108 protein-coding genes, 1 tRNA gene, 1 pseudogene and 1 riboswitch (2 of these 111 cut by a window edge) are annotated in these 114326 nt (G+C 68.0%); of the genes and pseudogenes, 64 read left to right on the top strand and 46 right to left on the bottom strand.

All coding sequences use genetic code 11. The annotated features are described in order from the left end of the window. On the top strand, positions 1-122 hold the final stretch of the coding sequence (locus ACH438_RS01575) for an acyl-CoA dehydrogenase family protein (RefSeq protein ID WP_396999970.1). It extends 1024 nt beyond the left edge of the window; only the last 122 of its 1146 coding nucleotides appear in the window; its start codon lies off the left edge, out of view; it ends in the stop codon at positions 120-122. A gap of 21 nt (positions 123-143) precedes the next feature. On the opposite strand, the gene ACH438_RS01570 is transcribed toward ACH438_RS01575, so the two are convergent. Further along, positions 144-542 carry a nuclear transport factor 2 family protein gene (locus ACH438_RS01570; protein WP_396999968.1) on the bottom strand — a complete coding sequence of 133 codons (399 nt, stop codon included), beginning with the start codon at positions 540-542 and terminating at the stop codon, positions 144-146. A gap of 164 nt (positions 543-706) precedes the next feature. Here ACH438_RS01570 and ACH438_RS01565 point away from each other — a divergent pair, with 164 nt between their 5' ends. The 3 genes from ACH438_RS01565 to ACH438_RS01555 all read left to right on the top strand — a co-directional run bounded on the left by ACH438_RS01565 (position 707) and on the right by ACH438_RS01555 (position 4249). Next, complete coding sequence (locus ACH438_RS01565) at positions 707-1405, top strand: SDR family NAD(P)-dependent oxidoreductase (protein WP_396999966.1); 699 nt, start codon at positions 707-709, stop codon at positions 1403-1405. Between the two features lie 33 nt (positions 1406-1438). After that, positions 1439-2056, top strand: a complete 618-nt coding sequence (locus ACH438_RS01560; RefSeq protein WP_396999964.1) for an SDR family oxidoreductase — start codon at positions 1439-1441, stop codon at positions 2054-2056. 147 nt (positions 2057-2203) lie between these two features. Next, on the top strand, positions 2204-4249 hold the full coding sequence (locus tag ACH438_RS01555) for a CocE/NonD family hydrolase (RefSeq protein WP_396999962.1): 2046 nt from the start codon (positions 2204-2206) through the stop codon (positions 4247-4249). On the opposite strand, the gene ACH438_RS01550 is transcribed toward ACH438_RS01555, so the two are convergent. Further along, on the bottom strand, positions 4215-4721 hold the full coding sequence (locus ACH438_RS01550) for a DUF2834 domain-containing protein (RefSeq protein ID WP_396999960.1): 507 nt from the start codon (positions 4719-4721) through the stop codon (positions 4215-4217). The two genes, ACH438_RS01555 and ACH438_RS01550, sit on opposite strands and share 35 nt — an antisense overlap. A 68-nt stretch (positions 4722-4789) precedes the next feature. Between ACH438_RS01550 and ACH438_RS01545 the strand changes: the two genes are divergently transcribed. After that, positions 4790-6379 (top strand): phytoene desaturase family protein, encoded by a 1590-nt coding sequence (locus ACH438_RS01545; RefSeq protein WP_396999958.1) that lies wholly within the window; start codon positions 4790-4792, stop codon positions 6377-6379. A gap of 263 nt (positions 6380-6642) precedes the next feature. Here the strand turns inward: ACH438_RS01545 and ACH438_RS01540 are convergent, their stop codons facing one another. After that, entirely contained in the window at positions 6643-6840 is a 198-nt protein-coding gene (locus ACH438_RS01540; RefSeq protein ID WP_396999956.1) for a hypothetical protein, read from the bottom strand. Between the two features lie 942 nt (positions 6841-7782). Between ACH438_RS01540 and ACH438_RS01535 the strand changes: the two are divergent. Both ACH438_RS01535 and ACH438_RS01530 read left to right on the top strand, forming a co-directional pair. Further along, positions 7783-7923: pseudogene (locus tag ACH438_RS01535) on the top strand (hypothetical protein); the annotation flags it as partial. Between the two features lie 90 nt (positions 7924-8013). Beyond that, a complete protein-coding gene (locus ACH438_RS01530) occupies positions 8014-8349 on the top strand; it encodes a helix-turn-helix domain-containing protein (RefSeq protein ID WP_397000717.1) in 336 nt (111 codons plus the stop codon). 142 nt (positions 8350-8491) lie between these two features. On the opposite strand, the gene ACH438_RS01525 is transcribed toward ACH438_RS01530, so the two are convergent. After that, entirely contained in the window at positions 8492-8851 is a 360-nt protein-coding gene (locus tag ACH438_RS01525) for a hypothetical protein (protein WP_396999954.1), read from the bottom strand. Positions 8852-9191: 340 nt separating this feature from the next. Here ACH438_RS01525 and ACH438_RS01520 point away from each other — a divergent pair, with 340 nt between their 5' ends. After that, complete coding sequence (locus ACH438_RS01520; RefSeq protein WP_396999952.1) at positions 9192-11309, top strand: thioredoxin domain-containing protein; 2118 nt, start codon at positions 9192-9194, stop codon at positions 11307-11309. A 52-nt stretch (positions 11310-11361) separates the two neighbouring features. Here ACH438_RS01520 and ACH438_RS01515 read toward each other — a convergent pair whose 3' ends face one another. The 3 genes from ACH438_RS01515 to ACH438_RS01505 all read right to left on the bottom strand — a co-directional run bounded on the left by ACH438_RS01515 (position 11362) and on the right by ACH438_RS01505 (position 14501). Then, a complete protein-coding gene (locus ACH438_RS01515; protein WP_396999950.1) occupies positions 11362-11901 on the bottom strand; it encodes a hypothetical protein in 540 nt (179 codons plus the stop codon). 210 nt (positions 11902-12111) lie between these two features. Next, positions 12112-13689, bottom strand: a complete 1578-nt coding sequence (locus ACH438_RS01510) for an adenylate/guanylate cyclase domain-containing protein (protein ID WP_396999948.1) — start codon at positions 13687-13689, stop codon at positions 12112-12114. A gap of 188 nt (positions 13690-13877) precedes the next feature. Beyond that, complete coding sequence (locus ACH438_RS01505) at positions 13878-14501, bottom strand: hemolysin III family protein (protein WP_397000715.1); 624 nt, start codon at positions 14499-14501, stop codon at positions 13878-13880. Positions 14502-14751: 250 nt separating this feature from the next. On the opposite strand from ACH438_RS01505, the gene ACH438_RS01500 reads away from it, so the two are divergent. Next, positions 14752-15531: an isoprenyl transferase gene (locus ACH438_RS01500; RefSeq protein WP_396999946.1), complete on the top strand. Its 780-nt coding sequence runs from the start codon at positions 14752-14754 to the stop codon at positions 15529-15531. A gap of 90 nt (positions 15532-15621) precedes the next feature. Beyond that, entirely contained in the window at positions 15622-16200 is a 579-nt protein-coding gene (locus ACH438_RS01495) for a hypothetical protein (RefSeq protein ID WP_396999944.1), read from the top strand. Between the two features lie 21 nt (positions 16201-16221). On the opposite strand, the gene coaA is transcribed toward ACH438_RS01495, so the two are convergent. Then, on the bottom strand, positions 16222-17154 hold the full coding sequence (coaA, locus tag ACH438_RS01490; protein WP_396999942.1) for a type I pantothenate kinase: 933 nt from the start codon (positions 17152-17154) through the stop codon (positions 16222-16224). Positions 17155-17328: 174 nt separating this feature from the next. Between coaA and ACH438_RS01485 the strand changes: the two genes are divergently transcribed. Both ACH438_RS01485 and glyA read left to right on the top strand, forming a co-directional pair. After that, positions 17329-18528, top strand: a complete 1200-nt coding sequence (locus tag ACH438_RS01485) for a DUF885 domain-containing protein (RefSeq protein ID WP_396999940.1) — start codon at positions 17329-17331, stop codon at positions 18526-18528. Positions 18529-18531: 3 nt separating this feature from the next. After that, positions 18532-18616, top strand: a riboswitch (ZMP/ZTP riboswitch). Between the two features lie 84 nt (positions 18617-18700). Further along, entirely contained in the window at positions 18701-20023 is a 1323-nt protein-coding gene (glyA, locus tag ACH438_RS01480) for a serine hydroxymethyltransferase (RefSeq protein WP_397000713.1), read from the top strand. Positions 20024-20089: 66 nt separating this feature from the next. Here the strand turns inward: glyA and ACH438_RS01475 are convergent, their stop codons facing one another. Next, on the bottom strand, positions 20090-20959 hold the full coding sequence (locus tag ACH438_RS01475; protein WP_396999938.1) for a pirin family protein: 870 nt from the start codon (positions 20957-20959) through the stop codon (positions 20090-20092). A 153-nt stretch (positions 20960-21112) separates the two neighbouring features. Here ACH438_RS01475 and ACH438_RS01470 point away from each other — a divergent pair, with 153 nt between their 5' ends. Both ACH438_RS01470 and ACH438_RS01465 read left to right on the top strand, forming a co-directional pair. Then, positions 21113-22033 (top strand): NADP-dependent oxidoreductase, encoded by a 921-nt coding sequence (locus ACH438_RS01470; protein ID WP_396999936.1) that lies wholly within the window; start codon positions 21113-21115, stop codon positions 22031-22033. Between the two features lie 60 nt (positions 22034-22093). Beyond that, positions 22094-22915 carry an SDR family NAD(P)-dependent oxidoreductase gene (locus tag ACH438_RS01465; protein ID WP_396999934.1) on the top strand — a complete coding sequence of 274 codons (822 nt, stop codon included), beginning with the start codon at positions 22094-22096 and terminating at the stop codon, positions 22913-22915. Between the two features lie 9 nt (positions 22916-22924). Here ACH438_RS01465 and ACH438_RS01460 read toward each other — a convergent pair whose 3' ends face one another. Continuing rightward, positions 22925-23233 (bottom strand): glutaredoxin domain-containing protein, encoded by a 309-nt coding sequence (locus ACH438_RS01460; RefSeq protein ID WP_396999932.1) that lies wholly within the window; start codon positions 23231-23233, stop codon positions 22925-22927. Between the two features lie 65 nt (positions 23234-23298). Continuing rightward, positions 23299-23571, bottom strand: coding sequence for a hypothetical protein (locus ACH438_RS01455; protein WP_396999930.1), 273 nt, complete (start codon positions 23569-23571; stop codon positions 23299-23301). 22 nt (positions 23572-23593) lie between these two features. Here ACH438_RS01455 and ACH438_RS01450 point away from each other — a divergent pair, with 22 nt between their 5' ends. From ACH438_RS01450 to ACH438_RS01430, 5 genes are all read left to right on the top strand, one after another. After that, the gene (locus tag ACH438_RS01450) at positions 23594-23980 is read left to right on the top strand and encodes a DUF488 domain-containing protein (protein WP_396999928.1); all 387 of its coding nucleotides are present in this window, start codon (positions 23594-23596) and stop codon (positions 23978-23980) included. A gap of 228 nt (positions 23981-24208) precedes the next feature. Beyond that, the gene (locus tag ACH438_RS01445) at positions 24209-25609 is read left to right on the top strand and encodes a PhoH family protein (RefSeq protein WP_396999926.1); all 1401 of its coding nucleotides are present in this window, start codon (positions 24209-24211) and stop codon (positions 25607-25609) included. Between the two features lie 139 nt (positions 25610-25748). After that, positions 25749-26297, top strand: coding sequence for an LGFP repeat-containing protein (locus ACH438_RS01440; RefSeq protein ID WP_396999924.1), 549 nt, complete (start codon positions 25749-25751; stop codon positions 26295-26297). A gap of 199 nt (positions 26298-26496) precedes the next feature. After that, entirely contained in the window at positions 26497-27354 is an 858-nt protein-coding gene (locus tag ACH438_RS01435) for an acyl-ACP desaturase (RefSeq protein WP_396999922.1), read from the top strand. A gap of 79 nt (positions 27355-27433) precedes the next feature. Then, a complete protein-coding gene (locus ACH438_RS01430; RefSeq protein WP_396999920.1) occupies positions 27434-29050 on the top strand; it encodes a flavin-containing monooxygenase in 1617 nt (538 codons plus the stop codon). Here the strand turns inward: ACH438_RS01430 and ACH438_RS01425 are convergent. Both ACH438_RS01425 and ACH438_RS01420 read right to left on the bottom strand, forming a co-directional pair. Continuing rightward, positions 29037-29456, bottom strand: coding sequence for a limonene-1,2-epoxide hydrolase family protein (locus ACH438_RS01425; RefSeq protein ID WP_396999918.1), 420 nt, complete (start codon positions 29454-29456; stop codon positions 29037-29039). The two genes, ACH438_RS01430 and ACH438_RS01425, sit on opposite strands and share 14 nt — an antisense overlap. 44 nt (positions 29457-29500) lie before the next feature. After that, positions 29501-30247 (bottom strand): TetR/AcrR family transcriptional regulator, encoded by a 747-nt coding sequence (locus ACH438_RS01420; RefSeq protein WP_396999916.1) that lies wholly within the window; start codon positions 30245-30247, stop codon positions 29501-29503. A 108-nt stretch (positions 30248-30355) separates the two neighbouring features. Here ACH438_RS01420 and ACH438_RS01415 point away from each other — a divergent pair, with 108 nt between their 5' ends. Continuing rightward, the gene (locus ACH438_RS01415) at positions 30356-31540 is read left to right on the top strand and encodes an FAD-dependent monooxygenase (RefSeq protein WP_396999914.1); all 1185 of its coding nucleotides are present in this window, start codon (positions 30356-30358) and stop codon (positions 31538-31540) included. A 286-nt stretch (positions 31541-31826) separates the two neighbouring features. On the opposite strand, the gene ACH438_RS01410 is transcribed toward ACH438_RS01415, so the two are convergent. Both ACH438_RS01410 and glpX read right to left on the bottom strand, forming a co-directional pair. Continuing rightward, a complete protein-coding gene (locus tag ACH438_RS01410; protein WP_396999912.1) occupies positions 31827-33224 on the bottom strand; it encodes a class II fumarate hydratase in 1398 nt (465 codons plus the stop codon). A 132-nt stretch (positions 33225-33356) separates the two neighbouring features. Then, entirely contained in the window at positions 33357-34400 is a 1044-nt protein-coding gene (glpX, locus tag ACH438_RS01405; RefSeq protein ID WP_396999910.1) for a class II fructose-bisphosphatase, read from the bottom strand. Positions 34401-34662: 262 nt separating this feature from the next. Here glpX and ACH438_RS01400 point away from each other — a divergent pair, with 262 nt between their 5' ends. After that, entirely contained in the window at positions 34663-35253 is a 591-nt protein-coding gene (locus ACH438_RS01400; protein ID WP_396999908.1) for a DUF4245 domain-containing protein, read from the top strand. Between the two features lie 3 nt (positions 35254-35256). Here the strand turns inward: ACH438_RS01400 and ACH438_RS01395 are convergent, their stop codons facing one another. The 3 genes from ACH438_RS01395 to ACH438_RS01385 form a co-directional block, all read right to left on the bottom strand. Further along, the gene (locus ACH438_RS01395) at positions 35257-35481 is read right to left on the bottom strand and encodes an exodeoxyribonuclease VII small subunit (protein WP_396999906.1); all 225 of its coding nucleotides are present in this window, start codon (positions 35479-35481) and stop codon (positions 35257-35259) included. Next, entirely contained in the window at positions 35474-36787 is a 1314-nt protein-coding gene (gene xseA, locus ACH438_RS01390) for an exodeoxyribonuclease VII large subunit (protein WP_396999904.1), read from the bottom strand. The genes ACH438_RS01395 and xseA overlap by 8 nt, the downstream gene beginning before the upstream one ends. A 231-nt stretch (positions 36788-37018) precedes the next feature. Further along, the gene (locus tag ACH438_RS01385; protein ID WP_396999902.1) at positions 37019-37729 is read right to left on the bottom strand and encodes a lipid droplet-associated protein; all 711 of its coding nucleotides are present in this window, start codon (positions 37727-37729) and stop codon (positions 37019-37021) included. Between the two features lie 219 nt (positions 37730-37948). Here ACH438_RS01385 and ACH438_RS01380 point away from each other — a divergent pair, with 219 nt between their 5' ends. Then, entirely contained in the window at positions 37949-38950 is a 1002-nt protein-coding gene (locus ACH438_RS01380) for a 4-hydroxy-3-methylbut-2-enyl diphosphate reductase (protein ID WP_396999900.1), read from the top strand. A 168-nt stretch (positions 38951-39118) separates the two neighbouring features. Here ACH438_RS01380 and ACH438_RS01375 read toward each other — a convergent pair whose 3' ends face one another. Further along, positions 39119-40387, bottom strand: a complete 1269-nt coding sequence (locus ACH438_RS01375; protein ID WP_396999898.1) for a DUF6542 domain-containing protein — start codon at positions 40385-40387, stop codon at positions 39119-39121. Between the two features lie 162 nt (positions 40388-40549). Then, the gene (locus ACH438_RS01370) at positions 40550-41689 is read right to left on the bottom strand and encodes a DNA recombination protein RmuC (RefSeq protein WP_396999896.1); all 1140 of its coding nucleotides are present in this window, start codon (positions 41687-41689) and stop codon (positions 40550-40552) included. Positions 41690-41982: 293 nt separating this feature from the next. Here ACH438_RS01370 and ACH438_RS01365 point away from each other — a divergent pair, with 293 nt between their 5' ends. Both ACH438_RS01365 and ACH438_RS01360 read left to right on the top strand, forming a co-directional pair. Then, a complete protein-coding gene (locus tag ACH438_RS01365) occupies positions 41983-43179 on the top strand; it encodes an exonuclease SbcCD subunit D (protein ID WP_396999894.1) in 1197 nt (398 codons plus the stop codon). Positions 43180-43279: 100 nt separating this feature from the next. Beyond that, positions 43280-46531 carry an AAA family ATPase gene (locus tag ACH438_RS01360; protein ID WP_396999892.1) on the top strand — a complete coding sequence of 1084 codons (3252 nt, stop codon included), beginning with the start codon at positions 43280-43282 and terminating at the stop codon, positions 46529-46531. Positions 46532-46653: 122 nt separating this feature from the next. Here the strand turns inward: ACH438_RS01360 and ACH438_RS01355 are convergent, their stop codons facing one another. The 5 genes from ACH438_RS01355 to ACH438_RS01335 all read right to left on the bottom strand — a co-directional run bounded on the left by ACH438_RS01355 (position 46654) and on the right by ACH438_RS01335 (position 51776). Next, entirely contained in the window at positions 46654-46926 is a 273-nt protein-coding gene (locus ACH438_RS01355) for a DUF2277 domain-containing protein (RefSeq protein ID WP_396999890.1), read from the bottom strand. An 84-nt stretch (positions 46927-47010) separates the two neighbouring features. Beyond that, positions 47011-47529: a methylated-DNA--[protein]-cysteine S-methyltransferase gene (locus tag ACH438_RS01350; protein ID WP_396999888.1), complete on the bottom strand. Its 519-nt coding sequence runs from the start codon at positions 47527-47529 to the stop codon at positions 47011-47013. Then, a complete protein-coding gene (locus ACH438_RS01345; protein ID WP_396999886.1) occupies positions 47526-49184 on the bottom strand; it encodes a DNA-3-methyladenine glycosylase 2 family protein in 1659 nt (552 codons plus the stop codon). Before ACH438_RS01345 ends, ACH438_RS01350 begins: the two co-directional genes overlap by 4 nt. Positions 49185-49257: 73 nt before the next feature. Then, positions 49258-49461 carry a YbdD/YjiX family protein gene (locus ACH438_RS01340; RefSeq protein ID WP_397000711.1) on the bottom strand — a complete coding sequence of 68 codons (204 nt, stop codon included), beginning with the start codon at positions 49459-49461 and terminating at the stop codon, positions 49258-49260. Positions 49462-49493: 32 nt separating this feature from the next. After that, entirely contained in the window at positions 49494-51776 is a 2283-nt protein-coding gene (locus ACH438_RS01335) for a carbon starvation CstA family protein (RefSeq protein ID WP_396999884.1), read from the bottom strand. A gap of 357 nt (positions 51777-52133) precedes the next feature. Here ACH438_RS01335 and ACH438_RS01330 point away from each other — a divergent pair, with 357 nt between their 5' ends. From ACH438_RS01330 to mraY, 7 genes are all read left to right on the top strand, one after another. Then, entirely contained in the window at positions 52134-53444 is a 1311-nt protein-coding gene (locus ACH438_RS01330) for an ABC transporter substrate-binding protein (protein ID WP_396999882.1), read from the top strand. Further along, entirely contained in the window at positions 53441-54340 is a 900-nt protein-coding gene (locus ACH438_RS01325) for a carbohydrate ABC transporter permease (RefSeq protein WP_396999879.1), read from the top strand. The genes ACH438_RS01330 and ACH438_RS01325 overlap by 4 nt, the downstream gene beginning before the upstream one ends. After that, positions 54337-55176 carry a carbohydrate ABC transporter permease gene (locus tag ACH438_RS01320; protein ID WP_396999877.1) on the top strand — a complete coding sequence of 280 codons (840 nt, stop codon included), beginning with the start codon at positions 54337-54339 and terminating at the stop codon, positions 55174-55176. The genes ACH438_RS01325 and ACH438_RS01320 overlap by 4 nt, the downstream gene beginning before the upstream one ends. Before the next feature lie 77 nt (positions 55177-55253). Then, on the top strand, positions 55254-55472 hold the full coding sequence (locus tag ACH438_RS01315) for a type II toxin-antitoxin system VapB family antitoxin (RefSeq protein ID WP_396999875.1): 219 nt from the start codon (positions 55254-55256) through the stop codon (positions 55470-55472). Next, positions 55469-55885, top strand: a complete 417-nt coding sequence (locus ACH438_RS01310; RefSeq protein WP_396999873.1) for a PIN domain nuclease — start codon at positions 55469-55471, stop codon at positions 55883-55885. The genes ACH438_RS01315 and ACH438_RS01310 overlap by 4 nt, the downstream gene beginning before the upstream one ends. Next, on the top strand, positions 55839-56321 hold the full coding sequence (locus ACH438_RS01305) for a TetR/AcrR family transcriptional regulator (RefSeq protein ID WP_396999871.1): 483 nt from the start codon (positions 55839-55841) through the stop codon (positions 56319-56321). Before ACH438_RS01310 ends, ACH438_RS01305 begins: the two co-directional genes overlap by 47 nt. 257 nt (positions 56322-56578) lie before the next feature. Continuing rightward, entirely contained in the window at positions 56579-57655 is a 1077-nt protein-coding gene (gene mraY / locus ACH438_RS01300; protein WP_397000709.1) for a phospho-N-acetylmuramoyl-pentapeptide-transferase, read from the top strand. Positions 57656-57662: 7 nt separating this feature from the next. On the opposite strand, the gene ACH438_RS01295 is transcribed toward mraY, so the two are convergent. Then, positions 57663-58889 carry an alpha/beta hydrolase gene (locus tag ACH438_RS01295; RefSeq protein ID WP_396999869.1) on the bottom strand — a complete coding sequence of 409 codons (1227 nt, stop codon included), beginning with the start codon at positions 58887-58889 and terminating at the stop codon, positions 57663-57665. A gap of 86 nt (positions 58890-58975) precedes the next feature. Here ACH438_RS01295 and ACH438_RS01290 point away from each other — a divergent pair, with 86 nt between their 5' ends. Continuing rightward, positions 58976-59434: a MarR family winged helix-turn-helix transcriptional regulator gene (locus ACH438_RS01290; RefSeq protein WP_396999867.1), complete on the top strand. Its 459-nt coding sequence runs from the start codon at positions 58976-58978 to the stop codon at positions 59432-59434. Here ACH438_RS01290 and ACH438_RS01285 read toward each other — a convergent pair. Further along, positions 59419-60375 carry a helix-turn-helix transcriptional regulator gene (locus ACH438_RS01285; RefSeq protein ID WP_396999865.1) on the bottom strand — a complete coding sequence of 319 codons (957 nt, stop codon included), beginning with the start codon at positions 60373-60375 and terminating at the stop codon, positions 59419-59421. The genes ACH438_RS01290 and ACH438_RS01285 overlap by 16 nt on opposite strands. Before the next feature lie 101 nt (positions 60376-60476). On the opposite strand from ACH438_RS01285, the gene ACH438_RS01280 reads away from it, so the two are divergent. Together ACH438_RS01280 and ychF are read left to right on the top strand one after the other, a co-directional pair. Beyond that, positions 60477-61106, top strand: coding sequence for a TIGR03086 family metal-binding protein (locus tag ACH438_RS01280; RefSeq protein ID WP_396999863.1), 630 nt, complete (start codon positions 60477-60479; stop codon positions 61104-61106). Between the two features lie 98 nt (positions 61107-61204). Beyond that, positions 61205-62284 (top strand): redox-regulated ATPase YchF, encoded by a 1080-nt coding sequence (gene ychF / locus ACH438_RS01275; protein WP_396999861.1) that lies wholly within the window; start codon positions 61205-61207, stop codon positions 62282-62284. A 72-nt stretch (positions 62285-62356) separates the two neighbouring features. On the opposite strand, the gene ACH438_RS01270 is transcribed toward ychF, so the two are convergent. Next, positions 62357-62950 carry a TetR/AcrR family transcriptional regulator gene (locus ACH438_RS01270; protein WP_396999859.1) on the bottom strand — a complete coding sequence of 198 codons (594 nt, stop codon included), beginning with the start codon at positions 62948-62950 and terminating at the stop codon, positions 62357-62359. Between the two features lie 93 nt (positions 62951-63043). On the opposite strand from ACH438_RS01270, the gene ACH438_RS01265 reads away from it, so the two are divergent. Then, positions 63044-63955 carry a hypothetical protein gene (locus ACH438_RS01265; RefSeq protein ID WP_396999857.1) on the top strand — a complete coding sequence of 304 codons (912 nt, stop codon included), beginning with the start codon at positions 63044-63046 and terminating at the stop codon, positions 63953-63955. On the opposite strand, the gene ACH438_RS01260 is transcribed toward ACH438_RS01265, so the two are convergent. After that, complete coding sequence (locus ACH438_RS01260) at positions 63945-64499, bottom strand: TetR/AcrR family transcriptional regulator (protein WP_396999855.1); 555 nt, start codon at positions 64497-64499, stop codon at positions 63945-63947. The two genes, ACH438_RS01265 and ACH438_RS01260, sit on opposite strands and share 11 nt — an antisense overlap. Positions 64500-64820: 321 nt before the next feature. Between ACH438_RS01260 and ACH438_RS01255 the strand changes: the two genes are divergently transcribed. Continuing rightward, a complete protein-coding gene (locus tag ACH438_RS01255; RefSeq protein ID WP_396999853.1) occupies positions 64821-65633 on the top strand; it encodes a LysR substrate-binding domain-containing protein in 813 nt (270 codons plus the stop codon). Between the two features lie 13 nt (positions 65634-65646). On the opposite strand, the gene ACH438_RS01250 is transcribed toward ACH438_RS01255, so the two are convergent. From ACH438_RS01250 to ACH438_RS01235, 4 genes are all read right to left on the bottom strand, one after another. Beyond that, the gene (locus tag ACH438_RS01250; protein WP_396999851.1) at positions 65647-66540 is read right to left on the bottom strand and encodes an RNA polymerase sigma-70 factor; all 894 of its coding nucleotides are present in this window, start codon (positions 66538-66540) and stop codon (positions 65647-65649) included. Between the two features lie 92 nt (positions 66541-66632). Beyond that, a complete protein-coding gene (locus ACH438_RS01245; RefSeq protein WP_396999849.1) occupies positions 66633-67316 on the bottom strand; it encodes a CPBP family intramembrane glutamic endopeptidase in 684 nt (227 codons plus the stop codon). Between the two features lie 38 nt (positions 67317-67354). Then, complete coding sequence (locus ACH438_RS01240) at positions 67355-68464, bottom strand: alpha/beta hydrolase (protein WP_396999847.1); 1110 nt, start codon at positions 68462-68464, stop codon at positions 67355-67357. A 137-nt stretch (positions 68465-68601) separates the two neighbouring features. Then, a complete protein-coding gene (locus tag ACH438_RS01235) occupies positions 68602-68856 on the bottom strand; it encodes a hypothetical protein (protein WP_396999845.1) in 255 nt (84 codons plus the stop codon). 80 nt (positions 68857-68936) lie between these two features. On the opposite strand from ACH438_RS01235, the gene ACH438_RS01230 reads away from it, so the two are divergent. The 3 genes from ACH438_RS01230 (at position 68937) to ACH438_RS01220 (ending at position 71091) form a co-directional block, all read left to right on the top strand. Continuing rightward, positions 68937-69362: a MarR family winged helix-turn-helix transcriptional regulator gene (locus ACH438_RS01230; RefSeq protein WP_396999843.1), complete on the top strand. Its 426-nt coding sequence runs from the start codon at positions 68937-68939 to the stop codon at positions 69360-69362. 288 nt (positions 69363-69650) lie between these two features. Beyond that, entirely contained in the window at positions 69651-70331 is a 681-nt protein-coding gene (locus tag ACH438_RS01225) for a GNAT family N-acetyltransferase (protein ID WP_396999841.1), read from the top strand. Between the two features lie 232 nt (positions 70332-70563). Further along, on the top strand, positions 70564-71091 hold the full coding sequence (locus ACH438_RS01220) for a hypothetical protein (protein WP_396999839.1): 528 nt from the start codon (positions 70564-70566) through the stop codon (positions 71089-71091). 7 nt (positions 71092-71098) lie between these two features. Here the strand turns inward: ACH438_RS01220 and ACH438_RS01215 are convergent, their stop codons facing one another. Then, on the bottom strand, positions 71099-71578 hold the full coding sequence (locus ACH438_RS01215; protein WP_396999837.1) for a hypothetical protein: 480 nt from the start codon (positions 71576-71578) through the stop codon (positions 71099-71101). Between the two features lie 143 nt (positions 71579-71721). Between ACH438_RS01215 and ACH438_RS01210 the strand changes: the two genes are divergently transcribed. The 4 genes from ACH438_RS01210 to ACH438_RS01195 all read left to right on the top strand — a co-directional run bounded on the left by ACH438_RS01210 (position 71722) and on the right by ACH438_RS01195 (position 78867). After that, the gene (locus tag ACH438_RS01210; RefSeq protein ID WP_396999835.1) at positions 71722-75501 is read left to right on the top strand and encodes a BTAD domain-containing putative transcriptional regulator; all 3780 of its coding nucleotides are present in this window, start codon (positions 71722-71724) and stop codon (positions 75499-75501) included. Between the two features lie 128 nt (positions 75502-75629). Then, complete coding sequence (locus ACH438_RS01205; protein WP_396999833.1) at positions 75630-76262, top strand: CHAP domain-containing protein; 633 nt, start codon at positions 75630-75632, stop codon at positions 76260-76262. 157 nt (positions 76263-76419) lie between these two features. Next, positions 76420-77817, top strand: coding sequence for a hypothetical protein (locus tag ACH438_RS01200; RefSeq protein WP_396999831.1), 1398 nt, complete (start codon positions 76420-76422; stop codon positions 77815-77817). A gap of 324 nt (positions 77818-78141) precedes the next feature. Next, positions 78142-78867, top strand: a complete 726-nt coding sequence (locus ACH438_RS01195; RefSeq protein WP_396999829.1) for a DUF1906 domain-containing protein — start codon at positions 78142-78144, stop codon at positions 78865-78867. Positions 78868-78934: 67 nt separating this feature from the next. Here the strand turns inward: ACH438_RS01195 and ACH438_RS01190 are convergent, their stop codons facing one another. Further along, entirely contained in the window at positions 78935-79303 is a 369-nt protein-coding gene (locus ACH438_RS01190; RefSeq protein WP_396999827.1) for a hypothetical protein, read from the bottom strand. Positions 79304-79405: 102 nt separating this feature from the next. After that, positions 79406-80194 carry a hypothetical protein gene (locus ACH438_RS01185; protein ID WP_396999825.1) on the bottom strand — a complete coding sequence of 263 codons (789 nt, stop codon included), beginning with the start codon at positions 80192-80194 and terminating at the stop codon, positions 79406-79408. A 301-nt stretch (positions 80195-80495) separates the two neighbouring features. On the opposite strand from ACH438_RS01185, the gene ACH438_RS01180 reads away from it, so the two are divergent. Further along, positions 80496-81716 (top strand): mannosyltransferase, encoded by a 1221-nt coding sequence (locus ACH438_RS01180; RefSeq protein ID WP_396999823.1) that lies wholly within the window; start codon positions 80496-80498, stop codon positions 81714-81716. Here the strand turns inward: ACH438_RS01180 and ACH438_RS01175 are convergent. Together ACH438_RS01175 and ACH438_RS01170 are read right to left on the bottom strand one after the other, a co-directional pair. Further along, positions 81658-81951: a 4a-hydroxytetrahydrobiopterin dehydratase gene (locus ACH438_RS01175; protein ID WP_396999821.1), complete on the bottom strand. Its 294-nt coding sequence runs from the start codon at positions 81949-81951 to the stop codon at positions 81658-81660. The genes ACH438_RS01180 and ACH438_RS01175 overlap by 59 nt on opposite strands. Positions 81952-81971: 20 nt before the next feature. Then, positions 81972-82148: a hypothetical protein gene (locus ACH438_RS01170; RefSeq protein ID WP_396999819.1), complete on the bottom strand. Its 177-nt coding sequence runs from the start codon at positions 82146-82148 to the stop codon at positions 81972-81974. Positions 82149-82327: 179 nt separating this feature from the next. Here ACH438_RS01170 and typA point away from each other — a divergent pair, with 179 nt between their 5' ends. The 6 genes from typA (at position 82328) to ACH438_RS01140 (ending at position 89124) form a co-directional block, all read left to right on the top strand. Next, positions 82328-84223, top strand: a complete 1896-nt coding sequence (gene typA / locus ACH438_RS01165) for a translational GTPase TypA (RefSeq protein WP_396999817.1) — start codon at positions 82328-82330, stop codon at positions 84221-84223. A gap of 174 nt (positions 84224-84397) precedes the next feature. Beyond that, a complete protein-coding gene (locus ACH438_RS01160) occupies positions 84398-86143 on the top strand; it encodes an ABC transporter family substrate-binding protein (RefSeq protein ID WP_397000707.1) in 1746 nt (581 codons plus the stop codon). Beyond that, on the top strand, positions 86140-87030 hold the full coding sequence (gene mshB / locus ACH438_RS01155; RefSeq protein ID WP_396999815.1) for an N-acetyl-1-D-myo-inositol-2-amino-2-deoxy-alpha-D-glucopyranoside deacetylase: 891 nt from the start codon (positions 86140-86142) through the stop codon (positions 87028-87030). The genes ACH438_RS01160 and mshB overlap by 4 nt, the downstream gene beginning before the upstream one ends. A 13-nt stretch (positions 87031-87043) precedes the next feature. Next, entirely contained in the window at positions 87044-87202 is a 159-nt protein-coding gene (locus ACH438_RS01150; RefSeq protein ID WP_396999813.1) for a hypothetical protein, read from the top strand. Next, positions 87199-87702 (top strand): hypothetical protein, encoded by a 504-nt coding sequence (locus tag ACH438_RS01145; protein ID WP_396999811.1) that lies wholly within the window; start codon positions 87199-87201, stop codon positions 87700-87702. The genes ACH438_RS01150 and ACH438_RS01145 overlap by 4 nt, the downstream gene beginning before the upstream one ends. 117 nt (positions 87703-87819) lie before the next feature. Next, positions 87820-89124, top strand: coding sequence for an FAD-binding oxidoreductase (locus ACH438_RS01140; RefSeq protein ID WP_396999809.1), 1305 nt, complete (start codon positions 87820-87822; stop codon positions 89122-89124). Positions 89125-89201: 77 nt separating this feature from the next. On the opposite strand, the gene ACH438_RS01135 is transcribed toward ACH438_RS01140, so the two are convergent. From ACH438_RS01135 to ACH438_RS01125, 3 genes are read right to left on the bottom strand one after another with little or no spacing between them, the layout of a single operon-like run. Further along, on the bottom strand, positions 89202-90875 hold the full coding sequence (locus ACH438_RS01135) for a PH domain-containing protein (RefSeq protein WP_396999807.1): 1674 nt from the start codon (positions 90873-90875) through the stop codon (positions 89202-89204). Further along, positions 90872-91387 (bottom strand): PH domain-containing protein, encoded by a 516-nt coding sequence (locus ACH438_RS01130; RefSeq protein ID WP_396999805.1) that lies wholly within the window; start codon positions 91385-91387, stop codon positions 90872-90874. The genes ACH438_RS01135 and ACH438_RS01130 overlap by 4 nt, the downstream gene beginning before the upstream one ends. A 58-nt stretch (positions 91388-91445) precedes the next feature. Continuing rightward, positions 91446-92891: a hypothetical protein gene (locus tag ACH438_RS01125; RefSeq protein ID WP_396999803.1), complete on the bottom strand. Its 1446-nt coding sequence runs from the start codon at positions 92889-92891 to the stop codon at positions 91446-91448. A 185-nt stretch (positions 92892-93076) separates the two neighbouring features. On the opposite strand from ACH438_RS01125, the gene ACH438_RS01120 reads away from it, so the two are divergent. The 6 genes from ACH438_RS01120 (at position 93077) to ACH438_RS01095 (ending at position 100194) form a co-directional block, all read left to right on the top strand. Then, positions 93077-95704 carry a bifunctional FO biosynthesis protein CofGH gene (locus tag ACH438_RS01120; protein WP_396999801.1) on the top strand — a complete coding sequence of 876 codons (2628 nt, stop codon included), beginning with the start codon at positions 93077-93079 and terminating at the stop codon, positions 95702-95704. 113 nt (positions 95705-95817) lie between these two features. Then, the gene (fdxA, locus tag ACH438_RS01115; RefSeq protein WP_396999799.1) at positions 95818-96144 is read left to right on the top strand and encodes a ferredoxin; all 327 of its coding nucleotides are present in this window, start codon (positions 95818-95820) and stop codon (positions 96142-96144) included. A gap of 9 nt (positions 96145-96153) precedes the next feature. After that, positions 96154-97260, top strand: coding sequence for a succinyldiaminopimelate transaminase (dapC, locus tag ACH438_RS01110; protein ID WP_396999797.1), 1107 nt, complete (start codon positions 96154-96156; stop codon positions 97258-97260). A gap of 73 nt (positions 97261-97333) precedes the next feature. Continuing rightward, positions 97334-97407 (top strand) — tRNA-Asp (locus tag ACH438_RS01105). Positions 97408-97612: 205 nt separating this feature from the next. After that, complete coding sequence (pruA, locus tag ACH438_RS01100) at positions 97613-99250, top strand: L-glutamate gamma-semialdehyde dehydrogenase (RefSeq protein ID WP_396999795.1); 1638 nt, start codon at positions 97613-97615, stop codon at positions 99248-99250. After that, positions 99247-100194 (top strand): proline dehydrogenase family protein, encoded by a 948-nt coding sequence (locus ACH438_RS01095; protein WP_396999793.1) that lies wholly within the window; start codon positions 99247-99249, stop codon positions 100192-100194. The genes pruA and ACH438_RS01095 overlap by 4 nt, the downstream gene beginning before the upstream one ends. A gap of 16 nt (positions 100195-100210) precedes the next feature. Here ACH438_RS01095 and ACH438_RS01090 read toward each other — a convergent pair whose 3' ends face one another. Together ACH438_RS01090 and ACH438_RS01085 are read right to left on the bottom strand one after the other, a co-directional pair. Further along, a complete protein-coding gene (locus tag ACH438_RS01090) occupies positions 100211-100579 on the bottom strand; it encodes a PPOX class F420-dependent oxidoreductase (protein WP_396999791.1) in 369 nt (122 codons plus the stop codon). Positions 100580-100612: 33 nt separating this feature from the next. Continuing rightward, the gene (locus ACH438_RS01085) at positions 100613-102040 is read right to left on the bottom strand and encodes an acyl-CoA synthetase (protein ID WP_396999789.1); all 1428 of its coding nucleotides are present in this window, start codon (positions 102038-102040) and stop codon (positions 100613-100615) included. 124 nt (positions 102041-102164) lie between these two features. On the opposite strand from ACH438_RS01085, the gene ACH438_RS01080 reads away from it, so the two are divergent. After that, positions 102165-103022: an oxygenase MpaB family protein gene (locus ACH438_RS01080; protein WP_396999787.1), complete on the top strand. Its 858-nt coding sequence runs from the start codon at positions 102165-102167 to the stop codon at positions 103020-103022. 13 nt (positions 103023-103035) lie between these two features. Here ACH438_RS01080 and ACH438_RS01075 read toward each other — a convergent pair whose 3' ends face one another. Further along, complete coding sequence (locus tag ACH438_RS01075; RefSeq protein WP_396999785.1) at positions 103036-103668, bottom strand: TetR/AcrR family transcriptional regulator; 633 nt, start codon at positions 103666-103668, stop codon at positions 103036-103038. A 145-nt stretch (positions 103669-103813) separates the two neighbouring features. Here ACH438_RS01075 and ACH438_RS01070 point away from each other — a divergent pair, with 145 nt between their 5' ends. Further along, positions 103814-104686 (top strand): oxygenase MpaB family protein, encoded by an 873-nt coding sequence (locus ACH438_RS01070; RefSeq protein WP_396999783.1) that lies wholly within the window; start codon positions 103814-103816, stop codon positions 104684-104686. A 97-nt stretch (positions 104687-104783) separates the two neighbouring features. Here the strand turns inward: ACH438_RS01070 and dapD are convergent, their stop codons facing one another. Next, positions 104784-105740 carry a 2,3,4,5-tetrahydropyridine-2,6-dicarboxylate N-succinyltransferase gene (gene dapD / locus ACH438_RS01065; protein ID WP_396999781.1) on the bottom strand — a complete coding sequence of 319 codons (957 nt, stop codon included), beginning with the start codon at positions 105738-105740 and terminating at the stop codon, positions 104784-104786. Positions 105741-105848: 108 nt separating this feature from the next. Here dapD and dapE point away from each other — a divergent pair, with 108 nt between their 5' ends. The 4 genes from dapE (at position 105849) to ACH438_RS01045 (ending at position 110312) form a co-directional block, all read left to right on the top strand. After that, the gene (gene dapE / locus ACH438_RS01060; protein ID WP_396999779.1) at positions 105849-106952 is read left to right on the top strand and encodes a succinyl-diaminopimelate desuccinylase; all 1104 of its coding nucleotides are present in this window, start codon (positions 105849-105851) and stop codon (positions 106950-106952) included. Between the two features lie 135 nt (positions 106953-107087). Then, positions 107088-107888, top strand: a complete 801-nt coding sequence (locus ACH438_RS01055) for a TIGR00730 family Rossman fold protein (RefSeq protein ID WP_396999777.1) — start codon at positions 107088-107090, stop codon at positions 107886-107888. Next, positions 107882-108433 (top strand): TIGR00730 family Rossman fold protein, encoded by a 552-nt coding sequence (locus tag ACH438_RS01050; protein ID WP_396999775.1) that lies wholly within the window; start codon positions 107882-107884, stop codon positions 108431-108433. The genes ACH438_RS01055 and ACH438_RS01050 overlap by 7 nt, the downstream gene beginning before the upstream one ends. Positions 108434-108542: 109 nt before the next feature. Beyond that, positions 108543-110312 carry a long-chain-acyl-CoA synthetase gene (locus tag ACH438_RS01045; RefSeq protein ID WP_396999773.1) on the top strand — a complete coding sequence of 590 codons (1770 nt, stop codon included), beginning with the start codon at positions 108543-108545 and terminating at the stop codon, positions 110310-110312. A 278-nt stretch (positions 110313-110590) separates the two neighbouring features. Here ACH438_RS01045 and ACH438_RS01040 read toward each other — a convergent pair whose 3' ends face one another. Then, positions 110591-111619, bottom strand: a complete 1029-nt coding sequence (locus ACH438_RS01040; RefSeq protein WP_396999771.1) for a GAF domain-containing protein — start codon at positions 111617-111619, stop codon at positions 110591-110593. A 73-nt stretch (positions 111620-111692) separates the two neighbouring features. Here ACH438_RS01040 and ACH438_RS01035 point away from each other — a divergent pair, with 73 nt between their 5' ends. Beyond that, the gene (locus ACH438_RS01035) at positions 111693-112598 is read left to right on the top strand and encodes an alpha/beta hydrolase family esterase (RefSeq protein WP_396999769.1); all 906 of its coding nucleotides are present in this window, start codon (positions 111693-111695) and stop codon (positions 112596-112598) included. 308 nt (positions 112599-112906) lie between these two features. After that, positions 112907-114326, top strand: partial view of an AMP-binding protein gene (locus ACH438_RS01030; RefSeq protein WP_396999767.1) — the 5' portion only. The gene runs 101 nt beyond the window's last position; only the first 1420 of its 1521 coding nucleotides appear in the window; it begins with the start codon at positions 112907-112909; its stop codon lies off the right edge, out of view.

Genomic DNA, 114326 nt, shown 5'->3' with positions numbered 1-114326 from the left:
ACGGCGGTTACGGCTACATGACCGAATACCCGATCGGCCGCATGTGGGTCGATCAGCGGGTGCAGAAGATCTACGCGGGCACCAACGAGATCATGAAGGAGATCATCGCCCGCACCCTGTGATCGATTGCGGCAGCGCTCGATTCAGAGAATGTCCCGACCGCCCACACTGGTCTCGGGCATGCTCTCCCGCAGGTCCCAGTGCTCGGCTATGAGCCCGTCCGCGATCCGGAACACATCGATCACGGCGATCCCGCGATCATCCGGACCGGTGGTGAACAGGCTGTGCGCGAACACCAGATCGCCCTGCGCGGCCATCCGCCGGATCAGGAAGCGGGCCAGCGGGAAACGCTGCCGCAGACCGTCGATGAGCTGGATCAGCGGCTCCCGGCCGTCGGGCAGGCACGGATTGTGCTGGATCAGATCGGCGGCCACATAACGATCGGCGAGATCGGTGCGGCCCTGATTCCACACCTGATCCAGGAAATCGGTCACCAGTTCCGACAGCGCGGGCGCTACTGAGCATTCGGTTGTGCCGGTCATACCCGCACTGTGCCCGGCCGCGCTGGCACCGGACTGACAGCCGGTGCCAGCCCGATCGTCCAGACTCGGTGCACGCTGCTGTCCGGTTCGGTCGTTGCTCCCGGTCGCGGCGCCTGTGACGCTGTAATCGAGTACGCACGCTCGATTTCCGGAAGGGACAACCTGTGACTGCTAACAGCGGAGACGGTGCGGTGGCCTTGGTCACCGGCGGTAATCGTGGGATCGGCCGGGAGGTCTGCGCGCAACTGGTCCGGCTCGGCCACATCGTGCTGCTGACCGCACGCTCGGCCGACGCCGCGCGCGAGGCCGCGGACGCGGTGGGGGCCGTGCCACTGCAATTGGATGTCACCGGCGATGAAAGCATCAGCGCGGCAGCGAAGTTCGTGGCAGAGCGGTACGGCCGCCTCGATGTGCTGGTCAACAATGCCGCGATCACCTACGACACCTGGCAGCGGGCGTCCACGGCGGACCTCGATGTCGTGCGGACGGCGGCGGAGACGAACCTGTACGGGCCGTGGCGGATGGTGCAGCGGTTTCTGCCGCTGCTGCGGCACAGTGACCATCCGCGAATCGTGAACGTCTCCAGCGAGATCGCCTCCATGGCCTCGATGGGCGCCGGCACACCCGCCTACACCAGCACGAAGGTGGGACTGAACGCGCTGACCCGCATGCTCGCGGCCGAACTGCGCGGGGATCGGATACTGGTCAATGCCGTCTGCCCGGGCTGGGTCGCCACCGATATGGGCGGTCCCGGCGGGCGCCCGGTCGCGGAGGGCGCCGCCAGCGTCGTATGGGCGGCCACTTTGCCCGACTCGGGGCCGTCCGGCGGGTTCTTCCGGGATGGCCGGCCGATCCCCTGGTAGTTCGAAATCAGCTGTGCGGAAAGGTATTTCAGTATGACTTATCTCGTGATCGGCGGCACCGGCCGGACCGGACGTCGGGTCGTGGACCAGCTGCGTACGCAGGGGCACGCGGTCGTCGTCGGCACGCGACGTCCGCGCGGCGATGATGCTGTCGCGGTCGACCTGGCGCAACCGCCGGCCGCTGGTTTGCTCGATGATATTGCGGGCGTGGTGGTTTCGGTCGAACCACCGGTCGATGCGGCCGGGGCGGATGCGGTGATGAACCGGGGGATCGCCCGGCTGGCCGGTCTCGCGGCCGAGCGGCGGATCCAGTTGGTGCTGCTCTCACAGATCTACATCACTCGCGCGGACCGGCACCCCGAGCTGGCCGGGATCATTCGTGCCCGCGGCGCCGGGGAAGAGGCCGTACGGGACAGTGGTGCGCCGTACACCATCGTGCGGCCCGCGTGGCTCACCGATGCGCCTGCCACGGGTCATCGGTTCGAGCAGGGTGATCGCGGCGACGGCAAGGTGAGTCGCGAGACCGTGGCGCGGGCGGCCGTCGAAGCCTTGCTGCACCCGGAGGCTCGTGGCAAGACATTCGAGCTCTACGACGGTGCGAGCATGCAGGATTGGGCAGCTGGCTTCGCCGATCTGCTCCCGGATCGGTAGGCCGTCCAGGTCATTTCGCCTGCGGCGCCCGCCGTCCCCGAACGCACCGGTGCTCGTGTTCGCGAGCACAGTTGTGCACCCAAAGTGATCTAGGCTACTGTCTGGGCCAGGATGGGTACGCGAGTGTTTTCAACCGGGGAGTAGGCAATGTCGCTGCGAAGGATCGGCCGTGCGCTACGGCGCTCCACGGTGCTGGGAGTCACCGTGGCCATGGGATTGCTGCCGGTGATTCCGGTCGCCTCGGCGGAATCGCCGATCGACGGCGGCGACGCGGGCCGATCCTGGACCGCCACCGAAGACGCCGCCCCGCAGTACCCGGGCGTGCACATCGACTGGGACGTGCCCATCACCATGAGTGACGGGACCGTGCTGAAAGCGAATGTGTACCGTCCCATGGACGCGGCCGGCCATATCGTGGACACACCGACGCCGACCATCGTCAACATGACGCCGTACACGAAACTCGTGTCCAATATCGCGGATTCGGCGCTGTCGCTGCCGGTGCTGCCGGATGTGCTCAGCGACTTCCTGCGCGGCTTCGACCTTTCCGGCGTCGGCATGAGCGGGCTCAGCGATCTGCTCAAGGCGCTGCCGGGCGGGGCCGCGCGCCTCTTCACCGCCGACCGCAAGCTCATCCAGAGCGGTTACACGCAGATCGTCGTGGACGTGCGCGGCACCGGCTTCTCCGAAGGCGTCTGGCAGGTCTTCCAGGAACGCGAACAACAGGACACCGTCGAGGTGATCGACTGGGCGAGTAAGCAATCCTGGTCGAACGGCAAGATCGGCATGAGCGGCATTTCCTACTCGGCCATCAACCAGCTGCAGGCCGCCGAGCATCACCCCGACGCGCTGAAGGCCATCTTCCCCGTGGAACCCGGCAGCGATCTGCTGCGCGATGTGCTCGCCACCGGTGGCGCACTGGGATTCGGCTTCATTCCGCCGTGGCTGCTCGCCGTGAACATCACCAAGATGGCGCCCGATCTCGTCTCCGTCTTCGGCGGCAATTTCGATTGGAAATGGCTCGCGGATCGATTGCAGAGCCCGCTGACGTTCTTCGACTACGTCATCGAGGCGCTCACCATCAACAGCATCCCGGAGATCCCGGACAATCTGAAAGCCCTGCTGGAGACCGACAGTCCACTGCGCACCGCATGGCTCGGGCATCCGGATCGGATTCAGGTGCCCACCTTCATCACCGGCGGCTGGCACGACATCTTCACCTACTCCGAACCGCGCGTCTACGACGCTATTCCCTTGCCGCCCGGGCAGAAACAACTCGTCATGGGCAATACCTACCACGGTGACCCGGGCAGCGGATTCGGGTCGCCCGGCGCCCCGCCGCGACTGGACGTGCTGCAACGCGCCTGGTTCGACAAGTGGCTCAAGGGCATCGACAACGGCATCGACGGCTACGGCCCGGTGACCCTGTGGCAGCAGGGCGGCGGCTGGACCAGCACCGGCCAATTCCCGCGCGCCGAGGTCGATTACCGCCGCATGTACCTCTCGTCCGTGCCCAGCGGCACCACCGCCTTCAGCGTTCACGACGGCAGCCTGACGACCGCACCCAGCGACAACGCGCAACTGACGGTCGCACCCGGCGTGATGAGCCTGTGCTCCCGCGACACCGCCCAGATCACCGCCGGCGTGACCGCACTGTTCGACTTCTGTGCCAAGGACGCCCGGCCGATGGAACTCAACGGGCTCACCTTCACCAGCGCCCCGGTCGGCGCGCCGACCACCATTTCCGGGCCGGTGAACCTGCACCTGAACACCGTCCTCGACGCCACCGACGGCTACTGGACCGCGACCCTCAACGATGTCGCACCGGACGGGACGTCCGTCGTCCTCACCTCCGGCCAGCTGACCGCATCCCTGCGGAAGGTGGACGAGGACAAGGCGACTCGCTCCGCGAACGGCGACTACACCGACCCCTACCCGTATCTGACGCTGACCGACCGCGAACCGATCGTGCCGGGGCAGCCGACCCAGCTGGATCTGGGCCTCATGGCCACCGACGCGGTCCTGCAACCGGGCCACCGGCTGCGCGTCGACGTCTTCGCCAGCAACTTCCCGCGCGGATTGCCGCTGCGGCCGCTGCTCAACGAGAGCGGCCTGCGGCCACAGCACATTCAGCTCGACCCGAACGCGCCCAGCTGGATCAATGTGCCGGTCGGAGGACAACCGGGCTGGTGACCTCGGCGTGCATCCGGCGGTGCCGTTCGGCGATGATCAAGTAGAGGACGAATCCGAATGCGGCGCTGGTGAACAGGCTGCTGACGAAGAAGAGCCACGGCTTGGGCAGGCCCTTCCGGTAACCGCCGGCGATCGACATGATCGGCAGGATCAGCACATTGAGGATGGTGTAGTCCTGGGCGGCGGAATCGGCCGCCCAGTTCGGGAACATCAAGTAGATGTACTGCGTCCAGCTCGCACCCGGACCCCACAGCGGATTCAGCCCGTCGTGGTGATACTCCAGCACGAACCGCACATTGAAATACCAGCCCAGTATCACCGACGCCAAGCCGATCACCCAATAGGCGAGTTCCAGTGCGCCGGTGCGTTTCCCGTCCGGATAAGTACCGAGCAATCCGCGGTTCTCCGCGAGGATCCAGAGGGTCACCGCGAGGCCGAGTACGGCGTGGACGACGAGGCTGATGAGATACATGGCCGGTCCTGTACGGAGAAGGTGCGCATTCGCCTGACATCCAGAGTGTGACGTGCGACTCTTCGCTCATGGCCGAGTATGACGCGATAATTATCGGAGCCGGGCACAATGGGCTTGCGGCCGCAATGGTGTTGCAGCGCGCCGGTTTGCGGACGCTGTGCCTGGAAGCGAAGCATTATTCCGGCGGAATGGCGTCCACCGTCGAGCTCATCGACGGCTATCGATTCGAAATCGCGGGCTCCGAGCAATTCCCCACCTCCCGGCAACTCAGCGACGAACTGGAATTGGACGCGGTCCCCGCCGTCCCGCTCGAGGTCATGTCGGTCTCCACACTCGGCCGGGGCGACCCGCCGTTCATCTACTACACCGACCCGATGAAACTGATGGACCACGTCACCACCGTCCACGGCATGGACGTGCTCACCGGCATGGCTGGACTGATGACCTGGGCACAGGCCCCGGCCCGCGCCCTCGGCCGCTTCGAGATCCGGCGGCCACCCCGCACTTACGACGAGATGTTCGCCTGCGCCACCACCGAATTCGAGCGCGCCGCCATCTCCGACATGCTCTTCGGCTCGCTCTCCGACGTACTCGACCGGTACGTCCCCGACAACGAGAAGACCGGCGCGCTCCGCGGAATGATGTCGTTCCTCGCGCTCAACACCACCTACCGCGGACCCGAAACTCCCGGCAGCGCCATGGCTCTCGCCTTCGGACTGGCCATGCCCGAAGGCGACGGCACGCTGATGCGGAAGATCCGCGGCGGCATCGGGGCACTCACCACGCACCTGCGCGAGCGGTTCGAAGCCGCCGGCGGGGAAGTGCGGTTACGGACACAGGTCACGCACATCGACACCGAGGACGGCCGCGTCACCGGAGTGACCACCGAACACGGCGACACCCTCACCGCGCCGATCGTGGTGTCCTGCATCGCACCGGATCTCACCGTCGGCGAGCTACTCGATCCGGCCGCCATCCCCGACGATCTGCGATCCCGCTTCGCCCGCACCGACCATCGCGGCAGCTACCTGCAGATGCACTTCGCCCTCGACGGCCTTCCCGAATTCGCCGAACCGTACGGAGTGCTGAACGACCCCGCCATGCAATCGGCGATCGGTCTCTTCAGCACACCCGAACAACTCCAGCGCCAATGGGAGGACTCCCGCCGCGGCATCGTCCCCGCGGAACCCGCGGTGGTTCTGCAACTCACCTCGGTCAACGACCCCGGGGTAGCGCCACCCGGCAAACACGCGGCGTCCGCCTTCGCGCTCTGGTTTCCCATCGAAGGCAACCCCGCCGACTACGGCCGCCTGAAAACCGAGATGGCCCAACGGGTGATCGATCGCATCTGCACCGTCGCCCCCGATTTCCGCAGTGTCGTCTCCCGCCACATCACCTTCACCCCTCGCCACATGCACAGCATGTTCGGCGCCCCCGGCGGCGACTACTGCCACGGCCTCGTCCACCCCGAGCAGATGGGCCCGAACCGCCCCGGCCCCACCGGTTTCCGGGACCAGCCCCTCCCGCTCACCGGCCTCTACCTGGGCAGCGCCGGATGCCACGGTGGACCGGCGGTCTCCTTCATCCCCGGCTACAACGCCGCCCACCAAGCCCTGGACGACACGGTCACCAAGCGATCGGACCCAGACGGTCGGTGAAAGTGCCTGTCGGGCCGTCGGAGTCGAGAGTGGCGAGACGGATGATCGAATCGGTGCCCTCGGTGACGGTGAGCCGACCCTTGTGGTTGTTCATGTCGGTGGCCGCGAAAGTGTGGTTGACGACCTCGCCCGGGGTGGTGGCGTTGAACTTGACGCGCCGGTGATCAACACTGTGGTCTGTTCCGTGATCGTCATGCCCACAAGACGCCGGCCACCGCACGCCCGTGACAGCGTGTGAGCGCCCTCACGCAGAGGGCGCGGTGCTACTCTTCCTCTTCGCTCGAGGCGTCCAGGCCGAGCATGCGCAGCAGGTAGGCGCAATCCTCGACATCGAGGGCGTGACTTGCGACGGTGAGGGCGGCCATGGCGTTCTGCTTTTCGCAGGCGGCCTTTTCCGCCGCACGCGCCGCGCTGAATTCACTCTGCTCGTGACGGAGGGTGGTCTGTCGTGCAGAGGTCATAGGAACACTTCCCGCCGGTGGGCCGGATTACCGAATCCGAATGACTCGGGCCGACTGTTGCTGCGACTCACACTACGGTGTGCGCCGCATTTCCGAACGATTGCCCGGAACAAAATATGGACAAGGCAGGGGAAGCTGCGGTCGCCGCGCGGCAACAGGTCGATATCGATCCGGCGTCGTACTGATCACACTCCACAGGCGAGCCGGGTGTAAACACGGTCACGATGGCCACTCGCAGACAGCCAGCTCCCGGATTGCCGCCCATGATCGAAACCCCGACACCGGTCACCGCCGATGTCCTGCGCCAGCTCGCAGAGCTGCGCGAGACCCAGCACGTCCATGACACCTTCACCGAGTTGACCATCGCCGAGGCCGGTTCCCGGCAGATTCTCGATGCCGTGGCCCAGCTATCGGGGGTGGCGGTGGTACTGGAGGACACCGGGCATCGCATCGTCGACTACCGGCCCGGTCCCGACGACAGCGCGGTCTTCCTGCATCGCTGGCAGGCGCGCTCCCGCGTGGTCGAACTGGCCGGGCGTACCAGCTGGGACGAGACCAACGGCTGGCTGGTCACCCGGCTCGGCCGGCGGGATCGCGGCTGGGGCCGGCTGGTGATCGCCTCGCCCGAACCGCCGACCCCGCGCACCATCGCGGTCGCCGAACGGGCGGCCGCGGCCCTCGCGATGTACCGCATGCACGATCAGAACCGCAGCGGCATGATCCGGCGCGCCCATCAGGAAGCGCTGGTCGGAATCCTGGCCGATCCCGACGCACCCCGTTTGCCACAGCATTGCGAGCTGTTTGGCCTGAGTGTGTTCGGCCGTAGTTTCGTGGGCGCCACCGTGCGCCCGATACTCCCGCTCGATTCCCCCGGCGGCCCACCGGTGTCGCTCACCGACGATGTGATCGCCGCTCTGGTGCGCGCCGCGGACGAAACTCGGGGTGGCCACGCTGGTCGCGAACGTGAACGGCGATATCCGGGCGCTGCTGTCACTGCCGGTCGACGCCGATCATCGCGCGGTGATCGACGAGCTCGCCGAGGCCATCGACGGGCGGTATCCGATCCTGCTGGCCGCGGGGCGGCCGGTGGCGCGGCTGCAAATGGCCGACCGGACTCTCAAAGAAGCCCAGCACGTGGCCGAATCGGTGCCGCAGGATTTGCATGATCGGGTCGTGCACCGCGTCGAAGATGTGCACGTGCGCGGCCTACTGACCATGCTCGGCGACGATGAACGGCTGCGACTCTTCGTGGATCGCGAACTGCGGCCACTCAAGGAATACGACGAGCGCTACAAGGCCGGGTTGATCGGCACCCTGTGGGCGCTACTTCGGTTCCCCGGCAACAAGTCCGACACCGCGGCCAGCCTGAACATGTCGCGGCCGGCGTTCTACGACCGGCTCAACCGGATCTCGAAACTGCTGGACGCGGATCTGGACGATCCGGATATCCGGGTCTCGCTGCATCTTGCGCTGATCGCCGACGAGCTTTCGACCGGAACGGATCGCTGAGCGTTCCCCCGAACCGGGAGTGAAGACTCCGTGATGTCCTTCGGCTGAGCCTGGGAGACCGGGACCAGGCCCTGCAGGATCGGCGCGGACACCGGCTGCGCGGACGGAACGCCGGCGCCGGGGTCCGTGTTCGGGGTCAGGGTTACCGAGTGATCGGCAATCTGGGCCGCGATCGGGAACTGGGTGTGTCCTTGCCGTAGGTCAACGGAATGGAGTCCACCGCGTCGCCGTTGGCATTGGAAATGACCAGGGTGTCACCGACCGTCTTGAACGTGCCGTTCGGCGAGTTCAAGGTCATGCTGTCGGTGCCCTTGTCGACGGTGTAGTCCACACCGTTGATCGAGACGGACTGCTCCGCCGGGACGTTGGAAAACGCGGTGGTGGGGACCGTCGCGATTCCCGGAGTCGCCGCCGGGGCATCGGCGGGATCGGCGTAAGCGGGCACGGCGGCGATGCTGACAGCACCGACGCCCAGTGCTGCGCACGCGATGATCTTCCTCATCTAGAGCGACCTCATGCTTTCCTTTCGGATAGCTGGTACGTAGGGCTCTTGCGCAGCAGCGGGACTGATCCTGACCTGCCCGGATGGCTCTACATATAGACAAGCTGTCAGCGCTTTTCTCTCAGCATTTACAGGCTGTCGGCTCACCCCCAACACGCTGGGCGTTTGCTCTCGTTACGAAGATGAATACTGAGAAAATCGATGGAAAACAACGCCGATGCTTTGCATAGGTTCACTCTGTGTGGTAGTTTCTCCGGCTCGCTTCGCCGGCCGATATCGAGAAAGAGTTCCATTCCGCCACAACGGAGTTCGTGCCCGTCACGTATGGAAGGCTGGATGCATGAACCGATTGGGCAGCGCCACTTCGCCTTATCTGCGTCAGCACGCCGGGAACCCGGTGGATTGGCGCGAGTGGGATGCCGAAGCGCTGGCGGAAGCGGCCGGACGGGATGTGCCGATTCTGCTGTCCATCGGATACGCGAGTTGTCACTGGTGTCATGTCATGGCACACGAATCGTTCGAGGACGCGGACACCGCGGCGCTCATGAATGCGAACTTCGTGTGCATCAAAGTGGATCGGGAGGAGCGGCCCGATCTGGACGCGGTCTATATGAATGCGACCGTGGCCATGACCGGCCAGGGCGGATGGCCCATGACCTGCTTCCTCACACCCGCGGGCGCGCCCTTCTATTGCGGCACCTATTACCCGAAGACGCCCCGGCACGGGATGCCGTCGTTTACCCAGTTGTTGAGCGCTGTCACCGACACCTGGCAGCACCGGCGCGAGGAAGTCGATACCGCCGCGACACAGGTTTCGGATGCTTTGCGGCAGCAGGCGGCCGGATTGCCGGATGCGCAGGTGGGGATCGGTGCGGAGTTGCTCGATCACGCGGTGGGGGCGGTGCTGAAGGATATCGATTCGCAGTACGGCGGGTTCGGCGGCGCACCCAAGTTTCCGCCGTCCGCATTGCTGGAGGGATTGCTGCGCGGGTACGAGCGCACCGGCGACGACGGTGTACTGCAGGCGATTTCCTTCACCGCCGAAGCGATGGCACGGGGCGGCATCTACGACCAATTACGGGGCGGGTTCGCGCGCTACTCGGTGGACGCCGCGTGGGTCGTGCCACATTTCGAGAAGATGCTTTATGACAATGCGCAATTGCTCCGGGTGTATTCGCATCTGGCGCGGCGGGCGCAGGACGCTCAGGGAACCGCCGCGCGCGGCCAGGAGGGGCCCGGAGAGGCGTTGGCGCACCGGGTGACCCGAGAGACCGCGCAATTCCTGCTCGACGACCTGGGGACCGAACAGGGCGGGTTCGCCTCCGCGCTGGATGCCGACACCCATCTGGAGCCCGGCGCACCCGGAGTCGAGGGCGCGACCTATGTGTGGACGCCCGCGGAACTCAACGGGATTCTCGGCGCGCACGACGGCGCGTGGGCGGCAGAGGTTTTCGGTGTCACCACCGCGGGCACCTTCGAGCACGGCACCTCGGTGCTGACCCGATACCGCGACCCGGACGACGCGAATCACGAACGGCTAGAACGGATCCGCGCCGAACTGTCCGCCGCTCGCGAACTGCGCCCGCAACCCGACCGCGACGACAAGGTGGTGACCGCCTGGAACGGCATGGCCATCGTCGCGCTGGCGGAGGCCGGAGCGGCCCACCTGCGTCCCGACTGGACGGCCGCGGCCGAGCGGTGCGCCGAGTTCCTCCTGGATGTGCACGTGGCCGACGGCCGCGTGTGCCGGGCCTCGCTCGGCGGGGTGGCGGGCGCCGCACCCGGTGTGCTGGAGGATTACGGATGGCTTGCACTGGGATTGCTGGCCGTGCACCAGTCCGCCTCCAACGAGCGTGATTGGCTCACCCCCGCGCAGCAGATCCTGGACACGGCCGTCGCTCGCTTCGCCGATCCGGAAGCGCCCGGCAGCTGGTTCGACACCGCCGACGACGCCGAAACCCTCGTCACCCGTCCCCGCGATCCCGTCGACGGTGCGACCCCCGCCGGCGCCTCGGTCCTGGCCGACGCTCTCCTCACCGCCGCCGCCCTGACCGACACCGACCAGTCCCTCCGCTACCGCGACCTGTCCGATCAGACCCTCGAACGCGGCGCCATCCTGCTCGCCCGCGCCCCGCGTTCGGCAGGCCACTGGCTCGCCGTCGCGGAAGCCGCTCTGCGCGGCCCCATTCAGGTCGCCGTCGTCACCGGCAGCGATGAAGCGGTAGACGACGGTGAACCAGTGGGCGGGACGGCGAGCCTCGTCGCAGCCGCCCGTGTGGCCGCCCCTGGCGGTTCGGTGATCGTCTCCGGCGCAGTGGATTCCCAGCCACTACTGGCGGATCGCCCACCGGTACAAGGCAAGTCGGCCGCCTACGTCTGCCGCGGCTCGGTCTGCGACCTCCCCATCACCGGCGCCGCGGATGTCCGTGCCGCACTGCTACCGCCCGCGCGGGGCTGACGACCGCAAAATCACCGCGGCGCAAGATCTTCGGCCGCCGGGATCGGCCTGCTCACTGCCCGCCGGGTGTGGCGCGGTCCGTCTGCGGTTGTGCTTCGGCCGCGGCGTGGGCACGAGCCGATTCGGGGTGGAAGTAGTCGCCTGCCCGGAGCATGGCCGGGATGGCGATCCAGACCGCTACGAGGTGGGTGGTGCGGAGCAGGCCGATCAGTAGGCCCTCGGTGGTCCAGCCGGTGAAGAGGTGGGCTGGGTGGTCTGTTGTGGCGATGGCTCGGAGGGGTTCGATCACGAGGGATGCGGTGCCGACTGTGCCGAGGCCGTAGATGAGAAGGTTTCGGGCGCCCAGGTTTCCGCCGGCCATGCGGAGGGCGATGAGCAGGACGAGGGTGTAGAGGGCGGCGCGGGCCAGCAGGCCGGAGGTGAGGGCGCCCATGTGGGTTTCGTTGTGGCGCAGGGAGATTGCGGTGTGCAGGATGGTTTCGGCGACGCCGGCCAGGAGGGCGGCGAGGATGGCGCGGTAGGCCAGGGTCACCAGGGGTGGGCGGAGGGCGGGCGACTCCGATCGGTTTCGGTGCAGTCCGATATCGGTCATACCGTGACTGTCCCGCCGGAGGGTGTGGTCGCGGATCACCCGCGGGTACCATCTCGCCCTCGTCCTCGAGGGTGACGTGACCCTGATGATCAGCTTCGCGCATAATCCGTTGCCGCCGGATGCGGGCGGTCCTAGAGTCGGAAAACTGTGTTCACCTTGAATTTCTCAGTGTCGTATCCGAGTACAGCAGTGTCCGCGCGGGCCGCATGATCAGCGATCGGCAGCCCGATCGGCGCCGGGTCCGGGGGCCTGGATCGCGGCCGGCGGGGATGCCGCGGCCGGCGGGGCGGTGCCGTTGTGGCGGGGTGGCGTGGGGGCCGGCAGGTCCGTCCAGCACGGAGTGGGCTCCTTGCGACCCCGGAGGTGGATGGTGTCGTGGAGGATCCACTTATCGCGTTCGTGCGCGCAGGCGGCATCGATGACGGCCTGACTGGCCAGGATTCGCCGCTGCACCTGTTTGGCCTCGGTGGTGAGGCGCGCGGCCTCGTTGACGGCGTCGCCGATGACGGTGAATTCCAGCCGTGAGGCGGTGCCGACATCCCCGGCGAAGACCAGCCCGCGCGCCAGCCCGATGCCGATATCCAGTTCCCCGGTGGCGGCGACCTCGTCGCGAATGCGCCGGGCGGCGCGCAGGGCGGGAGTCGCGTTGTCGTCCAAGGCGATCGGCGCGCCGAAGATGCACAGCGCCGCATCGCCTTCGAACTTGTTGACCAGGCCCTGATTCTCCTCGGTGGCCGCCACCACGATGGTGAGCAACCGGTTGAGTTTGGCCACGAAGTCGTGCGGCGCGAGTTCGGTGGACAGCGCCACCGATCCGGTCACATCCACGAAAAGCGCTGTCACCACCCGGGTGTCGCCGGTGAGGCTGGCGGTCCCGGACAGCGCCCGTTCCGCCACCTCGGTGCCGACGTGCCGGCCGAAGACGGTCCGCATGCGTTCGCGCTCACGGAGATTCACCGCCAGCTCGTTCACCGACAGTTCGAGCCGGCCGATCTCGCTGGTGCTGCCGATCGGCACCCGCACATCGAGGTCACCGCGCGCGATGCGGTCCAGCGCATCGCGCAGCGTGTGCATGGGTGTGGCCACCGCGCGGGCCAGGGTGGCGGTGGCGACCGCGCCCGCCGACAGTCCGACCAGCGCGAGATAGATGCCGGTGCGGATGCGGTGGGTGCTGTCGGTGCCGGGGTCGGACAGCACGGTGATCAGCATGAACAGCGGCACCGCCCCGGTCACCGCGAAGGTCACCAGCACGCGGGTCAGCACGGAGGAACTCCAGTGCGTGGTCCCGTCCAGCACCTCGGACACCACCGGAATCGTGGGCCGGATGAGCCGATCCACGATCAGGTAGGTGAGCGCCGCGGATTCCAGCGCGCCGAACGTGAACATGAACAGCACGACCGTGAAGTTGCGCGGCTCGGTGGCGTGCGCGAACAGTGCGGCCGCGATGATCACGCCGGGTATCCAGATGGCCAAGGCGCGCACGGTGATCGAGATCGGCAGCCGCAGCAGCCGCCCGGCCTCTTCCTCGCTGGGTGGCCGGCGTTGATCCAGCCAGCCGAAGTAGTGCCCCCGGTCCCGTACCGCGAGCACGATGCCGGCCAGTGCGCCGAGCGCCGGGTAGATGGCCACCTGGAGGAAGGTGGTGAGCCAGTCGGGTCCGAGCCGCCCGAAGAATCCGATCAGCCACAGTTCGGTGGTGATGACGGCGAGGCCGCCGAGATTGCAGGCCATGACGACGACCGAGAGCCCCCAGTGTGCGCGTAGCGCCCAGAGGATGAGTCTGCTCACCGCTCTGCCGCTCCGCGCGTGGCGACGGGCGTCGCGGCGGCGACGGTCGGTGCGGTCATAGCGGTCGCGTGCCTCGTGTGTCGTCCGGCTCTTTGCTCAGGACTTTAGAGACTCTTCGCCGCCGAGTGCACGTTTGTGGCCAACCGAATGGCGGGTTTGTGAGTTATTGCTCGTGCGACGGTGACCGATCAGGTCAGCACGACCAGCCAGATCGCGATGTAATGGCACAGGGCCGCGACCACCGTTGCGGCATGGAAGAACTCGTGATGCCCGAACACCTCCGGCCACGGGTCCGGCCAGCGCGAGGCGTAGAGGATGCCGCCGACGCTGTAGGCGATGCCGCCCGCGAGCAGCAGCAGCACCGGCGCCCAGCCGACGTGATGGATGAGCGTCGGCGCGACCGGCACGATGGCCCAGCCCAGCAGCAGGTACAGCGGCACGCCGACCCAGCGGGGCGCGGTGGGCCACAACATCTTCAGGGCGACGCCTGCCAGCGCGCCCGCCCACACGATGGACAGCAGGATGGTGCCGGCCTTGCCGCGCACGCCCAGCAGCGCGAAGGGCGTGTAGCTGCCCGCGATGAACAGGAAGATCATCGAATGGTCGGCGCGCTTCATCCACATGCGCGCCCGGGCGGTCCGCCAGTTCACCCGGTGATAGGTGGCGCTGACCCCGAACACCCCGCACACGGTGATGCCGTAGACCAGCGTCGACCAGGCCGCGGTGGCGGACACCGTGGCGGAGACCGAGACCAGCACGATCACCGCGATGGCGGCCACGCCCACGGCCCACGCGTGGATCCACCCGCGCATGCGGGGTTTGATCGGCGTGAGTTCTTCCAGCACGGTGTCGGACAAGACTTACCTCCTGAGTAACCTACGGTACCGTAGGTTGATTTTCGATGCGAAAGGTAACAACTGATTTGGTAACGGTCGGGGTAACTCCCCGGGTACGCCCAAGATCGGTTCGGCTCTCAACCGCCGGCACGCGTGCCCGTCGGTCGACGCTCCTTCGCTGGGCGCCAAAGTTTCGGGGAGGCGGAACAGCGTAGGGTGGGCGACCGTGAAGCTTGTGGGTCAAGTGCGTGGACTCCCATATCGCATTTATGAGGCCCGGCTGTCGAAGCAGCTGGCCGACAAACAACATCCCCGGCACGTGGCCGTCATGTGCGACGGCAACCGGCGGTGGGCACGGGAGAACGGCTTCACCGATGTGAGCCACGGCCATCGGGTCGGTGCGCTCAAGATCGCCGAACTGGTCGGCTGGTGCGGTGAAGCGGGCATCGAGATGGTGACCCTCTACCTGCTCTCCACCGAGAACCTCGGCCGCGATGCCGACGAGCTGGACACCCTGCTCGAGGTGATCACCGACGTCGTCGACGAACTGGCTGCGCCCGAACAGAATTGGAGTGTCCGCATCGTCGGGGCACTGGGGCAGCTGCCCGAGGACATGGCCAAGCGGCTCAAGTACGCGGCCGACAGCACCCGCGGACGCACCGGCGTGCACGTGAACGTGGCCATCGGCTACGGCGGGCGGCAGGAGATCGCCGACGCGGTGCAATCCCTCGTCCGGCAGGAGATCGAGGCCGGGGAGCACGGCGAGGATCTGGTGCAGTCCATCACCGTGGACGCCATCAGTCAGCATCTCTACACCTCCGGTCAGCCGGATCCGGATCTCGTCATTCGCACCTCGGGTGAACAGCGGCTCTCGGGCTTCCTGTTGTGGCAGAGCGCGTATTCCGAGATCTGGTTCACGGAGGCGTACTGGCCGGAGTTCCGCCGGGTGGATTTCCTGCGCGCCCTGCGTGATTACGCGGCGCGGCACCGCCGTTTCGGCGTGTAGCACCATCGAGAACACGGCATTCCAACGGTTCCGTTGCAGTGCAATGGCTTCCGGGTTCGCCGAGCTGTCGCTACCGTAGCGTCGGATCGTATGACCGAGCTACGCGATGAGGCAGCTGAGCCGTATGTCAGCTATGAGGAGTTCGGCCGCCGTTTCCTCGAATACGCGGCCTCGCCCGAGCGAATAGAAGGCGCATTCGAGAAACTCACCGGGGAAGCCTTCGAATTCGGCCCGATCGCCGCCGGGCCCGGGAAGCTGGCGAAACTCTCCGCCGCGGTGCGGCTCGGGCAGCCCCGATTGAATCGCGAAGTGCTGGAGCTCATCTCGTTCGATCTGGTGATTCCGCTGCAGGTGGATCTGCTGGTCGACCTGTCCGTGGACCGCTATCCGTTCCGTGTGGACGGCACGATTCACCTGCATCTGACCGTCCGCACCGCAGCGCCTTTGCGGGTCGTCATCGAAATCGACGAGCCGCAGCCCAGCAATGTGCGCATCAATGTGGCCAGTGCTTCCCGGCGGGGTGAGGTGCTGCGCATCATCGCCAGTGTGGATCACGAGATCCGCCGTTTCGTCGCTCGCTATATTGCGAACGAGATCCGCAAACCCAGCATTCAGGCCGCCACCGATATCGATGTGGCGGCGCGACTGGATGCTGCCTGGAAGCTCTAGAGTTTGCGCGGCCGCGAGCGGCTAAAGTTTGCGCAGCCGCAGGCGATTGATGGTGTGGTCGGCGTCCTTGCGCAGCACCAGGGTCGCGCGCGGGCGGGTGGGCAGGATGTTCTCCACCAGGTTCGGCCGGTTGGTGTTGTTCCAGATCTCCTTGGCGGCGCTCACCGCTTGCGAATCGTCGAACACGGCGTAGTGGTGGAACGCCGAATCCGGTTCCGAGAACGAGGTCTTGCGCAGGGCGAGAAACCGCTGCACATACCAGTTTTCGATGTCCTCGATGCGGGCGTCCACGTAGATGGAGAAGTCGAACAGGTCCGACACCATCAGCCGCGGGCCGGTCTGCAGCACATTGAGGCCCTCGACGATCAGGATGTCGGGCTGTCGCACGCAGTGGAATTCGCCGGGCACGATGTCGTAGGCGATGTGCGAGTACACCGGCGCGCACACCTCGGTCGCACCGGATTTCACCTCGGTGACGAAACGCAGCAGTTTGCGGCGGTCGTAGGACTCCGGGAAGCCTTTACGGTGCATGATGCCGCGCCGGGTGAGTTCGGCTGTGGGGTACAGGAATCCGTCCGTGGTGACCAGATCCACCCGCGGATGGTGATCCCAGCGGGCCAGCAGGGCCTGCAGCACACGGGCCGTGGTGGATTTGCCGACCGCCACCGACCCGGCCACGCCGATCACGAACGGCACCTGGCGGTCCGGATGGGTTTCCCCGAGGAAGGTGGCGGTGGCGGCGAACAAGCGCTGCCGGGCGGCCACCTGTAGATGGATGAGTCGCGCGAGGGGGAGATAGACCTCGGCGACCTCCTCGAGATCGATCTGCTCACCCAGACCGCGCAGGCCCGTCAGCTCTTCCTCGGTGAGTATCAGGGGAGTCGACTTGCGCAGGGTGCGCCACTGCTTCCGGTCGAATTCCACATAGGGACTCGGCTCGCTCATCCGTGCCACTATCCACGTCCTCGAGTCGACGCACCTTCCATAGCCGAATTGTGCTCGGGGCCGTCGTGGCGGTGAACACCAGGTGTTGCTACTCACCGGTAACCGGAGTGAGATATGGCACAGCACACGGTGCTCCACGCCATCCGATACCGGGATCTGCCTTATCCAATAGGGTCGTTTCTCATGGCAGCGCATCCACTCGTCACCGAATACCTGCGGCTGGGACTGGCCTTCGATCGACTGGAAGAGGGCTTCGTCGACGCCTTCACCGGCGATCCCGCCCTGCGCCGCGAGATCGAGAACGCCCCGAAACCGGAACCGCGCGAACTCGCTAACAAGGCCGCCGCCCTGCGCAAGGAACTCCCCGAGGCCGGATTGACCGAGCCGCGTATCGAATTCCTGGATGCGCACCTGCGCGCGCTGGAATGCTCCGGCCGCAAGTTCGCCGGCGACGACATCGGCTTCGTCGACGAGGTGAGCGCCTACTTCGACGTCGACATCGCACCCGGCGACGAGGACGACTACCGCGAGGCGCACCGGCAGTTGCACGAGGTGCTGCCCGGCGACGGCCCGCTGCTCGACCGCATGACCGCGCACCGCCGCGGCGACGAGATCCCGCCCGAACGCCTGCAGGAGTGCGTGGACGCATTCTCCAGCGCGCTACGGGATCTGGTCCGGCAGCGCTACCCGCTGCCCGAGACCGAGCAGGTGCACTACGAGGTGGTCGGCGACAAGCCGTGGTCGGGTTTCAACTACTACCTCGGCGACTACCAGTCGAAGGTGGCGATCAATTCCGATCTGAAGCAGCACATGTCGATGCTGCCGCACCTGATCGCGCACGAGTCCTATCCGGGCCACCATACCGAGCACTGCCGCAAGGAAGCCGGACTGGTCGGCGCCGGCCAGGACGAGCAGACCCTCTTCGTGGTCAACACCCCGCAGTGCCTGATGGCGGAGGGGCTGGCGGACCTCGCCCTGAAATCCATCGTGGGTCCCGGCTGGGGCGCGTGGGCACAGGACATCTACGCGGATCTCGGCCTGCGCTTCGACGGGGAACGCGCGGAACGGATTTCGACCGCCTCCGCGAATCTGCTGGGCGTGCGCCAGGATGCCGCACTGCTGCTGCACGATCGCGGGAAGGATGCCGACACGGTCGCGGACTTCCTGCAGCGCTGGGGCCTGACCACTCCTGACCGCGCACGCCAGTCACTGCGCTTCCTCTCCTCACCCCTGTGGCGCGCCTACATCTCCACCTACGTGGAGGGCTACCGCCTCCTCGGCGGCTGGCTGAACCGCGCCGCCGATCCCGAGGACCGCTCCGAGCGCTTCCGCCGGCTCCTCGACGAACCGCTCACCCCCGGGGCCGTCCGCCGCATGGACTAGGATCGGCTGCACCGCGACTGGCGTACTCGAGGTGGAAGCGACCACCGGGAAGCACCGAAGCCCTGCACCGCGCGCCTGGGTGCCTGGCACCGGCCCTCGGCATATCCGGGGGCCTCGGAGCACGGAGGTTGCGATGCAACACGAGACACAGAACCCCCTGGTCGGCGAGTCCATGCCGGCGGCCAATACACTCGGCGGCGTGACCGAGACGAGCGCTTCTGTGAACAGTCAGTCCCTCGCCGAACTAGACCCCGAGGTCGCCGCCGCGATGGGAGGGGAGCTCGCTCGTCAGCGCGACACCCTCGAGATGATCGCCTCGGAGAACTTCGTGCCGCGCGCCGTGCTGCAGGCGCAGGGCAGCGTGCTCACCAACAAGTACGCCGAGGGCTACCCGGGTCGCCGCTACTACGGCGGCTGCGAGAACGTCGACATCGTCGAGGATCTGGCGCGGGCCCGCGTCACCGAACTGTTCGGCGCGGAATACGCGAACGTGCAGCCGCATTCGGGTGCGCAGGCCAATGCCGCGGTGCTGATGGCGCTGATGAATCCGGGCGAGAAGCTGCTCGGCCTGAACCTGGCGCACGGCGGTCACCTCACCCACGGCATGCGGCTGAACTTCTCCGGCAAGCTGTACGAGGTGCACGCCTACGGCGTGTCGAAGGAAGACCACCGCGTCGACATGGACGAGGTGCGCAAGCTCGCCCGCGAGGCGCAGCCGAAGGTGATCGTGGCCGGCTGGTCGGCGTACCCGCGGCACCTGGACTTCGCCGCCTTCCGCGAGATCGCGGACGAGGTCGGCGCGTACCTGTGGGTCGATATGGCGCACTTCGCGGGACTCGTTGCGGCAGGCCTGCATCCGTCGCCGGTGCCGCACGCGCACGTGGTGTCCTCCACCGTGCACAAGACCCTCGGCGGCCCGCGCTCCGGCCTGATCCTGGCCAAGGAGGAGTTCGCCAAGAAGCTGAACTCGGCCGTGTTCCCGGGGCAGCAGGGCGGTCCGCTCATGCACGCCATCGCCGCCAAGGCCGTGTCGTTCAAGATCGCCGGCACCCCGGAGTTCAAGGAGCGCCAAGAGCGCACCCTGTCCGGCGCCAAGATCATCGCCGAGCGGCTCACCCAGGCCGACGCCAAGGCCAAGGGCATCACCGTCCTCACCGGCGGCACCGATGTGCACCTGGTCCTGGTCGACCTGCGCAACTCCGAGCTCGACGGCCAGCAGGGCGAGGACCTGCTGCACGAAATCGGAATCACCGTGAACCGCAATGCCGTTCCGTTCGACCCGCGCCCGCCGATGGTCACCTCCGGCCTGCGCATCGGCACCCCGGCGCTGGCCACCCGCGGCTTCGGCGACACCGAGTTCACCGAGGTCGCCGAGATCATCGCCGCCGCCCTCACCGGCGCGGCGGATCTGGATTCCCTGCGTCAGCGCGTCTCCAAGCTGGCCCAGGCCTTCCCGCTGTACGACGGCCTGGAGGACTGGAAGCTGCTCGGCTGATACAGCCGCGAAAGCCGAAGAGCCCGCCGCGATCTCACGATCGCGGCGGGCTCTTTCGTCTGTGGATTACAGGCGGTCGAGGCGGGGAACGGGACCGAACTTGCCGCGGCGGAAATCGAGGTAGGCCCGTTCGATCTCGTCACGGCTGCCCATGACGAAGGGGCCGCCGAAGACGATCGGCTGACGGATCGGCTTGCCCGAGAACAGCATCAGCGTGGCCGGGTGGTCGGGGCTGATGGCGGTCAATTCGAGGGTCGTGGGGTCGGTGACGGTGAGCGGATCCGTCCAGGCGACCTGGCCTTCGGTGATCGGGGTGCCACCGACGGTCGCATTGCCCTGAATGGCGAAGACGAAGGCGCGATCCTCCGGCGGGAGTGCCGGGCTGTAGCTGGTGCCGGGCTCCAGGGTGATGATGAGACACGTTATGGGCCACTGGTTTTCGGCGGGACCGGTGATCTCGGACTGGCGGCCGGATACCACCCGCACCAGCACTCCAGGTGCCTCCACCATGCCCTGATCGGCGAATCGCAGGTCCTGGTAATGGGTTTCGGTCATGCGCTGATCCGAGGGCAGGTTCAGCCACAGTTGGAGCGTGTGGGCGAATTCGTTGCGGTACGCGAGTTCCCGGTGGATGATGCCGCGGCCGGCGGTCATCCACTGCACGTCGCCGGGTTCGAGTGCGCCCGCGTGCCCGAGGCTGTCGCCGTGTTCCAGGACGCCGTCGAGTACCACGGTGACGGTCTCCAGGCCGCGATGCGGATGCCATTCGAAGCCGGGGGAGGAGATCCAGTCCTCGGCCATGAGCAGGAACGGGTCGGTGTTCCGGACGTCGTCGGGGGCGATGACGAGCGCGTTCTTGTCGACCTGGTCGGTGGGCCCGCCCATGGCCTTGGTCCGGACGCGGTCGACCTTGCGTGGCACGGTCACGGTGGTCATGGCTGCTCCTCTCGTCCGGCCCGGCGGCCCGGAACTTTGGGTGACACGGCAACCAACTGAAATCCGGGTGCGAGTATTCCCCCCGGAATCGGAAATAACCGCCGGCCTATCCGGGTTCGCCTGCACAGGAAACCCCAACGGAAGAGGTGCGTGATGGCACAGGCGGTCAGGTTCGACGAGTACGGCAATGCCGATGTCCTGAATGTGGTCGAAATTCCGGATGCGGAACCGGGTCCCGGCCAGGTGGCCGTGACGGTCGTCGCGGCGGGGATCAATCCGGGCGAGGACAAGATCCGCAGCGGCGCGCTGCACGACCGCTGGCCCGCGACCTTCCCGTCCGGCCAGGGCAGCGACTTCGCCGGCCGGATCGCGGCCGTCGGCGTGGGCGTGGGCGGTATCGCCGTCGGGGACGAGGTCCTCGGATTCACCAACGACCGTGCCTCGCAGGCCACCCGCGTGGTCGTACCGGCCGACCAGGTGACGCCCAAGCCCGCCGCGGTCCCGTGGGAGGTGGCGGGCGCGCTGTTCGTCGCCGGGACAACGGCTTTCGCGGCTGTCCGTGCGGTGGACGCCGGGCCCGGCGATACGGTCGCGGTCTCCGGTGCGGCCGGTGGCGTCGGATACCTGGTGGTGCAACTGCTGCGGGCGCGCGGCGCACGGGCCATCGGGATCGCGGGACCGGCGAACCAGGACTGGTTGCGCGAGAAGGGATTCGACGCAGTCGAATACGGTGACGGGCTGGCCGAACGTCTCCGGGCCGCCGCGCCGGACGGGCCGGACGCCTTCATCGACACCCACGGCGTCGGATATGTGGAGCTGGCGATCGACCTCGGCGTGAAGCCGGATCGCATCGACACCATCGCCGATTTCGCCGCGGTGGCGAAGTACGGCGTGAAGGCCGAGGGCAATGGCGCCGCCGACACCATCGACGTGCTCGCCGAGCTCGCGGACCTGGTGGCCGACGGCACCCTCGAGGTCCCGATCGCCGCGACCTACCCGCTCACCGAGGTGCGGGCGGCCTACCGCGACCTGGAACGCGGCCACACTCGCGGCAAGATCGTGCTGCTGGCCTGAGATGACCGGACATAACCGGATCGACACGGAAAGATTATGAGCAACAACAATATTGATCGAATGGCAGGCCGTACGGTCCTGATCACCGGCGCCACCGACGGGCTGGGCCGCGAACTCGCGGTCCGGCTCGGCGGCGCGGGCGCCCATGTGATCGTGCACGGCCGCAACGGAGATCGGGCGGCCGCGGTCGCCGCGGAGATCGTCGCGGCGGGCGGTCCTGCGCCGGACGTCATCCTGGCCGATCTCGCCCGCCTCGCCGAGGTGGACCGGCTGGCGGATGAAATCATCGCGCGGACAAAGCGATTGGATGTGCTGGTGAACAATGCCGGCATCGGCGGCGGACGGCCCGAACTCGGGCGGGAGCTCGGCGCCGACGGTGTCGAATTGCGCTGGGCGGTCAATCATCTCGCGCCCTATCGGCTGACGCGGCGGTTGCAGCCGCTGCTCACCGCGAGCGCGCCCGCGCGGGTGGTGAACGTGGCCTCCGCCGGTCAGCACGAGATCGATTTCGACGATCCGAACCTGGAACACGGCTACGACGGATTCACCGCCTACTGTCAGGCCAAACTGGCGATGGTCATGGCCACCATCGAGATCGCCGAGGAATTGTCCGGTACCGGTGTCACCGTGAACGCGCTGCACCCCGCGACCTTCATGGCCACCACCATGGTCATCGAATCCGGTGTCACGCCAACCAGCACCGTGGACGAGGGCGCGAACGCCACCCTCCGGCTCATCACCGATCCCGCCTTGGCGGAGACGACCGGTCGCTACTTCAATGGCGCCCGGCAGAGTCGCCCGCACGCCCAGGCCGACGATCCGAAGGCGCGCCGCCGCCTGCTCGAAATCAGTGATGCCGCAATCGCTTCGGCGGTGCGCTGACCGCCCGGCTCAGAAGGTGAGGAACCGGCGCTTGCCACCGGTGAGCGCCGGCGTATCGGCCCGCACGGTGGCGATGAGTTCCTTGGGCGCCGGGTTCACCCAGTGGCGCTCGGTGGCGCCGTCGCGCAGCACGACCGTGGGTACGGTCTCGTTGCCGTCGGCCACCGAGCGCACGAAGGCCGCGGCCTCCGGCTCTTCCCAGATGTTGACTTCCCGGTGCACGATGCCGTGGCGGTTGAGCGTGTTCCGCAGGCGCGCGCAGTACGGGCAGCCCGGCCGTCGATAGACGACCAGCTCCGCAGGCGATTCGGCGTTCATGGTCCGAGTCTAGGTGCGTCGCGGCCGGGGCGCCGGGGCGTCGATGAGCCAGGGGCGGAACAGGTTCAGGAGTGCTTGCCGAGGTAGTCGACGTACATCGGGCGCAGTACCTCGCCGATCTCGCCCTCGCCGGCGTGCACGTAGTCGTCGAGCATGGGCAGCACGTATTTGATATCGGCCTGGCTCTCGCCCAGATCGCCCGCGGCGGCCTCGGCGGCCGGGATCGATTTCAGCAGCTCCCAGAGGAACTTGACGTCACCGCGGCGAACGGCCAGTTTCACGGCGCGGTCGTGCAGCTCCTTGGTGGAGAGCTTCTCGAGATCCTGAGTTTCGGCCATGGCCTCGACTGTAATGGAGCGCATGGCACAGCATCCGAGGTACCGGGTCAAGCGCGTGTACGACGCACCCGATGCGGCAGACGGCCGCCGGGTGCTGGTCGATCGCCTGTGGCCGCGCGGGATCAGCAAACAGCAAGCGGCGATAGACGAATGGGCCAAGGACGTGACGCCGTCCAACGAACTTCGCAAGTGGTACCACGCCGATCCGCAGACACGCCGTGCGGAATTCGAGCGCAGGTATCGAATCGAACTCGCCGACGACGAACACCGCGAGGGCCTCGCCCGCCTGCGCGCGGAGGCCGCCGCGGGCGTGTTGACGCTGGTCACGGCCACTCGTGATCCGGACCACAGCCATGTCCCGGTACTGCTGGGTGAATTGGGCGAAACACCCAGAGGTGATGGCCGTTAACGGGATCTTCACCAGTCCGCCTGCCAGTCGGGAAGCCGGATCACGAAAACGGCGGTAGCGTCGGGGGTGCGGGCCGCGTAGGTGTGGTTCGTACGGGAGGTCCTGATCGTGACTGAGCAACTCAGTGCGAGGGGGCCGGCACCCGGCCCTCGGGTCATACGACCCCAAGGCTGACCGGCCCAGCGAGAACGCTCGCGCGGTGTCGCGCGAGTGGCAAAGGAGCCCACCGTGACTGATGCACGCTCCGTTACCGCTCCCAGCAGGGACGCCCGCTCCACCGGGAGCCCGCAGTCCAAAGCTCTGGGAGTTCGCGCCTCGCAGTTGTCCGATTCCGGACTGAAAACCTTCGTTGTGGATACGTCGGTACTGCTCTCCGACCCTTGGGCCCTGACCCGCTTCGGCGAACACCATGTGGTGCTGCCGCTCGTGGTGATCAGCGAGCTCGAGGCCAAACGACACCACCACGAATTGGGATGGTTTGCCCGCGAGGCACTGCGCATGCTGGACGACATGCGTCTGGCACACGGTCGGCTCGATGAACAGGTGCCGGTCGGCACCGCGGGCGGGACGCTCCAGGTGGAGTTGAACCACACCGACCCCAGCGTCCTTCCGGTCGGATTCCGCACGGACACAAACGATTCCCGCATCCTCGCCTGCGCACTCAACCTGGCGGCCGAGGGACAGCAGGTCGTGCTGGTGTCCAAGGACATTCCGCTCCGGGTCAAGGCGAGCGCGGTCGGCCTGGCCGCCGACGAGTACCACGCCCAGGATGTCGTCACCTCCGGGTGGACCGGCATGGTGGAACTCGAGGTCGGCGTTGAAATGGTCGACAAGCTGTACAGCGACAGCATCATCGACCTGGACGAGGCGCGGGAACTGCCCTGCCACACCGGGATCCGGCTGCTCGGCCCGCGCACCAGCGCACTGGCCCGGGTGACACCGGACAAACGGCTGCAGCTGGTCCGCGGCGACCGGGAGGCCTTCGGGCTGCACGGCCGCTCGGCCGAACAGCGCATCGCGCTGGACCTGCTGCTCGACGAGAGCATCGGCATCGTGTCGCTCGGCGGCCGGGCCGGTACCGGTAAGTCGGCGCTCGCGCTGACCGCCGGGCTCGAGGCCGTGCTGGAACGCCGCTCGCACCGCAAGGTGGTGGTCTTCCGCCCGCTGTACGCGGTCGGCGGCCAGGAGCTCGGCTACCTGCCCGGCAGCGAGGCCGACAAGATGGGGCCGTGGGCGCAGGCCGTGTTCGACACCCTCGAAGGGCTCGCCAGCCCGGAGGTGATGGAGGAGGTACAGGCGCGCGGCATGCTGGAAGTGCTGCCGCTCACCCACATTCGCGGCCGCTCCCTGCACGACTCCTTCGTGATCGTGGACGAGGCGCAGTCGCTGGAACGCAATGTGCTGCTCACCGTGCTGTCGCGGCTGGGCAGTGGATCGCGGGTGGTGCTCACCCACGATGTGGCGCAGCGCGACAACCTGCGGGTGGGCCGGCACGACGGCGTGGCCGCCGTGATCGAGAAGCTCAAGGGTCACCCGCTGTTTGCTCACGTCACGTTGACCCGCAGTGAGCGGTCGCCGATCGCGGCCCTCGTGACCGAGATGCTGGAGGAGTTCGGGCCCAACGCTTAACCGATAGGCCCTGATTCGACCGGGTGGCAGTGTGCCGCCCGGTCGAATTGCGTTGGCGGGTGCGTTTCCTCCCGCAGCTCCCGGGGTATCCTTCGCCGGAGATTTGCCGGTAGTCGCCTGAGTACCCGAGGAGATGGAAATGCACCACTTCGCTCGACGCACCGCAGGCATCATCGCTGCCCTCGCGCTCGTGACCGCGCTCGGCGCGGCCTGCGACAAGGACAAGGACAACAAGGACAACAAGTCCAGCGCGACCAGCACCTCCATGACCGCCAACAGCACCACCGAAGCACCTGCCACCAGCGCCGAGGCGGGCGGCGCCACCGAAACAAAGATCGCCACCCCGGGTGGCGGCGAAATCGCCGTCGCCGGAGGCATTCTCGACAAGTACAACCAGATGGGCGGCGTCACCAGCCCGCTCGGCCTGCCCACCGGACCCGCCACGGACGCACCCGACGGCGGCAAGGTACAGGAATTCGACGGCGGCGCCATCTACAGCAGCCCCACGCACGGCACCCACGTGGTGTGGGGCGAAATCCGCAAGGCATGGGAGGCCGACGGCGGCGCCGGCGGGAAGCTCGGCTTCCCGACCAGCGACGAATACGACATCCCCGGTGGCAAGCAGAGTGACTTCAGCGGCGGTTCCATCACCTGGGTCAACGGCCAGACCACCGTCACTCAGAAGTAGCCCGCACGGGTCCGGGACGCCGCGCCGCGCCGTCCCGGACCATACTCACAGCCGAATCACAGCGCCCCGGCCCACCCGCCGCGGAGGCACTCACGACCACGGGATTTGCCGGTACCGCGGGACAGTGACCGCGACCATAGCAACCGCGAATACGAATCGAAGGTCCCCACGTTTGCCGCGCAGCCGCTAGGTTGTCTCCGTGCAGAACGTTTTGGCCGACCGTGAGCTGCTGGAAGCGCTCTCGGCGGAGGTGGAGTCCAACCTGACCCGGCATATCGCGGCGGCCGCCGAATGGCAGCCCCACGACTATGTGCCGTGGAGCGACGGCCGTAACTTCGAGTTCCTCGGCGGAACCGACTGGGACCCCGCGCAATCCGAGCTCAGCGAGACCGCGAAACTGGCGCTCACCGTCAGCGTGCTCATCGCCGACAACCTGCCCTCCTACCACCGTGAGGTCGGCAAGTACCTGCGCACCGGACACTGGTGGCGCTGGGTCGGCCGCTGGACCGCCGAAGAGAACCGGCACGAGATCCTCATCCGCAACTTCCTCATGGTCAGCCGCGGCGTGGATCCGGTTGCGCTCGAGCGGATGCGCATGGAACACATGACGCTCGGCTTCCGCCGCCCGGCCATGCACCTGCTCGACGTGCTCGCCGCCTGCGCCTTCGAGGAACGCGCCGCCGCCGTCCGGCAGCGCAATACCGCCGTCCGCGCCGACAATGTCATCGTCGCCGCCATCGCCGACCGCCTCGCCGCCGACGACGAACTGCAGGCCGTCTTCTTCGCCAACCTCATCGAGGCCGCCCTCGACCTGGCGCCCGACCAGACCGTGCGCGCCATCGCCGACCGCGTCGCCGACTTCCACGTGCCCGTCGTCAAGCTCGCCGACGGCCGCACCAGCGACGAAGTCCTCGCCGAGGCCGGCATCTACGACGCCGCACAGGAACCCGAACTGGTCTTCAAGCCGCTGCTCGAGCAGTGGAAGATCTTCTCCCGCACCGACTTCGGCGAGGACGGCGAGAAGGCCCGCGCCGAACTGGACCACCTGCGCGGCTGATCAACCGAACCACCCCGCACCCGGACCCGCGTGCCGTAGCGTTGATGCCGACGGATGCGGTCCCGGGAGGGGTGGGCCCATGGCGGGCGGGAAACGAGTGATCGTCATCGGCGCCGGTATTGCCGGGCTGGTGACCGCGAAAGTGCTGCACGAGGACGGATTCGACGTCACCGTCCTCGACCAGGCGCCGGACTACGGCGGCGTCTGGATCGAATCCCGCACCTATCCGGGACTGCGCACCAACAACTCCCGCCACACCTATGCCTTCTCCGACCACCCCTACCCGCCCTCCGCACCACTCTTCCCGGCCGCACCCGACGTCCGCGCCTACCTCGCGTCCTATGTGGATCGCTTCGATCTGGAACCGCTCCTGCGCCTCGGCACCGAGGTCCTTCGCGTCTCGCGCGCGGATGCGCGCAGTGAATTCGCCGGCGGTGGTGCGGGCTTCGAGGTCGAGGTGGCCGGCTTAGGCGGGCGTGAGACGCTGCGTTGCGATTTCGTGGTGGTGTGCGCGGGGGTGTTCTCCGAACCGCGGATGCCGGTGATCGATGGCATCGAACGGTTCGACGGTGCGGTGCTGCATTCGAGTGCGGCGAGCGATCCGGATCTGTTCGCGGGCAAGCGCGTTGTGGTGGTCGGTGCGGGTAAGTCCGCGCTGGATTGCGCCGCCTGGGCCGCCGAGCACTCGGCCGACTGCACCTTGGTCTTCCGGCAACCGCATTGGATGGTGCCGCGCTATCTGCCGGGCGGGAGTCCGGCGGACACCCTGCTGGTCAGCCGGTTCGGCGAGCTGCTGCTGCCGTATCACACGATGAATCGGGTCGAGCGGTTTCTGCACGGCCCGGGTCGTATCGTGCCGCGGCTGCTCTGGTTGTTCGTCGGCTTCGCGTGCCGGATGCTGCTGCCGATTCCGCGAATCCTGGTGCCGGAGCGCAGGTTGCCGACCGGAATCGAGAATGTCGGGCTGGGCCACGAGTTCTTTCGCATGGTGCAGCGCGGGCGGGTCCGGTTGCGGCACGATGCCATTGCGGCCGCGCCCGGCGGCTCCGAACTCGTACTGGCGAGCGGCGCGCGCATGGAAGCAGACGTCCTCGTATTCGCCACCGGCTGGCGGCAATCGCTGTCATTCCTCTCACCGGAATTGGAAGCCGCCGCCCGGACCGACGGCAGCTTCCGGCTCTACCGCCACATCCTGCCGCCCACCGAACAGCGGCTCGGCTTCATCGGTTACGCCTCGTCGACCGCCTGTCAGCTCAGCGCCGAGATCTCCGCACACTGGCTGTCACAGACCTTCCGCGGCGAACTCGACCTCCCGCCGGTGCCCGACATGCAACGCGAAACCCTGCGCGTAGCAACCTGGCTCGCAAAAGTCCTGCCCGCCCGCTCCGAGGGCTACTTCCTCGGCCCCTACCTCTCCCACCACATCGACGACCTCATGCGCGACATGCGCCTCCCCACCCACCGCACCACCAATATCCTCACCGAATACCTGGACGGCTTCTTCCCCACCCGCTACGCGGACCTGCCTGCCGAACGCCGCCTCGCTCGCGAAGGCGCTGCGCCCCAACCGAACCCCCGCCGTCGGATCGCCACCCGAACGCTGGCAGCTGCCGCGGCTCTCGCCGGCATAGCCGGGGCATACACCCTCGTCCGCCGCCGCCGCTCGCTTAGGCCCGGCCGGGTCAGCGGCGGGTGAGGGCTCGGAAGATGCCGAGGGCGGTGCCGCGGAGGAAGTCCTCCCAGGAGAAGTGGTCGTGCCAGAGGACGATCTTGCCGTCGCGGAGGATGAAGGTGCCGCAGACCCAGAAGGGGATTTCGACCGGGCCCCAGCGGAGGTAGTCGGTGCGGTCGGTGAGGACCGTGTCGCCGTCTGCGGCGATGTGGTGGAAGTCGGCGCGGAAGCCGAAGCTCGGGCGCTCGAGCAACTTCAGCACCTTGCGCACGTTCTTGCGGCCGCGCACGTCCGGCAGGGTGGTGTTCTTCCAGACCAGGCCGGGATCGGCCAGTTCCAGTGCCTCGTCCGTGATCATCATTTCGAGGGCCGCGAAGAACTCCCGGACCGTGGTGATGGCGTCCTGCTGCAATTCGGGTAGCTCCGACATGATCCGAGACTAAGCCGATTCCCCGCCCGGGCATAGGGATCGGCCTACTTCGCACCCCCGGCGTCGCGCTCGGCGATCAGCACGCCCAGACCGTCCAGAATGCGGTCGATCCCGAAGTCCAGCGCCTTGCCGCGACCGGTCTCCTCGGCATCGCCGCTCATGGTCTCGGCGAACGCCGCGACCGCGTGCGGGAAGCGCTCGGCCTGGGCTGCCAGCACCGTGCCGAGCTCCTGCGCCAGCTGGCCCTCGGTATCGTCGCCGAGTTCCGTGGCGGTCTGCAGCGCCAGCCCCCGGGCATGGCCGAGCAGCAGCACGACGGTGTCGAAGCATTCGGCGGCGGTCAGCCCGGTCCCGGCCATCGCCGCCACCGCGGAGTCCAGCCACGCGATCTCGTTCGGTCCCATGGGCCGGATGCCGACCGCGAGCTCGTTCATCCAAGGATGCGCCCGCGCCCGCTCGAAGAAGACCTCCGCCCACGCGCGCAGATAGGTGCGCCAGTCGTCGACGCCCGGAATCGCCTGGACCGCATCGGGTTCCGGCGGCGTACCGAGCGTGGTGTCGAGCATGAGGGCCTGCAGCTCGCCTTTACCCGGCACGTAGCGGTACAGCCCCATCTTGGCGCAGCCGAGGCGTTCGGCCAGGCGCTGCATGGACAGGTTGGCGAGCCCTTCGGTATCGGCGAGGTCGATGGCCTCGCCGACGATGCGCTCCAGGGTGAGCGAAGGCTTCGGCCCGCGCCGGGGTCGATTCGGGGTGCCCCACAGCAGTTCGAGGGTGGTCGGTGCCGGCATGGTCGCCATCTTTCCGGATAAAGGGTGTTGACAGGTAACTGCGTCCACCATACTCTTTTAATCATCAAAAGCGTCCAAGGGACGCAGTTAGTTGAAGGAGTACCTGATATGCGCAAGACCACCGCCCTCGTCTCCGGCGCCAGCATCGCGGGACCGGCCCTCGCCTACTGGCTGAACCGCTACGGCTTCGAGGTCACCGTCGTGGAGAAGGCGCCCGGCCTGCGGCCCGGCGGTCAGGCCGTCGACTTCACGGGTACGACCCACCTGACCGTGCTCGAGCGCATGGGCATCCTGGACGACATCGAGCGCCGCCAGACCGGCAAGACCGACTGGGTCCTGGTCGACGAATCCGGCGCCCGGCAGGGCGTGATCACCGGCGACTTCCTCGGCGGCGATATCGAGATCCTGCGCGGCGACCTGTCCGAGATCCTCTACAGCCGCACCGCGAGCGACTGCGAATATCTCTTCGGCGACACGATCACCGCGCTCACCGACACCGCGGACGGCGTGTATGTCGAGTTCCAGCACGCACCCGCCCGCTATTTCGACCTCGTGTTCGGCTGCGACGGCATCCACTCACGGGTGCGCAAGCTGGCCTTCGGCCCGGAATCGGACTACGTGAAGCACGAGGGCTACTACTACGCCCTCGCCGGCGGTTCGCACTGGGAAGGCACCCGGGAGGGCGCCCGGGAACGCGCGGAGACACTGGGCTGCAACACCCCCGGCCGGTTCGCCATGGCCGGTGGCCCGAAGGCGGCGCAGATGTACGTGTTCGCCTCGCCCGAACTCGACTTCGAGCGGGACGATTTCGACGCGCAACGCCGCATCGTGGCCGAGAAGTTCGCCGGTATGGGCTGGGAGGTGCCGCGCATGCTGGCCGAGCTGCCGCTGCTGGACGGCTTCTACCTGGACGCGCTCGCCAAGGTGTCGATGAAGCACTACACGAACGGCCGCGTCGCGCTGGTCGGTGATGCCGCATACGGCGGCACCCTGGCCGGATTCGGCACCGGCCTGGCCGTCGTCGGCGCGTACGTGCTGGCCGGTGAACTGGCCGCCGCGAACGGTGATCACACCGCGGCCTTCGCCCGGTACGAGGAGATCATGAAGCGCTACACCCGCAAGTCCGATGACGCGAGCCCGGGCCGTTTCATGGCCCCGAGGACTGCTCGTGGAATCAAGATGCGCAACTGGTTCCTGGGCTCACGCGCCTTCGGTCTGATGGTGAAGTACGCCGAGAACGCCAAGAACGATATCGATCTGATCGATTACCCGGAAATGGCCGGTGTGCGGTAATCCGCGAGATGACGGCCGGGACATGCATGCGTGGATATGGCGGCCACGGGCCGCCATATCCACGCATGTTCGTCAGAGAATCCCAAGGATCGTAAAGATCGTTCCGGCTGCGCCGGCGAGACCGAGGGCGGCGAGGAAACCCGCGAGTGCTAGCAACATTGTTCTTTCCTTTCGTGGAACATCCGCGTGTTGCGGACACTGGGTAAATCGCGGGCTACCAGTGATCCGTTTCACAGTCTGTTTCGAAAAGAAAAAATAGATTGCTGACCGGGAATCTGTCGGGTGTTTACTTCTTGGGGTCGTCGACTTTGGCCATGGACAGGACGTCCAGTCGGCGGTCGAGCTCCTCAACGGTCAGCTTGTCGCTGATCAGGCCCCGATCGATGACCGTCTGCCGGATCGTCTTCTTCTCCTTCAACGCCTGCTTGGCGACCGCGGCGGCCTCTTCGTAACCGATCGCGGAATTGAGTGGAGTCACAATCGACGGGGACGACTCGGCCAGATGCCGCAGGCGGTCCACATCGGCCACCAAACCGCTCACGCACCTATCCGCGAACAATCGGGAAACATTCGCGAGCAGCCGCACCGACTCCAGGACATTGCGCGCCATCACCGGAATGTAGACATTCAATTCGAAAGCGCCGTTACCGCCGCCCCACGCAATTGCCGCGTCATTTCCGATGACCTGCGCGGCCACCTGGGTAACCGCCTCCGGGAGAACGGGATTCACCTTGCCCGGCATGATGGAGGAACCGGGTTGCAAATCGGGCAGCTGGATTTCGGCGAGACCGGTCAGCGGGCCGGAACCCATCCAGCGAATATCATTGGCAATCTTGGTGAGACTGATAGCCACCGTGCGCAGCGCGCCGGACAACTCCACCAGCGCGTCCCGGGCGGCCTGCGCTTCGAAATGGTCACGCGCCTCGGACAATTCGTCCAGGCCGGTCGCTTTCACCAGTTCCGCAACGACTTTCGTACCGAAACCCGCCGGCGCGTTCAGGCCGGTGCCGACCGCGGTACCGCCGATGGCCAGCTCACCCACCCGCGGCAGCGTGGCCAGCAGCCGCTCGATACCGGCGGTGACCTGGCGGGTGTAGCCGCCGAACTCCTGTCCCAGCGTCACCGGCACCGCATCCATGAGATGCGTGCGGCCGGACTTCACCACGTACTTCCACTCGGTCGACTTGTCCAGCAGGGCCAAACGCAGATGATCGAGCGCCGGGACGAGATCCTTGACCACGGCCTCGGTGGCCGCGAGATGCGTTGCGGTGGGGAAGGTGTCGTTGGACGACTGCGACATGTTCACATCGTCATTGGGATGCACGGTGACCCCGTGCGCGGCGGCGATGCTCGCGATCACCTCGTTGGCGTTCATGTTCGAGCTGGTGCCGGAGCCGGTCTGGAACACATCGATGGGGAACTGGTCGTCGTGCGCGCCGGCGGCGATCTCCGCGGCGGCGGCGATGATGGCGGCGGCCTTGTCCTGGTCCAGCAGCCCCAGATCGCGGTTCACTTCGGCGCAGGCCGCCTTCAGCAGGCCGAGCGCGCGAATCTGGGCGCGCTCCAGGCCACGTCCGCTGATCGGGAAGTTCTCCACCGCGCGCTGCGTCTGCGCGCGCCACAGCGCGTCGACGGGGACGCGGACCTCACCCATGGTGTCGTGTTCGATGCGGTACTCGGTCATGAATCCGACCCTATGCCCGCACCGGGTGCCGTGGGGGTGCCACGCCTGAGGCAATCCGCACACTCGGCCGGGGAATAGCGGTGTGGCCGGGCAGTCTCCTCGACTACCCGGCCACACAAAGGTTTTCGCCGATCAGGGCAGCGGCGGGGTGGCGTGCTCGTCGCCGACGAAGTCCACCGACGCGTACTCGCGCAGTTTGGTGAGACGGTGGTAGGCGTCGATCATGCGGACGGTGCCGGACTTGGCGCGCATCACGATCGACTGGGTGTAGGCGCCGCCACCGTAGTAGCGCACGCCCTCGAGCAGATCGCCGTCGGTGACACCGGTGGCGCTGAAGAAGACGTCCTCACCGCCGACCAGGTCGGTGGTGGACAGGATGCGGTCCAGATCGTGGCCGGCGTCGATGGCCTTCTGCTTCTCGGCCTCGTCCTTGGGGGCCAGCCGGGCCTGCAGCGCGCCGCCCAGGCAGCGCATGGCCGCCGCGGCGATGATGCCCTCGGGGGTGCCGCCGATGCCGATGAGCACGTCCACACCGGATTCGGGGCGGGCGCAGGCGATGGCGCCGGCCACGTCACCGTCGGAGATGAGGCGGATGCGGGCGCCGGCCTCGCGCACCTCGTGGATGTGGCGCTCGTGGCGGGGGCGATCCAGGACGCAGACGGTGAGGTCGGAGACCGAGGAGTTCTTGGCCTTGGCGACGCGGCGTAGGTTCTCCGCGATCGGGGCGCCGAGGTCGATGACGTCGGCGGCGTCCGGGCCGACGGCGATCTTCTCCATGTAGAACACGGCCGACGGGTCGAACATGGCGCCGCGTTCGGCGACCGCCAGCACGGCGATCGCGCCGGGCGAGCCCTTGGCCATCAGGGTGGTGCCGTCGATCGGGTCGACGGCGAAGTCGAGTTCCGGGCCGGTGCCGTCGCCCACGAGCTCACCGTTGTAGAGCATGGGCGCCTCGTCCTTCTCGCCCTCGCCGATCACCACGATGCCGCGCATCGACACGGTCGCCACCAGCTGCCGCATCGCATCCACGGCCGCACCGTCGCCGCCTTCCTTGTCGCCGCGGCCGACCCAGCGGCCCGCGGCCATGGCGCCGGCCTCGGTCACCCGGACCAACTCCAGTGCGAGGTTGCGGTCCGGAGCCTCGCGGCGGCTGGTTGCGGGTGTGGGTGCCGTCATTACGGTGCCTCCTAGGTTGTCTACTGCTGCGTAAATTGTCGCATTGGCCCCGACGCCGCCGCGCAAGCACTTACGTTTCACTACCGTCCTGGACGCAGAACCTTGCAGGTTCGCGGCCCGGCTCGGTCTGGACTGACGTAGCGGGGGAGCGAACGGCTCCATAGACCTGCGCCTTGGAGGAGCGGAGGAGGGAAGACCGAGCTGGCAGGGCCGCGAACCGCCGGAGCGAAGCGGAGGCAATCAGACACGGCATACTGGGCGGGTGTCGTACCAAAAGCCGCGGACCCAGCACGACTACAAGGACCTCTTCTGGTCGCTGCTACCCCTGGTGCTGATCTGCCTCGTCATCGCGGGCATCGCCAGCCAGTGCACCTTCTCGGCGAAAGGCCCGACCCAGGGCCAGATTCCGAACTTCGACGCGAAAGCCGCGCTCTCCGACGACGCGCGCACGCTGTCGTTCCCGGTGCGCCTGCCCGCCCTGCCGGACACCGGACCCGACAAGTGGACCCCCAACTCGGGCAGCCACGACACCATCGTCGGCGCGGGCGGCGGCGCCGTCAGCACGGTCGGCTTCATCAGCCCGCAGGGCACCTACATGCAGCTGACCCAGACCAATGCCACCGAGGACGCGCTGGCCAAGAAGGTCATGGGCAACCAATACGCCAGCGGCACCGAGCAGGTCGGTGACCGCAAGTGGGTCGTCTACGGTGACCCGGGCAGCGAACCCGCGTGGATCACCGACTTCGGCGATGTCCGGGTGCTCATCAAGGGCGCCGGCAACCACGCAATCTTCACCACCCTCGCCACCGCCGTCGGCAACGCGCAGCCGCTGCCCAAGAAGGCGCAGCAGTAACCGCTACTTCTCCGCGGACCGATGGGAGAGCGCGTCCTCGACGCGCTTCCGGGCGCCGGCGAGATGCTCGTCACACCGGTTCGCGAGGGCTTCGCCGCGCTCCCAGAGGGCGAGTGAATCGTCGAGGTCCATGCCGCCCTGTTCGAGCATCTTGACCACATTGACGAGTTCGTCACGGGCGCGTTCGTAACCGAAGGCGGCGATTTCGGTGCGATCGTCGTCAGTCATTCGGGGTGGATTCCTTTCGGGGAGCACGGGATCGGGGCGCCGCGGATTGCGAGCCCAGGGCGGCGGCGCTGATGGCGCCATCGGCCACGCGGATGCGGAGCTGGGTGCCGGGCGGCGCGTCGTCGATGGCACGGACCACCTCGCGGTCCTTGCCGATCACCTTCTGCACCACCGCGTAACCGCGGGCCAGGGTCGCGGCGGGGCCGACGGCGGACAGCTTCTCCCGCAGATGCCGGGTGGCGGTGGATTCCGCGGTGAGGGCATGGTCGATGGCACGGCGGGCCGCGGTGCGCAGCCGCTCCACCTCGTCGTGCTTCTGCTCCAGCGTGCGCAACGGGTCGGCGAGGACCGGGCGCGAACGCAACTGCTCCAGGGCGCGGGATTCGCGCTCCACCCAGCCGCGCAGTGCGGCGGCGGCGCGGGCCCGGAGTTCCTGCAGCAGGGCCGCTTCGGCGGCGGCGTCGGGGACGATGCGCTTGGCGGCGTCGGTGGGGGTGGCGGCACGCAGGTCGGCCACATAGTCGGAGAGCGGATTGTCGGGCTCGTGGCCGATGGCGCTGACGATCGGGGTCTTGGCGGAAACGATTGCGCGGCAGAGGGTCTCGTCGGAGAACGGGAGCAGATCCTCGACACTGCCGCCGCCGCGCGCCAGCACGATGACATCCACCTCCGGATGCGCGTCGAGGGCGGTGAGCGCCTCCAGGATCTGCGGCACCGCGGTCGGGCCCTGCACGGCGGTATTGCGGATCTCGAACCGGACGGCGGGCCAGCGTTGCGTCGCGACCGTCACCACATCGTGCTCGGCGGCGCTGGCGCGGCCGGTGATGAGGCCGATCCGGTTGGGCAGGAACGGAATCGGGCGCTTCAGCCGCGGATCGAACAGGCCTTCGGCCGCCAGCAGCGCCTTCAGCCGTTCGATGCGGGCGAGCAGTTCACCGATGCCGACGGGGCGAATCTCGGTGACACGCAACGAGATCGTGCCGCGGCCGGTGAAGAAGGAGAGCTTGCCGTACACGATGACCCGGCTGCCCTCCTGTAAGGGCACCGCCGAATTGCGTAGCAGGTCCGGATCGCAGGTCACCGACAGCGACATATCGGCGGCCGTATCCCGCAGCACCAGAAAAGCGGTACGGGTACCGGGCCGCAGATTCATCTGGGTGATCTGCCCCTCGACCCACACCGCGCCGAGCCGATCGATCCACTGCGCCACCTTCACCGCGATACTGCGGACGGGCCAGGGATGCTCGGGGGAATTGTCGGGACGCGCAGCGCTGTTCTGCTCGCCGCTCCCTTGCTCGGTGCTCACCGCACCGATTGTGTCAATCCCGCCTCCCCGTGCCTTCAGCGGGCGGCCGCGAGCCGTGGCCCGTGTCGCATCCGTGCCGGCGGTTGAGAGCCGAAACAACTCTGGACGTACCCGGGGAGTTACCCGAATCGCTGCGAAATCAGTGGGCGACTTGGCATACGCCATGCGTGTGAAAGGTATGACGGGCGGGCGGATCGGTGCCCATCGATCCGCCCGCCCGCTCGGTGTTTACTACTTGGCCGTCACGGTCGCGATGCGGTTCGTCAGCATGGTGACGAACGGTGCGCGATCGAGGGTGCCCTGCTCGTATTCGAGGAGGGTGGCGAGATCGTCGACGCTCAGCTGACGCAGCCGGGCGCGCAGCTGGGCGATGGTCATATTCGAGTAGTCGAAGCGGGCCGCGACTTCCGGCTCGGTGACCCCGGCGCTGCTTTCCGCCGCCGCGGCACTGCCGTTGTGGCCGTTGGTGGCCGCCTTGGAAGTGGTTGCGGGGGCGGGGGTTTCGGCGGTCTCCGATTCGGCTGCCTCCTGCGCGGCCGAATCGGCGATCGGTTCGGGTTCGGCCGCAACCGGTTCGGCGACCGGTTCGACAACGGCCGGCGCCGGAGTTTCGGCTAACGGCTCTTCGGGAGTAAAGAGGTCGAAACGGCTATTGCGTACCGATTGCGGGGTGGCGCTGGGGGTTTGCTCGTCAACCTCGTCCTCGTCGAACGTGGCCCATTCGGGCTGTTCTTCGGGCTGGTTGATCAAACGGTCGAAAACAGCGTCACCTTTGAGTGCAAGGCTGGTCACGAACTGCTGCAGGTGCATCGTGGTCTGCAGCAGCTGGCTGACCGCGGTGATCGGGAAATTGATTGCGTTGGTCGGTAGCCGGCGAGTTTCCTCGAGGGCATAGACGGCAGCCCCGGCGGCGACCCGGGCCAGGAACGGAGGTCGGAACATGCCCCTAGCCTGCCCGAAATGCCGTGTGATGCAAAGGTGAGAGCTGTGTTTAATTTGCCTCCGCTTCGCTCCGGCTGGTTCGCGGCGCTGTAAGTCTCGGTCTTCCCTCCCTCCCTCCCTCCCTCCCTCCCTCCGCTCCTCCGCTTCGCTCCCCCGCTCCACTCAGTCCAGACCGAGACGCGCCGCGAACCATTAGGGAGGCCCAGTATTGTTGGGGTCATGTCTTCGGCTATCCCTTTGAACGTCGGAATCGTCCGGTCCGCGGCGGGTGCTGCCGACGCGCCGAAACGAGTACTGCTCGCCGAACCGCGCGGCTACTGCGCCGGCGTCGATCGCGCCGTGGAAACGGTGGAGAAGGCGCTCGAGAAGCACGGCGCCCCGATCTATGTGCGCAAGGAGATCGTGCACAACCGGCACGTGGTGGAGACACTGCGGGACCGCGGCGTGATCTTCGTGGACGAGACCAGCGAGGTGCCCGAGGGCGCGCTCGTGGTGTTCTCCGCGCACGGCGTCTCGCCGGCCGTGCACGAGGCCGCCGCCGAACGCAGCCTGCACACCATCGACGCCACCTGCCCACTGGTCACCAAGGTGCACCAGGAGGCCAAGCGCTTCGCCCGCGACGACTTCGACATCCTGCTCATCGGGCACGAGGGGCACGAGGAGGTCGAGGGCACCGCGGGTGAGGCCCCCGATCACGTGCAGCTGGTGGACGGCCCGGACGCGGTCGACACCGTCACCGTGCGCGACGAGAACAAGGTGATCTGGCTGTCGCAGACCACCCTCTCGGTCGACGAGACCATGGAGACGGTGAACCGGCTGCGGCAGAAGTTCCCGAAGCTGCAGGATCCGCCGAGCGACGACATCTGCTACGCCACCTCCAACCGCCAGACCGCGGTGAAAGCCATGGCGCCCGAATGCGATCTGGTGATCGTGGTCGGCTCCCGCAACTCCTCCAACTCGGTCCGCCTGGTCGAGGTGGCGCTGGGCGCGGGCGCCAAGGCCGCGTACCTGATCGACTACGCCCGGGAACTGGATCCGGCCTGGCTGGAGGGCGCGCGCACGATCGGCGTCACCTCGGGCGCCTCGGTGCCGGAGATTCTGGTCCAGGGCGTGCTGGAACTGCTGGGCGAGCACGGTTTCGGCGATGTGCTGCCGGTGACCACCGCCAACGAGACCCTGGTCTTCTCGCTGCCGCGCGAATTGCGCGCCGCGCGCGCCTGATTCACGAGACGAACGCTTCCGGCCGGAAGCGCGACTGCGCCCCTTGCGGAATTCGCAAGGGGCGCAGGTTGTTTCGGGGCGGGTAATGGTGGCGGGCTGGTCGTCCGGCGCGGTCCGTAGCGCGGCGGAAAGACCGGGTCGCGGCGCGTTTGCCGCCGAGGCAGGCCGTCAGCGCTCGATGCGGCCCGAATCGCGTTCGCGGTAGCGGACATTCGGGCGGGGGTGCGGGGGCAGGTCGCCGGCGGCTTGGGCGCGCCGGCGGCGGCCACCCTCGGCGGGCGGATTGCGGTCGGCCGACGCGCGCCCGGGTAGTGGGGGGTCCGGGTTCTCGGGCTTGCGGCGGCGGCCGCCCTCGGCGGGCGGGGTGGCGCCGCGACCGGGGACCGGGCCGTCGTTGTCCGGCTTGCGGCGGCGGCCGCCTTCCTGCGGCACGCTGCCCGGGTAGCCGGGGACGGTCCCGGCGGCATTGTCCGGGCGGCGGCGCCGGCCGCCTTCGCTGGGGGCGGCCCGGCCGATGGGCTGGGAGTCGGTGTTCTCCGCGCGGCGGCGGCCACCCTCGACGGCCGGATTGGCCCGGCTGATCGGCTGCGAGTCGGCGCTGTCCGGCCGGCGGCGGCGTCCGCCCTCGGCGGGCGGGGTGGCGACGCGGTTGAGCGGCTGGGACTCGGCGCTGTCGGGCCGGCGGCGACGGCCGCCCTCGGCGGCGGGCGGGGTGCGGTCGGCACCGGGCTGCCGGACGGCGGCCGACTGACCGGTACGGGCGCCCTGGCGGCTGTTCGCGCCCACGCGGGGCGGACCGGCGGCGGTCCGGCCGGCGGGGCGGCGGCCGCGGGTGGTCTCGGTGTCCGGGGTGCTGTCGTTCTCGTCGGCGGCGCCGGCGCGGAAGCGTCGTCTGGCCGGATCCTTGGGATCGGCGGAACGGGTGCGGGCGCCGCGGGCGGTGCTGCCGGGCCGGGTGCTGCGGGTGCGCGGTTTACGGGTCTCCGCGCCGGCGCCGCGGGTGCGGCGGTCCAGCAGGATGCGCACGGCGCCGATGACCAGGATCAGCACGGTGGCCAGCGCCATGGTGGGGAAATGCTTCACCAGGGGAACGGCCAGATCCAGCACGATGTCTTTGATCTTCATGCTGGACGAGGCGCCCGGCATGATCCGCTGGCACACCGGTACCGCGACGAAAAGTAGTAGCGGCGGCAACACCATCGTGGTGAACAACGCCCGGTACCGGACCACGAGCACGGCCAGCACGCAGCCCGCCACATACCCCGCCGAGAAGGTCCCGTGCAGCTCGTTACCGCTGTGACTATCGAGCAGGAAACCGCCGAAGGTGCATGTCACAGCGATCAGGACGGCGGCCCAGCCAGGTACTCCGGGAACCGTCGGCACGATCGAACGGTGCGACGGCGGCACCTCGTCTCGCTCGCGTTGGGTAACTGCCACGTCAAGCACACTAAGGCATATCGCTGTTTCACGAGGCAGGCGACATCATCGTGGTATGCGGAATCGCATCAACTCGTTTGCCGCATGACTTCGGGAGCGGGGTCCCGCCAACCGTCCGGAGACGTGTCCAGGAGTGCGATATTCAGGTGTTCCGGTCTGTTATCACCCCATCTGGTCGGTGTCTGTGAAGCCGACCGCACGCGGCCAGGATTCGACGCGGCGGACATCGGGGACGGGTTGGTCGGCGATCTCCAGTTCGTGGAGCTTGCGCGCGGTCACCAGTACACGGGATTCCACCGAGGCGACCGTGTGGTTGAAGGCGTCCACCGCCTTGCCGAGCTGCGCGCCCAGCCGGTCGAAGTGTCGGGCCGTGGTGCCGAGGCGGGTGTAGAGCTCCCGGCCCAGCTGCTGGATCACCGCCATGTCGGCCGACAGTGCCTCCTGCCGCCAGCCGAGCGCGATGGTGCGGAGCAGGGCTACCAGGGTGGTGGGGGTCGCGAGGATGACATTGCGGCCGAAGGCGTACTCGAGCAGCGCCGCATCGGTCGTGAGGGCCGCGTCCAGGAACGGATCGCCGGGGACGAACAGCACCACGAATTCGGGGGAGGAGTCGAAGGCGGCCCAATACTCCTTGGCGGACAGCTGATCGATGTGGTTGCGCAGGTGCCGGGCGTGGCGGGAGAGGTGGCCGTCGCGTTCGCGCGGATCCTCGGTGGCCGCGGCATCCAGGTAGGCGGTGCAGGGCACCTTGGCGTCGACCACGATCTGGCGGCCGCCGGACAGCCGCACCACCATGTCCGGGCGCACCACGGTGTCGCCGCGGCGGGTGACCTGGGTGTCGAAATCGCAGTGCTTGGCCATGCCCGCCAGTTCGACCACGCGCTCCAGCTGGATCTCGCCCCAGCGGCCGCGCACCTGCGGCGCGCGCAGGGCGGCCACCAGATGGCCGGTCTGCGTGGACAACTGGTGCGACATGCGCTGCATGCCCGCAACCTGTTCGCGCAGGCCGGAATACGCGTTGATGCGATTGTGCTCGACCTCCCGGATGTGGCGGTCCAGGGAGCCGACCGCCTCGCGCAGCGGTTCCACCAGGGTGCCGATGGCATGCGACTGCCGGCGCGCCGCATCCTCGCTGGCCGCGCCCAGCGACTGCCGTAACAACCGCTCGTTGTCCCGCAGGGCCGCCAGCCGGGCCTCCGCCACCGCCGCGCGCTGACCCGCCCGCGCGGCATGGCCCAGCCAGCCCAGGGCGAGGCCCGAAACGAACACCAAAAGCAGCGCGAACAGCATCGGTGCGGTCATGGCGCCGATAGTGCCCTACCCCACCGACAAAGCAATGCAATTCCGCCTCCCCGCGACTTTTGCGGCCGGCCGCGAGTCGTGGACCGTCCTGCATCCGTGCCGGTGGTCGGGTGCCGAACCGATTTTGGGCGTGCCCGGGGAGTTACCCCGACCGTTGCGAAATCAGTTCGCGCCTCGGCATTCGCCGGACACTTGTCGGCAGCAGCGAACCGTCTGCGATACACCGGCGGGTTTCGGGCGACGCGCCAGGGTATGGCGCGGCTTGTCGGAGGGATCGCCTAGCGTTCTGCGGCATGCGGATCCTGCACACCTCCGACTGGCATATCGGCCGCACCTTTCATGGCGTCGATCTGCTGGCCGATCAGGAGTGTTCGCTCGCGGCCATTGCGGAACTGGTGGCGGCCGAGCGGGTCGATGTGGTGGTGCTGCCCGGGGATGTGTATGACCGGTCCATTCCGAGCGCGGATGCGATCGCGGTGTGCAATAGGGGTTTCGAGGCGATCCGCGCGGCCGGAGCGACCATTGTGGCCACTTCCGGGAATCATGATTCGCCGACCCGGCTGGGGGCGCTGGGTAGTTTCGCGGCGGCGGGCGGGTTGCATCTGCGCTGCCGGATCGGCGATGTGGCACGGCCGGTGATCGTGCCGGACGTGCACGGTGAGGTGGCTTTCTACGGCATTCCGTATCTGGAGCCGGAGATCACGCGCGCCGAACTGGGTGTGCCACAGGCGCGTTCGCATGCGGAGATCCTGGACGCGGCCATGAGGCTGGTGCGGGCCGAGCTGGCGGGGCGGCCGGGCGCGCGATCGGTGGTGCTGGCGCACGCGTTCGTGGTGGGTGGTGAGGCGACCGGTTCGGAGCGGTCGATTTCCGTGGGCGGGGTGGAGACGGTGCCGCTGTGGGCTTTCGACGGCATCGATTATGTGGCGTTGGGGCATTTGCATTCGCCGCAAACTTTGTCCGATTCGGTGCGTTATTCCGGTTCGCCGCTGCCGTATTCGTTCGGTGAGCGTTCGCATCGCAAAGCGGTGTGGATAGTCGAGCTGGATTCTTCGGGTCTCGCGGCGGTCGAACGGCGTGAACTTCCCGTGGTGCGCGGGCTCAGTCAGCTGACCGGAACCCTCGAAGACCTGCTCACCGAGGCCGTCCACGCCGAAGCCGAATCCGATTACGTATCGGTGATTCTGACCGATACCACGCGCCCGGTCGACGCGCTACGCAAACTTCGCGACCGATTCCCGCACGCCGTTCATGTGGAATGGGCGCGGCCCGAGGGCAATCCGGAATTGCGCTATCGCGAGCGTGTGCAGGGTCGCCGCGATACCGAGATCGCGCAGAGCTTTCTCACCGATGTCCGCGGCGCGCCCAGTTCGGCCGAAATGACCTGGCTCGAACGCGCGCTCTCCGCCGCCGTGCGCGAAAAGGACGGTCCGGTGCGCGTTCCGGTGGAGACCGGGGCCGGCGAGGACAGCACCGAGCTATCCGCGTGACGGGACAGGGTGCCCGGCGGGCTATGTCGGCGTGTCGTCAGCGGGCCGGGGCGACGGCGGTTGTTGGATGGGTGTCGGTGGATGAGGAACGGGGTGACGGGTGCGGCTGCATCGATTGGAACTGAGCGCATTCGGTCCGTTCGCCGAGACCGCGGTGGTGGATTTCGACGAGCTCGGGGCTGATGGGTTGTTCCTGCTGCACGGGCAGACGGGCGCGGGTAAGACGACAGTGCTGGACGCCATCGCGTTCGCGCTGTACGGCAGCGTGCCGGGGGCCCGCGGCGAGAGCAAGCGGCTGCATTCGGATCACGCCGATGAGCAGACGCCGCCGCGCGTGGTCCTCGAGGCCACCATCGGTGGCCGCCGGTTGCGACTGACGCGGTCGCCGGAGTTCCAGCGGCCCAGTAAGCGGGCGAAAACCGGTTGGGTGAAGGAGAACGCGGCCGCCACGCTGGAATGGCTGGACGGGCGCGGGCAGCATCTGTCCCGGATTCCCGATATCGGGGACGAGGTGATCCGCCTGCTGGGCATGAGCGCCGACCAGTTCTTCCAGGTCGTGCTGCTTCCGCAGGGCGACTTCGCACGCTTCCTGCGCGCCGACAACGAGGAACGCGAGAAGCTGCTCGAAAAGCTCTTCGACACCGAACGATTCGGCACCGCCGAGCAATGGCTCATCGACAAGCGCCGCGCCGCCGGCGCCGACCTCGACTCCCGTAAACAGAGCATCGACCGCCTGATCGCCCAGGTCGGCGTCGCCGCCGGCCTGCCCGCCACCGAGACCGCGGGCCCCCTCGAATCCGTCGACTGGTCCCAGCGCCTCCTCACCGGCGCCCGCACCGCCGTCACCGCGACCGCCGCCGAACGCGAACAGCAGCAAAAGGATTCGGCCACCGTCCGCGCCGCCGCCGAACACCAACGCCGCCTCCACGACCTGCACCGCCGCCGCACAACCGCCCGCACCCAACTCGACGACTACGCCGCCGCCACCCCCCACCGCACCACCCGCCAAGCCGAACTGGACCTGGCCCGCCGCGCCGAACCGGTGGCCGCCGCCCTCACCGAGGCCCGCACCGCCGCCGTCACCCTCCGCCGCCGCACCGACGAAGCCACCCGCGCCGCCGAACAACTCGCCGACCAACTCCTCCACCCCGCAAGCGCCGAACTCCCCGGAACCCATTGGGCCGCCCACGACCTCGCCGCGGAAGAACTCTCCGGCACGGACCTGGGCGCCGACCTCGCGACCATCGAGCCGCCGGACCCGGCAGCCGACGACGGCGATCGGACCGCGGCGACTGCGAGTGCAACCGGTGCGGACGGAAGTAATCCCGTCGTGGGCACGTCGGCCGCGGGTCGCGGAGGCGGGAATCGGCACGAGGGTGAGGCTTCGGCTGCACGCGGACTCGAGGCCGCGGTGCAGCGCTGGAGTGCACAGATCGGGGCCTTGGATGAGGTGCGGGCGGATGCGGAGTCGGCGACACGGTTGACGGGGGAGTTGGGTCGGCTGCGGGAGGAGCAGCGGAAGTTGTCGGGGCGGGCGGCCGCACTCGGCAAGCGGCGGGGGGAGTTGCCGGAAGCCATTGCCGGGGTGGAGGTTCGGTTGCGTGGGGCCGCGGACGCGGCGGCGGGGCTGCCGGGTATCGAAGCCGAGCGGGGGCGGTTGCAGGCGGCTGCGGCTGCGGCTGTGGAGTTGGAGCAGCAGCGGAAGAAGCTGGTGCAGGCCAATTCCGCGTTCGAGGCGGCTCGGGTGGCGCATTTGGATGCGCGGGAGCACACGCTGACGTTGCGTGCGCAGCGACTGGCGGGGATGGCGGCGGAGCTGGCGGGTGCGCTGGTGGATGGGCAGCCGTGCGCTGTTTGCGGATCGGCGGAGCATCCTGAGCCTGCGCGGCCGGCGGGGCAGGCGGTGTCCCGGGATGCCGAGGAAGCGGCGCTGGCGGCCGAGCGGAAGGCCGAGGCCGCGCGGGAGCAGCGGGGGCTGCTCGTGACCGAGCTGGAGCGGGCGGTCGAGGTGCTGGTGGAGCGGGGCGGTGACGCTGACATCGCGGAATTGGCTGCGGCGCTGGATGCTTCGACCACGCGGTTCCAGGAGGCAAGCCGGTTGGCCGGGCAGGTCGACGGCCTCACCACCGAACTGGATCGGCTGCGTGGGGAAGACACCCGTTTGCAGGACGAGCTGCGCGACAGTGAAAGCCGCAGCAGCGCAACCATGGAACGCATTGTCGCCACCGATCGCCGTCTGGCCGAGCTCACCGAACGGCTCCGCGCCGCCGCGGGCGCGGACGGCACCGTGGACCGCCGCCGGGCCCGGCTGGCGGAGCTGGTGGACGGCGCCACCGCTGTCCGCACCGCCCGGGCCGAGGCGATCGGCGCGCGTGAACAGGTGGCGGTTTCGGCCGTCCGAGTCGAGAAGCTTTCCTACGAGGCCGGTTTGGTGGAATCCGCCGCACCGGTGATGGGCCCCGCCGGTCCCGATTACACCGTGCTCGCCGAGTACGCCCGCGCGGTCGACGCTGCCTCCCGCACCCCGCAGCAGCAGGCCGATATCGAGGCCGAGCTGGTCGCCGCGGACCGCGCTCGCGCCCACGCCGAAGCGGTGCTGGCGGAACCCGAGATCCGGGCCATCGCCGACAGCGAACCCGGCGATCTGCGGGAGTCGGAAGCCGCTGTGGCGCAGGCGGAAGCGACGCTGAACCGCGCCGTGGCCGCACATGCCGAGGCGGCCCGCCGGGTCGAGCAGCTCGAGGAGCTGTGTTCGCAACTCTGGGCGGCAGTGGACCGCATCGCCCCGGTACAGCGTGCCTACGAGGAGCTGGCGGGCCTCGCCGACGTGGTCTCCGGCCGCGGCGAGAACAACCGCCGCATGTCCCTCCGCTCGTACGTCCTGGCCGCCCGTCTGGAGGAGGTGGCGCTGGCCGGTTCGGTGCGCCTGCGCCGCATGTCCGGTGGCCGTTACGAATTCGTTCACACCGACGCCGCCGGCCCACGCGGTCGCCGCGGCGGCCTGGGCCTGGACATTCGAGACGACTACACCGGCGCCATCCGCCCTGCCAAGACCCTCTCCGGCGGCGAAACCTTCATGGCCTCACTGGCCCTGGCCCTCGGCCTGGCCGACGTGGTCGCGGCCGAATCCGGCGGCCTGGTCCTCGACACCCTCTTCATCGACGAGGGCTTCGGCAGCCTGGACGCCGACACCCTCGACGCCGTAATGGGCGTCCTCGACGAACTCCGTTCCGGTGGCCGCGTAGTAGGCGTGGTCAGCCACGTAGACGAAATGCGCCAGCGAATCCCCAGCCGCCTCCACGTCATCCGCGGCCGCACCGGCTCCCACCTCGAAACCTCCCTCAGCGCCTGAGAACCCGAGACTCGGCCCGTGGCTTACCGCCGGGCCGACCGGTGCTGCACTTGGGTCATGGCGCCGGTCCGACCGGTTCTAGGGACTCGGGAGCGGATAGCTCGGCGGCCGGGGCCCGCAGCTCAGCGGGGGCCGAAGCGGACTTCGGCGCGGGCGCGGGCTTTGGCGGCTTCGGCTTCGCGGTCTTTCGGGGGTGCGGTGGTGGTGAGGCCGGCCAGGAGGCGGGTGGTGGCGGCGGCTACTTCGGCGACGGCTTGGTCGAAGATGGCCTCGTTGGCTTGGGAGGGTTTGGTGGATCCGCTGATTTTGCGGACGTATTGCAGGGCCGCGGCTTGTACCTCGTCCTCGGTGGCCGGCGGCTCGAAGTTGTGCAGGGTGTGGATGTTGCGGCACATGCTGCCGAGAGTACGCCGGGGCACCGACGGTATTCGGCTCCCGCCGGGGTGTGGATCCGGCGGGAGGCGGGGGATGTGTGCTGGTCAGGAGGCTTCGTGGTCGAGGAGCCAGCGTTTGATGGGGAGGCCGTAGCGGAAGCCGCCGAGGGTGCCGTCGGTGCGGATGATGCGGTGGCAGGGGACGAACAGGGCCGCCGCATTGCGGGCGCAGGCATTGGCGGCGGCGCGGGTGGCGGCGGGGCGGCCGCTCACGGTGGCGAAGTCGGTGTAGGTGACGGGTTCGCCGGCGGGGATCTTGCGGAGCACTTCCCAGGCGTGCACCAGGAAGGGCCCGGACTGCTGGCGGACGGTGACCGCGTCGATGGCCGTCAGGTCGCCGGCGTGATAGGCCTCGACGGCCTTGCTGATCGCTCCGAGGTCGCCGCGTTCGCGCAGGGTGGCGGGCCGCAGGGTCGGGTGGATGAGTTGGCGGAGGTAGTCGGCGTCGGCGACCCAGCCGGAGGCGAGGACGGCCCCGTCGGCGTCGACGAGGGCGGTGAACGGTCCGGCCGGGGTGGTGACGGTGCTGAAATCTGCGGTGCCGGTGCGGGTTTCGGTGGTCACGGGCTTGTCCTTGCTTTCCGGGCGCCGGGGGCGCCCTCGGGGACGGAGGCGGGGTTGGCCAGTGCGTGCTTCCACAGGTGCATGGTCAGGTAGGAGCGCCAGGGCGACCAGCGGGCGGTGTCGGCGAGGTCCACGCCGAGCAGTGCCGCACCCCGGCGCACGATCAGGTCGGTGTGCAGCAGGATGTCCGGATCGGCGAGCAGTCGCATGGTGACGTAGTCGGCGGTCCACGGACCGACCCCGTCCAGAGCGAGTAGATCGCGCCGCAGTTCGGCGGCGGTCCGGCCGGAGTGCAGTACGAGTTCGCCGCTGGCCAGCGCCCGCGCCGCGCCCACGATGGCGTCGATCCGTTTCGCCGGCCCGGTGAGCACCTCTGCCCCGTGCTCGGCAATGGCAGCCGGGGTGGGGAACAGGTACGGAATGGGCCCGGTGATGGATTCGCCGAGCGCCTGCACCAGCCGCGCGGTGTGGGTATTGGCGGCGGCCACGGAGATCTGCTGTCCGATCATGGTGCGCAGCAACAGTTCCGGCCCGTCGAGGCACCCGGGCACCCGGATGCCACCGGCGAGCTGGATCCCATTGCGGTAGATGCCCTGCCCGATGACAGCGAGTTCCCCGGTGGCGGAACGGCTTTCCGTACCGGCGAGTCCGTTGGCTCCGGAGAATCCGTTGCCGGTCGCGGCGATTCCATTGCGCAGTGCCGCGGGCAGCCCATTGCCCGGCACCAGGCCGTGCGGCGCCGACATGGCGGCGGCCAGCGCTTCGTCGATGCCGATGGGATCGGCGTCGAGGTCGAGGAAGTGCCGCAACCGCGCGACGGTCGGCGCGAGGTCGCGCATGTCCTGCAGCGCGAGGGTGGCGCGGACATGCCCGGGCTGGACGGAGAGCCGGACGGTGGTGTGCCCGTGCGGAGTGCGCAGACTCCGCGTGTAGCTGTCGTGCTCCCACAGTTCCAGTCCGGGCACGGTATGCGCGGACAGGAACCATTCCAGCCAGGAGCGGTCGAGCGGTTCCCGATAGGGCAGTCGCAGCGTGAGCAGCCCGTTCGTGGCGGGCAGGGTATCGCCGTTGCGGCGCCGGGATTCGTCGCGGAGGGTGGTCGGGCTGACCGCGAAGACCTCGCGCACGGTGTCGTTGAATTGGCGGATGCTGGCGAACCCGGCCGCGAAGGCGATGTCCGACATGGGCAGTCGCGTGGTCTGGATGAGCAGCCGGGCGGTGTGTGCCCGGTGGGCGCGGGCGAGGGAGAGCGGGCCCGCGCCGAGTTCGCTGGTCAGTACGCGGGTCAGCTGGCGCTGGGAGTAGCCGAGGGCGTCGGCGAGGGCGGGGACGCCGCCGCGTTCGATGACGCCGTCGGCGATCAGCCGCATGGCGCGGGAGGCGAGGTCGGCGCGGGTGTTCCAGAGGGGCGACCCGGGGGCCGCGTCGGGCAGGCAGCGGCGGCAGGCGCGGAATCCGCACTGCTGGGCCGCTGCCGCGGTGGGCAGGAAGGTGACGTTGGCTCGTTTCGGGGTGATGGCGGGACACGAAGGGCGGCAATAGATTCCAGTGGTGCGCACCGCGGTCACGAATTGCCCGTCGAACCGGGCATCCCGGGTTGCCACGGCGCGGTAGCAACGCTCGAAATCCAGATCGTTCGAACTCACGGACTCCACAATCGCAGCCGCCGGGCTCTCGTGCTAGCGGGAATCTGCCATCAATGTTCGCGGGAAACGGTCATGCTGCCATTCAGCAGCATCTATTGGCCGGATTCTTCGCCGCGGCGGCATGCCGTTCCCGCCAATATTCGCGTTCGGAGGGAATGTGCGAGCCGGGGTGCCGCCGGCGCAGGTGCTCGACGTAGCGCCGGTAGTCGTTGCCGCCGAGGATCGAGTTGAACCACCAGATCACGGCGCGGAGGGCGCGGAAAAGGGTGCGCCCCGCCGACCGCAGGTCTGCGGTCGGCGGGGCGTGCTGGTCGGACATCAGTGCGCGGTCACTCGGGCGCCGGGTGCGCGGACCTTGCCCTCGGCAATGAGTTCATCCCATTGCTGCTGCACTTCCCGTTCCGCCTTGGAGGCGAGGAAGCCGTTGGGCGCGAAGATCTTCGACGGTTCGTCGGGTGTCTCGCTGGTGGGTTCGCCGCCGTTGCGCAGGGCGCGGACGCAGACCCAGAGGCCGACGGCCGCCACGATCAGCACGAGTACCGCGAACACGATGGAGAGTGTGCCCTGGACCGCGGTATTGAAGACGATCTTGTCCATATCGTGCATGTTCTTGGCGGGCGCGATCACCTTGCCGGCGTCGCGCGCGGTGACGTAGATGTCGTGCGACTTCCAGTATCCGATGTTCTTGTCCTGCGAGAAGATCTTCTGCCAGGACGCCGTCATGGTGACTATGAGGTCCCACAGCAACGGGATCAAGGGAATCCAGGCCCACTTCACCAGGCCCTTCTTCACCAGGATCACCAGCACCACGGTCAGTGCGACCGCGGCCAGCAACTGGTTGGAGATACCGAACAGCGGATACAGCGTGTAGATGCCGCCGAGCGGATCGGTGACGCCCATGAGCAGCACCGAACCCCAGGCCGCGACCACGATCGCCGAGCACACGATGACGCCCGGCCACCACGACGGGTCCTTGAACTTCTTGGCCGGGCCGCCCAGGTTGCCGAGCGAATCGGAGAGCATGAACCGCGCGACACGGGTGCCCGCGTCGATGGTGGTGAGGATGAACAACGCCTCGAACATGATCGCGAAGTGGTACCAGAACGCCTTCAGTGCGGTGCCGCCGATGAACTTGTGCATGATCTCGGCCATGCCGATCGCCAGCGTGGGCGCGCCGCCCGCTCGCGAGTAGATCTGGGTCTCGCCCACATCGTGCGCCTGCTGGTTCAGGTAGTTCGCGTCGATCGGGGTGCCGCCCAGGCCCAGGTGGTTCACCTTGTCGGCCGCGGCGCCGGCGCTGGTGAGCCCGCCGGTATTGATGGCGAAGTACAGGTGCTGGTCCAGGATCGACGCCGCGATGATGGCCATGACCGCCACGAACGACTCCATGAGCATGCCGCCGTAGCCGATCATCCTTGCCTGCGACTGCTTTTCGAGCAGTTTCGGCGTGGTGCCGGAGGAGACCAGCGCGTGGAATCCGGACAGCGCGCCGCAGGCGATGGTGATGAACAGGAACGGGAACAGGCTGCCCGCGAAGGCGGGACCGTTCGAGTTGCCCGCGAACTGCGAGACGGCGGGCGCCTTCAGCACCGGCATGGTGATCACGACGCCCAGTGCCAGCAGCACGATGGTGCCGATCTTCATGAAGGTGGAGAGGTAGTCGCGCGGCGCGAGCAGCAGCCACACCGGCAGCACCGAGGCGATGAAACCGTAGATGATCAGCAGCCAGGCGATATTGGTGCCGGACAGCGTGAACCAGTCCTTGCCCCAGGCCGATCCGGCCACCCAGTTGCCGGAGATGATGGCCAGCAGCAGCAGTGCGAACCCGACGATGGACACCTCGCCGACCTTGCCCGGTCGCACGAAGCGCAGGTACAGGCCCATGAGCAGGGCGATCGGGATGGTCATGGAGATGGAGAAGACACCCCACGGGCTGCCGCCCTGGAGTACGCCGGTCTTCGGATTCGGTGTCGCCGCAAGCGCGTTCACGACGATGATGCCGAGCACCGCGAGCAGGATCATCATGATGACCAGCACCGCGATGATGGCCGCGATGCCGCCGACCACGCCGAGTTCCTCACGGGCCATCTGCCCGAGCGAGCGGCCGCGGCGTTTCACCGAGGCCCACAGCACCAGGTAGTCCTGCACCGCGCCCGCGAGCACGACGCCGACGATGATCCAGATGGTGCCGGGCAGGTAGCCCATCTGCGCGGCGAGGACGGGTCCGACCAGCGGGCCCGCGCCGGCGATGGCGGCGAAGTGGTGACCGAACAGGACCCGGCGGTCCATCGGCATGTAGTCCTTGCCGTTCTCCAGCGCCTCGGCCGGAGTGGCGACGTCGTCGCGCGGCTTGGTGATCTTGTATTCGATGATCCGTGCGTAGAACTGATACGCCAGCACGTAGGTGCAGAGTGCGGCGATGACGATCCACACCGCGTTCACGTTCTCACCGCGCATGAACGCGAGGATCGCCCACGCTACGGCGCCGAGGACGGCGATGACGAGGAAGATGCCCTTCTTCGCGGGACTCAGTGGCGTCCGGTCCACGATGCCTACCGGGGGTAGGTCGGGGTCCGTCCGGAGATATTCGATGGTCGCCATGCGGCAGGTCTCCCGTGCGGTACTGCGGGTTTTACTTTGGATTGAACGTAGCGGAAGTCACATGGGTTGGAACGGCTTTGCCTGGTCCTTCACCGATGTGTCATCGCGCGGCCGGCGGGTACGGGTGGCCCGGAGGGAGTTGCGCCGGTCGGCTGGGGTGGGTGCCGCCCGGTGGTGGCAGCGCCGCGACTTCGCGTGTTTTCCGTGTGTCGCAGGTTGCTCCCCGTATGCTGCCATGCTGGTCGGAGATCTGCGTCACGGTGCCCTCATAAGTTCGTTTAGTTCACGGAGATATATCTTCCGGGCGCGCTCCCCTATATCGGCCCCGCTCAGCCTGCCGCGACCAGAGGAGAAGCGATGCGCACCGGCTTCGATCGGCGTACTCTGCTGCGCTCCGCGGCGGCGGCGAGTCTGCTGGCGGCCGGCGGGTGTACCGGCAGCGACGATGACGCCGTCACCTTCTTCTTCCAGGCCCGGCCGGAGGAGGCGCGGGCGCGACTGCGCATCATCGACGAATTCCGCAGGCGGCGACCGGATATCAAGATCCGCACCATCCTGTCCGGGCCGGACCCGCTGCAGCAGATGCTCACCTACTGCGCGGGCGGCAAATGCCCGGACGTGATGATGGCGTGGGAACTGCTGTACGCCGGGCTCGCGGATCGCGGTGTCCTGGTGGATCTGCGGGACTTCCTCGGCCGCGAACCCGGCTACGACGCCGAGCTGCGCGAGGACGGGTACGCGACGCTGCGCGAGACCTTCCAATGGGACGGCGGGCAGTTCGCGCTGCCCGAGCAATGGTCGGGCGTCTTCCTGTACTACAACCGGAAACTGTTCGACCAGGCCGGAATCCGGCCCCCCGATACGTGGGCGTCGGCGTGGACGTTCGCCGAATTCCTGGCCGCCGCGCAGGCGCTCACCCACCGTGGCAGTGATGGGCGGATCCGGCAGTGGGGGTTCTGCGACGCCTGGGTGCCGTATTTCTCCGCCGCATGTTTCGGCATGAACAATGGTGCGGAATGGTTCAGCCCGCCGGTGCGGCCGACCCGCACCAATCTCGGTGATCCGCGGTTCGCGGAGGGATTGCAGTTCTACGCCGATCTCGCCGTGCGGCATCGGGTGGCGCCCAATGTCGGTAATCAGCAATCGGTTTCGGCGCAGGACCTGTTCCGCAGTGGGCGGGCCGCCATGCTCATGGGCGGGCACTGGCTGTACTCGGAATTCACCGGGCTCGACGATCTGGACTTCGATGTGACCGTGCTGCCGGTGGGGCCGCACGGTGGACCGGGATCGATCACTGATGTGGGTAGTACGGGATTGGCGATCGCGGCACACAGTCCGCGGCGCGAACAGGCCTGGGAATTCGTGAAATTCGCCACCGGGCCGGAGGGGCAGGCCATCATCGCGGCGTCCGGGCTGTTCGTGCCGGTGCTCGAATCCGCCATGCAGTCACCGGGTTTCGCGGCGGCGCATCGGAATATCCGCAATCTGGAAGTCTTCACCGAAGGGCCCGCGAACTCGCGTCAGATGGCCGTCACGCCGGTCTGGGGGAAGGTCGAGTCGTTGCTCGAACGTGGCTGTAACCGGGTGCTTCGTGGTGCGGCACAGGCGGATTCGCTGGGCGGGGTGACCGCCCGCGATATCGATGCGCTGCTCCGGGCGGCGGTATGAACTGGGCGGGGTCGGCGCTGGCGCGACGGCGGGCGCGGGACGGGATGGGGTTCGTCGCGCCGAATGTGGCGGCGGTGGCGGTGTTCATGCTGTTCCCGCTGGGGTTCTCGCTGTACCTGAGTTTTCATTCGTGGGACCTGTTCAGTCCGCCGCGGTTCGTGGGGGTGCAGAACTATCGGCGGCTGGTGGCGGATGATCCACTGTTCTATATCGCCTTGCGCAACAGTGCGGTGTTCACGGTGCTGACCTTGGTGCCGACGGTGGTGATCAGCCTGCTGGTGGCGGGGTTGCTGAACCGGAAGCTGGCGGGGATGGCGGTTTTCCGGGTGGTGGTGTTCCTGCCGCTGGTGGCGTCGACGGTGGCCATGGCGGTGGTGTTCCGGTTCCTGCTCGCCGGGGATGACGGGCTGGTCAATGTGGTGCTGGGGTGGGCGGGGATCGGACCGGTGCCGTGGCTGACCGATCCGGATTGGGCGCTGGTGTCCCTGAGCCTGGTGACGGTGTGGAAGAGCGTGCCGTTCGCCACCGTGATCCTGCTGGCCGCCATGCAAGGAGTGCCCGAGAATCTGTACGAGGCGGCGAAAATCGATGGGGCCGGGGCCTTCCGGCGGTTCCGGTCGATCACGGTGCCGCTGATCCGGGGAGCGTTGTCGTTCGTCTTCGTCATCACGATCATCAACTCGGTGCAGGCCTTCGACCAGGCGTACGCGCTGACCGGCAGTAGCGGTGGGCCGGAGACCGGCACCTATGTGCTGGGAATCATGATGTTCCAGAACGCTTTCCGGTTCTACGAGGTCGGGTATGCGTCGGCGCTGGCCTGGGTGATCTTCGCGATTCTCCTGCTGCTCACGCTGGTGCAGTTGCGGTTCTCGCGGCGGGCGGAGGCGGAGCTGTGAGGCGGGGGAGTGCCTGGCGTCGCCTGGCGAGCGGGCTCGGTGTCTACCTGGCCTTGATCGCCGTGGCCTGGTGTGCGCTGACGCCGATCCTGTGGGCGGTGTCGGCCTCGCTGAAAACCGATGGCACCATCACGGATCTCGCGCCGCTGCCCGCGCATCCGCAATGGTCGAACTACCGTGCGGCCTTCGACCTCATCCCCCTCGGTCGTATGCTGCTCAATACGTTCGTATACGCGGCCTGCGTGACGGCAGGCCAGGTCTTCTTCTGCTCCCTGGCCGGATATGCGTTCGCGCGCTTACGTTTTCCGGGTCGCGAGGCCCTGTTCCTCGGTTACCTCGCGACCCTGATGGTCCCGCTCACCGTGACGGTGATTCCGCAGTTCCTGCTCATGCGAGCCTTCGGCTGGATGGACACCCCGTGGGCCATGATCGTCCCCGGCCTGTTCGGCAGCGCCTTCGGCACCTACCTCATGCGCCAGTTCTTCGCCACGCTCCCAGCGGAATTGGAGGAGGCGGCCATCCTCGACGGCTGTACCTCATGGCAGATCTACTGGCGAATCCTGCTGCCCCACACGCGCCCCGCCCTGATGGTGCTGGCCGTCCTCACCTGGATCACCGTGTGGAACGACTTCCTCTGGCCCCTGATCATGATCCAGCGCAACGAATACGCCACCGCCACCCTGGGCCTCGTCCGCCTACAAGGCCAGTACAACACCAACTGGCCCCTCCTCATGGCCACCTCGGTAATCCTCCTCCTGCCCCTCCTGCTGCTCTACGCGGTGGCCCAGCGCGCCTTCGTCCGAGGAATCGCCATGTCCGGCCTCGGCGGCCGCTGAGAGCCGCCGTGGGGTTCTCCAGCCTGATACTCTGGATATCCAACTCAGATGTCCCGGATATCCAGAGGAGTCGTGCAATGGCTGGATCGAAGACCCCGATCGAGATCGACGAGGAAGCGCTAGCTATCGCCGCGGAGGTTCTCGGCACCAAAACCAAGAAGGATACGGTCAACGCCGCGTTGCGGGAGGTCGGTCAGCGCCTGGTCCGTATCCGCGCTCTGGCCCGGCTCGGCGAAATGGCGGATCGTGGCGACTTCGATGAATTCGTCGGAAATAAGGCGGCCTACCGGCAGTGACTCCAGCCCTCTATCTCATCGACACATCCGGCCTCTTCCGGATCTTGCAGGACAAGCACCGGCAGTCGTGGATGGATCGGTTGACCGCTGGTGTCATCGCAACCTGCCCGGTAGTGGAACTCGAATTCCTGTACTCCGCCAGATCATTGGCCGACCGGCTCGAGAAGCAACGCCTGCTCCGAGACCTCTTCGGCTGGGTCCCCATGCCCGATCAAGCCTACGAGCAAGCCGAGACGATCCAGCAACTGCTCACCGAACACGGAATGCACCGATCCGCCGGCCCGGTCGACCTGCTCATTGCCGCCACCGCATCCCACCACCGCCTTACGGTGCTCTGCGACGATCGAGACTTCCAGACCGTCGCACGTGTCACCGGTCAACCGGTCGTCTTCGTCACCGACCCATGCCCCTGACGTCGTCTTCACCTCCCGAATCGGCCTGGACAGCCTCACCATCGGCTCCCTCGCCGACCGCCTCTCCATGAGCAAAGCCGGCGTCCTAGGCCCCTTCGGCTCCCGCGAAAACCTCCAGCAAGCCGCCCTCGAACAAGCAAGCCACATCTTCCGCACCGCCGTCCTGACCCCCCTTGCAGACCTCCCACCCGGCCCCCTCCGCCTCTCCCACCTCATAGACGCCTGGATCGCCTACCTCTCCGACTGCCCCTTCCCCGGCGGCTGCTTCGTAACCTCCACCTCCACCGAATTCGACGGCCGCCCCGGCCCCATCCGAGACCACCTCCGCGCCCCAGTCCTCTCCTGGCGCACCCTCCTGACCGCCGAAATCACCGCCGCCCAAACGGAATCCCCCACCCCCCACCGCCCCCCGACGAGATCGCCACCACCCTCATAGGCATCTCCATGTCCATCAACCAGGAAATCCAACTCCTCAACGACGCCTCCGCCCCCCAACGCGGCCGCTCCGCAATGCGCCACGCAGCCGGTCTGCCCTGATCATCGGCAATACCGAGGATTTCGGTAGGGGGTAGGCGCTTTCGGGTCGGTCGCCACTCTCGGAAGCATGTGCTTGGCTGGCAGCGGTCCTGTGCAGTTATGCATGGGGGCGATGAGGCGCGCCGGGGGAGCCGGTGGGCGGGTTCTGGGAGAGTGATGAGACAGATTCTGTTCGCTGCGATGATTGCGCTCGCGGTGTCCATCTCGGTGACGCCGGTGCTTATTCGCGTGTTCACGCGGGTGAAGCTGGGGCAGGAGATTCGGGCGGAGGGGCCGCGGAGTCATCAGGTCAAGCGGGGGACGCCCACTATGGGTGGGATTGCGATCGTGGCGGGGATGTGGGCTGGCTATCTGGGGTCGCATGTGATCGGGTTGCGGTTTCATGCGCCGGGGATGACGGCTTCCGGGTTGTTGGTGCTCGGGTTGGCTACTGCGCTGGGGGTTGTCGGGTTTCTGGATGACTTCATCAAGTTGTACAAGCGGCGGAATCTGGGGTTGACGGCGCGGGGGAAGTACGTCGGGCAGTTCGGTGCCGCAATTATTTTCGGGATTTTGGCGCTGCGATTTCCCGATAGTCAGGGGCTGACGCCTGGGAGCAGGCACTTTTCGATCGTGCGCGATCTCGGGTGGCTGTCATTCATTCCGGTGCTGTTCCTGGTGCTGGTTTGTTTTCTGGTGGTGGCCTGGTCGAATGCGGTGAACATCACCGACGGACTCGATGGACTGGCGGCGGGGTCGATGGGGATGACCCTGGGCGCGTATGTGCTGATCACGTTCTGGCAGTACACGAATTCCTGCGTCGCGCGTCCGCACGCGGGCTGCTATCAAGTGCGGGATCCGCTGGATCTGGCGCTGGTGTGCGCGTCGGCCGGTGCGGCATGTGTCGGATTCCTGTGGTGGAATGCGGCTCCCGCCAAGATCTTCATGGGCGATACGGGGGCGCTGGCGCTGGGTGGGCTGCTGGCCGGACTGTCGATCACCAGCCGCACCGAATTGCTGATGGTGCTGGTCGGCGCCCTGTTCTGCGCGGAGATCTTCTCGGTGTTGTTGCAGATCATCGTGTTCCGCACTACCGGGCGCCGACTGTTCCGGATGGCTCCGGTGCATCACCATTTCGAACTCGGCCGCTGGCCGGAAACCATGGTGACCACTCGATTCTGGCTGGTGGCAGCGATTTCCGCGGCGGCCGGGCTGATGGCGTTCTATGGCGAGGACCTTGCCGTGATCGGCTAGCCGGGGTTCAGCGGCCGTCGAGCCACCAGGTGGGGCGGGCGGTGCCGTCGGTGGTGCGGCCGTCGCGGTGGACGTAATGCCGGATGTCGCGGGCGGGTTCGGCGAATTCGCCGTGCAGGGCTCGTTCCAGCCATTCGGCGGCGAAGCGGAAGGCTTCGGCGGCGACGCCGCCGAGGGGGTGGAATTCGTTTTCGTAGACGCGGAGTTCTTTGGGGGCGTGGATGCGGTCGAAGCTGGTGAGGGCCTGTTCCAGTGGGGTGAGTTCGTCGAATTCGCCGATGCCGTAGAGGACTGGGCAGGTGATGTTTTCGACGAGGTCGCCGAGGGGGAGGTGGGTGGTGAGGTCTCGGTCGAAGGCGGCTTCGTCGGTGTAGCCGGCCATGCACATGTAGTTGTTCTTGAAGCTGGGCTGGGCGCGGTCGAAGATGGTGTGGAAATCGCCGGTGACGGCTTCGAAGGCGGCGAGGGCGGCCAGGCGGCGGTCGGTGGCGGCGGCGCGGGAGCCCCAGTAGCCGCTCATGCTGATGCCGAACATGCCGATGCGCTGCGGATCGACCTCGGGTAGTTCGGTGAGGTAGTCGAGGTAGCGGCCGATGGCGCGTTCGTAGTTGGTGAGATCGACGGTGAGGCCGCCGGTTCGGGTTTCGCCTTGGCCGGGGCCTTCGATGGAGAGGGCGACCGTGCCGCGGCTGGTGTAGTAGCGCTCCGCGGCGTGGATGTAGTCCTCTTTGATCATGTCCATGCCGGGGCCGAGGATCACCGCGGGCGCGCCCTGCACCGGACCCGCGGGGAGGTGCAGCAGGCCGTAGATCAGGCCGCCTTCGAAGTCGAGCACCACGCGCCGGACGCGATCGTCGCGCAGTTCGCCGAGCCGGGCGACGCAGTGGCCGGTCCGTGCGCGGAAGGCGGCCTTGCGCGGGTCCGTCGTGTCGAGGATCGAGTACTGGGCCCGGCCCCACATGACGGCGGCGCGTTCGTAGAGGTCGGAGGCGGTGCGGCGGAAGCCGTTCCGCTCGTGGTGGGTGGCGCGTTCCTCGGCTTGGGCGGCGATGGCGGCCCAGGCCTTGGGCAGCATGGCGCCGCTCTTGACCAGGGCGAAGACCTTGTCGAAGTCGGTGTGGTCGTGGCCGAGTTGTTCCATCGTGCCCTTGGCCTCGGGGTGCAGGGCATCGAATCCGCCTTGGGCGAGGGCGATGTCCAGGGTCCAGCTCTGGGCGGTCGAACGGTGGGTCATGGTGCTTCCTCTCGAATAGCTAAGTACTTATCTATTAAGTACTTAGGATAAAGTGCTGTCAAGTCCCATGCGCCGAGGAGAACCCCATGCCGAAACCCCGACCGGACGCCGCCCGCGGCGAATCGCTCGACCGGCTGGCGCGCGCCGCCTACCGGCTCAGCGCCGCCGACGCACGCCTGCGCGGCCGCGCGACCCGGGTGCCCGGCGCGGTATCGATGACGCACGCCCGCGCACTGCGCATCCTCGCCGAAGGCGGGCCGATGACGATCGGGCAGCTCGCCGCCGGCACCGAAACCACTGGCGCCGCAACGACTCAGCTCGTCAACGGGCTCGTGACGGCCGGATATGTCACCCGCACACCGTCGCCCGGCGACAAGCGTTCGGTCCAGGTCTCACTGACCGATGCGGGCCGCGAACGGCATCGCCGGCGTCAGCGGAAACTGACCGCGGCGCTGCAGGATTCGCTGTCCGAATACGACTCCGCCGCACTGGAATCCGCGACATCCGTCCTCGAACATCTGGCCGCCATCTACGACGAACTCTGAGTGGCCTCGGTATAGCGGCGCGCCAGCGTGCGGATGTGCGCGACCAGCTCGGGTGGATCGTCCACGCGGAAATCCATCATGAGCATGCTCAGGTAGATGGCGATGGTCTCCAGGCGGTCGGCACCGGTCAGCAGGAGGCAGGACTCGTTGTCGAGCGGTTCGACCACGCCCACTGTGGGATTGATGCGTGCGATCACCGTTTCCGCGGGCGCCAGCACGGTGACCCGGGCGTGCACCCGCCACCCGGTGCTGGCGATCTCGCGCAGCACGAAGGCGACCAGATCCTCGTCCGGCAGCGGGCGCGAGGCGAAATGACGGTCGCCGAGCGTGACCGCGGCCAGTCCGGCCACGGGAATCGCCCGCCAGGAATGGGTTTCGAGCGCGTAAGCCACCAGATACCAGCGGCGTTGCCAGCTGATCAGTCGGTAAGGCTCGCATTCGAGGTCACCCGCGTGCACGGTGGTGGTCGCGCGAATCGCGGAAGCCAGGGTGGCGAGGATCTCGGCGGGCACCGGGGCGTCGGGTTCACGGGAACCGGTGACCGCGGGACCCACATCGGTCACCGCGCGCAGCGCCGACACCTTGCGCTGCAAGCGTTTCGGGAGGATTCGCGCCAGTTTCGCGTGGGCGCGTTCCAGGCTGTCCTGGATGCCGGCGATGCCCGTGCTCCCGTCGGCGGCCTGATCCATGGCGACCGCGACGGCCACGGCCTCCTCGTCGTCGAGCAGCAGGGGCGGCATGGTGGTGCCCTGGCTGAGGCGGTAGCCGCCGATCGGGCCGCGTTCGGCGTGCACGGGATAGCCGAGTTCGCGCAGCCGGGCGATGTCCTGGCGCAGGGTGCGGCCGGTGACGTCCAGGTGTTCGGCCAGTTCGCGGCCGCAGTAGGGGTGTTCCTGCAGCAGGGAGAGCAGCCGCAGCAGCCTGGTTGTGGTGGAGGTCACATATCTGCCTTTTCTGCTGTCGGATGATTAGGAAGAAATCTAGCCTAATAGCGTCATACCTTGGTTTCAACGGAAACGAAACCACCTGAGAGGCAAGCACAATGAGCACCGACCCGCAGGCCACCGCCGATCCCGCCGTCCTCCTCGCCCCCGTCTGGCGTGATGTCCTCGCCACCTCCCATCGCGCGCTGACCGGCGTGGTCGCAGGCATCGGCGCGGACCAGTGGAGCAACACCACTCCGTGCTCGGCCTGGACGGTCACGCAGGTCGTCCAGCACGCGGCCGGTGATCAGCTGGCCTACGCCAAGGTGCTGGGCATCGGCAACGGGCCTGCTTTCGATCCCTTCGAGCCGTCCGGTCACCTCGACGGCAGTGCCGACGAATTGCTCACCGCGGCAATCGAACCCACGGTCACCGCCTGGGCCACCGTCGGCGACGATGTCGAAACCGTCCCCACCCCACTGCCGTTCGGCGCCCTCCCGACTCCGATCGCCGGCGTGCTGTGCGCCCTCGACGCCGCCGTGCATGCCTGGGATATCGCCATCGGCACCGGCCAGCCCGCGCCGCTCACCGACGAACTCGCCGGCCACCTGCTCACCGCCGCGCGCGGACTCATCGAGCCGTTGCGGGATTACGGGGTCTACGCGGCGATCGTCGAGGGCGTGCCCGCGAGCGAGACCCCGGTCGTCGACGAACTGCTGGCTTACCTGGGCCGTGACCCGCGCGCCTGAATCCGCCCGCGGCCGCCGGCGGGGAGTGTCCCTGTCACCGCTCTCGCCGGTACCGGCGTGACGGAGCAGGCCGACGGTCCAGGTAGACTCCCTTTCTCGTGAGTCTCACCCTCGGAATCGTCGGCCTGCCCAATGTCGGAAAGTCGACCCTCTTCAATGCGCTGACCCGCAATGACGTGCTCGCGGCGAACTACCCGTTCGCCACCATCGAGCCGAACGTCGGCGTGGTGCCGCTGCCCGATTCCCGGTTGAGCAAGCTGGCCGAGATCTTCGGATCCGAGCGCATCGTGCCCGCCGTGGTCTCCTTCGTGGATATCGCCGGCATCGTGAAGGGCGCGTCCGAGGGCGCGGGCCTGGGCAACAAGTTCCTCGCCAATATCCGTGAGGCCGATGCCATCTGCCAGGTGGTGCGCGTCTTCGCCGACGACGATGTGATCCACGTCGACGGCAAGGTCGACCCGACCTCCGATATCGAGGTCATCGAGACCGAGCTGATCCTCGCCGACCTGCAGACCCTCGAGAAGGCGGTCGTCCGCCTCGAGAAGGAAGCCAAGGTCAAGAAGGATCGCAAGCCGGTCGCCGATGCCGCCAAGCAGGCGCAGGACATCCTGAACGCGGGCCGCACCCTGTTCGCCGCCCGCAAGGAGATCGACACCGACCTCCTCCGCGAGCTGACGCTGCTCACCACCAAGCCCTTCCTCTACGTCTTCAATGCCGACGAGTCGGTCCTCACCGATGAGGCCAAGAAGGCCGAACTGAAGGCCGCCGTCGCCCCCGCCGACGCCGTCTTCCTCGATGCCAAGGTCGAGGCCGAACTCCTCGAACTCGACGAGGAATCCGCCCTCGAACTCCTGGAATCCATCGGCCAGACCGAACCCGGCCTGCACGCCCTGGCCCGAGCCGGCTTCCACACCCTCGGCCTCCAGACCTACCTGACCGCAGGCCCCAAGGAATCCCGCGCCTGGACCATCCACCAGGGCGACACCGCCCCCAAGGCGGCCGGCGTCATCCACACCGACTTCGAACGCGGCTTCATCAAGGCCGAGATCGTCGCCTTCGACGACCTGGTGGCCGCCGGCTCCATGGCCGCCGCCAAGTCCGCGGGCAAGGTCCGCATGGAAGGCAAGGACTACGTCATGGTCGATGGTGACGTCGTGGAATTCCGTTTTAACGTATAAGGATTCGCCGCACGAGAGCGAATTGCACTGAGCCCCATCCGGATTCCGGGTGGGGCTCGGTTCGTTCCGGGGTCAGGCTTTTACTGCGTCCCAGGCGGCCTGGCCGAGGATCGGGGCAGGGTCGAGGATGTCGAATTCTGTTGTGCGGGCGAGCCATAGCCGCGCGTATTCGACGCAGGGGCCCATCCAGAGGGATTGGCAGAGTCTGGGAGGCAGGGGTTTGATGCGGCCCTGGGTGATGTGGGGTTGGAGCCAGGCGGTGGCGGCGCCGTAGAAGTAGTCGTTCAGGGCGGTGATCTCGGGGCGGGCTTCCTCGATGCTCTCGAATTCGCGGTGGTGGAAGAGGAAGCGGGCGCGGCGTTCGTTGGCCGCGACCCATTCGAGGTGGGTGCGGACGGTGCTCTCGATGCCGCCGCGGGCTGTCGAATTGCTCTGCAGCACAGCGAGATAGGTGTCGTAGTAGTCGCGGAGGATTTCGAGGTAGAGCTCGGCGGCGACGCCGTCCTTGCTGCCGAAGAAGTGGTAGATGCTGCCCACGCTGGCGCCGGAGGCGCGGTGCAGGGCCTCGACCGTGGCGCCAGCGACTCCGCTTTTCAGGAAGACCGTCAGGGCGGCGTCGAGGATGGCGCGGCGGCGTGCGAGGCCGGCGGTGGGGGCGGTGGTCACTGGTGAACCGTACCGAATCTGCCATTGACTGGAAAAATCTTCTAGAATAATTTTCTAGTTCTACGTGACCGGCCGAACGAAGGACTGTGGCGAATGAGCACGAGTACCGAGAACCGCACGAATGACACAGTGCGGCGGGTGAGTCCGGTCGATGTGGCGCTCGGCGTCGCCTGCGTGGTGTGGGTGGTGATGACGCTCTGGTCGGGGATCCAGACCGGCGGCAAGGGGCTACCGGTGATTCCGCAGACGATCACCTCGTTGGCGCTGGTGGTGGCCGTGTTCGGGCACATGCTCAAGCACCTGGGGGTGAAGCTCGCGGCGGCCTACTTCGTGATCGCGGCCATCGTGGAATGGTCCTTCGAGCAGACCAATATCGCGTTCGGCGGGTTCATCTGGGGTGATCTGCGGTACGGCGATCTGGCGATGATGGGTCCCCATATCGGCAGCGTTCCGCTGCTGGTGCCGCTGGGCATGGTGGCCTTGTTGTGGCCGGTCTACGTGATCATCAATGTGGTGCTCGACGGGAAGATCGTGGTGAACCCGCGCTCGCTGCGGCCGTGGCAGGTGGTGTGGCACTGCGTGCTCTACGGCATGCTGCACGCCTGGATCGCGTTTCTGGCCAATGGTTTCTGCACGAAGTTCGGCGTCTACGAATGGGTCGGAAGATCCAAGGCGCTGCCGGCGCAGGACTCGTTCTTCGGTGATCCCAAACTGCCTGTCGGATGGGCGATCTGGGGGTTTCTGATCACCCTCGTCATCTCGTTCGTGCTGATTCCCGTGCTGGGCAAGGGTGCGCTGGCCCGGGAGGAAGCGCGGCCACTCAGTTGGGTGGACGCTGCCCCGATCGTGGTGATCGGGTCCTACGCCTTCGCGCTGTACCTCAATCCGGTGAACAAGTCCGTAGGCAGCGTCATCCTGTTCATGTTCGGATTCATCTCGCTGCTCGCCCTGTATCGCTTCGTGGCTGTCCTGCTGAACCAGGTTCGCCTACCGCTCAGCTCCTGAGCAAGGGTTCCAGAGCGGCGGCGACCCGGTCCAGCGGGGCGTTGCCGCCCTCGGTGCGGCAGAGGACGAGGGCGCCTTCGATCCCGGCGATCAGCAGCGTCGCCACATCGGTGGCCTCGGGTTCGGGAGTTCCATTGCGGTGCAGGCAGTCCCGGAAGGCGCGCTGCCAGCGGGCGTAGACGGCGCGGGCCGACTCGCGGAGGGCGTCGTCGTCGGCGCCGATGGTGATCGCGGCGACGGGGCTGCCGGGTGGGTATTCGCCGCCGGCCAGCATGGTCTTGGCGCCGGCGATGATGGCACGCATGGCGGAGAGCGGTTCCTGTGCGATGCACCAGGATTCGATGTAGGCGCCGATGGTGGCGTCGGTGGCGGCCAGGACCTCCCGGGCCACTTCGGTTTTGCCGTCCGGGAAGTGGTGGTAGATCACGCCGCGGTGGGCGCCGGCGGCGGTGGCGATCTCGCGGATGCCGGTCGCGCCGTAGCCGCGGGCGCGGAAGAGCAGCGCGGCTTGTTCGATCATCCGCTGACGGGTTTCCCGGGCCACCTGTGTCCTCTCGCGTCCCTTGACTAAGCCGATCGTCCTAGAACATACTCCATCCGATTGCTAAGACGATCGACTTAGCCGATGCCGGCGGACCCCACCGCAGGTCATTCCAGCTGTCCTGCGGGGAATGCCGCAACTGCCTGCGCGGGCACACCGGCAACTGCGTCACGACCGGGCCGATGGCGATGTACAGCCTGCCCGGCAACAATCACGGCGGATTCCTCAGCGACCTGGTCCACGTGGCGAATACCCCGTCACGGTCGACGCCAGCAGCAGTATCGAAGGCCTGCACTGTGCCATCCGTTCGACGGCCCCCGAAGCGTGTGTACCAGCATCGGCATCTACTTCACCGAGACCACGCCGCTGCCACTGCTGGGTATGTGCATGCGCGGCATCCGATTCCACACCGGCCGCGCGCACGCCCGCCCGGCCATGGAACCGATTCTCGACCTTGTTCGCACCGGCCGCCTGCATCCCGAACAGGCTTACGGTGCAGCCACTCTGGCTCAGCACCGCCAATTGGGTTCCGGATGTGGAAGTTGTCATGAGTCGATTCTCGGAGCCTTCCCGATGATCAACAATGCCAAGATGGGGCACGATACTTTCCAGCTGATGGAATCGGGAAGGCGCCGCCGTGGAGAATCTCGACCTGAACCTGCTCGCGTCGACCTCGAGATCGGTGTCATCGACCACGCCGACCCCGAGACGATCGTCGAACCGCTGGCCGAGGTGGCCATGCTCGGGATCGCGGCCGCCGGGCACCCGTTCACGACCGGGCCGGTCGCGCCCGAAATATATGCCGCGGCAGAGCATCTCAGCGTCTCCCGGCGCGGCAGGCTGCGCGGGCCCATCGATAAGCGGCTCGCCGAACTCGGGCTGTCCCGGCGCGTGGTCGCCACCGTGCCGAACTACGCGGAGGCGCTGATCGCCGTGCGGGACAGCGAACTGATCTGCCACACACCGGGTTTCCCGGACACCTCGATCTCGGCGGGCACCGGCATCTTCCGCATCCCGCTCGACCTGCCGTCCGCCGAGGTGGCCATGGCCTGGCATCCCCGGCATCACGCGGATTCCGCGCACAGCTGGCTGCGGGCCCGGGTCCGCGCGACCGTCGAGGCCGCGCTGACCGGTTAGGGCAGGGTCCGTGTCAGCGGTGCAAGGTGGTCTCGAAGTCCATGTGCGACAGCTTCTCCGGATTACGCACGGCGTAGAGCCCGGTGATCAGGCCGTCGTCGATGCGCAGCGCGATGACGGTGTCGACCTCGCCGCCCTCGCGGAGGACGAGGGCCGGGTATCCGTTGACCAGTGCCGGTTCCATGGGCAGGGCGGCCATCCGGGTCTGCTGCACGGTGAGCAGGCGGGCGATCCGGCTCGCGCCCGAAACCGGCCGCAGCAGCGCCTGTTTGATGCCGCCGCCATCGCCGAGCAGCACCACGTCGGGCGCGAGGATATCGAGCAGGCCCTGCATATCGCCGGTCTGGACGGCCCGCTGGAAAGCCTCCAGCGCGCCCTGGGTCTCGGCCTGGGAGGGCAGCCCGCGCGGCCGGCGGGCGGCAATGTGCGCGCGGGCCCGGTGCGCGATCTGCCGGACCGCGGCGGGCGTCTTGTCGACGGCCGCGGCGATCTCGTCGTATTCGAGGGCGAAGACCTCGCGCAGCACGAATACCGCGCGTTCGGTCGGTGCGAGGGTTTCGAGGACGAGCAGCATGGCCATCGAGACGTTCTCGGCCAGCTCGATATCCTCGGCCACATCGGGCGTGGTGAGCAGCGGTTCGGGCAGCCAGGACCCGACATAGGACTCCCGGCGCCGGCCCAGCGTCCGCAGCCGGCTCAGCGCCTGCCGGGTGGTGATCTGCACCAGATAGGCGCGCTGGTCGCGCACGGTGTCCAGGTCGACGCCCATCCATCGCAGCCAGGTCTCCTGCAGCACGTCCTCGGCGTCGGCGGCCGAGCCGAGCATTTCGTAGGCGACGGTGAAGAGCAGGTTCCGGTGCGTGACAAAGGCTTCGGTGGCAGGGTCCGGCCGGTGGTCATCGCTCATCACTGCACTCCGTCTCTCGCATCACGACCGTGTCGGCCATGGGACGCCGCCCGGCGCCCGTTTGTGACAGGTATGCGGGAAGATTTCCACCGCTACGTGGCCGGGGGCAACTGCGGCATCGCACCGCGCGCCGGCACCGCGCCGTGGTAGAAGTACCGCCCCAGCCCGATCGAGAAGATGAGCATCCCGTACACCGAATGCTCGACGGACGCGGTGAACAGCGACTGGCTGGCCAGGTACCGCGCCGCGAAGATCCAGCCGCCGACGCCGCTGGCCGCGACCGACACCCAGCTGCCGAAGATGATGTGCACGTACCCGAAGGCCGCCGCACTGGCCGCCACCAGCCCGGCGCCGTCCCCGAAAACCGGTGCGTACCGGTGGAACAGGAACGAGCGGAAGATCAACTCCTGCGGATACACGCTCAACATCGGATACAGCACCATGACCGCCGCCCACAGCACCGGATTCCGCCGCGGCAGATCGAACAGATCCTCCCGCCGCAGCAGCGCCGTCGCCGCGGTCAGCGCCAGCCCGTTCGACACGGCCGCGACCGCCATCGATCGCGCCTGCGGCCGCAGGGCTTTCGGCCGCCACAGCGACTCCCGATCGAAACCGTCCGACCGCCGCAGGTACACCGTGGCGCCCGCGGCCAGCGCGAGCAGAATCGGAATCGGCGGCCTGCCCCGCATATACGCGTTGTATGCGGTCGTCCCACCGAAGAACAGGGCCGCATACTCGGCGCCGAGATAAACCCGCCGCCACCGTCGAATCCGCATGTCCACACCCTAGTTTCCGGACGCCGGGTCCGCCGGGTTCAGTTGGCGGGCAATGCCGGGGCGGCCGCGCCGATGGCGAGGTCGGTGGGGGCCGGGGGACGCCGCGGCGGGTGCAGGCGGGTGCCGACCCAGCCGAAGGCCCCGGGATACATGCCGCGCCAGGTGCCCCAGTTGTGGCCGCCGTCGTCGACGATCAAGGGCGAGACCACCTGGGTGGGAGATTTCGCGGCGGCGGCGAGGGCCTGCGCGTTGGCGGGGGTGCTGGACGGGTCGTGGCGGCTGGTGGCGACCATGAGTGCGACGGGAGCGCCATTGCCGGCCAGGCGAATTGCGCTGGTGAGCCGCCGCAGGGTGCGACTGGGGATGACGTCCGGATCGCCCTGGAAATCGTCGGGTCCGAAGGCGAGCCCGGTCGCGAAGACGCCGGGGTATTGCAGCGGGAGGGTGGCGGCGCAGTAACCGCCGGTGGAGTCGCCGGCGACGGCCCAGCCGGACGGGTCGCGCAGGGCGCGGAAGCGGGCGGTCACCAGATTGCGGACATCGTGGGCGAGCCAGGTGGCGGTCTGCGGGCCGTGCGGGATATTGGTGCAGTCCGTGTTCCCGGCCGGATTGATGCGGGGCATCACCAGAATGGCCGGTGGGAGTTGGCCTTTGCGCATCATGTCGGCCAGTTCGGTGGTGGCGTGGCCGCCGCGGATCCAGGCGCGCGGGGTGCCGGGGACGCCGTGCAGCAGCATGATGACCGGGAAGCGGTAGCCGCTGAACTCGGGCCGATCGTATTGCGGTGGCGTCCAGACCAATACGGTGCCGTGCAGCCCGGATTCGGGGCCGCGGTAGCCGGTCCCGAGGACGCCGTCACCGGCGTCGGTGAAGACGGCGGTGCCCGATGAGGCGCTGCTCCCGAATTCGGCGGACGGCGGCTGGCCGAGCAGATCGTTCCAGGAGCTGTAGAGCGCGAAGTTGTCGTTGACCCAGAGGCCGAGCACGGCGACCGCGGTGGCCTGGCAGAGCCCGATCATGCCGAGCCGGGTCAGCCAGCGCAGCGGGCGTGGACCGCGAACGGCGTTCCACGCCAGCAGGGTTACCAGTACGGCGGCGACGGCTGCGGCGATCGTAGTGTAGAACAGCCAGTCGCTGGTCAAGCTCATTGAATCCTCACCCCGTTCACGGATCGGAACGCTACGCGATACGTGTTCAGTGCAATAGTTACCAGGCGCACTGAACTGTGATCGGGGTGGGTCCGCCGTTTTCAGCGGGGCTTCAGGATTCCGGGCGCGGGCTGTGCTCAGCGCTGGGGCGCGTGATGCTGTTCCTTGCGTCGCACGGTGATGTCGAATCCCGGGATGGGGACATGACGTTCGCGGCAGCGGGAGCAGAGTGGTTCGGGCTGGTGGCGGGTATCGATCATCCATCGCGAACAGCGCCGGCACACGGTCGTGGTCGGCGGGTTGGAGAGGTCGGACAGGCCGATTGCCAGCATGGCGACCACGGCGGCCAGGGCCACCGCGGCCGCGGAGAAAGCCAGAACGTCCAAGACCATGGAACTTCACTCCTCCGGGCGAATATCGCACTACGATACTTATATATCGTAGTGCGATACGAGCAAGTAAGGTTACGTCCGTGTCAAAGCTGACCCCACGCGACTACACCACGCTCCTGACGTTCCGGACCGCGCTGCGCCGGTTCGAACGCTGGAGCGAGGAACAGGCGCGTCAGGTCGGTCTCACGCCCGCGCAACATCAACTGCTGCTGGCCATCACGGGTCATCCGGACGAGCGGGAGCCCACCATCGGCGATATCGCCGACCATCTCGCGGTGCGGCATCACAGCGTCGTGGGGCTGGTGGATCGCGCCGTCGAAGCCGGTCTGGTCGAACGCGTCCGGGACGAATATGATTCGCGCGTGGTCAGATTGGCGGTAACCCCCCTCGGCGAACAGCGCCTGGAGGCACTCAGTGAACTGCATCTCGCGGAACTGGGCCGTCTCGCTCCGATACTGGATCATCTGACCGCGAGCCTGCCCGTCTCGGATACCGCCGGCACCTAGCGCCGCCGGGGTCCGCGCACCCTCCGCATGTCGATTGCCATGCATTTGCTGGAACCCATCCCCGACCGGGGCGAATGACCTTCTGAAACACGCCATCGCGACGCGCGGTGTGGAGCATGAAATTAACATTCCGCCTGCGGTGCGGTGCGGTGCTGTTCCGCTATCGTTCATCCATCTATCCGATGCTGCTACTGGCGCGCCAGGGCTGGTTCGTCGAATCCGGAGTAGGTAGCCGGGCGGCAAATGCCCGACGCGGGCCCCCGACCGTCTCCGAAAGATCGAGGGATCGTGCCTGTACCCGTAACTCTCGCCGGCCGCCTGGTGCGGCTGGAACCCCTTGCGCCGCAGCATGCTTCGGGTCTCGCGGAGGCAGCGGCCGGGAATCGTGACGATTATTCGTTCACGCCCGTCCCGCACGGAGTGGACGAGGCGCTGGACTATGTGGCGCAGGCGCTGGCCGGCCACGCCGCCGGCACGTCGCTGGCCTTCGCCATCATCGCCGTCGCCAGCGGGCGGGTGCTGGGGTCCACCCGGTTCACCCGATTCGACTACTGGCAGGGGCCCGTGGTGTGGCCGCTGGTGCACGGAATGCCGACCGGGGATCCGTTGCTCACGGTCCCCGATGCGGCCGAAATCGGAAATAGCTGGCTCTCCCGGGAGGCCCGCGGAGCGGGCATAAACCTGGAGTCCAAGCTGCTCTTGCTGCAGCACGCGTTCGATGTGTGGCGCGTGCGGCGCATTGCCATGCGGGCGGATGTCCGTAATGTCCGTTCTCGCATGGCAATCGAACGCCTCGGCGCCACCAGCGACGGCGTCCGCCGGGCCCATTCCCGGGGCCTCGACGGGGAGGTTCGCAGCACGGCCTTCTACTCCATCCTCGACGAGGAATGGCCGGCCGTCCGCGTTACCATCGAGGGACAGCTGGCGGCCCTCCCGGCAACCTCCGCCAACCGCTTGATCGACGCGTAACCGCGCGCCGATCGGCGGATGGCCACGGGACCGATCGGGGAAGACCGATCGGTCCCACTCATGTTCGGCGACTATAATTCCCGATGTTGCACAGGTCGGCGCCGAGGAGATCGATCCGAGTCGGGTGACTCGGCGGCCGGCACGACCTCGGATATGAAGCCAGCAACCGGGCGCGGGGCCGCACACTCGTCACACGCACTGTCCGGCCCCCCTTCCTCGAAGGATCAGCCGCATGCCCGACCCCATGCACACCAAGGTCTGCCTCGCGGACATCATGTCCGGATCCCCGGTCCTCAGCCTGTTCCTCGTCCCCGAACCCCGCGTCCGCGGCGGCAGCGTGCTGCACCTGCTCGAACAGGTCCCGCTGTCGGCCCGCCGGACACCCCGCGCCGATCCCGCCCTCGTCTCCTGGCTGCAGGCGCAGCACACCTCACCGGCCATCCGCACCCGATACCTCGCCTTCCGCCCCGGACTGCACGACCCGCACCGGGCGCACGCGATCCTGCACGACCACTACATCGCGGACGCCGAACCACTCGGCCTGGACACCGACGACCCCGACGAGATGACACGGCTGGCGCTGCTACCCGAACACTGGCTCGGCGCCCGGCGGATCGACGACTTCCACGACCACGCGGTGCGCGGCGCCATGCTCGCCGTCTACCGGCACTTCGGGGTGGACCGGCGGATACCGCTCATGTACCACGGCTATGCCGAACCGGAGGACGGCTGGTTCGAAGTGCCTGCGGCGCAGGCCTGATCACTCGCTATTCGAAGGGCACGAGGGTCAGCAGCCACCACGGCCGCTGCGGCGACTCGAACAGGAAGGTCTGCACGTACAGCCGTATCTCCCGGCGCGTCTCCGGCTCGTGCATGAGCACGGTCCGCTCCCGCGGGGCCTCGGCGCCTTCGTTCTCGTTCCACAGCCGATCCCACTCGGGGGAGCGGCGGCACAGGTTCAGGATCTCCTCGATGCGCGCCGGCGCGACCCGGCCAGGCGCCAGATGCCGGAACGTCGAGACCATCAGCTGCGCCTCGAATTCCCAGTCGCCCAGCCGATATCGGGCCATCGGATCGAGCATGATGCCGGTCATCAGGTTCGCACCCGCACCGGTACCCGGGAAGATCTCCACGAACGCCCTGTTCGCGGCCACCACGTCGAAGGCCGCATCGTGCAGGCAGGCCGGATGCGGAAGGCTGTGCAGCACCGCGAGATCGGCAGCCGGCGGGGCGGAGGGGTCGAACACCCTGAGCAGTGTGCTGTATTTCTCTTCGGGCTGACTTCGTATCGAGTTAAGCCGGATCACAAGTGTGGTCGCTCTCGCAGAATTTCTGCCATATTGATCCTGTTCGGTTTGGTTCGAAAGTGGTTCGGGGGTCGTACGGCGCCATGGCGGTCACACGGATCGGGGTGCTGGGCCCGCTGCACATCAGTATCGACGGGCAGCGCGTGCCGCCCGGAGCTCCGATGCAGTGTGCGGTGCTCGGCAGGCTGGTTGCGGCGGGCGGGCGGGTCGTGCCCACCGAACGACTCATCGACGATCTCTGGCACGGGGATCCGCCCACCAAAGCCGTTGCCGCCCTCCAGGTCTACATCCACAACCTGCGACGGGTCTTCGAACCCGACCGGCCGCGGCGGGCCCGCTCCCGCGTCATCGTGTCCGAATCCCACGGGTACGCGCTGAATCTCGAACCCGAACAGGTCGACGCCTGGCACTTCGAGCAGCTCCTGCACGGGCACGAGGCCACCATGCGCGACCCCGCCGGGCGACCCGACCCCATCGAGCAGTGCCGGGTGCTGGACGCCGCCCTCGCCTGCTGGCACGGCACCGCCTTCGAATCCTTCGCCGGAATGCCCTGGGCCGCACAGGAGGCCGCGCGGCTGATGGCGCTCGGGCTCACCGCCGCCGAACTGCGCGCCCAGGCCGCACTCGAAATGAACCGGCCCGCCGAAGTGGTGCTGGCCCTGCGACCCATCTTCGAGGAATACCCCGGCCGCGAGGAATGCGCCCGGCTGCTCGCCGTCGCCCAGTACCGGCTCGGGCAATCCCTGGACGCGCTCGCCACCGTGCGGCACAGCCGGGAATTCCTCACCCTCGAATTCGGCGTCGACCCCGGACCCGGACTGCGCGACCTCGAACACGCCATCCTCACTCACTCCGTGGACACCGAAGCCCCCGTGGTCGCCCTGCCCATCCCCGCCGAGATCCGCGGACCCGTGCATACCCCGGACCCCGTGCCGGACACCGGATATGCCGCCCAGCGCGCCGCCCTGCTGACCGCCGCCGAGGGCGCCGCGGCCGGTCAGGCGCGATTGGTATGGCTGGCCGGGGAAGCCGGAGCCGGGAAAACCACACTGGCCGCATCGATTACGGGACAACTCGCCGAGAGATCCTGGACCACGGTGTTCGGTCGCTGCCCGGAGGTCGAGGGCGCACCGCCCGCCTGGGCCTGGGCCGAAGTGCTCACCGGCCTCGACGCCGCCGATCCGGAAACCTTCACCGCCGCAGACGCGTTCACCCTCGCGCGCCGCGTGGTGCGGTCCTGCCGGGAACGCTCCGCCGACGCGCCCATCGTCATCGTGCTCGAGGACGTGCACGGCGCCGACACCGCCACCCTGCAGGTACTGCGGCAGGTGGTGAACTGGCTGCGGGATCGGCCCATCCTCATCATCGCCACCCTGCGCGGCAGCGAAGCCGCACCCGGCGTGCGCGATACGGCCGCCGCGCTCGCCCTGTTCACCGCCGACCGCATCGAACTCGACGGCCTGGACCTGGCCGGCACCCGCCGCGCCGCGCTGGCCGCCGGGCTCCTCGACGTCGACGACCGCACTGTGGAACTGCTGCGCCGCCGCACCGGCGGCAACCCGCTGTTCGTGCGTGAGCTCGCCAAACTCGTTGCCAGCCAGGGCACCACCGACGGCCTGCCCGACAGCGTCCGCGACCTCCTCGGCCGCCGCATCGCCGCCCTCCCGGCCCCGGTCATCGAACTCCTCCGCGAAATGTCCGTCTGGGGCGAGGACACCGACATCACCACGCTGTCCGCCTCCGCCGGACACACCCCCGACACCGTCATCGACCTGATCGCGGCGGCCGAAACCGCCCGCCTCCTCCGCGCCGAACGCAGCGGCCGCATCACCTTCGACCACGCACTCGTCCGCGAAGCCGTCTACTACGGCATCCCCCTTCTCCGGCGCACCCGCATGCACTGGTCCGCCTTCGAACTCCTCTGCCGCACAGCAGCGGACACCACCGCCGCGGTCACCGCGTCGGCGGGCCTCGCCGCGCTCGGCGGGGATCCGACGAGCGTGTCCGGGAGAGACCGAGTCGTCGCCGCATTGCGTGGAGCCGACGAAGTCGCGGCCGACCCGTTCGAGTCCGGCGCCGCGGCTTCACCTTTCGCCGCTCTGCCGCCGGGGGACGCGTCGACCGACTCGGTGGAGTGGCACGGGCCAGGCGAGCCGACACCCGATCCCGGCGGGCGCGCCAGGGTCGTGGCGGCGTTGCGTGGGGTCGACGAGGCTGCCACCAGCCTGCGCGAATTCGGCACGACGGCCGCTGGATCAGAAGAGTCGCACAACCTTCGAAGCGGGACCGCGGTGACGGCCGATACGAACACCGGACGGTGGCAGGCCGAACTGGCGGGAATCCCGGTGCGCGGGTGGGATATCGATGCGATGGCGCATCACGCGGCGCTGGGGGCGGATGCCGAAACCGCGGTGGTGGCCTTGCGATTCGTGCGGGCCGCGGCGTGGCGGTGTGTGGAACGCCGGATGCGGGCCGATGCCGTGCGGCGGTGGCGGTCGGTACTGGCGTTGCACGATATGGCCGGGCATACGGCGGCGACGGCCGAGCGGACGGGTCGCATCGCCTTGCTGGAGGCGCGATGTGAGCTGGTGACCGCGCTGGCGTACGACGGACAGCATTTCGCGGCCCGGGCCGCGCGGGAGCAGGCCCTCGATCTGGCCGAATCACTCGGGGGCACAGCGCTGCTGGCGCAGGCGGCCACCTGCTGGCCGACGCCCCTGATCTGGTCGGTGCACGATTGGCACACCCCGGATCCGCGGATCCGGGAGCCATTGCGGATCGCGCTGGCGGATCCCGAACTGCCGCTGACGACGCGAATTCGCGTGCAGGTCACCAATGTTTTCGATCGGGCGCTGGACGATCCGGCGGGCGCGCACGCCGCCGCGGACCTGGCGGTGGAACTGGCCGAACCGCTGGGCGATTCGGATCTGTTGTGCACGGCGCTGAACGCGCAGGCCTTCGCGGCCTTCGCGGCGAGCGGGTTCCAGCGCGCGCACGGGCTGCGGACCCACGCCGGTCGCCTGCTGCGCCTGGCCACCGAGGCCGGGCTCAACGAATTCCGGGCGCTCGCACACTATCTGCTGTTCCGCGCCACCCTGGCCGACGCCGATCTGACCGCGGCCGCCGAACACGCCCGCTGCGCCGGCGAATACGCCACCGACGGTCAGCTCCGGCACCTGCTCGACGCCATCGCGCCGTTCGGGATGGTGCTGGAACTGTTGCGCGGCAATACCGATGAGGTACTGCGGCTGCTGGACCGCGGGTCGCGGGACGCCGACGGGATCGTCGCGCATTCGGAGGAGGGCGCGGCCGAACCGTCGCGCAATCCCGACGCGCTGCACATCGGCGTCGCCATCTCGCTGGGCTGGCTGCAGAACGACCTCTCCCCGTTCTCCGCGGACCTGGGCGAACGCGTCGCGCTCAAACCGGAACTCTTCGTGTTCGGCTATGCCCTGTCCCTGGTGCACTCCGGGCAACCGGACGCGGCCCGGCAGGTGCTCGCCGCGGCGCCGCCACTGGCCCCGCAGTTCTGGTCCACGTTCACCGGGGTACGCGCCCGGCTGGCCATCACCCTGGACGAACCCGAGGATGCCCGCGCCATCTACGCGGACCTGCTGCCCTACGCGGGCACCGTCTGCGGGCTGGAGACCGGTGCGTCGTCGCTGGGCCCGATGGACGAGATCCTGGCCGAGCTCGCCGACTACCTCGGCGACCCGGGCCAGGCTGCGGTCCATCGCGAGGCCGCACAGCAGCTGCGGGAGCGGTTGCAGGAGGACCTCACCCGGCTCACCACCGGCCCGGTCCTGATCGACGCCGGGCAGCTCGGGCCCGCCGGTCGCGCCCGGCTGATCCGGCGGCTCTGAACCGCCTGTGTTCCAGGCCGCTACCTGCTCGTATCCGGTCGCAGGCGGCGGCCCGGGAACTCGCGGCCGCGCTCGCACGTCGAATGAGTGGGGGCCGACGTGCGGCCGGGAGAACGGGGAGGAACCGGATGAGCGTGCTGGAACAGGAGACCCCGCGCGAAAGACCGCGGCGGCGGCACGGCTTGCGCTGGACCGCGGTGATCGTGGTCATTGCGGCCGTAGCCGTCGGTGGCGTGGTCGGCATGCGCTGGTGGCAAAGGCAATCAACAGCCATTGTCGGGGAACGGGAACGCAGTTTTCCTGCCGTCGACGAGACACAGCTCAGCGACTCACAGATTCGTATTGTCGACACCTTGAAGCGTGAATTCCAGGCGCAACCGCCCGGTACGAAATACTCGGAGGGCAATGCCGAAGCCTGGTGCGCCGACTTCGTCAGCTGGGTGATGCGGGACGCCGGGCAGCCGCTGTCCAATCCGAATTCGGGATCATGGCGGATTCCCGGTGTCTACACGCTGGAGACGTACTTCCGGGGACAGAATCGTTTCCAGGAAGCGAACTCCGGATATCACCCGCGCGTAGGGGATGTTGTGCTGTACGGTGACGCCAGTCCGTTCCATCAGCATACGAATATCGTTGTGGCAGATGACGGGAACACCCTCACTACCGTGGGTGGGAATGAAATGGGCGAGGTCAGGATCCACAAGTACCGGCTCGCTGACATTTCCGGACTGGCCGGCTACGGCGTTTTGGGAACACGCTGATTCCACATTCTGGAAACACGCGGGGCGGAGGGTGGGACTCAGCCGATCTTCCGCCTACGATGGGTTTCGGCGGTGCCCGGCAGCATCGCCGATCGATCCCTGTCCTGCTGCCCCCTCATCGGCAGGACAGGGGTCTCCCGCCCGACGAAAGTAGCTGATGACGTCGTCCGACCATCCGACTTGGATCGATTACGCCGAATTCGGCGAGCGTTTCGTGGCGGCGGCGGTCACCGAGTCACGCATCGAACAAGCGGTCGCGGGCGTCGCCGGACGCGGGATGACCATCGGGCCGTTCGGTATCGGCCCCGCGGGCCTGGCCCGCTTCGTGGCCAAGGGCAGCATCGGGAAACCCACCGTGATCAGGCGCGGGCCGCACGTGCACTTCGATGTCATGCTGCCGGTCAAGCTACGCGTGGACGTCACCCTCGGTGGCCAGCGATTACGCCTGGAAGCGGTCGTCGAAATCGACCTCACCATGCACGCCCGCACCGCCGATCCACTGCTCATCGTCATCGACATTCCCCCGGTCACCGGCCGCGACGTCAGCTTCGTCATGCGCGCGCAGGCCATCGGCACCGCCTGGGAACTGCTGCTCGACCCCATCGCCGTACTGGTGCAGCGCGAGGTCGCCAATCGCATCAATGCCATTCTGGCGGACCCGGATTCGCAGCGCGGCCGCACCTTCGACGTGGAAGCCATCCTGAACGGCACCGAATCGCCGTACCGCGGCCGGCCCACCCACGAATGGATCGGCTACGACGAGTTCGGGCACCGTTTCTTCCGCCGCATCGTGACCGTCGACCGCGTGCAGGAAGTCGTGGAATCCCTGGCGGGCAAGCCGATCGAGGTCGGGCCGCTGCGCACCGGGCCCGGTAACAAGGCGCAGGTGTCCGTGCAGGGCGCCGTGCGACTACCCCGGATCAGCGAGGCCGGCCCGGAACGGTCGCAGCCGGAAAGCCCTGCACCGCCGCGTATCGCCGAAGTGCGACCGGCAGCGGAGCGGCAGGCCACCGCGAATACCGCTCCGGGCGGCGGTGGTTCCGCCGCCACGTCATCGGGCCAGGCGGTCGCTGCCGCGCAGGCCGGAGAATCCGGTAGTGCCGCAGGGGGCGCGGGCAATACCGCAAGCGGATCGGCCACTGCCGCAGGAGGATCGGGCGGTGCCACGGGGCAGGCGGCGGACCGGGACGCGGTGGCGACCGGGGCCTCGGACGCCGGGCTGGTGCGATTCGATCTGACGATTCCCGTGAGCCTCGACATCACCGTCGATGTGCTGCAGTCGAATCGGTACAAGGCCGAGGTGCAGGTGCCGGTGGCGCTGACCGCGCGGGCCGCGGATCCGCTGCTCATCGTGATCGACGCGGTGCCGCCGCAGGCCGAGGACATCACGCTGGAGATGACGGCGGCGGGCTGGCGGGCCGCCACCCTCGGCAAGGTCGCCGGCATGCGCAAGCAGATCGCGGCGCAGGTGGCGGCCGTGGTGCGGCGCGAGGTTGCCGACCCGTCCCGGCGCACCATCGACGTGGCGGCGCGCCTCAACGGCACTCGGGTCTAGAGCACGGGAGACTGGTTCCGGGACGTCCGCGTCCGGTCACTTGCCCGGCATTCGCTGACATTTCGGTTCGTCCGAATACGCATCTATGGGACTCGTGGTGACTGTGTGCCCTGTGAGCCTGGCGATTCCAATGTGAATGTGGTGAAATGGGGACGCGTTAGGGCTCCCGGCGCACTGATGATCCTGCTGTCCAGCAGCTGATCTTGATCATCGGGGAAGGTGCGCCGGGCACGCCGCATGTAGATCCACCGGTTGCGCGAGGTTTCTCCTCGCTGCGTTTCGACCGGCAAGTTCGACCAAGCGAGTGTGCGAAGGAGTTCCGTGATGCGCCATACCCATGTCAGCCGGCGGGCATTCCTGTCCGGCGCCGCCGCCGTCGCGGCCGGTGTCACCGCCGGGCTCACCCTGCCGGCCGGAACCGCCTCCGCCAAACAGACTCTCGGCACCCTCCTCGACTACGCGCAGGGCGTGCCCAGCCCCCAGGCCATCAGCGGCGACGGCCATATGGGCGTCATCCGCTACGTCTCCGACCGGCGGCCGGGGGCGGAATGGATGGAGGGAAAACCGCTGCTCGCAAGGGAAGTCGATGCCCTGCGCACGGCCGGCCTGAGCGTCGTGTCCTGCTACCAGTTCGGCAAGGGCCCGACCGCGGACTGGCGCGGCGGCTTCGAAGCCGGCATCAAACACGCGACACGCGGTCTGCTGCTGCACAAGACGGCCGGCGGACCGGACAACGCGCCGATCTACGCGTCGATCGACGACAACCCCAGCGACGACGACTTCGACTCGATGATCGAGCCCTACCTACGCGGCTGGGAGACGGTCATCGGACACGGGCGCACCGGCGTGTACGCCAATTCGCCCACCATCGATTCGATCCGCGATGCGGGTCTGTGTTCGTTCTTCTGGCAACACAATTGGGGCAGCCCGAAAGGCTACGTGCACCCCGACGCGAACCTGCACCAGTTCGAGATCGACAAGCGCTCTCTCGACGGCATCGGCGTAGACGTCAATGCCGTACTGGCCCCGCAGTACGGCCAATGGTGGTAATTCCACCTCTCGGAACCCTCGAGCCCGCTGCCCGTTGGGCAGCGGGCTCGAATGGAAAAAGGGGAGGTCAGGTCTGGCAGTGGCAGGTCGGGTCGTTCACGAGGTCGGGTTCCTCGGGGACGACGCGGAGGCGCGGGAGACGGTCCTCGGGATCGTCGTAGTCGACTCGCTCGCCGAAGGCCTGCCGGTCACCGGCCCACGAGAACATGGACCAGCGGGACAGCCCCGAGAAGGCCGAGCCCAGACTGGCGAACGAGGCCGAGGAGATGATCGAGCCGAACGAACCGGCCGATCCGATCGACAGCACCGAGCCGACGCTGCCGATGGACAGGATCGAATAGGCCGAGCCGATAGACAGAATCGAACCCTCCGAGCGGATCGAGAGGATCGATCGGCGCGATTGCAGTCCCCGCCAAGAATTCTTCACAGCGGCCATACCTCTCGGTCTACCACAGGAACCGGGGCCGCGAAATGATTCGGCCCCCATCCATCCCGGCCTGTCGCCGGATCGAATGGGGGCCGGACGTGCCGGTTATCGTCAGGCGACGGTGAAGAAACCCATGGTCGGCAGGAACGAGCAGGTGATCGGCTGCGACGCCTCGTCCGCCTGCGTGGTCAGCGAGCCGGAGACCAGCGCGACGACGCGGCCCGACCCGGTATTGGCGATGGCCGACAGCGTGGCCGGTCCGCCCGGGTTGATGTGCGCGTCATCGGTGAGGTTCATGGTGCCGGTGGCGCGGGTGTCCAGGTTCAGCCACTGCACGGTCATCGGCGGATCCTGCACCGGGATCGGGCCCTTGGTGCCGAGCGCGGTGAACACGAAACCGGCCTGTCCGGCGGCGGGTCCGGGCGGCGGCAGGGTGGCCGGGCCCGGGACGGCGAGCGCGGTACCCACCGAATCGGCGGTCGGGCTGATGCAGCCCTTGCCGATGGTCGGCCACAGGAACTGGGCGATGACCGGACCGTTCTTCGGGATGTCCGGGCCGCCACCGTTGCTGCCGTCGAGGAAGGCGATGATCGCGTTCAGCGTCGTCTTCACCTGCGGCGGCAGGTTCAGGGTGGAAAGGATCTGCTTGGCCTGATCGAGGATGGTCTGGCCGGGACCGGGCGCGGCGATATCGGCGGGGCCGGCGGCCGCACCCACGATGGCGGGAATCAGGGATGCGAGCGCATCGACCGGAACGCCCTCGGGCACGAGTGGGATGGACGACGAGACCTGCTGTGCCGGCGCGGGATTGGCGTTCGCCGCGGTGGGCACGACGACGGTGGCGCAGGCTGCCATGGCCAGCGCGGACATTGCGATCCGCTGTCCTCGGGTGCGAAGCACTGGTGTAGCCGTCCTTACCATTCGGGTACATCTAGTGGCGATGGAGTCATCGCTCCGCGCCACTCTAGGGACCGGGCTGCCCTGTTGTACAGCCACAGTGTGATCTTGCAGTCCTCCATCGCGTCACGCTATCGAACACGCGACCAGAAATGGTGTTACCACTGTGGTCAGTGATGCAAATGTTACAGCCGCAGGTCCGCGCCGCCTCGCGCGCTCGCGGGTGCCACTACGCTGATACGCGTTCCGCTCGCCCGCCGGAAATCCGGCCGGTTCCTCCGCCGCCTCTCTGAAAGTCCGCGCCGTGAATCGACACCTCCGTCTGGCCGCCTGGGCTCTCGGCATCTCGGTGCTGGCCCGCCTGGCGTGGGTACTGCTGTTGCCCAACGGCATGAACTTCGTGGATCTCCATGTCTACGTGGACGGTTCGGCGAACCTCGGCAGCGGGCACCTCTACGACTACACGGATTCGAGCAAGACCCCCGACTTCCCGCTCCCCTTCACCTATCCGCCGTTCGCGGCCTTCGTCTTCTATCCACTGCATTTCCTGCCCTTCTCGGTGGTGGCCGTGGGCTGGGTGCTGGCGACCGTGGCCGCGCTGTGCGCCGTGGTGTGGCTGACGCTGGAGATGATCGTCGGGAAAGACGCTATGCGCGAACAGGGTTGGCGCACGGTCGCGGTCTCCTGGTCGGCGCTGGGGCTCTGGCTGGAACCGGTGCGCTCGACGCTCGACTACGGCCAGGTCAACGTGTTCCTGGTACTGCTGGCCCTGCTCGCGGTGCGCAGCACGAGATGGTGGCTGTCCGGCACGCTGGTCGGCGCGGCCGCCGGCGTGAAACTCACCCCGGCCGTGACCGGACTGGCCTTCCTGGCCTGGCGGCGCTGGGCGAGCGCGATCTGGTCGGGCGTGGTCTTCTTCGGCACCATCGGGCTCACCTACCTGATCTCGCCGGGGGAGACCCGCAAGTACTTCGGGGAACTGCTTGGCGACGCCAATCGGATCGGCCCGGTCGGCTCGGCGACCAATCAGTCACTGCGCGGCGCGCTCAGCCGGTTCGCCGGTCACGATGTGAAGTCCGGGCCGGTCTGGCTGGTGGCGGTGCTGGTGACGGCGGTGCTCGCGTACTTCGCCTGGCGCACACTGCGATCCGACGATCGGCTCGGCACCCTGCTCATCGTGCAGTTGTTCGGCCTGATGCTGTCGCCGATCTCGTGGTCGCATCACTGGATCTGGCTGCTGCCGCTGATGTTGTGGCTGGTGTACGGTCCGCTGCGAAAGGCGCCCGGCGCCCGCGTGCTGACCGGCTTCTGGCTGGTCAACACGGTGATCGGGGTGCCGTGGGTGCTGGGTTTCGCGCAATCGTCCATCTGGACCATTCCGCGGCCCGCCATCCTTTCCTGGCTGGGCGCGGTGGACGTGTTCGGGGTGCTGGTGACCTTCGCGTGGCTGATCTACGTCGGCCGGCTCAGCTCTGCGCGGCCAGCCGATCGATCTCCCGAGCCAGTGCCGCATCCAGTCCGGTGAGACCACCGGCGGAATGCGTGGACAGCGTGAAAGTGATTCGCCGCCAGCGAATGTCGATATCGGGATGATGATCGGCGGCTTCCGCGGCCTCGGCGACCTTGCGCACCAATTCGATTCCGGCGAGGAATGACGGCGCCTGTACGGTGCGGCTGATGCTGTCGCCGGTGCGGGTCCATTCGGGCAGATCGGTGAGGGCCTTGGCGATTTCTTCTTCGGAGAGCAGCGCGGTACTCATACTCCCGGTCTACTCCGGATTCATGCGGCGCGTGCGGCTTTCAGGCCCTTCTTGAGTTCTTTGCCACAGCAGCCCGTGGCCTCGAGTTTCTGCATACGCATGATCACCACGGGGCATTTGATGCAGCGCGTCTTCTTGCGGCAGCACTTTTTCTTCGGCTTCAGCCGCGCGACGTGCTTCGCCTTCACCTTGCCCATGTTGGTTAGCTTAACCTAACTCGGAGGGGGCGAAACCTGTGACTTCGGACGACGGGTAATGTGTAACAGGCCGCATGCCCGGTGGGATCCGCCATGTCTCAAGGACGAGACGCGCCTCGCATGTATTCGGGTTCACCGCCCGGGCCGGCTCCCAAACTCTGTACCAGGAGGAATCTAACGTGTCGTCTGTCGAGTTCCGCAACGTCGCCATCGTGGCGCACGTCGACCACGGCAAGACAACACTGGTCGACGCGATGCTCAGGCAATCCGGGGCGTTCGCCGAACGCGCCGAACTCGTCGACCGAGTGATGGACTCCGGTGATCTGGAGCGCGAGAAGGGCATCACCATTCTCGCAAAGAACACGGCCGTCCACCGGCACAACGCCGATGGTTCGGTCACCGTCATCAACGTCATCGACACCCCCGGCCACGCCGATTTCGGCGGTGAGGTCGAGCGCGGCCTCTCCATGGTCGACGGTGTCGTGCTGCTGGTGGACGCGTCCGAGGGACCGCTGCCGCAGACCCGCTTCGTGCTGCGCAAGGCCCTCGCGGCCTCGCTGCCGGTGATCCTGGTGGTCAACAAGACCGACCGCCCCGACGCCCGCATCGAAGAGGTCGTCGAGGAGAGCCACGACCTGCTGCTGGACCTCGCCTCCGATCTCGACGACGAAGCCTCCGAGGCCGCCGAACTGGCCCTCGACCTCCCCGTCCTCTACGCCTCCGGCCGCGCCGGCGTGGCGTCGACCAAGCGCCCGGAGAACGGCAACGTGCCGGACGCCGAGAACCTCGACGAGCTGTTCGAGGTCCTCATGAAGTATGTGCCCGCCCCCAAGGGCGACGCCACCAAGCCGCTGCAGGCGCACGTCACCAACCTCGACGCCTCCCCGTTCCTGGGCCGTATCGGCCTGGTGCGCATCCACAACGGCACCCTGAAGAAGGGCCAGAACGTGGCCTGGATGCACGGTGACGGCGTCAAGACCGTCAAGATCACCGAGCTGCTCAAGACCATCGGCGTCGAGCGTCAGCCGGGCGAGGAAGCCGTCGCGGGTGACATCGTCGCCATCGCCGGCATCCCGGAGATCATGATCGGCGACACCCTCGCCGACGTCGAGAACCCGGTCGCGCTGCCGCGCATCACCGTCGACGAGCCCGCCATCTCGGTGACCATCGGCACCAACACCTCGCCGCTGGTCGGCCGGGTGCAGGGCCACAAGCTCACCGCCCGCATGGTGAAGTCGCGCCTGGACCAGGAACTGGTCGGCAACGTGTCGCTGCGCGTGCTCGACATCGGCCGCCCGGACGCCTGGGAGGTCCAGGGCCGTGGTGAGCTGGCCCTCGCCATCCTGGTCGAGCAGATGCGCCGCGAAGGCTTCGAGCTGACCGTCGGCAAGCCGCAGGTGGTCACCCGGCAGGTCGACGGCAAGGTGCACGAGCCCTTCGAAGAGCTGACCGTCGACTGCCCCGACGAGTACCTGGGTGCCGTCACCCAGCTGCTGGCCGCCCGCAAGGGCAAGATGGTCCAGATGAGCAACCACTCCGCGGGGTGGGTGCGCATGGAGTTCATCGTGCCGTCGCGTGGCCTGATCGGCTTCCGTACCGACTTCCTCACCGAGACCCGCGGCACCGGCATCGCCAACGCCGTGTTCAACGGTTACGCGCCGTGGGCCGGCGAGATCCGCGCCCGCCACACCGGCTCGCTGGTCTCCGACCGCGCGGGCTCGGTGACGCCGTTCGCCATGATCCAGCTGGCCGACCGCGGCCAGTTCTTCGTGGAGCCGGGCGCCGACACCTACGAGGGCCACGTCGTGGGCATCAACCCGCGGTCCGAGGACCTCGACATCAATGTCACGCGTGAGAAGAAGCTCACCAATATGCGGTCCGCCACCGCCGACGTGTTCGAGACCCTGGCCAAGCCGCTGCAGCTGGATCTCGAAGGCGCGATGGAGTTCTGCACCGACGACGAGTGCGTCGAGGTCACCCCGCAGATCGTGCGCGTGCGCAAGGTCATCCTGGGTGCCACCGAGCGTGGCCGCGAGCTGTCCCGCCGCAAGGCCCGCGACCGCGCCGTCCAGTAGGAAGTCCCAACTCCCTGGGGCCCTCAGGGGTTTCACCCCTGAAACCCCTGCAAGATCCACCCGCTCGCGCCGGCGCTCAGCGTCGGCGCGAGCGCGCATCGCGGGCATATCGTCGGCGACCGGGGCATGGAGAGGTGATCCAGTAGAGTGCCGGACGTGAGAACGGGGGCCCCGATGCGCGCGACGATGCGGGCGGTGCTGCTTATGGTTGCGATCCTGCTGGGTGTCGCGACCGGGTGCACCGCGAATCCGCCGCCGCCGATCGAGAGCACCGACAGCCCGAAGACGACACCCGCCAAGCCGAGCAAGACTTCGGTGACGGTGGCGGTGGACGACATCGGGATCGGGTTCAATCCGCATCTGCGATCGCAGCAGTCGCCCACTTCCTCGGCGGTGGCATCGATGGTGCTGCCCAGCCCCTTCCGGCCGCAGCCCACGCCCGGCGTGCCCGGCGGCATCGACTGGGTGATGGATCCGGCGTTCATGGTTTCCGCGGATGTGACCGCGCAGGAACCGTTCACCATCACCTACCAGATCAAGAACGACGCCTCCTGGTCCGACGGCGCCCCGATCGCGGCCGAGGACTTCAAATACCTGTGGCAGCAGATGATCACGCAGCCCGGCGTGGTGGATCCGGCCGGCTACCGGCTGATCTCGGATGTCAGCTCGTCCGCGGGCGGTAAGACCGTGGTCGTCACCATGAACGAGCCGTATCCCGCCTGGCGGCAACTGTTCACGGATCTGCTGCCGCAGCATCTGATCAAGGATTCCGGTTTCGAACAGGGCCTGATGGACACCATCCGGGTGTCCGGCGGCCAGTTCCGGATCAAGCAGGCCGACCGCGGCCGCGAGGAACTGCTGCTGGAACGCAATGACCGCTACTGGGGTCAGCCGGCGGTACCGGATCAGATCCTGTTGCGCCGCGGCGGAACTCCCGCGCAGGTGGCGGAGTCGCTGCGGGTCGGTGACGCGCAGATGGCGCTGGTGCACGGCGGCGTGGCGCTGCAGGCGCAGCTGGCCGCGATCCCGTCGGTGCGCACGGCCATCATGGCGCAGTCACGGGAGATGCAGCTGGTCTTGAACGGCCGCACCGGTGATCTGGCCGACGTGCGGGTGCGCAAAGCCGTACTGGGACTGCTGGATCCGACGCTGCTGGCCACGGTCGGCGCGCAGACCGGCAGCTGGGTGGAACCGGCGCGGGCGCAGGTGATGTCGCCCTCGGATCCCGGGTACGCGCCGACCGCGCCGCCGCGCATCAGCTCGGACGAGGCGTTCGGATTGCTTGCCGAGGCCGGTTTCGGCCGGGCGCCCGAGACGCCGCCCTCCGGGTCCACGACTTCGCCTGCGCCGCAACCGCGTCCGATCGTCAAGAACGGGAAGACACTGACCGTGCGCATCGGCACGGTGGACAGTGATGTCACCACGCTGGCGGTGGCCAACACCGCGGCGGACCAATTGCGCAGTGCCGGAATCGATGTCATCGTGCGCAGCGTGTCGGCGTCCGAGCTGTACGGCAAGGATCTGACCGATGCCGGGATCGACGCCGTGCTCGGCTGGGAGCGGGCCGGTTCCGATCCGGCGACCGTGCTGGCCTCGCGCTTCGGCTGCCCGCCGGTGGAACCGCCCGGCAGCAAGGACGATTCGACGGTGGTGGACGGCGCGAAGAAGGCCCCGTCCAACCTGTCCGGCGTCTGCGATCCCACCCTGCAGCCGGAGATCGATCAGGCGCTGAAGGGCATCGACGTGCCCAAGGCCATCGGCGATGCCGAACCCAAGCTGTGGGATATGGCGACCGCGCTGCCCATCATGCAGGACACCCAGGTCGCCGCGGCCGGTCCGCGCGTGGACGGGGCGTCGCTGAGCGGTGCGGTGCAGACCGGCATCTTCGGTGACGCCGCGAACTGGCGGCGGCTGCCGTGACCGATCCGCAGGAGACCGGCGGGCTGCTGCTGGTGCACGCCCATCCGGACGACGAATCCATCACCACCGGCGGCACCATCGCGCTGTACCGCAAGCGGGGCGTGCCCGTCACCGTCGTGACCTGCACGCTCGGTGAAGAGGGCGAGGTCATCGGCGAGGAGTACGCGCAGCTGGTGAACGATCAGGCCGATCAGCTGGGCGGCTACCGGATCGCCGAATTGACCAGGGCCCTGGCCGAATTGGACGCCGCCGCACCCCGCTTCCTGGGTGGCGCGGGCCGCTGGCGGGACTCCGGCATGGCGGGCACGCCGTCCGCGCGGAATCCGCGGGCCTTCGTGAATTCCGGCGCGGCCGCGGTAGACGCGCTGGTGCAGGTCATCCTGGAGCTGCGGCCGCGAGTGCTGGTCGGTTACGACCCGCGTGGCGGTTACGGGCATCCGGATCACATTCGCGCGCACGAGATCACCATGGCCGCCGTCGACTCGGCCGCGGAGTGGGGCTGGACGGTGCCGAAGGTGTACTGGACCGTCACCGACGGCGCGGTGCTCGCCATGCACACCGAGGCGCTGAAGCGGCGCACGGTGGATCAGCTGCCGGGTGCGCTGCCGCGCGGCTGGCGGCTGCCGCACACCGGCGAATTGGCCTGCGTCCCCACCGAATCGGTGACCACCACGGTGGACGTCTCCCCGGGACTGGCCGCCAAACGCGCAGCCTTGCGCGCGCATGCCACCCAGGTGACGGTGGCGCCGTCGGGCCGCGAGTTCGCGTTGTCGAACGATATCGCGCAGCCGGTGCTGCCGGAGGAGCATTACATCCTGGTGCGCGGCGAGCGGGGCCCGGTGGGTCCCGACGGTCGTGAACATGATCTTTTCGCCGGGCTGGAATGAGAGACTGAACGATATGTACAACTGGAGTGTCCAGGACGCCATCGCGGCGTTCGTCGAGAGCCAGCGCCCGTTCTTCCAGGCGCAGCACGACCTCTACCTGTCGGTGCTCTACGGATTCGTCGATATGCAGAGTCACTTGCTGACCCTCCTCGGCTTCCCTCCGGTGCCGTGACGGTGACGGTTCAGACGCAGGAGAAGACCGAGGCCGCGCCGAACCCGTTCAGCGCGCTGCTGAGCGTGGTGATCGCGATCGTGCTGACCGTCGACGCCTTCGTCACGCTGGTGCTCGAGGTGCTCTTCCTGCCGATCTACGCCGGGCACGCGCACATGGCGAGCGATACCGGGTCCACGCTGGCCCGGGCCGCCGCGCCGCTGGCCTCCAGCCTCACCTCGGGCGCGATCCCGGTGCCGGTGACGGCGCTGGCCGCCGCGGTGATCAATGTGCTGCTGGTGATGGGGATGGCGACGGTGTCGCAGCGCGTCCCTGTGGTGATCATTCCGCTGGCGGTGTGGGTGCTCGGCTTCCTGCTGTGCGCGAGCACCGGTCCGGGCGGTTCGGTGGTGCTGATGAGCGATTGGCCCACCATGCTGCTGCTCATCTGCGGCCTGCTGCCGGCCGGCCTGTATCTGTACTATCGCGCGACCATGCGGCTCGCGGCCGGCGGCAAGTGAGCGACCTGCACTGACAGGCTCCGCTCGAGACCTCCGTCACACGGGTGTCACACTCGGGCCGCGGGCCTCGTCAACCTCGTGAATCACGATCATCACATCGATTTACGAGGTTGGACAATGGAATTCGATCAGCTCCGCGGCACGGTCCAGGGCCGCGTGCTCGGCTCCGGCGACGAAGGCTTCGAACAGGCCGCGCAGCCCTGGAACATCGCGGTGGCGCAGCCCGTGGCCGCGGTCGTCGAGGCCGCGAATGTCGCGGATGTGGCGGCGGTCGTCCGGTTCGCCCGTGCGGCAGGGCGTCCCGTGGTCGCGCAGCCCACCGGGCACGGCGCCACCGGAGACATCGGTGCTGCCATTCTGCTGCGCACCGGTCACCTGAACTCCGTCCACATCGATGCCCCCGCGCGCGTGGCGCGGGTCGGTGCGGGCGCGCGGTGGGGGCAGGTGCAGGCGGCCGCCGCCGAGCACGGCCTGACGGGTCTGGCGGGCAGCAATCCGGTCGTCGGCGTCACCGGGTACACGCTGGGTGGCGGTAAGGGCTGGTTCGCGCGCAAGTACGGCTGGGCCTCGAATGCGGTGCGCGCCTTCGAGATCGTGACCGCCGAGGGGGAGGCGCTGCGCGTCACCTTCGACTCCGATCCGGAACTGTTCTGGGCATTGTGCGGTGGCGGCGGCGATTTCGCCGTGGTGACCGCGCTGGAATTCGACCTGTTCCCGGCCCCGGCGCTGTACGGCGGCCGGATCATGTGGTCCGCCGACCGGCTGCCGGAGGTGTGGGATGCCTTCCGCGAGTTGACCTCTCAGGCGCCGGACGAACTGTCCGTATGGTTCCAGCGCTTCCAGTTCCCGGAAGCCCCCGAAATGGTGGCCCTGGACCTCGCCTACCTCGGTGACCCGGCCGAGGGCCGCGCCCTGACCGCCGCCCTGGACCGCATCGGCGGCGCCATCGCCGACAAGCGCGCCCCCATGTCCCCGGCCGCACTCGGCGACATCACCGCCGAGCCCACCAACCCCAGCCCCGCCATCTCCCGCGCCGAGGTGCTGACCGACCTCGACGACGAGGCCGTGAAAGTCCTTGCCGGCGAACCGGTCGCACCCCTGGCCAATATCCAGGTCCGCCACCTCGGCGGCGCCCTGGCCCGGCCCGCCGCCGGCGCCCGCGGCGCCCTCACCGAGCCCTACCTGGTCTACCTGCTCGGCATCGGCCTCCCGCACCTCCGGGATGCCGTGCGCGCCAAGCAGACCGCCATGGTGGAGTCGCTGGCCGACCACATCAGCGGCGCCAAGCCGTACACCTTCCTGGCCCCCGGCGAATCGGCCGCCGACGCCTTCCCCGCCGCGACGCTGGACCGCCTGCGCACCATCAAGCGGTCCCGCGACCCCCAGAACGTGATCCGAGCGAACTTCCCCGTCCTGGGCTGACGGTCTTCAAGATCACCGGGCAATGGTGGTGGCGACACGCCGCAACCAACCACCACCATTGCCCGGTCGGCGGTGTTTCACCTTGGGGTGGAACCCAATTGGCCGGGGGTGACGGCTTCGATGAGCGGCCACGCCTCCGCGAGGGGGATGTCGATCACGTGGTAGCGCTTCTTGCCCGCGGCGGAGGCGGCGATGACCGTCGCCAATCCCGCTCGCCGCTGGAAGAAGGTCTGCCGGACAGTCCAGCCGATGACGCCCGGCGCTTCCAGGCAGTCCCGGTCCCGATCGAGCGATCCGCCGCGGGTGACCAGCCAGGCCGAACCGGACGCGGTCGCCGGGATCACGGCATGTCCGAGCCCGTGGTAGCGATCCCAGGCCAGCGCTGCCGCCACGACCGCGACAATCGCCACGACGACCCAGGACCACACCGGAATATCCACTCCCGTAAGGCTTCCCACGATCATCAGCAGTGCGATCACCGCGACCGGAACGAGTGTCCGGGTGAAGCGCCGTCGCATGGCCGAGGCGCCGTGCGGCACCAGTGCGGTGGTGATCGCCGCCGGCGCGACACGGGCCTCATGACCGGAATCGCTTGTGGTGTGCGCGGTGTCGTCGAGGAGGTGGCTGAGAGTGTGTTCGACGGCGGCCCGGGGGGCCTGGGGGAGGATCTTCTGGCGGGGGCTGGTGCCGGTCATGATGGCTTCGAGTTCGGCGGCGCCGGCCAGGCGGAGGAGGAGGGGCTCGTTGACCGTGGCGCCGCGGAGGCGGGCCAGGTCGAGGGTGGTCTGGCGGGTTGTCAGGAGGCCGTGGCGGATGTGCAGGGTGGTGCCGTTATCCTGGACTTGGAGGCCGAACCAGGTGGCCAGGTAGCGGGCGCAGGCGGCGAGGCTCACGATCACGATCAGGCCGACGATCAGCAGGGCGACCGTCGCCGCGATGGCTACCGCGCCGCTCTGCCCGACCTCGCGGACGGTGCCGGATTTGAAGAGGACCTGGGCGATCCCGTACTGGAAGGCCAGGCCGACTATCGGTGTTAGCAAGGCGAATCCGGTCAGGGAGAGCGGGGCGTAGCGCACCCACTTCGGCTGCCAGTGCGCGATTTCCACGGGTGGGTGGGCCGGTTCGGCGGGTGCGCCGTTGATGCCTGCTGCCGGGGCGGTATTCGGGCCGGCGGTTCCGGAGTCCGGGATCGGCTGGGGCTCCGGGCTTTCCGTCGCGCCAGTGGTGTGGGCGAGTAGTTCCGCGCGCAGGCCCGGCACGAGTTTGGCGTCGAGGGCGTTGAGCTTGAACTGTTCTCGCCGGTCGGCGTGCTGACCGGTGCCGATGGAGAGCACGGCCAGGCCGAGGGCGCGGTGCAGCAGGTCGGCTTCGACGTCCACGGATCTGACCCGGTTGCGGGGGACCGAGAGTCGTTTGCGCTGAATCAATCCCGTGCGCAGTTCCAGATTGTCGGGCGTGATGCGATAGGTGGTGGTGAACCAGCGGGTGATCGCCAGCACGACGATCACCGCGACCACCGCGAGGCTCCAGGACGGATTGTCGCTGCGCGCACCGGCGATCAGGGAGGCCAGCAGGACCGGGATGAACCGGATCAGCTCGTTGATGGGGTGTACCAGCAGCATGCGGCGGTCCAGCCGCTGCCAGCCGGCCCCGTCCGGCCCGGCATTGTCCGGGGTCCGCGGCGCCGGATTCGGTGGGCGCAGGGTCATATCCGGTTGTTGCAGAGTCGGATCCGGAGTTTGCTGGTTCATGTCGCATCCCCCCGATGCTGTGCCGCGATCTCCGTCAATTGTGCGACCGTGCGCCGGGCATCGTCGAGGTCGAGCGCGCTGATGTGCACGGCCCCCGCCGAAGACGCCGTGGTGACGGTGACGGTGGCGAGCCCGAGCAGGCGCTCCACCGGCCCTCGATAGGTGTCGACCGTCTGCACCCGGGTGATCGGGGCGACCCGGCTCTCCTGGGTGAACCACCCCGTGCGCGTGTAGACCGCCTCGCCGGTGATTTCCCAGCGGTGCACCGCGTATCGCCACAGCGGCACCACCCCGATGCTGAATGCCGCTGCCACGACCACGACTACGAGCACGATCAGCTGCACCGTGCGCCGGTCCGCGTCGACGATCATCCACACCAGCAGTGCCAGCACGGGTATCACCCAGGACAGCGCGGCGGTCAGTGCCCACAGCAGTTTGGCGCGGGGGCTGGGCCGCCGGGCGGGCTCGGCCAGGATGCCGCCGGGGGCTTGGGGCTGGGACATGGCTGCCATGCTTTCACGAACCATCGCCGGTGTCCGGCAATAGTTGTGGTCGCCTGTCCGGGTGCCGTCAGCGCGGGGTGATGCGGAAGAATCCGGTCGTGGTGCCCTGGTACTGGATTCGGCCCGGCGCGATGACGCCGACCATCTGGAGGGTGTCCTGGGCCAGGGTCGCGCCCACCAGCTGCTCGGATTCCAGCGTGCCGGTGGCGGGGTCGAGGACCGCGTAGCTGTAGTTGTCGAGGGCTTCCGCGACGCCGCCGGGAATGGTGGCGTGCCGGGTGAAGGTGTAGAGCTTGCCGTCGGCGAGGGACAGGCGCGGCACGGCCGCGGACGGGACCGTATTGGTCCACACCACATGGCATCCGCTGCCGCCGGCGTCGACGTCGATGCGGGTCATGCCGCCGGTGATGGGTGCGCTGGGCGGCACGCTGGGTCCGGCGCCGGGCGGGAGTTGCGGGTACGGGTAGCCGTACGTGCTGGCGACGAACACGCTGTCGCCGGAGCCGATGGGCGCGTTCTCGGTGCCGTCGACCGCGGGGATCTTGCAGATCCGGCGGCCGGTGGCGGTGTCGTAGACGAGCAGGTTGTCGTCGGGGACGGCATTGTCGGTGATTGTCACGTATTCGGTGCCGTCGCCGGGGCCGAAGAAGACGGGGGTGGCGCCGGTGCCCCAGCTGAGGCGGCCGGGTTTGCGGTAGGGGCCGCGGTCGTAGGCCTGCCGCCACACGATCCGCGGGTTGCCGTTGCCGTCGACGTTCAGCAGGTAGAGCGCGTGGTCGGTGGCGACGACCATGCCCTGGGGTGCGGTGGAGATGCTGTTGGCGACGATCTCGCCGGGGGCGAGCAGGATCGAATGCGCGGTGCCGGTGGCGGGATCGACGAAGCCCGCGGCGGCATCGTCGGTCGCGAACCACACCCGGCCCTGATAGTCGGGGGACACGGAGTCGGCGTAATCGCAGGTGCCGCCGCCGCAGTGGCCGGCGACCGCGTCGGAGATATCGGTCGAGGAGTCCACGAAGAGCCGCCACGAGCCGCCGGGGCCGTTGTGGTCGTGGCCGATGCGCAGCAGTTTCTGGCTGCCGTCGGCGGTGACCATGTGGTCGTGGTCGTCGAGGTAGGCGTAGACGCCGCCGAGCAGGCTGCCCTTGGTGAGTTCGAGGGAGGCGAGCGGGTTTCCGGTGGCCGGGTCGAGCAGGAACACGGTCGGCGCCCGGTTGGTGATCTTGGTGCACATGGCCTGCGGCATGCCGTCCGCGCCTTGCAGGATGGTCGGGCAGGCCGCGCCCATCTCGTGAAAGTCGGCGTGGACCGGCCCGGATCCGGGCCCGGCGAACGGCGTCGTGTCGGAACTCTCCGAATCTCCGTGCATGGTCGCGGTCCCGGTGGGACCCAGCGCCGGGTTCGCCGGCGGCAGCGGCCCGAAGCCGGCCGAGGCGGTGCCGGTGGCCAGGGTGAGCACGAGCGTGCCGACCGATCCTGCGATGACGGTGGCGCGCCGGAGTTTCGCGAGCACGAATTTCCCCTCTGGTCTGCGATGGGTCCCCGGCGAGGTTATTGCATTGAAACTGAAATTCAAACAGTTGAACGCATCGATACGAGTAATTCACACAAGGACATGCCCACGGCGGAATAGGTTGCAGTTGCGTCCGGTTGGCCCGTCTTATGGCACCCGAGTCGGAACAACCGGATGGATGGCGCATGATCGAGGGCGTGACGGATCTACCGAACCCGAGCCTGCCTCCCGTCCCGCCCAGCGCGCCATCCGCCGCTGGCATGCGACGCGCCCTGCGCCGCGCCCGCGACGGGGCGACGCTGAACCTCGACGAGGCGGTGGTGCTGTTGCAGGCGCGCGGCGCCGATCTGGCGGATCTGAGCGCCTCGGCCGGGCGGGTACGCGACGCCGGGCTGCGGGCCACCGGATACGCGGATGAGGTTCTGCCCATTACCTATTCGCGCAAGGTGTTCATCCCCATCACGCACCTGTGCCGCGACCGCTGTCACTACTGCACCTTCGTGACCGTGCCCGGCAAGCTGCGCGCCGCGGGCAAGGGCCTCTACATGGAGCCCGACGAGATCCTGGACGTCGCCCGCCGCGGCGCCGAACTCGGTTGCAAGGAAGCGCTTTTCACCCTCGGCGACCGCCCGGAGGAGCGCTGGCCGGAGGCCCGGCAGTGGCTGGACGAGCGCGGCTACGACTCCACCCTGGACTACGTGCGCGCCATGTCCATCCGGGTGCTGGAGGAGACCGGCCTGCTACCGCACCTGAACCCGGGTGTCATGACCTGGGAGGAGCTGTCGCGGCTGAAGCCGGTGGCCCCGTCCATGGGCATGATGCTGGAGACCACCTCCACCCGCCTGTTCACCGAACCCGGTGCGGCGCACTACGGTTCGCCGGACAAGGATCCCGCCGTCCGGTTGCGCGCGCTCACCGACGCGGGCCGGCTGTCGGTGCCGTTCACCACCGGCATCCTGGTCGGCATCGGCGAGAACATCACCGAGCGCGCCGAATCCATCCTGGCGATCCGCAAGGTGCACAAGGCTTTCGGGCATGTGCAGGAAGTCATCATCCAGAACTTCCTGGCCAAGCAGAACACCGCCATGCGCGACACCCCGGACGCCGATATCGAGGAGTTCCTCGCCACCGTCGCCGTGGCACGGCTGTTGCTGGGCCCCAAGATGCGCATACAGGCCCCGCCGAACCTGGTCTCGCTCGAGGAGTGCCGCCGGCTCATCGAGGCCGGTGTGGACGACTGGGGCGGTGTTTCGCCCCTCACTCCCGATCACGTGAATCCGGAACGCCCCTGGCCGAACCTGGAAGTGCTGGCGCAGGTCACCGCGGACGCCGGCTATGTGCTGACGCAGCGGCTCACCGCACACCCGAAGTATGTGCTGGCCGGTCATCCGTGGATCGATCCGCGCGTCTCGAAACATGTTGCCGCCCTGATGGATCCGGCGACCGGTCTGGCCCGCGACGTGAACCCCTCCGGCCTGCCCTGGCAGGAGCCGGATCACGACTGGGAATCCGTCGGCCGCATCGACCTCAACACGGCCATCGACATCGAGGGCCGCAATACCGAATCCCGCAGCGACTCCGGCCTTTCCGATGCTCGTGAAGATGACACCGTGCTGGGCGCGTTCGGCGACTGGGAGAGCATCCGCGAGCAGGTACACGAGCTGGCCGCCGCCGCACCGGAGCGCTTCGACTCCGATGTGCTGTCCGCCCTGCGCGCCGCCGAGAAGGATCCGGCCGGCCTCACCGACGACCAGTACCTGGCCCTGGCCACCGCGGACGGTCCCGCACTGGAGGCCGTCGCCGCGCTCGCCGATCAGTTGCGCCGCGACACCGTCGGCGACGATGTCACCTACATCGTCAACCGGAACATCAACTTCACCAATATCTGCTACACCGGCTGCCGTTTCTGCGCGTTCGCGCAGCGCAAGGGTGACGCGGACGCCTTCAGTCTGAGCCCGCAGGATGTCGCCGACCGTGCCTGGGAAGCCTGGGTGGAGGGCGCCACCGAGATCTGCATGCAGGGCGGCATCGATCCGGAGCTGCCGGTCACCGGGTACGCGGATCTGGTGCGCGCCATCAAGGAACGCGTGCCGCAGATGCATGTGCACGCGTTCAGCCCGATGGAGGTCGTCAATGGGGCTTCCCGCGGTGGGCAGAGCGTGCACGACTGGCTGTCGGCGCTGAAGGAAGCGGGCCTGGACACCATTCCCGGCACCGCCGCCGAGATCCTCGACGACGAGGTGCGCTGGGTGCTCACCAAGGGCAAACTGCCCACCTCGGCCTGGATCGATGTCATCACCACCGCGCACAAGGTGGGCATCCGCTCCAGCTCGACCATGATGTACGGGCACGTGGACAATCCCAAGCACTGGGTCGGTCACCTGCGGGTGCTGCGCGGAATTCAGGACGAGACAGGTGGTTTCACCGAATTCGTGCTGCTGCCGTTCGTGCACCAGAGCGCGCCGCTGTATCTGGCGGGCGCCTCGCGTCCCGGCCCGACCGTCCGCGATAATCGTGCCGCGCACGCGCTCTCCCGCATCATGCTGCACGGGCGCATCGACAATATTCAGACCAGCTGGGTGAAACTCGGAATCAAGGGCACCCAGTTGATGCTGAACGGTGGTGCCAACGACCTCGGCGGCACTTTGATGGAGGAGACCATCTCACGCATGGCCGGTTCCGAACACGGATCGGCGAAGACGGTCGAGGAACTGACGGAGATCGCCACCGGCATCGGCCGCCCGGTCCGGCAGCGCACTACCACCTATGGTGTGCCGCCGCATCGTCCACCGGTTTCTCTAGTGGTTGGATAGCCTGCACCGATCCAGAAGTTAGGTGAGGCTGACCGGTAGTAATGTTGGGTCGCCGGGATACTGTTGCGCGGGGCGGAGCATCCCGCGTGTGAGGACAGACTAGGAGAGCGGCAGTGCCGTACATCATCGCTGAACCGTGCGTTGACGTGAAGGACAAGGCGTGCATCGAGGAATGCCCCGTGGACTGCATCTACGAGGGTGGACGCATGCTGTACATCCATCCGGACGAGTGCGTGGACTGTGGTGCATGTGAGCCGGTCTGCCCGGTGGAGGCCATCTTCTACGAAGACGACACCCCGGATCAGTGGAGCGGCTACGTGAACGCGAACGTCGACTTCTTCGACGACCTGGGATCCCCGGGCGGCGCCACCAAGGTCGGCAAGGTCGACTACGACCCGCCGTTCATCGCCGCACTGCCGCCGATGGCCGAAGGCGAATAGGGATATATCTTGACCACGCGTGGCCGGGTCAGCGGTCTGCTACCCGATTTCCCCTGGGACACCATCGCTTCCGTGAAGGCGAAGGCCGCTTCGCATGCGGGCGGCCTCGTGGATCTTTCTGTCGGGACACCGGTCGATCCGGTGGATCCGCTGATCCGCGAAGCACTCTCGTCGGTGGCGGAGGTGCCGGGGTATCCGACCACGCACGGCACACCCGAACTGCGCGCGGCCGTCGTCGACGCGCTGCGGCGCCGGTTCGGGATCACCGGGGTGGACGCGGCCGCCGTGCTGCCGGCGATCGGCACCAAGGAGCTGATCGCCGGACTGCCGCGACTGCTCGGCCTCGGCGCGGACGATCTGGTCGTGATCCCGGAAGTCGCGTACCCGACCTACGAGGTGGGCGCGCTGCTGTCGGGTTCACGGTATGTCCGCGCGGACAGCACCACGCAGCTGGGTCCGGAGAAGCCGGCGTTGATCTTCATCAACTCGCCGTCCAACCCGACCGGCAAGGTGCTCGGCGTCGAACACCTGCGCAAGATGGTGGAATTCGCGCGTGAACGCGGCGCGGTGCTCGCCTCCGACGAGTGCTACCTGGGCCTCGCCTGGGAAGGCCGCGCGGTCTCCATCCTCGATCCCGAGGTGTGCGACGGCGACCACACCGGCCTGCTGGCCATCCACTCGCTGTCCAAGACCTCGAATCTGGCCAGTTACCGGGCCGGCTTCGTGACCGGTGACCCGGCGCTGGTGGCCGAACTGCTGGAGGTGCGCAAGCACTCCGGCATGATGCCGCCCTACCCGATCCAGGCCGCCATGACCGCCGCCCTGCGCGACGACCAGCACGAGGCGGAGCAGAAGGAGCGCTACCGCGCGCGCCGCGAAGTGCTGAGGAAGGCGTTGGCGGAGGCCGGATTCCGTGTCGACGACTCCGAAGCGGGCCTGTACCTCTGGTCGACGCGCGGCGAACCCTGCCGCACCACCCTGGACTGGCTGGCCGAGCGCGGCATCCTCGCTGCTCCGGGCGAGTTCTACGGCCCGCGCGGCCATGAGCACGTGCGCATTGCGCTGACCGCCACCGACGAGCGCATCGCGGCCGCGGCTGAACGCCTGACCAGCTGATTTTCGGTTAACCCCGAGGTTGTGCTATCTTTTACGAGGTTGCGAGGCCGCAGGGCCTCGTTTCTTCATGTAAGGCCCTGTGGCGCAGTTGGTTAGCGCGCCGCCCTGTCACGGCGGAGGTCGCGGGTTCGAGTCCCGTCAGGGTCGCACTGTGCTGTTCCGCCTCTCCGGATATTCAGCGGGCGGCTGAGAGCCGTCGGCAGTATCGCATCCGTGCCGGCGGCTGGGAGCCGAGGCGATTTTGGTCGTACCCGGGGAGTTACCCCGATTCTTGCGAAATCAGTCGTCGCCTTACGTTTTCAGGGCGTGTCTGTCCCGGTCCGGTGGCCGGTTCGCGCGATAGCCTGGATGCATGGACGCTGTCACGGTTGTCCCAGTTCCCGGCAATGAACCGGTGCACACCTACGCACCCGGCAGCCGCGAAAGAGAACTGCTGCAAGGCCGGATCGCGGAGATCTCCGCGGAAATCACCGATGTACCGCTGGTCATCGGCGGCGCGCACCGGATGGGGGCGGGGGAGCGGCGCAATATCGTGATGCCGCACCGGCATCGGCATGTGCTGGGTACCTACTCCGACACCACGCATGAGGAAGCCCGCGCCGCCGTGGATGCCGCGACCGCTGCCGCGCCGGCCTGGCGTGCGCTGCCCTTCGAGGAACGTGCCGCCGTTCTGTTGCGGGCCGCGGACCTGCTGGCCGGGCCGTGGCGGGAGAAGATCGCGGCCGCCACCATGCTCGGGCAATCGAAATCGGTGACGCAGGCGGAGATCGACGCGCCGTGCGAACTCGTCGACTTCTGGCGGTTCAATGTGGCGTTCGCGCGCGACATCATGGCGCAGCAGCCGGAATCCGGTGCGGGCGTGTGGAATCGGCTGGATTACCGGCCGCTGGAAGGCTTCGTCTACGCGATCACGCCGTTCAACTTCACCGCCATCGCCGGTAATCTGCCCACCGCGCCCGCCCTGATGGGCAATACGGTGGTGTGGAAACCTGCACCGACACAGACGCTTTCGGCGTACTTCACCATGCGGTTGCTGGAGGAGGCCGGATTGCCGCCCGGTGTGATCAATATGGTCACCGGTGACGGGATCCAGTTGTCGGAGGTGGCGCTGGCCGATCCGCGGCTGGCGGGCATCCACTTCACCGGGTCGACCCGGACCTTCCAGCTGTTGTGGCAGACGGTCGGCGCGAATCTCGGCCGCTACCACGGATATCCGCGGTTGGTGGGGGAGACCGGCGGTAAGGACTTCGTCCTCGCGCATTCGTCCGCCGATCCGGATGCCCTGCGTACCGCGCTCATTCGCGGCGCGTACGAGTATCAGGGGCAGAAGTGCTCGGCCGCCTCCCGCGCCTATATCGCCGAGTCGGTGTGGCAGGCCATGGGCAAGGACTTCCTGACACAGGTCGACGAACTCACCTACGGCGACGTCGCCGACCTCTCGAATTTCGGTGGGGCCGTGATCGACAACCGCGCCTACGACAAGTGCGTGCACGCCGTGAATCGGGCGCGCGGTGCGGGTCTCGCCGTCCCGTCGGGCGGCGTCTACGACGATGCCGAGGGCTGGTTCGTCCGCCCCACCGTCCTGCTCAGCGACGATCCGGCCGACGAGTCCTTCGCCACCGAATACTTCGGCCCGCTGCTGTCGGTGCACGTCTACGACGACAGTCGCCCGGGCGGCTTCGCCGACATCCTCACCGCCGTCGACGCCACCTCCCCGTACGCCCTGACCGGCGCCGTCTTCGCCCGCGACCGCCACGCCGTCGAACAGGCCGCCACCGCACTGCGATACGCGGCCGGCAACTTCTACATCAACGACAAACCCACCGGCGCGGTGGTCGGCCAGCAGCCCTTCGGCGGCGCCCGCGCCTCGGGCACCGACGACAAGGCCGGCTCGTATCTGAACCTGCTGCGCTGGGTCGCCCCGCGCACCCTGAAGGAAACCTTCGTCCCGCCAACGGATTACCGCTACCCCCACATGGAGATGCGATGAACCCGCTACGACCGGTCATCCTCGCCGCGGCAGGATCCGGCCGGATGAAGAACGCCGTCACCCGGGTGCCGCTCACCGCCGCCGTGGTGCGCCGGTTCGTGGCCGGGGAGACGCGCGGCGAGCTGGCCCCGGTCGCCCGTGACCTGCTGGCGAGCGGCCGCATGATCAGCGTCGACTTCCTCGGCGAATACACCACCGAACAGTCCATGGCGAATGCCGCAGTGGCCGAATACATGTCGCTGATCGACGACCTGGCGGCCCTCGAAGCGCCACACACCCTGGTCCCCGCCGTCGAGGTATCGGTGAAGTTGTCCGCCCTGGGCCAGTCCCTCGGCGCCGACGGCCCCGCCATCGCCACCGAGAACCTGCACAAGCTCTGCGTCAAAGCCGCCGAATCCCGGGTGTGGGTCACCGTCGACGCCGAAGACCACACCACCACCGACCAGACCCTCGACACGGTCCGCCAACTGCACCCCGAATTCCCCTGGCTCGCAGTGGCCGTCCAGACCTACCAGCGTTCCGCCGAAGACCGCTGCCGGCGCCTCACCGCCGCCGGCACCCGAATCCGCCTCTGCAAGGGCGCCTACCAAGAGCCCGACACCGTCGCCTACCAGCGCCGCCCCGACGTCGACGCCTCCTACCTCCGCTGCCTCAATGTCCTCATGCGCGGCGAGGGCTACCCCATGATCGCCTCCCACGACCCCTCCATGATCGCCGCCACCCTCGTCGAAGCCGCCGGATCCCGCCGCTGCCCAGGCGATTTCGAATTCCAGATGCTCTACGGCATCCGCGACCCCGAACAACGCCGCCTCACCGAGGAAGGCCACGCCCTCCGCGTCTACCTCCCCTACGGCACCCAGTGGTACGGCTACCTCATGCGCCGCCTCGCCGAACGCCCCGCCAACCTCGCCTTCTTCCTCCGGGCGCTGGCTGAGCGGGGCTGATCGACCGCGGGGCGGGTCACATTCCGAAGGCGATGACTCGCTCCGGGGTGATGCGGATGAGTTCGGGGGAGAGGCCGGGGTACCAGGGCTCTACCTCTTTGAGGCCCTGGGCGCTGCCGCGGATTTCGAGGCAGCGGACCGTCCACGGGTCGAGTGAGGCGATGTCGTCGACGACGAAGGCCACCCGTTCGTCCTTGGCCAGGTTGCGGAACTTCTGGCTGGCGCCGAGATCACGGCCGCCGATGTCGATGGTGCCGAGGGCCGCGTTGTAGCGGAACCCGACGGGATTGTTCTGCGGGGACCCGTCGGGACGAATGGTGGCCAGCCGCCCGAGCCGCTGGCTGTTCAGGTAGTCGATCTGGGCCGCGGTCAGTGTTGCGATCATTACCAAACCGTAGAACCTCGAGCCCGCTTCAGGTCAAGCCAGAAGTTTCTTCTGGACCTTCCCCATGGCATTGCGCGGCAGGGAGTCCACGACTCGCACTTCACGCGGCCGCTTGTGCACCGAGAGTTCGCTCGCCACATGGTCGATCAACTGCTGCGCGATGGAATCGCCTGCCCCGTCCCGGAGTACGACATAGGCGACGATGCGCTGCCCCAGATCCTCGTCCGGCAGGCCGACGACGGCGGTCTCCGCCACGGCCGGATGCCCCAGCAGCGCCGTCTCGATCTCACCCGCGCCGATCCGGTACCCACCGGATTTGATGAGGTCCACCGATTCCCGCCCGACGATGCGATGGAAGCCGCCCTCGTCGATGACCGCCACATCGCCGGTCTTGAACCAGCCGTCCTCGGTCCAGTTCTCGGCGGTGACATCGGGTTTGTTCAGATAGCCGTCGAACAGCATGGGCCCGCGCAACTGCAGCGCGCCGACGCTCTCGCCATCGTGCGGCACCGGCTGACCCGCTTCATCGCGCAGCCGAGTCTCGACGCCCGCCACCGGCGTCCCGACCCAGCCGGGCCGCCGCTCACCATCGGGCCGCGTCGACAAGGTGATCATGGTTTCGCTCATGCCATAACGCTCGATCGGCGCCTGCCCCGTGAGTTCGGTGAGCCGTTCGAACACCGGCACCGGCAACGGCGCACTCCCCGAGATGAGGATGCGCGCCTTCGCCAATTCCCGTGCGGCCTCGGGATCTTCGGTCACGCGCGACCACACGGTGGGCACCCCGAAGTACATGGTGCCGTGCGCCGCCGCATACGCCTGCGGTGTGGGCTTCCCGGTATGGATGAGCGGGCTCCCGACCCGCAGCGGCCCCAGCAGCCCGAGGATCAGCCCGTGCACATGGAACAACGGAAGCCCGTGCACCAGAACATCTTTCCAGGTCCACTGCCACGCCTGAGCCAGTCCGTCCAGCCCGGCGGCAATGGCATTGCGGCTGAGCAGCACGCCCTTCGGCGCACCGGTGGTACCGGACGTGTAAAGGATGAAAGCCGTTGTCTTCCCGCCGGGTTCGGCGTGGCGATGCCAGGACCGCGCATGCTTGCGCACCGGCACCACGGGCAGCTCGGAGCCCTCGGGCGCCTTGCCCAGCCAGGCTTGCGCGCCCGAATCCCGCAGGATGTGCGCCAATTCCGCGGTCCCCGCGTCCGGCGGGACCGGCACCACGGTGACGCCCGCGATCAGGCAGCCGACCACGGCGAGCACGGTCGTGACCGTCGGCTCGGCGAGCACGGCCACCCGCTCGGCCTGCGCGACGCGTTCGGCGACGGAGGTGGCCGCGCCGAGCAGGTCACTGCGCGACAGGGTTTCCCCGTCGATGGTGACGGCATCGGGAATATCGTCCCCGGCGGCGACGGCGGCCGGATTCAGTGAGCTCAGCAGGAGCGGCGACCCGTATGACACGGGTTCACGCTACCGGAGGCGCCCGGACACGAATCGAATGCGAAGCTGCCAAGTCGGTTGACAGGCGAGCCGAGCGAGTGAGACGGTTTGTGCACAACCTTCTCATGCGAGGGAGTGGTCAACGATGACCAGACCGCTTGGTGCACAGTCCTACGGAACCACCGACACCGAACAGCCCATCGATCCCCGCCGATTCCTCGACGGCTCCGCCGGATTGTTCGGCGCCGCGGCGAACGTGATCATGCAGCTCTCGAAGCCACCGGTCGGCTACGGCGTGGTGGAAAGTCCCGTGGAGACGGGCAATGTCATGGTCCACCCCTTCAAGCGACTGCGGACAACCATCACCTATCTGGCCGTCGCACTCCTCGGCAACGAAGACGACCGCGCCGCGTACCGCGAAGCCGTAGACAGCGTGCACAAGTACGTGCGCTCGCGCGCGGGAAGCACGGTGAAGTACAACGCTTTCGATCCGAACCTGCAGCTCTGGGTGGCCGCCTGCCTGTACTGGGGAGCCCGCGATCTGTACGAGCGCATGCACGGCCCGATGGACGAGGCCGACGCGGACGCCTTCTACCACCACGCCGCCCGGCTCGGCACCACCCTGCAGGTACGCCCCGGGCAGTGGCCCGTGGATCGCGAAGCCTTCGACCGGTATTGGGCGGAGAACCTCGCGAACACCTCCATCGATCCGAAGATCAAGGCGTACTTCGAGGATCTCATCGACCTGAAGATGCTCCCGAAGCCGTTCCAGCTGGCCTTCGGCGGCATCCACCGATTCTTCGTGATCGGGCTGCTGCCGCAACATCTTCGGGACGAGATGGGCATGACCTGGTCGCCGCGACAGGATCGGCTGCTCGCTCGCATACTCCGGACCGTGGGTGCGGCGGAGGGCGTAATGCCCGCACCCGTGCGGAGTTTCCCGCTCAATGCCTATCTGATGGATATGCGCCTGCGCCGCCGGCTGGGCCTGCGGCTGGTGTGAAATCCGTTGCCGGTCAGAAGATTCGGAAGCCCGGCAGCACGTGGTCGCGAGCGAAGCGCCGCAGGGCGGCGTCGTCGTCGATGGGGATCACGGTCTGCGGGGTGAGCGCCAGCGAGAGCGCGGCGCGCGCGATCATCTCGGCCAGGGGCAGCGGATCGTATTCCGGCAGTTTGCCTTCCGCCTGTAGTCCCGCGATGAACTCGGCCAAATAGTCGCGGCCGAGTTCGATGACGGGTGCGCCCTGTACGGTCAGATACGGCAGCACCATTTCGGGTTCGGTCTTGAGCAGCCGGTCGAGCAGCTTGTTGCCGCGCAGGCCCTCGATGAAGGCGACGAACAGGGCGACGATCTGATCCTCGGCGCTGGCGTCGCGGGCGATCTGGCTCTGCACGGCCGCGTCGGCGTCCTCGATGAACTGCCGGGCCTGCCGTAGCGCGACGGCCTGGATGAGGTCGTTCTTGCCGGCGAAGCGGCGGTAGAGGGTGGCGAGGGAGAGTCCGCCGCGGCGGGCGACCTCGACCATGCTGGTGCGTTTGATCCCGAAGTCGAGGAAGGCGAGCATCGCGGCATCGAGCACCTTGGCCTGATTGCGGTCCTCGGGTCCGGAGCCCCGGACGAGCGGCAGCAGTTTGGCCAGCTTGGCCATGATCCGGGCCCTTTCCGGTCGCGACGATAAGGTGAGGCACTAATCTTCGCACATTGACACCGGCCGACCTCGATGAGAAGGTGAGTCGAGAACTTTCTCACACTCTCCTCGCGTGGAGGAGTGACGACGAGGAGCCGTGTCGACGATGACCGCACCCCTGCGCAAGTCCGATGAGTACCAGCCGGTCGGCATCCTGCCGATCGAGCTGACGCCGGAAACCGTCCGCGAACACATCGACGGGGTCGCCGCCTTCCTCGGCGGCGCGGCCAACGTGATCATGCAGTTGTCGCTGAAGCCGGTCGGCTACGGGGTCATGGAGAGCGACGTAGACAGCGGCAAGGTCATGCTGCGTCCGATCAAGCGGCTGCGGACCACCCTCACCTATATCGCCGTCGCCATGCTCGGTGACGAAGAGGACCGGCGTTCGTATCGCGAGGCCGTCAACGAATCGCACCGCACGGTCCGCACCAAGCCGGGCAGCCCGGTGAAGTACAACGCCTTCGACCCGAAACTCCAACTGTGGGTGGCCGCTTGCCTCTACTGGGGCATCGACGATCTCTACCACCGGCTGCGCGGGCCCATGGATCCCGATATGGCGGAAGCCTTCTACCGCTACTGTGCGCGGCTCGGCACCACCCTGCAGATGCGCGAGGAGATGTGGCCGGCCACGCGCGACCAGTTCTACGCGTACTGGGAAGAGAACCTCGCCACCAAGACCATCGACGAGCCCACCCGCAGATACTTCAACGACCTCACCGACCTGAAGATGCTGCCGCGCCCACTGTCGCTCGCCCTCGGCGGCCTGCACCGGTTCATCGTCACCGCATTGCTGCCCCCGCACCTGCGCGACGAGATGAGCATGACCTGGAGCGCGCGCGACGAACGCTTCTTCACCGGCATGCTGCGCCTCATCTCGGCGGTATGGACCCGGCTGCCCGGCCCGATCCGCCTGTTCCCCTACAACTTCTACCTCGCCGACATGCGCCTCCGCCGCCGCTTCGGCCGCCCTCTGGTCTAGCCGACGACTCGCCGGCCCTGTACGTTCTGGCAGCGGTTCACATAGACGAAACCCCCTGTGGCGCAAGGCGCACAGGGGGTTTCGAGGTCTTCGAAGGTCAGTCGTTCGCGTGGAGGGCGGCGTTCAGTTCGACGCCCGTGCCCTTGCGCGCCCGCACCTCGACCGCGCCGGTCTGCGAGTTGCGGATCAAGAGCAGGTTCGAGCTGCCGGAGAGGTCGGCGGCCTTCACGACGTTGCCGTCGGGGAGCTTCACCTTGGTGCCGGCGGTGATGTAGAGGCCCGCTTCGACGACGCAGTCGTCGCCGAGGGAGATGCCGACGCCGGCGTTGGCGCCGAGCAGGCAGCGTTCGCCGAGGGAGATGACCTGCTTGCCGCCACCGGAGAGGGTGCCCATGATGGAGGCGCCGCCGCCGACATCCGAGCCGTTACCGACCACCACACCGGCCGAGATGCGGCCTTCCACCATGGAATTGCCGAGCGTGCCGGCATTGTAGTTGACGAAGCCCTCGTGCATGACAGTGGTGCCGGAGGCCAGGTGGGCGCCCAGGCGGACACGGTCGGCGTCGGCGATGCGGACACCGGAGGGCAGCACGTAGTCGACCAGGCGGGGGAACTTGTCGACGCCGTAGACGGTGACCGGGCCGCGGGCGCGCAGCTTCAGGCGGGTCAGCTCGAATTCCTCGCCGGAGCAGGGGCCATGGTTGGTCCACACCACATTGGCCAGCAGGCCGAAGATGCCGTCCAGGTTGGCGCCGTGCGGCCGGATCAGCCGGTGCGAGAGCAGGTGCAGGCGCAGATAGACGTCGTGGGTGTCGACCGGCGCGGCGGACAGGTCGGCGATGGTGGTGCGCACGACCACGATCGAGACGCGGCGGGCCGCGTCCTCGCCGGACTGCTCGGCGAACTTGGCGTACTCGACGTCGGTGGGATCCAGCGGCTTGGTGCCGGTATCGGAGAACTCACCCAGCTCGGGATACGGGTACCAGGTGTCCAGAACGGTCCCGTTCGCGGTGATGGTGGCCAGTCCGACTGCTGATGCTCCCTGAGTACTCACGGCTCCCCAGGTTACCGGGCTGTGAACAAGTACCGCATGCGGTGCCGTTTCGTGCCAGTGCACGACTGCGGCGAGAACGGAGGACATACCTCCTTTAGTGTGGATCGAGTGACCATCGATCTGAGCGCCGACCCCGTATCTCTCACCGCAGCTCTGGTGGACATTCCGAGCGTGTCCCGCGACGAGCGGCTCATCGCGGACATCGTCCAGCGGGCACTGCAGGAACAGACCACGGGGTTCGAGATTGTCCGGCACGGCAACACCGTGCTGGCGCGCACCGATCGCGGTCTGCCCACCCGCGTCATCCTCGCGGGGCACCTGGACACCGTCCCCATCGCCGACAACGTCCCCAGCCGATTCGAGACCGGCGAGAACGGCGAACGACAGCTGTGGGGCTGCGGCACCGTCGACATGAAATCCGGTGACGCCGTCTTCCTGCACCTGGCCGCCACCATCGCCGAACCCGTGCACGACCTCACCCTCATCTTCTACGACTGCGAGGAGATCGCCGCCGAGTTCAACGGCCTCGGCCGCATCGAACGCGAACTCCCGGACTGGCTGGAAGGTGATCTCGCCGTCCTCGGCGAACCCTCCGGCGGCTGGATCGAAGCCGGCTGCCAGGGCACCCTGCGCGTCCGGCTCACCACCACCGGCGTCCGCGCCCACACCGCGCGAGCCTGGCTGGGCGACAATGCCATTCACGATCTCGCACCCGTGCTGGAACGGCTGGAGAACTACCGGGCGCGCGAGGTCGAGATCGACGGCTGCACCTACCGCGAGGGCCTGTCCGCCGTCCGCGTCGAGGGCGGCGTCGCCGGCAATGTGGTCCCGGACGTGGCCACGGTGGACGTGAACTTCCGTTTCGCGCCCGACCGCACCCTGGATCAGGCGACCGAGCATGTGCGCGAGGTCTTCTCGGGCCTCGACCTCGAGTTCGAGCGCACCGACGGCGCCCCCGGCGCGCTTCCCGGCCTGTCCAACCCGGCGGCCAAGGACCTCATCGAGATCGTGCATGCGCACGGAAGCGGTGGTGTCCGCGCCAAATACGGCTGGACCGATGTGTCCCGTTTCGCGGCCCGCGGCATCCCCGCGGTCAACTTCGGCCCCGGCGACCCGAACCTCGCGCACAAGCGCGACGAGCACCTGCCGGTCGATCAGATCACCCAGGTCACGTCGATGCTGCGGAGCTATCTCACCGGCGCGAAGGGCTGACCCTGGAGATCGCGGCCCGTCGCGTTCTGGACTGAGTGGAGCGGGGGAGCGAAGCGGAGGAGCGGAGGGAGGGAAGAACGCGACTTACAGGGCCGCGATCCCGCCCGTAGCGAAGCGAAGGGCAATATATACAGCATGTCTGCTGAGGCCGAGTTCGGTGATGAGCGTTCGCCGAAGACACCGCGGTTCCGCGGTCCGATAATGCTGCGGCGCGATCGCAAGGTGGGGGTGGGGACGACCGATCAGCGGCTGCTGGACGAGCGTGGTCCCGCGGACTGGTTGCACACCGACCCGTGGCGGGTGCTGCGCATCCAGGCCGAGTTCATCGAGGGCTTCGGCGCGCTGGCGGAGATCCCGCGCGCGGTCGCGGTGTTCGGTTCGGCGCGCACTCCTTCCGATTCGCCCGAGTATCAGGCGGGTGTGGCCATCGGCGGCGCGCTCGCGCAGGCCGGTTTCGCCGTCATCACCGGCGGCGGGCCGGGCGCCATGGAGGCCGCGAACCGGGGTGCGTCGGAGGCGGGCGGTTTCTCCATCGGGCTGGGCATCGAGTTGCCGTTCGAGCAGCACCTCAACGAGTGGGTCGATCTCGGCATCAACTTCCGGTATTTCTTCGCGCGCAAGACCATGTTCGTGAAGTACGCGCAGGCGTTCGTCTGCCTGCCGGGCGGTTTCGGCACCCTCGACGAGCTGTTCGAGGCGGTCACGCTGGTGCAGACCCGCAAGATCACCCGTTTCCCGATCATCCTGTTCGGCACCAAATACTGGTCGGGCCTGATGGATTGGATGCGGGACTCGCTGCTCGGCTCCGCCAAGATCGCGCCCGGCGATCTGGGGCTGCTGCACGTGACGGACAGTGTGGACGAGGTCGTGAACATCATCGTGCAGGCCGCCGAGGCCCGCGCGCGCGAAGACGGTGCGGTGGAGGATCAGTGGTGAGTGAGCGCGAGGCGTATTCGGTCTGTGTGTACTGTTCGGCCAGCGTCACCGACCCGCGCGATCTGGCGCTGGCCGCCGCGGTGGGCGCCGAGATCGGCCGCCGCGGTTGGCAATTGGTGTCCGGCGGCGGGCATGTGTCGATGATGGGCGCGGTCGCGCAGGCGGCGCGCGAGGCGGGCGCCAAGACGGTCGGCGTCATCCCGAAGAAGCTGGTGCACCGCGAGGTCGCCGATGTGGATGCGGACGAGCTCATCGTCACCGACTCCATGCGTGAGCGGAAGCAGATCATGGAGGACCGCTCCGACGCCTTCCTGACCCTGCCCGGCGGCATCGGCACCCTGGAGGAATTCTTCGAGGCGTGGACCGGGGCCTACCTGGGTGTGCACGAGAAGCCGGTGGTGGTGCTGGATCCGGCGGGCCGGTTCCGTGGCCTGTTCGAGTGGATAGAGACCTTGCGGGGCAGCGGTTTCGTGGGTCAGCAGGCCATGGACAAGGTGGTCGTGACGGCCGACATGGATGCGGCGTTCGCGGCTCTGTCGAACTGAGCACTGCCCCGCTGAACTGAAACCAGTTAGTCTCACTCGACAATCTCATTCGCATCCGTAAGGGTGTGATGAGCGTCGCATGGTACGACCCGGTGAGGAGCACACAGCAGTGAACACGGATGCCCGTACGACAGTGAGCCTTTTCGATCTGGCCCGGAGTCTGCCCGGCATGGCCCTGCAGGCCCCGGGCATGCTCCGCAATGTCGGGCACATGCTGGTGAAATCCGGCGACCGGGCCTCCATCGGCCTGTACTTCCAGCGCGGCGCGGCCCGCCATCCGGACCGGCCGTTCCTGCGCTTCGAGGGCCGCGAATACGCCTGGGGCGAGGCCAATTCCGAGGTCAACCGCTACGCCCGCGTACTGGCGGCGCGCGGCGTGCAGCGCGGCGATGTCGTCGGCATCCTCATGACCAACCGGCCCGAGACGCTGTTCACCGTGCTCGCCACCGTGAAACTCGGCGCCACGGCGGGGCAATTGAACAACAATCAGCGAGACGCGGTGCTGCAGCACAGCTTCGGCCTGCTGAACTCGGTGCTGGATGTCGTCGGCGAGGAATGCGCCGAGGCGTTCGAGACCCTCACCGAACCGCGATCCAATGTGCTGTGGAGCGAGGAACTGCACACCGCGGCCCGCGCCGCCGACGCCTCGAATCCCGCTGTCACCGAGCAGATCACGGCCCGCGAGCGCGCCTACCTGATCTTCACCTCCGGCACCACCGGCCTGCCCAAGGCCAGCGTCATGACGCACCTGCGCTGGACCAAGTCCATGGCGGGCATCGGCGGTCTCGGCGTCCGGCTGGAGGGCGGCGACACGCTGTACTGCTGCCTGCCGCTCTATCACAACAACGCCCTCACGGTGGCGCTGTCCTCGGTCATCGCCGGCGGCGCGACTTTCGCACTGGGACGCAAGTTCTCGGCCTCCCGCTTCTGGGAGGAGGCCATCGCCAACCAGGCCACCGCCTTCGTCTACATCGGCGAACTCTGCCGCTACCTGATCAACCAGCCGCCCAAGCGCACCGACCGCCTGCACAAGGTGCGGCTCTGCGTCGGCAACGGCCTGCGGCCCGAACTCTGGGACGAATTCAAGACCCGGTTCGGTATCAAGCGGATCGTCGAGTTCTACGGCGCCAGTGAGGGAAACGTCGCCTTCATCAACGCCTTCAGCCTCGACAAGACCGCCGGGTTCACGCCACTGCCCTTCGCCATCGTCGAATACGACGACGGCACCGGTAAGGCGCTGCGCCATCCCGATGGCCGGCTGCGCCGCGTCAAGCCCGGCGGGGTCGGGCTGTTGCTCGCGAAGGTCACCACCCGCTCCCCGTTCGACGGTTACACCGACTCCGCCGCCACCGAGGCCAAACTCGTGCGCGACGGATTCAAGGACGGCGACTGCTGGTTCGACACCGGGGACCTGGTGCGCGATCAGCGATTCGGCCACATCGCCTTCGTGGACCGGCTCGGCGACACCTTCCGCTGGAAGGGTGAGAACGTGGCCACCACCGAGGTCGAGGGCGCCTTCGACGGCATCGACGCCATCACCCAGGCGGTCGTGTACGGCGTGGACGTCCCCGGCGCCGACGGCAAGGCCGGCATGGCCGCCGTCACCCTCGACGAGGGCGCGGAATTCGACGGAAAGCTCACCGCCAAGGTGCTTTTCGAACAATTGCCCACTTATGCTGTGCCGCTGTTCATCCGGGTGGTGCAGGAATTGGAGCAGACCTCGACGTTCAAGAGCCGCAAGGTCGAACTGCGCAAACAGGGCTTCGCACCCGACGACCAGACCACGCTGTACGTGCTCGCCGGGCGCGGTGACGGCTATGTCCCGGCCTACGAAGACTATGCGGCGGAGGTCGCGGCGGGTCGCGTCCCGCGCAACTGAATCACCCACGGGCAGCATCCACGCGGAAGACCTGGCCGCGGCCGCACCCCTCCGGCGGCCGCGGCCGGCGTGCCTGAAGGGGAACGACGAGGTGCTTCGCCTCCAGGCGCCTCGCTGCGCGCGGGCAGCACGAGGCAGCCGCGCGGAGCGGTCCAGCGACGCGAAATGGAGCAGGCACATCTCGCGTAACTCCCTGGAGGGAGTGCAGCGCCGAGGTTAGTACACCGCGCGGGCGCCCGGCAATCGCAAGGCGTCCACCAGGAGCGGGCGGCCGGCGCTCACGGGGACAGCATGCCGGGCTCGCTACCCTCGTCCACCGGGCGGAACAGCGTGATGACGAAGCGCGGATCGGCATTCGGCAGGGGTCGCGTGTAGAGCTCGACCGGTTGCCAGGAACGGTCCACCCGCAGCAGGCGCACGATCGCCCGGGCGGTCTTGATCCGCTGTTCCCGGAAATCCAGCATCACCTGCAGATAGAACTTCATGTCGTCGGGGTGGATGAGATGCGTTGTGGTCAGGTTGAACTCGCGGGAACCGGTCGGTTCGGTCCCGCGCGCGACCGGATGATGACGCCACGCGATACCCGCCAAAGGCGGCGTCAGCCAATCGATGATCTGCATGGTCACCGTGTCGATGAGCGCGGTGGTGCCGCCGAGCAGCGCCACCGCGGCATCCGCGTGATAGGTCGGCTGCACGATGCCGGGTTCGTGATCCTCCCCGACGCACAACAGCAGACCGCGCAGCGTGTGCTCGGCGTGATGCGCGAAGAAACCGAAGACCCGCGTGGTCTTCTTGTCATCCGCGGTGAGCACGCGCATGGGTCCCGACCAGCGCGTACCCGGCTGCCCGTTCAAAGCGGCCGTGATGAGGCGATCGCGTTCCTCGCACTCCGCGATGCGGCTCAGGAACCAGGCGCCGTGCAGCAGCGGGAAACCCGCGGGGAGCACCGCGCCGCCGTCACCGTGATTGCGCAGCGTCCACTGCCTGCCGTCCCACAGGAAGGCGTCCACCGCGGGCGGTTCGGTCATCGGGGCGTCGCCGCTGCCCGCCCACAGCAGCACGCCGAGCGTCGCGCCGTCCGGGCCGGGCAGGGGCCGGGTGCTGACCCGATAGCGTTCGCCGCGTACCGGCACCTCGCGTTCGCAGGGGGCATTGGAGCTCAGGGTGGTGGCGACCGCGGAACCCGCCAGTGTCGCAAGGGAAGTGGGTCGTAAGGCCCGATGCAGGGAACGCGACCGCGCCGTTCCGTCCTCCGGCACGTACCGGATGACGGCGGCCGGTTCGGCGGCATCGATCAAGAACCACATGGCGGTCATTGTCCCGGGCGGGCGCCGGTTGCACGGCTGGACCCGGTGGACCGGACCCGTCAGACTCGCAGGCGTGCCGAAAAACAGACGGACAGCGGGCCGGAAACCGGGTCAATCGCATCGATTCGGGCAGATCGTCACCCGCCGGCAATTCGTGCACGACGGCCGCCACCGCACCTACACCCTGCTGCACACCGATCCGGTCCAGCAGGGCGCCGCGCTCATCCTGGCCCTGCACGGCAGTTTCGAGAACGCGCAATCCTTCCACCGCTTCACCCGCGGCGCCTTCGACACCCTCGCCCGCGACGGCCGCGCGGTGCTCGCCTACCCGGACGCCGTGCGCGAATGGAACGGCGCCCGCACCGCCGCCATCCTCTACCCGAGCGCCAAGAGCGTCGACGATGTCGGCTTCCTCGGCGCGCTGATCGACGAGATCGCGGCCCGGCAGCCGATCGACCCGGCCCGCGTCTACGCCATCGGCTACAGCCTCGGCGGCCAGATGACCATCCGCCTGCTGCACGACGCACCGGAACTGCTCGCGGGCGCGGCCCTCATCGCCGTGAACCAGCCCGCCCCGGGCAATCTCACCGTCGCCACCACCGAACCGCCGCGACGGCCCGTCCCGGTCCTCACCATTCACGGCACCGCCGATCCCCTCGCCCCGTACACCGGCGGTGTCATCAGCCTCCGCGGTCTCTTCCCCAAGGGGGAGCACCTCTCCGCCGCCGACACCGCCGCCTACTTCGCCCGCCGCAACGGCATCACCACCGCGCCGACGGACAGCCGCCTCCACACCACCGGAAAACCCGTGCACCGCACCGACTATGCGGGCGGTGCACCCGTCGCCTTCTACACCGTCGACGGCGGCGGCCACCACATCCCGGGCGCCTCCACCGGCAACCGCCTCACCTTCGGCGCCCCCGCCCCGCATTTCGACGCCACCGCGGCCATCTCCGACTTCTTCGGCCTGACCGCCTAGATCCCGCATCCACACCGGTCGTGCCGCATCGCCGGACGGGTCGGCTGCGCCGGTCGGCAAGATCTGCCCGGTTCGCGGGGCCGTGCGAGCCGGGAACGCCCGGCGACGCCGGATGGTAGGGGGCCGGCGCGCCTCGGGCACGGCCGCCGCCGTCGCGCCCGCCGGAATCCCATGGCCGAGGGGCGGATCCTGCGCTCGGACGGCCGGCACATCGGTGCGGCATGGCCGCGACGCCGCGGGAGTGGAAGACTGCGGGCATGAACGACGCCGTGTCTGCGCCCGTGGCCGTTATTCGTTGCGGGGGGAGGGTGCGCAGTCAGCCCGAAGCGCAGCAGCGCGCCGGGCGGCTGGCGGCGGCCGTCGCGGCCGCGGGCATCGGGCGCGGGGATCGCGTTGCGGTCATGGCGCGCAATGACATCGAGTTCCTGGAGGCCTCGCTCGCGATCGCGACGGCGGGCGGGAATCCGGTGCCGATCAATACCCGGTGGACGGCGCCCGAGGTGGCGCATGTGCTCGCCGATGCCAAGGTGCGGCTGGTTTTCGCGCATACCGAGTTCGTGCCGGTGGTGGAGGCGGCGAGCGCGGCGGCGGGAGTCGCGCCGGTGATCGTCGAAATCGGCATGCCGCCAGGGCTTCTCGCGGAATCCGGGCTGCCGGGGGAGCTGGGCGAGCCGACCGGTCGCCACCCACTGTTCGAGGAGTGGATCGCCACCCAGCCGGAACCGCTGGGTCACCTCGAGGGCGCGATCTCGGACAGCATGGGGTTGATCTACACCTCCGGCACCACGGGCCGCCCGAAAGGCGTTGTCCGCGAACGCATGACACCGCAGCAACTGCTCGCCATCGCGGGAGCGACCGCGCAGCGCATGGGGCTCACGCCCGGCGGGGAGATGCTGGTGGCCGGGCCGCTGTACCACGCGTCCCCGAATGCCGTTGCGGTGCTTGCGCTTCGGATGGGCACCAATATCACCATCATGCCGCGCTGGGATTCCGCCCGATTCCTCCAGCACATCCATGAACAGCGCGTCCAGCAGGCGAAGATCGTGCCGACCATGCTGTCCCGATTGCTGAGCCTGCCCGCCGACGTGCGCGAGCGCTACGACACCAGCAGCCTCACCCACCTGATCCATTCGGCCGCGCCTTGCCCGCCGGCCATCAAGCGCGCCGCCATCGACTGGTTCGGCGATGCCCTCTCCGAGTTCTACGGTTCCAGCGAATCCGGGCCGCTGACCTGGATCAGCGGCACCGAATGGCTCGCCCACCCGGGCAGCGTCGGCCGCCCCGCCGACGGTTCCGCGGTCCTCGTCGCCGACGCGTACGGCAAGGAACTGCCCGCCGGCGAGATCGGCCGCGTCTACGTGCGCGGCCCCGAATACTGGCCGGCCTTCGAATACCTCGGCCTGGGCGCCCCCGGCGGCGCGGTCGACGGCATGATCTGGGTCGGTGACCTGGGCCGCTTCGACGAGGACGGCTACCTCTACCTCACCGGCCGCGACTCCGAGGTGGTCATCCGCGGCGGCGTCAACATCTACCCCGCCGAGATCGAGGCCGCCCTGCTCGCCGTGAACGGCATCGAAGACGCCGCAGTGGTCGGAATCCCGGACACCACAGGCGATCTCGGAGAGACAGTGGCCGCACACATCCTGCCCCGCCCGGGCGCGGAACTCACCCCCGGGGCCATCGCCGCCGCCCTGCGCGGCCAGCTCGCGCCCTACAAGATCCCCTCCC

Origin of the sequence: Nocardia sp. NPDC020380 (genome assembly GCF_044386975.1) — a bacterium.
In the GTDB taxonomy this organism is placed as follows: domain Bacteria; phylum Actinomycetota; class Actinomycetes; order Mycobacteriales; family Mycobacteriaceae; genus Nocardia.
The sequence above is the reverse complement of the archived record's forward strand: the minus strand, read 5'-3'. Positions and strand labels throughout refer to the sequence as shown.

Excerpts from the sequence above, each read along its gene's own strand:
- ACH438_RS01570 (WP_396999968.1), bottom strand. The coding sequence starts at position 542 with ATGACCGGCACAACCGAATGCTCAGTAGCGCCCGCGCTGTCGGAACTG.
- ACH438_RS01560 (WP_396999964.1), top strand. The coding sequence starts at position 1,439 with ATGACTTATCTCGTGATCGGCGGCACCGGCCGGACCGGACGTCGGGTC.
- ACH438_RS01555 (WP_396999962.1), top strand. The coding sequence starts at position 2,204 with ATGTCGCTGCGAAGGATCGGCCGTGCGCTACGGCGCTCCACGGTGCTG.
- ACH438_RS01550 (WP_396999960.1), bottom strand. The coding sequence starts at position 4,721 with ATGTATCTCATCAGCCTCGTCGTCCACGCCGTACTCGGCCTCGCGGTG.
- ACH438_RS01545 (WP_396999958.1), top strand. The coding sequence starts at position 4,790 with ATGGCCGAGTATGACGCGATAATTATCGGAGCCGGGCACAATGGGCTT.
- ACH438_RS01540 (WP_396999956.1), bottom strand. The coding sequence starts at position 6,840 with ATGACCTCTGCACGACAGACCACCCTCCGTCACGAGCAGAGTGAATTC.
- ACH438_RS01525 (WP_396999954.1), bottom strand. The coding sequence starts at position 8,851 with ATGAGGAAGATCATCGCGTGCGCAGCACTGGGCGTCGGTGCTGTCAGC.
- ACH438_RS01520 (WP_396999952.1), top strand. The coding sequence starts at position 9,192 with ATGAACCGATTGGGCAGCGCCACTTCGCCTTATCTGCGTCAGCACGCC.
- ACH438_RS01515 (WP_396999950.1), bottom strand. The coding sequence starts at position 11,901 with ATGACCGATATCGGACTGCACCGAAACCGATCGGAGTCGCCCGCCCTC.
- ACH438_RS01505 (WP_397000715.1), bottom strand. The coding sequence starts at position 14,501 with ATGCGCGGGTGGATCCACGCGTGGGCCGTGGGCGTGGCCGCCATCGCG.
- ACH438_RS01495 (WP_396999944.1), top strand. The coding sequence starts at position 15,622 with ATGACCGAGCTACGCGATGAGGCAGCTGAGCCGTATGTCAGCTATGAG.
- ACH438_RS01485 (WP_396999940.1), top strand. The coding sequence starts at position 17,329 with ATGGCAGCGCATCCACTCGTCACCGAATACCTGCGGCTGGGACTGGCC.
- glyA (WP_397000713.1), top strand. The coding sequence starts at position 18,701 with ATGCCGGCGGCCAATACACTCGGCGGCGTGACCGAGACGAGCGCTTCT.
- ACH438_RS01475 (WP_396999938.1), bottom strand. The coding sequence starts at position 20,959 with ATGACCACCGTGACCGTGCCACGCAAGGTCGACCGCGTCCGGACCAAG.
- ACH438_RS01470 (WP_396999936.1), top strand. The coding sequence starts at position 21,113 with ATGGCACAGGCGGTCAGGTTCGACGAGTACGGCAATGCCGATGTCCTG.
- ACH438_RS01465 (WP_396999934.1), top strand. The coding sequence starts at position 22,094 with ATGGCAGGCCGTACGGTCCTGATCACCGGCGCCACCGACGGGCTGGGC.
- ACH438_RS01460 (WP_396999932.1), bottom strand. The coding sequence starts at position 23,233 with ATGAACGCCGAATCGCCTGCGGAGCTGGTCGTCTATCGACGGCCGGGC.
- ACH438_RS01455 (WP_396999930.1), bottom strand. The coding sequence starts at position 23,571 with ATGGCCGAAACTCAGGATCTCGAGAAGCTCTCCACCAAGGAGCTGCAC.
- ACH438_RS01450 (WP_396999928.1), top strand. The coding sequence starts at position 23,594 with ATGGCACAGCATCCGAGGTACCGGGTCAAGCGCGTGTACGACGCACCC.
- ACH438_RS01440 (WP_396999924.1), top strand. The coding sequence starts at position 25,749 with ATGCACCACTTCGCTCGACGCACCGCAGGCATCATCGCTGCCCTCGCG.
- ACH438_RS01430 (WP_396999920.1), top strand. The coding sequence starts at position 27,434 with ATGGCGGGCGGGAAACGAGTGATCGTCATCGGCGCCGGTATTGCCGGG.
- ACH438_RS01425 (WP_396999918.1), bottom strand. The coding sequence starts at position 29,456 with ATGTCGGAGCTACCCGAATTGCAGCAGGACGCCATCACCACGGTCCGG.
- ACH438_RS01420 (WP_396999916.1), bottom strand. The coding sequence starts at position 30,247 with ATGCCGGCACCGACCACCCTCGAACTGCTGTGGGGCACCCCGAATCGA.
- ACH438_RS01415 (WP_396999914.1), top strand. The coding sequence starts at position 30,356 with ATGCGCAAGACCACCGCCCTCGTCTCCGGCGCCAGCATCGCGGGACCG.
- ACH438_RS01410 (WP_396999912.1), bottom strand. The coding sequence starts at position 33,224 with ATGACCGAGTACCGCATCGAACACGACACCATGGGTGAGGTCCGCGTC.
- glpX (WP_396999910.1), bottom strand. The coding sequence starts at position 34,400 with ATGACGGCACCCACACCCGCAACCAGCCGCCGCGAGGCTCCGGACCGC.
- ACH438_RS01395 (WP_396999906.1), bottom strand. The coding sequence starts at position 35,481 with ATGACTGACGACGATCGCACCGAAATCGCCGCCTTCGGTTACGAACGC.
- ACH438_RS01385 (WP_396999902.1), bottom strand. The coding sequence starts at position 37,729 with ATGTTCCGACCTCCGTTCCTGGCCCGGGTCGCCGCCGGGGCTGCCGTC.
- ACH438_RS01380 (WP_396999900.1), top strand. The coding sequence starts at position 37,949 with ATGTCTTCGGCTATCCCTTTGAACGTCGGAATCGTCCGGTCCGCGGCG.
- ACH438_RS01370 (WP_396999896.1), bottom strand. The coding sequence starts at position 41,689 with ATGACCGCACCGATGCTGTTCGCGCTGCTTTTGGTGTTCGTTTCGGGC.
- ACH438_RS01365 (WP_396999894.1), top strand. The coding sequence starts at position 41,983 with ATGCGGATCCTGCACACCTCCGACTGGCATATCGGCCGCACCTTTCAT.
- ACH438_RS01355 (WP_396999890.1), bottom strand. The coding sequence starts at position 46,926 with ATGTGCCGCAACATCCACACCCTGCACAACTTCGAGCCGCCGGCCACC.
- ACH438_RS01335 (WP_396999884.1), bottom strand. The coding sequence starts at position 51,776 with ATGGCGACCATCGAATATCTCCGGACGGACCCCGACCTACCCCCGGTA.
- ACH438_RS01330 (WP_396999882.1), top strand. The coding sequence starts at position 52,134 with ATGCGCACCGGCTTCGATCGGCGTACTCTGCTGCGCTCCGCGGCGGCG.
- ACH438_RS01325 (WP_396999879.1), top strand. The coding sequence starts at position 53,441 with ATGAACTGGGCGGGGTCGGCGCTGGCGCGACGGCGGGCGCGGGACGGG.
- ACH438_RS01315 (WP_396999875.1), top strand. The coding sequence starts at position 55,254 with ATGGCTGGATCGAAGACCCCGATCGAGATCGACGAGGAAGCGCTAGCT.
- mraY (WP_397000709.1), top strand. The coding sequence starts at position 56,579 with ATGAGACAGATTCTGTTCGCTGCGATGATTGCGCTCGCGGTGTCCATC.
- ACH438_RS01295 (WP_396999869.1), bottom strand. The coding sequence starts at position 58,889 with ATGACCCACCGTTCGACCGCCCAGAGCTGGACCCTGGACATCGCCCTC.
- ACH438_RS01290 (WP_396999867.1), top strand. The coding sequence starts at position 58,976 with ATGCCGAAACCCCGACCGGACGCCGCCCGCGGCGAATCGCTCGACCGG.
- ACH438_RS01280 (WP_396999863.1), top strand. The coding sequence starts at position 60,477 with ATGAGCACCGACCCGCAGGCCACCGCCGATCCCGCCGTCCTCCTCGCC.
- ACH438_RS01265 (WP_396999857.1), top strand. The coding sequence starts at position 63,044 with ATGAGCACGAGTACCGAGAACCGCACGAATGACACAGTGCGGCGGGTG.
- ACH438_RS01250 (WP_396999851.1), bottom strand. The coding sequence starts at position 66,540 with ATGAGCGATGACCACCGGCCGGACCCTGCCACCGAAGCCTTTGTCACG.
- ACH438_RS01245 (WP_396999849.1), bottom strand. The coding sequence starts at position 67,316 with ATGCGGATTCGACGGTGGCGGCGGGTTTATCTCGGCGCCGAGTATGCG.
- ACH438_RS01240 (WP_396999847.1), bottom strand. The coding sequence starts at position 68,464 with ATGAGCTTGACCAGCGACTGGCTGTTCTACACTACGATCGCCGCAGCC.
- ACH438_RS01235 (WP_396999845.1), bottom strand. The coding sequence starts at position 68,856 with ATGGTCTTGGACGTTCTGGCTTTCTCCGCGGCCGCGGTGGCCCTGGCC.
- ACH438_RS01220 (WP_396999839.1), top strand. The coding sequence starts at position 70,564 with ATGCCCGACCCCATGCACACCAAGGTCTGCCTCGCGGACATCATGTCC.
- ACH438_RS01210 (WP_396999835.1), top strand. The coding sequence starts at position 71,722 with ATGGCGGTCACACGGATCGGGGTGCTGGGCCCGCTGCACATCAGTATC.
- ACH438_RS01205 (WP_396999833.1), top strand. The coding sequence starts at position 75,630 with ATGAGCGTGCTGGAACAGGAGACCCCGCGCGAAAGACCGCGGCGGCGG.
- ACH438_RS01200 (WP_396999831.1), top strand. The coding sequence starts at position 76,420 with ATGACGTCGTCCGACCATCCGACTTGGATCGATTACGCCGAATTCGGC.
- ACH438_RS01195 (WP_396999829.1), top strand. The coding sequence starts at position 78,142 with ATGCGCCATACCCATGTCAGCCGGCGGGCATTCCTGTCCGGCGCCGCC.
- ACH438_RS01190 (WP_396999827.1), bottom strand. The coding sequence starts at position 79,303 with ATGGCCGCTGTGAAGAATTCTTGGCGGGGACTGCAATCGCGCCGATCG.
- ACH438_RS01175 (WP_396999821.1), bottom strand. The coding sequence starts at position 81,951 with ATGAGTACCGCGCTGCTCTCCGAAGAAGAAATCGCCAAGGCCCTCACC.
- ACH438_RS01170 (WP_396999819.1), bottom strand. The coding sequence starts at position 82,148 with ATGGGCAAGGTGAAGGCGAAGCACGTCGCGCGGCTGAAGCCGAAGAAA.
- ACH438_RS01160 (WP_397000707.1), top strand. The coding sequence starts at position 84,398 with ATGCGCGCGACGATGCGGGCGGTGCTGCTTATGGTTGCGATCCTGCTG.
- ACH438_RS01150 (WP_396999813.1), top strand. The coding sequence starts at position 87,044 with ATGTACAACTGGAGTGTCCAGGACGCCATCGCGGCGTTCGTCGAGAGC.
- ACH438_RS01140 (WP_396999809.1), top strand. The coding sequence starts at position 87,820 with ATGGAATTCGATCAGCTCCGCGGCACGGTCCAGGGCCGCGTGCTCGGC.
- ACH438_RS01135 (WP_396999807.1), bottom strand. The coding sequence starts at position 90,875 with ATGAACCAGCAAACTCCGGATCCGACTCTGCAACAACCGGATATGACC.
- ACH438_RS01130 (WP_396999805.1), bottom strand. The coding sequence starts at position 91,387 with ATGGCAGCCATGTCCCAGCCCCAAGCCCCCGGCGGCATCCTGGCCGAG.
- ACH438_RS01120 (WP_396999801.1), top strand. The coding sequence starts at position 93,077 with ATGATCGAGGGCGTGACGGATCTACCGAACCCGAGCCTGCCTCCCGTC.
- pruA (WP_396999795.1), top strand. The coding sequence starts at position 97,613 with ATGGACGCTGTCACGGTTGTCCCAGTTCCCGGCAATGAACCGGTGCAC.
- ACH438_RS01095 (WP_396999793.1), top strand. The coding sequence starts at position 99,247 with ATGAACCCGCTACGACCGGTCATCCTCGCCGCGGCAGGATCCGGCCGG.
- ACH438_RS01090 (WP_396999791.1), bottom strand. The coding sequence starts at position 100,579 with ATGATCGCAACACTGACCGCGGCCCAGATCGACTACCTGAACAGCCAG.
- ACH438_RS01080 (WP_396999787.1), top strand. The coding sequence starts at position 102,165 with ATGACCAGACCGCTTGGTGCACAGTCCTACGGAACCACCGACACCGAA.
- ACH438_RS01075 (WP_396999785.1), bottom strand. The coding sequence starts at position 103,668 with ATGGCCAAGCTGGCCAAACTGCTGCCGCTCGTCCGGGGCTCCGGACCC.
- ACH438_RS01070 (WP_396999783.1), top strand. The coding sequence starts at position 103,814 with ATGACCGCACCCCTGCGCAAGTCCGATGAGTACCAGCCGGTCGGCATC.
- ACH438_RS01055 (WP_396999777.1), top strand. The coding sequence starts at position 107,088 with ATGTCTGCTGAGGCCGAGTTCGGTGATGAGCGTTCGCCGAAGACACCG.
- ACH438_RS01040 (WP_396999771.1), bottom strand. The coding sequence starts at position 111,619 with ATGTGGTTCTTGATCGATGCCGCCGAACCGGCCGCCGTCATCCGGTAC.